The organism is Dyella psychrodurans, assembly GCF_003363265.1.
In the GTDB taxonomy this organism is placed as follows: domain Bacteria; phylum Pseudomonadota; class Gammaproteobacteria; order Xanthomonadales; family Rhodanobacteraceae; genus Dyella_B; species Dyella_B psychrodurans.
In genome coordinates this window covers 365412-478697 of the sequence record NZ_QRBF01000002.1, presented here as the reverse complement: position 1 = coordinate 478697, position 113286 = coordinate 365412, and the positions used below count along the sequence as shown (strand labels likewise).

At 62.1% G+C, this 113286-nt stretch carries 104 protein-coding genes, 4 tRNA genes and 1 pseudogene (2 of these 109 running past the window's edge); 38 read left to right on the top strand and 71 right to left on the bottom strand.

The window, feature by feature from the left end; all coding sequences use genetic code 11:
• Window positions 1–1823 carry the 3' portion of an RNA polymerase-associated protein RapA gene (gene rapA, locus DWU99_RS08330; protein ID WP_115477541.1) on the top strand. It extends 1018 nt beyond the left edge of the window, so the window shows 1823 of its 2841 coding nt (coding positions 1019–2841); its start codon lies off the left edge, out of view; it ends in the stop codon at window positions 1821–1823.
• A gap of 16 nt (window positions 1824–1839) precedes the next feature.
• On the opposite strand, the gene DWU99_RS08325 is transcribed toward rapA, so the two are convergent.
• The 5 genes from DWU99_RS08325 to DWU99_RS08305 all read right to left on the bottom strand — a co-directional run bounded on the left by DWU99_RS08325 (window position 1840) and on the right by DWU99_RS08305 (window position 7128).
• Window positions 1840–3207: an amino acid permease gene (locus tag DWU99_RS08325; protein ID WP_115477540.1), complete on the bottom strand. Its 1368-nt coding sequence runs from the start codon at window positions 3205–3207 to the stop codon at window positions 1840–1842.
• A gap of 70 nt (window positions 3208–3277) precedes the next feature.
• On the bottom strand, window positions 3278–3931 hold the full coding sequence (locus DWU99_RS08320; protein WP_115477539.1) for a rhomboid family intramembrane serine protease: 654 nt from the start codon (window positions 3929–3931) through the stop codon (window positions 3278–3280).
• Between the two features lie 104 nt (window positions 3932–4035).
• Window positions 4036–4740 carry a C40 family peptidase gene (locus DWU99_RS08315; RefSeq protein WP_115477538.1) on the bottom strand — a complete coding sequence of 235 codons (705 nt, stop codon included), beginning with the start codon at window positions 4738–4740 and terminating at the stop codon, window positions 4036–4038.
• A gap of 268 nt (window positions 4741–5008) precedes the next feature.
• Window positions 5009–5698, bottom strand: coding sequence for a YggS family pyridoxal phosphate-dependent enzyme (locus DWU99_RS08310; protein ID WP_425476810.1), 690 nt, complete (start codon window positions 5696–5698; stop codon window positions 5009–5011).
• A complete protein-coding gene (locus DWU99_RS08305; protein ID WP_115477536.1) occupies window positions 5698–7128 on the bottom strand; it encodes a M20 family metallopeptidase in 1431 nt (476 codons plus the stop codon). The genes DWU99_RS08310 and DWU99_RS08305 overlap by 1 nt, the downstream gene beginning before the upstream one ends.
• A gap of 234 nt (window positions 7129–7362) precedes the next feature.
• On the opposite strand from DWU99_RS08305, the gene DWU99_RS08300 reads away from it, so the two are divergent.
• The 4 genes from DWU99_RS08300 (at window position 7363) to DWU99_RS08285 (ending at window position 9386) form a co-directional block, all read left to right on the top strand.
• Window positions 7363–7713 carry a ComEA family DNA-binding protein gene (locus DWU99_RS08300; protein ID WP_115477535.1) on the top strand — a complete coding sequence of 117 codons (351 nt, stop codon included), beginning with the start codon at window positions 7363–7365 and terminating at the stop codon, window positions 7711–7713.
• 87 nt (window positions 7714–7800) lie between these two features.
• Window positions 7801–8271, top strand: a complete 471-nt coding sequence (locus DWU99_RS08295) for an SET domain-containing protein (protein WP_115477534.1) — start codon at window positions 7801–7803, stop codon at window positions 8269–8271.
• A 6-nt stretch (window positions 8272–8277) separates the two neighbouring features.
• On the top strand, window positions 8278–8817 hold the full coding sequence (locus DWU99_RS08290) for a GNAT family N-acetyltransferase (RefSeq protein WP_115477533.1): 540 nt from the start codon (window positions 8278–8280) through the stop codon (window positions 8815–8817).
• Window positions 8814–9386 carry a HutD/Ves family protein gene (locus DWU99_RS08285; RefSeq protein WP_115477532.1) on the top strand — a complete coding sequence of 191 codons (573 nt, stop codon included), beginning with the start codon at window positions 8814–8816 and terminating at the stop codon, window positions 9384–9386. The genes DWU99_RS08290 and DWU99_RS08285 overlap by 4 nt, the downstream gene beginning before the upstream one ends.
• Before the next feature lie 2 nt (window positions 9387–9388).
• On the opposite strand, the gene DWU99_RS08280 is transcribed toward DWU99_RS08285, so the two are convergent.
• Both DWU99_RS08280 and DWU99_RS08275 read right to left on the bottom strand, forming a co-directional pair.
• On the bottom strand, window positions 9389–10285 hold the full coding sequence (locus tag DWU99_RS08280) for a hypothetical protein (protein ID WP_233510972.1): 897 nt from the start codon (window positions 10283–10285) through the stop codon (window positions 9389–9391).
• An 11-nt stretch (window positions 10286–10296) separates the two neighbouring features.
• Window positions 10297–12528, bottom strand: a complete 2232-nt coding sequence (locus DWU99_RS08275; protein ID WP_233510970.1) for a M1 family metallopeptidase — start codon at window positions 12526–12528, stop codon at window positions 10297–10299.
• A 312-nt stretch (window positions 12529–12840) separates the two neighbouring features.
• On the opposite strand from DWU99_RS08275, the gene DWU99_RS08270 reads away from it, so the two are divergent.
• Complete coding sequence (locus DWU99_RS08270; RefSeq protein ID WP_115477530.1) at window positions 12841–13515, top strand: response regulator; 675 nt, start codon at window positions 12841–12843, stop codon at window positions 13513–13515.
• Window positions 13512–14930, top strand: coding sequence for a sensor histidine kinase (locus DWU99_RS08265; RefSeq protein ID WP_199535735.1), 1419 nt, complete (start codon window positions 13512–13514; stop codon window positions 14928–14930). Before DWU99_RS08270 ends, DWU99_RS08265 begins: the two co-directional genes overlap by 4 nt.
• A gap of 221 nt (window positions 14931–15151) precedes the next feature.
• On the opposite strand, the gene DWU99_RS08260 is transcribed toward DWU99_RS08265, so the two are convergent.
• Both DWU99_RS08260 and DWU99_RS08255 read right to left on the bottom strand, forming a co-directional pair.
• Window positions 15152–16561: an aspartate aminotransferase family protein gene (locus DWU99_RS08260; protein WP_115477529.1), complete on the bottom strand. Its 1410-nt coding sequence runs from the start codon at window positions 16559–16561 to the stop codon at window positions 15152–15154.
• A 26-nt stretch (window positions 16562–16587) separates the two neighbouring features.
• Entirely contained in the window at window positions 16588–17319 is a 732-nt protein-coding gene (locus tag DWU99_RS08255; protein ID WP_233510969.1) for an HAD-IB family phosphatase, read from the bottom strand.
• A gap of 170 nt (window positions 17320–17489) precedes the next feature.
• Between DWU99_RS08255 and DWU99_RS08250 the strand changes: the two genes are divergently transcribed.
• The 4 genes from DWU99_RS08250 to DWU99_RS08235 are packed head-to-tail and all read left to right on the top strand — an operon-like array spanning window position 17490 to window position 21728.
• On the top strand, window positions 17490–18917 hold the full coding sequence (locus DWU99_RS08250; RefSeq protein WP_233510966.1) for an efflux transporter outer membrane subunit: 1428 nt from the start codon (window positions 17490–17492) through the stop codon (window positions 18915–18917).
• Entirely contained in the window at window positions 18917–20050 is a 1134-nt protein-coding gene (locus DWU99_RS08245; RefSeq protein WP_115477527.1) for an ABC transporter permease, read from the top strand. Before DWU99_RS08250 ends, DWU99_RS08245 begins: the two co-directional genes overlap by 1 nt.
• A 2-nt stretch (window positions 20051–20052) precedes the next feature.
• Complete coding sequence (locus DWU99_RS08240) at window positions 20053–20811, top strand: ABC transporter ATP-binding protein (RefSeq protein ID WP_115477526.1); 759 nt, start codon at window positions 20053–20055, stop codon at window positions 20809–20811.
• Window positions 20808–21728, top strand: coding sequence for an efflux RND transporter periplasmic adaptor subunit (locus DWU99_RS08235; RefSeq protein WP_115477525.1), 921 nt, complete (start codon window positions 20808–20810; stop codon window positions 21726–21728). Before DWU99_RS08240 ends, DWU99_RS08235 begins: the two co-directional genes overlap by 4 nt.
• Window positions 21729–21733: 5 nt before the next feature.
• Here DWU99_RS08235 and DWU99_RS08230 read toward each other — a convergent pair whose 3' ends face one another.
• Entirely contained in the window at window positions 21734–22051 is a 318-nt protein-coding gene (locus tag DWU99_RS08230; protein WP_115477524.1) for a Rieske (2Fe-2S) protein, read from the bottom strand.
• The gene (locus DWU99_RS08225) at window positions 22048–22596 is read right to left on the bottom strand and encodes a GNAT family N-acetyltransferase (protein ID WP_115477523.1); all 549 of its coding nucleotides are present in this window, start codon (window positions 22594–22596) and stop codon (window positions 22048–22050) included. Before DWU99_RS08225 ends, DWU99_RS08230 begins: the two co-directional genes overlap by 4 nt.
• Window positions 22597–22865: 269 nt before the next feature.
• On the opposite strand from DWU99_RS08225, the gene DWU99_RS08220 reads away from it, so the two are divergent.
• Genes DWU99_RS08220 through DWU99_RS08210 form a run of 3 tightly spaced genes read left to right on the top strand, consistent with a single transcriptional unit; the run spans window position 22866 to window position 24267 of the window.
• On the top strand, window positions 22866–23201 hold the full coding sequence (locus tag DWU99_RS08220) for a hypothetical protein (RefSeq protein WP_233510965.1): 336 nt from the start codon (window positions 22866–22868) through the stop codon (window positions 23199–23201).
• Window positions 23202–23251: 50 nt separating this feature from the next.
• Window positions 23252–23824 carry an RNA polymerase sigma factor gene (locus DWU99_RS08215; RefSeq protein WP_115477522.1) on the top strand — a complete coding sequence of 191 codons (573 nt, stop codon included), beginning with the start codon at window positions 23252–23254 and terminating at the stop codon, window positions 23822–23824.
• On the top strand, window positions 23821–24267 hold the full coding sequence (locus DWU99_RS08210; RefSeq protein ID WP_115477521.1) for a 6TM ABC transporter family protein: 447 nt from the start codon (window positions 23821–23823) through the stop codon (window positions 24265–24267). Before DWU99_RS08215 ends, DWU99_RS08210 begins: the two co-directional genes overlap by 4 nt.
• A 35-nt stretch (window positions 24268–24302) precedes the next feature.
• Here the strand turns inward: DWU99_RS08210 and DWU99_RS08205 are convergent, their stop codons facing one another.
• Genes DWU99_RS08205 through DWU99_RS08175 form a run of 7 tightly spaced genes read right to left on the bottom strand, consistent with a single transcriptional unit; the run spans window position 24303 to window position 31539 of the window.
• A complete protein-coding gene (locus tag DWU99_RS08205; protein WP_115477520.1) occupies window positions 24303–25691 on the bottom strand; it encodes a pyridoxal phosphate-dependent decarboxylase family protein in 1389 nt (462 codons plus the stop codon).
• A 52-nt stretch (window positions 25692–25743) separates the two neighbouring features.
• Window positions 25744–26991, bottom strand: coding sequence for a cysteine desulfurase (locus DWU99_RS08200; RefSeq protein WP_115477519.1), 1248 nt, complete (start codon window positions 26989–26991; stop codon window positions 25744–25746).
• An 11-nt stretch (window positions 26992–27002) separates the two neighbouring features.
• Window positions 27003–28316 (bottom strand): Fe-S cluster assembly protein SufD, encoded by a 1314-nt coding sequence (gene sufD / locus DWU99_RS08195; protein WP_115477518.1) that lies wholly within the window; start codon window positions 28314–28316, stop codon window positions 27003–27005.
• Window positions 28313–29086 carry a Fe-S cluster assembly ATPase SufC gene (sufC, locus tag DWU99_RS08190; protein ID WP_115477517.1) on the bottom strand — a complete coding sequence of 258 codons (774 nt, stop codon included), beginning with the start codon at window positions 29084–29086 and terminating at the stop codon, window positions 28313–28315. The genes sufD and sufC overlap by 4 nt, the downstream gene beginning before the upstream one ends.
• Window positions 29087–29141: 55 nt before the next feature.
• Window positions 29142–29618: a lysozyme inhibitor LprI family protein gene (locus DWU99_RS08185; protein ID WP_115477516.1), complete on the bottom strand. Its 477-nt coding sequence runs from the start codon at window positions 29616–29618 to the stop codon at window positions 29142–29144.
• Window positions 29615–31081, bottom strand: a complete 1467-nt coding sequence (gene sufB, locus DWU99_RS08180; RefSeq protein WP_115477515.1) for a Fe-S cluster assembly protein SufB — start codon at window positions 31079–31081, stop codon at window positions 29615–29617. The genes DWU99_RS08185 and sufB overlap by 4 nt, the downstream gene beginning before the upstream one ends.
• Window positions 31078–31539, bottom strand: coding sequence for an SUF system Fe-S cluster assembly regulator (locus tag DWU99_RS08175; RefSeq protein ID WP_115477514.1), 462 nt, complete (start codon window positions 31537–31539; stop codon window positions 31078–31080). Before DWU99_RS08175 ends, sufB begins: the two co-directional genes overlap by 4 nt.
• A 255-nt stretch (window positions 31540–31794) precedes the next feature.
• On the opposite strand from DWU99_RS08175, the gene DWU99_RS08170 reads away from it, so the two are divergent.
• The 4 genes from DWU99_RS08170 to murU all read left to right on the top strand — a co-directional run bounded on the left by DWU99_RS08170 (window position 31795) and on the right by murU (window position 35386).
• On the top strand, window positions 31795–32133 hold the full coding sequence (locus tag DWU99_RS08170) for a P-II family nitrogen regulator (RefSeq protein WP_115477513.1): 339 nt from the start codon (window positions 31795–31797) through the stop codon (window positions 32131–32133).
• Between the two features lie 7 nt (window positions 32134–32140).
• Complete coding sequence (locus DWU99_RS08165; protein ID WP_115477512.1) at window positions 32141–33490, top strand: ammonium transporter; 1350 nt, start codon at window positions 32141–32143, stop codon at window positions 33488–33490.
• A gap of 190 nt (window positions 33491–33680) precedes the next feature.
• Complete coding sequence (locus DWU99_RS08160; protein ID WP_115477511.1) at window positions 33681–34694, top strand: aminoglycoside phosphotransferase family protein; 1014 nt, start codon at window positions 33681–33683, stop codon at window positions 34692–34694.
• The gene (murU, locus tag DWU99_RS08155) at window positions 34691–35386 is read left to right on the top strand and encodes an N-acetylmuramate alpha-1-phosphate uridylyltransferase MurU (protein WP_115477510.1); all 696 of its coding nucleotides are present in this window, start codon (window positions 34691–34693) and stop codon (window positions 35384–35386) included. The genes DWU99_RS08160 and murU overlap by 4 nt, the downstream gene beginning before the upstream one ends.
• A gap of 29 nt (window positions 35387–35415) precedes the next feature.
• Here the strand turns inward: murU and motB are convergent, their stop codons facing one another.
• From motB to DWU99_RS08085, 15 genes are all read right to left on the bottom strand, one after another.
• On the bottom strand, window positions 35416–36414 hold the full coding sequence (gene motB / locus DWU99_RS08150; protein WP_115477509.1) for a flagellar motor protein MotB: 999 nt from the start codon (window positions 36412–36414) through the stop codon (window positions 35416–35418).
• Window positions 36411–37280, bottom strand: a complete 870-nt coding sequence (gene motA / locus DWU99_RS08145) for a flagellar motor stator protein MotA (protein ID WP_115477508.1) — start codon at window positions 37278–37280, stop codon at window positions 36411–36413. The genes motB and motA overlap by 4 nt, the downstream gene beginning before the upstream one ends.
• A gap of 234 nt (window positions 37281–37514) precedes the next feature.
• Window positions 37515–38480 (bottom strand): protein translocase subunit SecF, encoded by a 966-nt coding sequence (secF, locus tag DWU99_RS08140; RefSeq protein WP_115477507.1) that lies wholly within the window; start codon window positions 38478–38480, stop codon window positions 37515–37517.
• 12 nt (window positions 38481–38492) lie between these two features.
• Window positions 38493–40385: a protein translocase subunit SecD gene (secD, locus tag DWU99_RS08135; RefSeq protein ID WP_115477506.1), complete on the bottom strand. Its 1893-nt coding sequence runs from the start codon at window positions 40383–40385 to the stop codon at window positions 38493–38495.
• Between the two features lie 83 nt (window positions 40386–40468).
• Window positions 40469–40801, bottom strand: coding sequence for a preprotein translocase subunit YajC (gene yajC, locus DWU99_RS08130; protein ID WP_115477505.1), 333 nt, complete (start codon window positions 40799–40801; stop codon window positions 40469–40471).
• A 254-nt stretch (window positions 40802–41055) separates the two neighbouring features.
• Window positions 41056–42210, bottom strand: coding sequence for a tRNA guanosine(34) transglycosylase Tgt (tgt, locus tag DWU99_RS08125; RefSeq protein ID WP_115477504.1), 1155 nt, complete (start codon window positions 42208–42210; stop codon window positions 41056–41058).
• A gap of 104 nt (window positions 42211–42314) precedes the next feature.
• Entirely contained in the window at window positions 42315–43346 is a 1032-nt protein-coding gene (queA, locus tag DWU99_RS08120; protein WP_115477503.1) for a tRNA preQ1(34) S-adenosylmethionine ribosyltransferase-isomerase QueA, read from the bottom strand.
• A 125-nt stretch (window positions 43347–43471) separates the two neighbouring features.
• Window positions 43472–44689, bottom strand: coding sequence for an RtcB family protein (locus DWU99_RS08115; protein WP_115477502.1), 1218 nt, complete (start codon window positions 44687–44689; stop codon window positions 43472–43474).
• A 95-nt stretch (window positions 44690–44784) separates the two neighbouring features.
• Complete coding sequence (locus DWU99_RS08110; protein ID WP_115477501.1) at window positions 44785–45909, bottom strand: slipin family protein; 1125 nt, start codon at window positions 45907–45909, stop codon at window positions 44785–44787.
• 402 nt (window positions 45910–46311) lie between these two features.
• Window positions 46312–46379: transfer RNA gene (locus DWU99_RS08105), tRNA-Asn, on the bottom strand.
• A 1-nt stretch (window position 46380) separates the two neighbouring features.
• A tRNA-OTHER gene (locus DWU99_RS20975) sits at window positions 46381–46449 on the bottom strand.
• A gap of 639 nt (window positions 46450–47088) precedes the next feature.
• Window positions 47089–47691, bottom strand: coding sequence for a response regulator transcription factor (locus tag DWU99_RS08100; RefSeq protein WP_115477500.1), 603 nt, complete (start codon window positions 47689–47691; stop codon window positions 47089–47091).
• Window positions 47688–48872 (bottom strand): sensor histidine kinase, encoded by a 1185-nt coding sequence (locus tag DWU99_RS08095; protein ID WP_115477499.1) that lies wholly within the window; start codon window positions 48870–48872, stop codon window positions 47688–47690. Before DWU99_RS08095 ends, DWU99_RS08100 begins: the two co-directional genes overlap by 4 nt.
• Window positions 48873–48916: 44 nt before the next feature.
• The gene (locus DWU99_RS08090) at window positions 48917–49714 is read right to left on the bottom strand and encodes an ABC transporter permease (RefSeq protein ID WP_425476808.1); all 798 of its coding nucleotides are present in this window, start codon (window positions 49712–49714) and stop codon (window positions 48917–48919) included.
• Window positions 49714–50631: an ABC transporter ATP-binding protein gene (locus tag DWU99_RS08085; protein ID WP_115477498.1), complete on the bottom strand. Its 918-nt coding sequence runs from the start codon at window positions 50629–50631 to the stop codon at window positions 49714–49716. Before DWU99_RS08085 ends, DWU99_RS08090 begins: the two co-directional genes overlap by 1 nt.
• A gap of 276 nt (window positions 50632–50907) precedes the next feature.
• On the opposite strand from DWU99_RS08085, the gene DWU99_RS08080 reads away from it, so the two are divergent.
• From DWU99_RS08080 to upp, 3 genes are all read left to right on the top strand, one after another.
• A complete protein-coding gene (locus DWU99_RS08080; RefSeq protein ID WP_115477497.1) occupies window positions 50908–52404 on the top strand; it encodes an aminotransferase class III-fold pyridoxal phosphate-dependent enzyme in 1497 nt (498 codons plus the stop codon).
• A gap of 173 nt (window positions 52405–52577) precedes the next feature.
• Entirely contained in the window at window positions 52578–52910 is a 333-nt protein-coding gene (locus DWU99_RS08075; RefSeq protein ID WP_115477496.1) for a PsiF family protein, read from the top strand.
• A 110-nt stretch (window positions 52911–53020) separates the two neighbouring features.
• Window positions 53021–53665: a uracil phosphoribosyltransferase gene (gene upp / locus DWU99_RS08070; protein WP_115477495.1), complete on the top strand. Its 645-nt coding sequence runs from the start codon at window positions 53021–53023 to the stop codon at window positions 53663–53665.
• Between the two features lie 202 nt (window positions 53666–53867).
• On the opposite strand, the gene pip is transcribed toward upp, so the two are convergent.
• Together pip and DWU99_RS08060 are read right to left on the bottom strand one after the other, a co-directional pair.
• Entirely contained in the window at window positions 53868–54827 is a 960-nt protein-coding gene (gene pip, locus DWU99_RS08065; protein WP_115477494.1) for a prolyl aminopeptidase, read from the bottom strand.
• A gap of 122 nt (window positions 54828–54949) precedes the next feature.
• Entirely contained in the window at window positions 54950–56335 is a 1386-nt protein-coding gene (locus DWU99_RS08060; RefSeq protein WP_115477493.1) for an FAD-binding oxidoreductase, read from the bottom strand.
• Window positions 56336–56736: 401 nt separating this feature from the next.
• On the opposite strand from DWU99_RS08060, the gene serA reads away from it, so the two are divergent.
• Window positions 56737–57969 (top strand): phosphoglycerate dehydrogenase, encoded by a 1233-nt coding sequence (gene serA / locus DWU99_RS08055; RefSeq protein ID WP_115477492.1) that lies wholly within the window; start codon window positions 56737–56739, stop codon window positions 57967–57969.
• Between the two features lie 149 nt (window positions 57970–58118).
• The gene (locus DWU99_RS08050) at window positions 58119–59729 is read left to right on the top strand and encodes a methyl-accepting chemotaxis protein (RefSeq protein WP_115477491.1); all 1611 of its coding nucleotides are present in this window, start codon (window positions 58119–58121) and stop codon (window positions 59727–59729) included.
• 61 nt (window positions 59730–59790) lie between these two features.
• On the opposite strand, the gene DWU99_RS08045 is transcribed toward DWU99_RS08050, so the two are convergent.
• The 10 genes from DWU99_RS08045 to thrS form a co-directional block, all read right to left on the bottom strand.
• Window positions 59791–60465: a hypothetical protein gene (locus tag DWU99_RS08045; RefSeq protein WP_147292899.1), complete on the bottom strand. Its 675-nt coding sequence runs from the start codon at window positions 60463–60465 to the stop codon at window positions 59791–59793.
• Between the two features lie 232 nt (window positions 60466–60697).
• Window positions 60698–60774: transfer RNA gene (locus DWU99_RS08040), tRNA-Pro, on the bottom strand.
• A gap of 55 nt (window positions 60775–60829) precedes the next feature.
• Window positions 60830–61186 carry a MerR family transcriptional regulator gene (locus DWU99_RS08035; RefSeq protein WP_115477489.1) on the bottom strand — a complete coding sequence of 119 codons (357 nt, stop codon included), beginning with the start codon at window positions 61184–61186 and terminating at the stop codon, window positions 60830–60832.
• Window positions 61167–61469 (bottom strand): integration host factor subunit alpha, encoded by a 303-nt coding sequence (gene ihfA / locus DWU99_RS08030; protein WP_115477488.1) that lies wholly within the window; start codon window positions 61467–61469, stop codon window positions 61167–61169. The genes DWU99_RS08035 and ihfA overlap by 20 nt, the downstream gene beginning before the upstream one ends.
• A 1-nt stretch (window position 61470) precedes the next feature.
• Window positions 61471–63882: a phenylalanine--tRNA ligase subunit beta gene (gene pheT, locus DWU99_RS08025; RefSeq protein WP_115477487.1), complete on the bottom strand. Its 2412-nt coding sequence runs from the start codon at window positions 63880–63882 to the stop codon at window positions 61471–61473.
• Between the two features lie 21 nt (window positions 63883–63903).
• Window positions 63904–64899 carry a phenylalanine--tRNA ligase subunit alpha gene (pheS, locus tag DWU99_RS08020; protein ID WP_115477486.1) on the bottom strand — a complete coding sequence of 332 codons (996 nt, stop codon included), beginning with the start codon at window positions 64897–64899 and terminating at the stop codon, window positions 63904–63906.
• A gap of 104 nt (window positions 64900–65003) precedes the next feature.
• Window positions 65004–65363 (bottom strand): 50S ribosomal protein L20, encoded by a 360-nt coding sequence (rplT, locus tag DWU99_RS08015; protein ID WP_026635108.1) that lies wholly within the window; start codon window positions 65361–65363, stop codon window positions 65004–65006.
• A 16-nt stretch (window positions 65364–65379) separates the two neighbouring features.
• On the bottom strand, window positions 65380–65577 hold the full coding sequence (rpmI, locus tag DWU99_RS08010) for a 50S ribosomal protein L35 (protein ID WP_019467379.1): 198 nt from the start codon (window positions 65575–65577) through the stop codon (window positions 65380–65382).
• A 351-nt stretch (window positions 65578–65928) separates the two neighbouring features.
• On the bottom strand, window positions 65929–66453 hold the full coding sequence (gene infC, locus DWU99_RS08005; protein WP_325048467.1) for a translation initiation factor IF-3: 525 nt from the start codon (window positions 66451–66453) through the stop codon (window positions 65929–65931).
• Window positions 66454–66496: 43 nt separating this feature from the next.
• Window positions 66497–68398, bottom strand: coding sequence for a threonine--tRNA ligase (gene thrS, locus DWU99_RS08000; RefSeq protein ID WP_115477484.1), 1902 nt, complete (start codon window positions 68396–68398; stop codon window positions 66497–66499).
• Window positions 68399–68729: 331 nt separating this feature from the next.
• Here thrS and DWU99_RS07995 point away from each other — a divergent pair, with 331 nt between their 5' ends.
• The gene (locus DWU99_RS07995; RefSeq protein ID WP_115477483.1) at window positions 68730–69743 is read left to right on the top strand and encodes an NAD-dependent epimerase; all 1014 of its coding nucleotides are present in this window, start codon (window positions 68730–68732) and stop codon (window positions 69741–69743) included.
• 78 nt (window positions 69744–69821) lie between these two features.
• On the opposite strand, the gene DWU99_RS07990 is transcribed toward DWU99_RS07995, so the two are convergent.
• The 3 genes from DWU99_RS07990 to uvrB all read right to left on the bottom strand — a co-directional run bounded on the left by DWU99_RS07990 (window position 69822) and on the right by uvrB (window position 72493).
• Window positions 69822–70271, bottom strand: a complete 450-nt coding sequence (locus tag DWU99_RS07990) for a CopD family protein (protein WP_115477482.1) — start codon at window positions 70269–70271, stop codon at window positions 69822–69824.
• Window positions 70272–70335: 64 nt separating this feature from the next.
• A tRNA-Val gene (locus tag DWU99_RS07985) sits at window positions 70336–70410 on the bottom strand.
• A 52-nt stretch (window positions 70411–70462) separates the two neighbouring features.
• Window positions 70463–72493 (bottom strand): excinuclease ABC subunit UvrB, encoded by a 2031-nt coding sequence (uvrB, locus tag DWU99_RS07980; protein ID WP_115477481.1) that lies wholly within the window; start codon window positions 72491–72493, stop codon window positions 70463–70465.
• 129 nt (window positions 72494–72622) lie between these two features.
• On the opposite strand from uvrB, the gene DWU99_RS07975 reads away from it, so the two are divergent.
• Window positions 72623–73189 carry a GspH/FimT family pseudopilin gene (locus DWU99_RS07975; protein WP_115477480.1) on the top strand — a complete coding sequence of 189 codons (567 nt, stop codon included), beginning with the start codon at window positions 72623–72625 and terminating at the stop codon, window positions 73187–73189.
• 11 nt (window positions 73190–73200) lie between these two features.
• Here the strand turns inward: DWU99_RS07975 and DWU99_RS07970 are convergent, their stop codons facing one another.
• The 4 genes from DWU99_RS07970 to DWU99_RS07955 all read right to left on the bottom strand — a co-directional run bounded on the left by DWU99_RS07970 (window position 73201) and on the right by DWU99_RS07955 (window position 75688).
• Complete coding sequence (locus tag DWU99_RS07970) at window positions 73201–73704, bottom strand: TPM domain-containing protein (protein WP_115477479.1); 504 nt, start codon at window positions 73702–73704, stop codon at window positions 73201–73203.
• Window position 73705: 1 nt separating this feature from the next.
• Window positions 73706–74596: a TPM domain-containing protein gene (locus DWU99_RS07965; RefSeq protein ID WP_115477478.1), complete on the bottom strand. Its 891-nt coding sequence runs from the start codon at window positions 74594–74596 to the stop codon at window positions 73706–73708.
• A 1-nt stretch (window position 74597) separates the two neighbouring features.
• Entirely contained in the window at window positions 74598–75230 is a 633-nt protein-coding gene (locus DWU99_RS07960; RefSeq protein ID WP_115477477.1) for a LemA family protein, read from the bottom strand.
• Window positions 75231–75310: 80 nt separating this feature from the next.
• A complete protein-coding gene (locus DWU99_RS07955) occupies window positions 75311–75688 on the bottom strand; it encodes a diacylglycerol kinase (protein ID WP_115477476.1) in 378 nt (125 codons plus the stop codon).
• A 251-nt stretch (window positions 75689–75939) separates the two neighbouring features.
• On the opposite strand from DWU99_RS07955, the gene DWU99_RS07950 reads away from it, so the two are divergent.
• The 4 genes from DWU99_RS07950 to DWU99_RS07935 all read left to right on the top strand — a co-directional run bounded on the left by DWU99_RS07950 (window position 75940) and on the right by DWU99_RS07935 (window position 80840).
• Entirely contained in the window at window positions 75940–77490 is a 1551-nt protein-coding gene (locus DWU99_RS07950; RefSeq protein ID WP_115477475.1) for a peptide MFS transporter, read from the top strand.
• 66 nt (window positions 77491–77556) lie between these two features.
• Window positions 77557–78834, top strand: a complete 1278-nt coding sequence (locus DWU99_RS07945; RefSeq protein ID WP_115477721.1) for an ATP-binding protein — start codon at window positions 77557–77559, stop codon at window positions 78832–78834.
• Between the two features lie 59 nt (window positions 78835–78893).
• Window positions 78894–79481 (top strand): response regulator transcription factor, encoded by a 588-nt coding sequence (locus tag DWU99_RS07940; protein WP_115477474.1) that lies wholly within the window; start codon window positions 78894–78896, stop codon window positions 79479–79481.
• A 282-nt stretch (window positions 79482–79763) separates the two neighbouring features.
• Window positions 79764–80840 (top strand): hypothetical protein, encoded by a 1077-nt coding sequence (locus DWU99_RS07935; protein ID WP_147292898.1) that lies wholly within the window; start codon window positions 79764–79766, stop codon window positions 80838–80840.
• A gap of 20 nt (window positions 80841–80860) precedes the next feature.
• On the opposite strand, the gene DWU99_RS07930 is transcribed toward DWU99_RS07935, so the two are convergent.
• Window positions 80861–81904: an isoaspartyl peptidase/L-asparaginase family protein gene (locus tag DWU99_RS07930; RefSeq protein WP_199535734.1), complete on the bottom strand. Its 1044-nt coding sequence runs from the start codon at window positions 81902–81904 to the stop codon at window positions 80861–80863.
• Window positions 81905–82289: 385 nt separating this feature from the next.
• Window positions 82290–82391: pseudogene (locus tag DWU99_RS07925) on the bottom strand (BlaI/MecI/CopY family transcriptional regulator); the annotation flags it as partial.
• A gap of 413 nt (window positions 82392–82804) precedes the next feature.
• Here DWU99_RS07925 and DWU99_RS07920 point away from each other — a divergent pair.
• Window positions 82805–83698: a right-handed parallel beta-helix repeat-containing protein gene (locus DWU99_RS07920; RefSeq protein WP_115477471.1), complete on the top strand. Its 894-nt coding sequence runs from the start codon at window positions 82805–82807 to the stop codon at window positions 83696–83698.
• A 176-nt stretch (window positions 83699–83874) separates the two neighbouring features.
• Window positions 83875–85230, top strand: a complete 1356-nt coding sequence (locus DWU99_RS21400; RefSeq protein WP_115477470.1) for a 3-oxoacid CoA-transferase — start codon at window positions 83875–83877, stop codon at window positions 85228–85230.
• Window positions 85231–85286: 56 nt separating this feature from the next.
• On the opposite strand, the gene DWU99_RS07910 is transcribed toward DWU99_RS21400, so the two are convergent.
• The 3 genes from DWU99_RS07910 to DWU99_RS07900 all read right to left on the bottom strand — a co-directional run bounded on the left by DWU99_RS07910 (window position 85287) and on the right by DWU99_RS07900 (window position 87737).
• Window positions 85287–86276 carry a sensor histidine kinase gene (locus DWU99_RS07910; protein WP_115477469.1) on the bottom strand — a complete coding sequence of 330 codons (990 nt, stop codon included), beginning with the start codon at window positions 86274–86276 and terminating at the stop codon, window positions 85287–85289.
• Window positions 86277–86291: 15 nt separating this feature from the next.
• Entirely contained in the window at window positions 86292–87023 is a 732-nt protein-coding gene (locus tag DWU99_RS07905) for a response regulator transcription factor (RefSeq protein ID WP_115477468.1), read from the bottom strand.
• A 102-nt stretch (window positions 87024–87125) separates the two neighbouring features.
• Window positions 87126–87737, bottom strand: coding sequence for an arylesterase (locus tag DWU99_RS07900; RefSeq protein WP_115477467.1), 612 nt, complete (start codon window positions 87735–87737; stop codon window positions 87126–87128).
• Between DWU99_RS07900 and DWU99_RS07895 the strand changes: the two genes are divergently transcribed.
• The 4 genes from DWU99_RS07895 to DWU99_RS07880 are packed head-to-tail and all read left to right on the top strand — an operon-like array spanning window position 87736 to window position 92728.
• Window positions 87736–88422 (top strand): ABC transporter ATP-binding protein, encoded by a 687-nt coding sequence (locus DWU99_RS07895; RefSeq protein WP_115477466.1) that lies wholly within the window; start codon window positions 87736–87738, stop codon window positions 88420–88422. The two genes, DWU99_RS07900 and DWU99_RS07895, sit on opposite strands and share 2 nt — an antisense overlap.
• A complete protein-coding gene (locus DWU99_RS07890; RefSeq protein ID WP_115477465.1) occupies window positions 88419–90902 on the top strand; it encodes an ABC transporter permease in 2484 nt (827 codons plus the stop codon). The genes DWU99_RS07895 and DWU99_RS07890 overlap by 4 nt, the downstream gene beginning before the upstream one ends.
• A 43-nt stretch (window positions 90903–90945) precedes the next feature.
• On the top strand, window positions 90946–91575 hold the full coding sequence (locus DWU99_RS07885) for a glutathione S-transferase family protein (protein WP_115477464.1): 630 nt from the start codon (window positions 90946–90948) through the stop codon (window positions 91573–91575).
• 22 nt (window positions 91576–91597) lie between these two features.
• Entirely contained in the window at window positions 91598–92728 is a 1131-nt protein-coding gene (locus DWU99_RS07880) for an SLC13 family permease (protein WP_115477463.1), read from the top strand.
• On the opposite strand, the gene DWU99_RS07875 is transcribed toward DWU99_RS07880, so the two are convergent.
• The 6 genes from DWU99_RS07875 to gspN all read right to left on the bottom strand — a co-directional run bounded on the left by DWU99_RS07875 (window position 92729) and on the right by gspN (window position 97567).
• Complete coding sequence (locus DWU99_RS07875; protein WP_115477462.1) at window positions 92729–93511, bottom strand: DUF4097 family beta strand repeat-containing protein; 783 nt, start codon at window positions 93509–93511, stop codon at window positions 92729–92731.
• Between the two features lie 143 nt (window positions 93512–93654).
• A complete protein-coding gene (gene mazG, locus DWU99_RS07870; protein ID WP_115477461.1) occupies window positions 93655–94467 on the bottom strand; it encodes a nucleoside triphosphate pyrophosphohydrolase in 813 nt (270 codons plus the stop codon).
• Window positions 94464–95213: a 3'(2'),5'-bisphosphate nucleotidase CysQ gene (gene cysQ / locus DWU99_RS07865; protein WP_115477720.1), complete on the bottom strand. Its 750-nt coding sequence runs from the start codon at window positions 95211–95213 to the stop codon at window positions 94464–94466. The genes mazG and cysQ overlap by 4 nt, the downstream gene beginning before the upstream one ends.
• Window positions 95214–95281: 68 nt before the next feature.
• Entirely contained in the window at window positions 95282–95842 is a 561-nt protein-coding gene (gene nudE / locus DWU99_RS07860; protein ID WP_115477460.1) for an ADP compounds hydrolase NudE, read from the bottom strand.
• Between the two features lie 148 nt (window positions 95843–95990).
• Entirely contained in the window at window positions 95991–96791 is an 801-nt protein-coding gene (locus DWU99_RS07855; RefSeq protein ID WP_115477459.1) for an inositol monophosphatase family protein, read from the bottom strand.
• Window positions 96788–97567 (bottom strand): type II secretion system protein N, encoded by a 780-nt coding sequence (gene gspN / locus DWU99_RS07850; protein ID WP_115477458.1) that lies wholly within the window; start codon window positions 97565–97567, stop codon window positions 96788–96790. Before gspN ends, DWU99_RS07855 begins: the two co-directional genes overlap by 4 nt.
• Before the next feature lie 28 nt (window positions 97568–97595).
• On the opposite strand from gspN, the gene DWU99_RS07845 reads away from it, so the two are divergent.
• On the top strand, window positions 97596–98999 hold the full coding sequence (locus DWU99_RS07845) for an adenosylmethionine--8-amino-7-oxononanoate transaminase (RefSeq protein ID WP_425476807.1): 1404 nt from the start codon (window positions 97596–97598) through the stop codon (window positions 98997–98999).
• 42 nt (window positions 99000–99041) lie between these two features.
• Here the strand turns inward: DWU99_RS07845 and DWU99_RS07840 are convergent, their stop codons facing one another.
• Complete coding sequence (locus DWU99_RS07840) at window positions 99042–99374, bottom strand: hypothetical protein (protein ID WP_115477456.1); 333 nt, start codon at window positions 99372–99374, stop codon at window positions 99042–99044.
• 179 nt (window positions 99375–99553) lie between these two features.
• Here DWU99_RS07840 and DWU99_RS07835 point away from each other — a divergent pair, with 179 nt between their 5' ends.
• The gene (locus DWU99_RS07835) at window positions 99554–100288 is read left to right on the top strand and encodes a 16S rRNA (uracil(1498)-N(3))-methyltransferase (protein ID WP_115477455.1); all 735 of its coding nucleotides are present in this window, start codon (window positions 99554–99556) and stop codon (window positions 100286–100288) included.
• Window positions 100289–100345: 57 nt separating this feature from the next.
• Here DWU99_RS07835 and DWU99_RS07830 read toward each other — a convergent pair whose 3' ends face one another.
• The 7 genes from DWU99_RS07830 to pilG form a co-directional block, all read right to left on the bottom strand.
• Window positions 100346–100822: a chemotaxis protein CheW gene (locus tag DWU99_RS07830; protein ID WP_115477454.1), complete on the bottom strand. Its 477-nt coding sequence runs from the start codon at window positions 100820–100822 to the stop codon at window positions 100346–100348.
• Complete coding sequence (locus tag DWU99_RS07825; RefSeq protein ID WP_115477453.1) at window positions 100819–102459, bottom strand: chemotaxis protein CheB; 1641 nt, start codon at window positions 102457–102459, stop codon at window positions 100819–100821. Before DWU99_RS07825 ends, DWU99_RS07830 begins: the two co-directional genes overlap by 4 nt.
• The gene (locus DWU99_RS07820) at window positions 102452–108382 is read right to left on the bottom strand and encodes an Hpt domain-containing protein (RefSeq protein WP_115477452.1); all 5931 of its coding nucleotides are present in this window, start codon (window positions 108380–108382) and stop codon (window positions 102452–102454) included. The genes DWU99_RS07825 and DWU99_RS07820 overlap by 8 nt, the downstream gene beginning before the upstream one ends.
• A gap of 76 nt (window positions 108383–108458) precedes the next feature.
• Window positions 108459–110492 carry a methyl-accepting chemotaxis protein gene (locus tag DWU99_RS07815; protein WP_115477451.1) on the bottom strand — a complete coding sequence of 678 codons (2034 nt, stop codon included), beginning with the start codon at window positions 110490–110492 and terminating at the stop codon, window positions 108459–108461.
• A 92-nt stretch (window positions 110493–110584) separates the two neighbouring features.
• A complete protein-coding gene (locus DWU99_RS07810; RefSeq protein WP_115477450.1) occupies window positions 110585–111130 on the bottom strand; it encodes a chemotaxis protein CheW in 546 nt (181 codons plus the stop codon).
• A gap of 7 nt (window positions 111131–111137) precedes the next feature.
• Window positions 111138–111509 carry a response regulator gene (locus DWU99_RS07805; protein WP_115477449.1) on the bottom strand — a complete coding sequence of 124 codons (372 nt, stop codon included), beginning with the start codon at window positions 111507–111509 and terminating at the stop codon, window positions 111138–111140.
• 32 nt (window positions 111510–111541) lie between these two features.
• Entirely contained in the window at window positions 111542–111898 is a 357-nt protein-coding gene (gene pilG / locus DWU99_RS07800; RefSeq protein ID WP_115477719.1) for a twitching motility response regulator PilG, read from the bottom strand.
• 449 nt (window positions 111899–112347) lie between these two features.
• Between pilG and gshB the strand changes: the two genes are divergently transcribed.
• Window positions 112348–113286, top strand: the 5' portion of a protein-coding gene (gshB, locus tag DWU99_RS07795) for a glutathione synthase (RefSeq protein ID WP_115477448.1). The gene runs 24 nt beyond the window's last position; the window shows 939 of its 963 coding nt (coding positions 1–939); it begins with the start codon at window positions 112348–112350; its stop codon lies beyond the right edge, outside the window.

The following is a 113286-nucleotide window of genomic DNA, read 5'->3' as shown; positions in this document are numbered from 1 at the left end:
AGCGTTTCCAGTCGCTTTCACGTATCGCCGACAAACTGCTGGAACGCACGCCGCTGGACGCCGACGAGCTGCAGGCACTGCACAAGGCGTTCGAGGGCGATGCCTCGCTGCAGTCCTGTCTGGCCGACACGACCAAGCCCGAGCACAGCCGTGAATTGCTGGCCGCCTTGATCGATCGCCATGGCACGGGCCGTTCGATGTTCCGCAATCGTCGCGCCGGCATCGGCGGTTTTCCGAAACGCCTTCCCGAATGGGATCTCGTCGGCACAGAAGGCCTGGATGACAACACGCGCCAGGCGCTGCTTGCCGAATTCCACGCCGACATCCAGCAGCCGGCACCCGCGCTGGAATGGGATTACGCCAACGATCCGCGCATCGACGGGCTCGTTGCATTGCTGGAACGCCATCCACAGGACAAATTCCTGCTGATCTGTCGTAGCCAGGCCAAAGTGCTGGCGCTTGAGGAAGCGCTGCGTACGCGCACCGGCGCAGGTATCGCCCGCTTCCATGAAGGCCTGGGGATCGTGCAGCGCGACCGCAATGCCGCCTACTTCGCGCAAGCCGACGGCGCGCGCCTGCTTATCTGTTCGGAGATCGGTTCGGAAGGACGCAATTTCCAGTTCGCGCATCGTCTGGTGCTGTGGGATCTGCCGCTCGATCCCGACCTGTTGGAACAACGCATCGGCCGTCTGGACCGTATCGGTCAGAAGCACGACATCAACATTCACATCGTCGCGGCGGCAGACAGCGCACAGCACGCGCTGGCCCGCTGGTACGACGAAGGCGTGGATGCATTCCGCACCAGTCCCGCTGACGGACGCGAACTGCTGCGTCGCTTTGGCGATACCTTGGCACGGCTCGCAACCGAGCACGCACGCGGCGACGATCAGCGCGACCAGGAACTGGACGTATTGCTCGCCGAAACACGCGCCAGCCATGAACAGATGGCCGAGCTGATCCGCGCAGGCCGCGATCACCTGCTTGAATTGGCCGCAAGCCGCGATCTGCACGCCGAGGAGCTGGCACAAGCATTTCGTCGCGAAGACGACGATCCGTCGCGCGATGCGTTCCTGCAGCGTCTGCTCGAATCGTACGGCATTCACGCCGAGGAGCTCGGCGGCAAGGTCGTGCTGCTCGATCCACAATACCTGTCCACGGATGCCTTGCCGGGATTCAGCGAAGGCCCGCTATCGGTCACCTTCTCCCGCGATGTCGCACTCGCCCGCGAGGATCTCCCGCTGCTGCGGCTCGATCATCCGATGACCCTCGGCGCACTCGATCTGGCGCTTTCCAGCGAACGCGGCAACGCAGCCTTCATGGTCGACGACGTGTTGCCTGCACGCAACGCGCTGCTACAAGCGGTGTACGTGCTGGAGTGCGTGGCCGAACGCCATCTCGATGCCGAGCGCTTCCTGCCGACGCAGCCGATCGTGGTCACGATCGACACCAAGCTGACGGAGCGTGCCAACTTCCAACCGAGTGACCTGGCATTACGCAGGGCCGGCGAGCGGAATATCGAAGTACCGCGCTATCGCAAATTCCTCGCCAAGCTTGTGCCGCCGATGCTGGAGAAGGCCGAGGCAGCGGCCGCCTTGCAGGCGCAGGCCGGCATTGCAGCGGCGATTAGCGAGGCAACGGAAACTCTGGACGCCGAACTGGCGCGTCTTCACGCGCTGCACGCAGTCAATCCATCGATCAGCGATGCGGAAATCGCCAGCGTCGAGCAGGAACGCTCCACCCTGCTAAGCACCCTGCCCCAGGCACGCCTGCGACTGGATGCCGTACGCTTCGTGGTGAGTCCGGATTTCCTGGCGCTGCGCTGACAGCGCCGCCGAACACTCACACCATGCTGGCATCGGTCGCGGCGACCGACATGCGCCGCCCGATGCCAAATGCCAGATAGGCAACGCTCAACAGCACCACCCACGCGGCGCCGACATACAACGCCACGCGCGTATCCGGGCTGTAGCCGAGCATCACCACCACAAACAGCAGGAACGCCAGGCACACCGCACTGCTCAGCGGCCACACGCGCAGCGGAAACGTCGTCTTGCCGTAACGCCGGCGGAAGCTGAAGTGCGCGATCAACACCATGCTCCACGTCCACACGGTATTGAACGACAAGACCGACATCATCACCGCGAAAATGCGCCCAGGCAGCAGGTAGTTGAGCAGCACGCCGATGATCAGACACGCCAGGCACGCCAGCACGCTGCGCGTCGGCACGCCGTGCTCGTTCACCTTGCCGAGCACCGCAGGTGCCTGCCCCTTGTGCGACAGGCTGTAGAGCATGCGGCTGCCGCTGAACATGGTGCTGTTGAAGCCCGAGAGCGCCGCGGTGATCACCACGAAATTGATCACTCCCGCCGCCTGATGAATGCCGAGCTTGGCGAATGTGGTGACGAACGGACTTCCCTGCGTGCCGAGCTGATCCCACGGATAGATCGCCATGATCACCACTAGCGCACCGACATAGAAAATCATGATGCGCCAAAGCACCGAATTGACCGCGCGCGGAATATTGCGCTCCGGGTGCGCCGCCTCGCCGGCCGCCATGCCGATGGTCTCGATGCCGCCAAAGGCGAATACCACGATCGGCAGCGCCAGCACCATGCCGTGCATACCGTTGGGGAACCAGCCGCCATGACTCCACAGGTTGCTGAAGCCCACCGGATGACCACCGTTACCCCAGCCGAACCAGATCATTGCCGCGCCGCCGAGGATCATCAGCACCACGGTCACCACCTTGATCATGGTGAACCAGAATTCCATCTCGCCGTAAACACGCACCGCCATCAGGTTGAGCGTACCGATCGCCACCGCACTGCCGAACACCCAGATCCACTGGGGCAAGTCCGGAAGCCATTCCTTCATGTAAATGCCCACGGCCGTGCTCTCGGCCATGCCCACGCCCACCATCAGCAGCCAATAATTCCAACCGGTGAGGTATCCGGCAAACGGCCCCAGGTAACGGTGCGCATAGCTGCTGAACGAACCTGCGACCGGATCATGCACGGCCATCTCGCCGAGTGCACGCATGATGATGAAGATCATCAGGCCGCCAAACAGATACGCGAAAATCACCGACGGACCGGCCAGTTGGATGGAGCTGGCCGAACCGAGGAACAGGCCGGCGCCGATGGCCATGCCCAGCGCCATGAAGGTGATGAGGCGCGAGGTCAATCGGCGCTGCAGATGTTGGGTCATGAATGGAGCCTGTTCGTATAAAAACGTTGGACGAGCGTCGAAGAAACGGTTTCGGACCGCTTCGTCGAACTCAACGCATCAACCGGCGCTTGGGTTTGATCGGAAACTTTCCGCGCCAGTATTCGATCATCAGAAAGCCGCCCAGCATACCGCCCAGATGGGCGAAATGCGCCACATCCGCCTGTCGGCCGGTCACCCCGAGCACCAGCTCGACAGCACCGTAGCCGATCACGAACAGCCAGGCCGGAATCGGAATCGGCAGGAAGATCAGCATCAGCTTTTCTTGCGGATACAGCATACCGAACGCGAGCAACAGGCCGAAGACGGCGCCGGATGCACCGAGTGTCGGCGCAAAGCCATGGGTGTAGTACTTCACGATCACCAGTTGCGCCAGTGCCGCGACAATCATGCATACGAAGTAGTACACCGTGAAATTGCGCGACCCAAAGGTGCGCTCGATGGCACCACCAAACATGTACAGCGCGAACATGTTGAAGAAGATATGCGTGAACCCGCCATGCATGAAGCCGTAGCTCACCAGCTGCCACACGCGGAAACCTACCGAAACCACGCTGCCGTCGGCGCCTTGCGCAAGCTGATCCGGCCCCCAGGGCCACAAGGCAAAGTGAGCGATCAGGGTATCGTTCATCACCTGCTGCAATGCGAACACCACGATGTTGATGATCAGCAAGTTGCGGGTTACGGGCGGCAGGTTGGTCGGCATAAGAACCTCGATGGAAAGCGGCGCTAGTATCGGTCACGGCGTGCCAAACGAAAAAGGCCACCCGTCAGGTGGCCTTTTGCTAGCGGTGACTGCAACGAGGGAAATCAGCCGTTGTGCGTGCCGGAGGCGATCTGTGCCATGGCGTCCGGACGACGAGCGCCCGCGAAGCGCTTCGCCCAGTAGCTGTCCGCGAGACTGTCCACGCGCACGGATTCACCACGACGCGGGGAATGGATGAAGTGTCCGTCGCTAATATAAATGCCAACGTGCGACACACGACCCTTACCCTGGCGACCCGCCGTGCGGAAGAACACCAGATCGCCGGGCTGCATGTCGCCGCGAGAGACGATGTGACCGATCAGGTACTGCGACGCCGAGTTGCTCGGCAGCTGCAGGCCAATGGCGCGCTCGAACACGTAACGCACGAATCCGCTGCAATCGAAGCCCTTGGACGGATCGCGGCCACCGCGCACATAGCGCACATTGCGCAACTGCATGGCCAGGCCGATCAGCGTATCGCGCAGATCCTGGCCAAGCATGGCATCGCTGAATTCACCGGCATTGCCGGGCTGGCTGGCTGCGGTATCGGCCTTCTTGGCCGGTGCGAGCGCCGCGATGGGCAACTGAGTGGGAAGGGTGGACTGCGCCATGGTCGGCGCGGGTGTGAAGGCGGCAAGCGGATCAAGCAACGTCGAGGAAACCTTGGCGGATACCTGAGCCTGGAGGCTGCTATCGGTGGCGGCCAAGGCCGGTCCGGAAAAGCACATAGCAGCGACAAGCGCGGCGAGTACGAGTCGCGTTTTCAGCATGCGGTGGATCTCTGGGCGGTTACTTATCCGGTCGTCCCCCCTCGGGCGACCGTGACGAAGCAGTGAAAGTAACAAAGCAAACGCCGGCGCATGTTCGGATGAAGTTAACTAAACTCCATCGTTTTAAAACTCAAAAATCACCCAAAACTCATCACAAGGTATTGAATATAAATAAAATTATTGAATGCTTCAGAAGGTTGGCCGACAAGCGCGATTTAATTTTTCCGCAATCTTTACGCCGTATTGCGACGAAGCGCACACGAAAGTGTCAGAAACGCCTACCGAAAATCGCGGTTCCAATCCGCACTTCGGTCGCTCCTTCGGCTATTGCCAGTGGAAAATCCGCGCTCATCCCCATCGAAAGCCGGGGCAAGCCATGCCCGTCCGTGGCGCATTGATCACGCAGCTCCCGCAATTGCCGGAAACAGGCCCTGACCTCTCCTTCGTCCTCGGAAAGGGTTGCGAGGGTCATGAGGCCCCGCACGCGCAGGGTGGGATAGGCTCGCAATCGCTCGAGAAAGGCCGGCAGGTCTTCAGGCGACAGGCCCGACTTGGTTTCTTCGCGAGCCGTTTTCACTTGCACCAGGACATCCAGGCTGCGACCCAGGGCCTGCAGCCGGCTGTGCAAGGCGTCGGCGAGATCCAGCCGGTCCAGCGACTGCACTTCGCTGGCCAGCCTGGCCACGTCCTTCGCCTTGTTGGTCTGCAGGTGCCCGATAACCACCCATTCGACTGAAACGTCCGACAGTGCGGCGGCCTTGTCCCGAATCTCCTGCACCTTGTTCTCGCCGAAACGGCGCAGACCCAGCGCCATCGCTGCGCGCACGGCATCGGGCCCGAAGGTCTTGCTGACAGGCAGCACAGCCACGTCGGCAGGGTCGCGCCCCGCCGCAAGGCAAGCCTCGTCGACCCGCCGCCGAACAGCCGCCCAGTTCTCGGCCAGATGCGCGGCGTCGATCAAGAGGACCTCGTTGCCGCCTGCTGAAAATGACGCGCGACGACGTCGGCGACCACCATCGACACCCTCTTGCCGGTCGGGATATGGATGAACTCATTGGGACCGTGCGCGTTGGACTGTGGCCCCAGCACACCGGTGATCAAAAACTGCGCCTGCGGGAACTTGCTGCCCAGCATGCCCATGAAGGGAATCGAGCCACCTTCGCCCATGTACGCTGCCGGCGCACCGAAATATTGCCGGGAGGCGTCGGCGACGGCCTTTTCGAGCCACGGCGACAGCTGCGGCGCGTTCCAGCCGCTGCCATCCTTTTCCAGCTTGAATTGCACCTTGGCGCCGTAAGGAGGGTCATTTTCCAGCAATTGCTTGACGAATTCGCCCGCTTTCGCGCCATCGAGCGTGGGCGGAACGCGCAAGCTGAGCTTCACCGCCGTTTTCGGACGCAGCACGTTACCCGCGCTTTCCAGCGGCGGCATGCCGTCCACGCCGGTGACCGCGAGTTGCGGACGCCATGTGCGGTTGAGGACCAGTTCGGTGAGATCTTCCGTCACCGGGTGCATGCCTTCGACGAAGGGGAATTTGGTGTAGACGGCGTTGCCCAGCACACCCGCCGAGATCTTGGCCTGATCGATACGCTGCTGCGGGATTTCCGCATACAGCTCTTTCGGCTTGATGCGGCCGGTTTCGGGGTCTTCGAGGCGCGATAGCAGATCGCGCAGGATGCGGAAACTGGAAGGCACCACGCCGGACGCATCGCCCGAGTGCACGCCCTCTTCCAGCACCTGCACTGTCAGCTCGCCGCCGGTCATGCCGCGCAGCGACGTGGTCAGCCACAGCTGATCGTAATTGCCGCAACCCGAATCCAGGCACACGACCAGCGACGGATTGCCGATGCGCGAGGCAAGATGGTCCACGTAGTAAGGCAAGTCGTAACTGCCGGACTCTTCGCATGCTTCGATCATGATGACGCAGCGTGCGTGCGGAATGCCCTGCTCCTGCAATGCGAGCAAGGCAGCCAGCGAGCCGAAGATCGCGTAGCCGTCGTCGGCGCCGCCGCGACCATAGAGCTTGTCGCCCTTGATCACCGGCGTCCACGGGCCCAGACCTTCCGACCAGCCAGTCATTTCGGGCTGTTTGTCGAGATGGCCGTACAGCACAACCGTATCGTCGTTCTGCCCCGGCACTTCGATGTAGATCAGCGGCGTGCGGCCTTCCAGTCGCACGACTTCCAGCCTGGCGCCCGGAAGCGACGGCAGCTTGGTCCGTGCCCACGTTTCCATCAGCTTCACGGCGGCGTCCATGTGACCGTGTGCCGCCCAGTCCTTGTCGAACATCGGCGATTTGTTGGGAATCCGGATGTAATCCATCAGCTGAGGCACGATTTCGGCATCCCAGAGATCGCTGATGTAACGGGTAATACGCGCGGTATCCATGCGGACTCCATCGAAAAGGTCAAAAGACGATTCTAACAGCCTCGCTTTCTGGCCCCGCGAATGACCGACGGGCTACTTGCCCACAGTTCATGCCTCCGGATGCCGACGACAGCCTTGGCCTTGCACAACCACCGCCGCACGCGCTGCGCCGACTGTGCCTATGCGTGACGAGCAGTGCACAGTGATATCGCGGCGTTGGGAACGCCGCTTTACTTCGACCCTAGGGAGATACCCATGCTCAAGAAAATCGTCGCCATCGTCGGCCTCACGCTGGCCACTGGCTGGTCCGCCTTCGCCGCCACGCCCGTCAACATCAACACGGCCGACGCCGCAACCATTGCCAATGCACTGGATGGCATTGGATTGGCCAAGGCCAAGGCCATCGTCGCGTACCGCGACGAACACGGCCCGTTCAAGAATGTCGATGACCTCAGTCAGGTCAAGGGCATTGGCAAGGCGACGCTGGAGCGCAACCACGACGCCATCCTGCTTTCCGGCGAAGGCGCAAAGCCGGGTGACGCACCCGCCAAGTCCAAGAAACACGCCAAAACCCCCAAGCCCACCACCGAGGCGGCGGGCGAATAAGCCATCAAGCCAAGGGTACGGTCCATTCCGGGCCGTACCGCAGTACACTCGCGCGCTGGTTCTGCCGCTCGCGATACGCCCGCCGCCATGATCGTTCCGCGCTACCGAATTGACGCCTCCCGAATCAGCGGTGCGGGCAAAGGTCTTTTCCTGGATGAACCCGTAAGGGCAGGCAGCATCGTCATCGCGCCGGACACGATCGATAAGACGTATCGGTTTGACGAGCTTCTGGCCCACCCGGATCAGATGTACGCCAGCGCCCGCTGGTTCGAAGACCGTTACACGATCTCGACCGACTGGCCCGATGAGTGTTTCGTCAACCACAGCTTCGAACCCACGGGCCTATGGCACCTGGGCTTTGTCTTTGCATCGCGCGATCTGCCTGCCGGCACCGAAATGACCGTGGACTATCGCCACCTGCTGCCCCCAGGCCAGGCCGAGGACTTTATTGACACGGCAACTGGTGAGAAAATAGTGGGTCTGTCCTGGTACGAGAGTCTGACGACGACGACCCGCGCGCTGGCCCACGTGCTGGACGGCGCAAGCCTCATTGACTGATCCGACATGATCGAGATCCCTACCCTCGAAACTGCGCGCCTGCGCCTTAGCGCACTTACCGAACGTCATTTCGACGACTACGCCTCCATGCTCGCCGATCCGGAGAGCACGCGCTGGATCGGCGACGGCATGCCGCTCGACCGCACCAACGCGTGGCGCTCGCTGGCCATGCTGATCGGTCACTGGCAACTGCGCGGCTACGGCATGTGGGCACTGGAACTGAAGTCCACCGGCGAATTCATCGGCCGCGCAGGATTACTGCACCCGGAAGGCTGGCCCGACGTCGAATTGGGCTGGATGCTCAAGCCCGAACACCGCCACCATGGATACGCCACGGAAGCCGGCGCCGCCGTGCTCGAGTTTGCGTGGGAACATCTGCATATGCAGCGCGTGATCAGCATGGTGCGCGTGGGCAATGATGCATCGGATCGCGTTGCGGAGCGCCTGGGTGGCGAACATATCGAAGACATCGACTTCTTCGGTAGCGATACCCACATCTTCGCCTACTACCCTCCGCACCGCGAGTTTCGTCGCGCCTACGCATGAACGCGTTGCGTCTCGTGGATGCGACGTCGTTGCGCACGCAGGCGTGGGCCAATGGCGCAGGCACCACGACCGTCATCGCCAGCGAACCTGACGACGCCGACTGGCGTTGGCGGCTGAGCATCGCCGACATTGCTCAGGAAACCGCGTTTTCAACCTTCGCCGATACGCGAAGGCAGTTCGTGCCGCTGGATGCCCCGGTCCAATTGCGTTTCAACGATGCACGGACGACGCCCCTGCTCCGTCTCTCGGTCACCCGTTTCGATGGCGGCGATGCGCCTTATGCCTTACTTCCGGAAGGCCCCACGCGTGCGTTCAATCTGATGCTGCGGGGCTCGGCGGAAGGTGAGCTTATTGCCAGGCCCTTGAATGGCAGCATGTGGCTGCCGTTGCGCGCCGGATGGCGATGGTTCGTGCACGTGCTCGGCGGCCACGCCGAGATCCAGGTGAACGACGAACATCTCGCCGTCAATGCCGGCGCAAATCTCTGGATCGACGCACAGCCCGGTGAGCGCGTGCACATCGAAGGCGGTGGCGAGCTGGTGTTAGTCCAGCTCGCCACCGGACACTGAGCTTATCGATACTCGGCCTGCGGCCTGGAACCCGGAACGATCGACCGAGCCACTCCGGCCAAGGCGAACAGGCGCGCCGTGCGCATCCAGCCAATCGCCACCACGATCAGCTGGCTGAGCACCAGCGCAATCAGGAAGCCCATGCCGAACGCGGTGACGTGGATGCGCGCCACCGCAAACACCGACGCCATCAGCAAGCCAACCAGCGTCACGACGATGTAGAACAGCAAGGTGCGCAGCGGGCGCTTGAATAACTGCCGGAAACCACGCCCCAATGCACGTGTGGCCGAACGCAAGCTCGTATCGGCGATGAAAGCCGAGCGCGTGGACTCCACGATCGACTGCACAAGCACGAATACGATCAACAGCACCCAGTGCACGATGCTGTGGTAAGCGTCGACCTGCGACTCGAGCACGGCCGTTTCCGCGTGCTTCTCCGTCATATGCGATGCCGCGCCGAACACCGCTGCGACGATGCCGTAAAGCAGCACCGACCAGAGCATCACCCGAAACATGCGGCCGTATTCGATCAGGCCGTTTTGCAACAATGCGCCGAAGCTCAGGCGGCGCCCGGCGCGACCGCTGCCGACGATCATGCCATCCAGGAACGGCGACAGCAGCAAGGTAAACAACAACCCCAGCAAGGTTGCCGCCGTCAGCCATTGCGGATGCTCGGAGAGGCTCATGATCACGTCACTAAACATGAGATCGTTGAAGTGCTGCGCCCATTCGGCGGAATGCACTGAGGTATCCATCATGCCGCCCAGCATCTTCCACAACGGCAACGCAACCACCGTCGCCGGTATCAGCATGATCAACATCCACAGCAGCAGCAAACGCCACTGAACGGCCGCGACCATGGCGGACAGCAGAGCACCCAAGCCTGCGGAACGAGACATGTTGTTGGCCATCACAGTGTCACCAGCATGGAGTAAAGGGTCTGCAGCACGGCGGCTACGTCGGCAGTCCAGCGCCTCGAAGCTGCGCCATTGGGTTGGGTCGTCAAGCTGTTGTTGAGCTTGTCGCGATCGAGATAGTTGTGCTGATCCGGATCGAGCTCGGCCGATACCGCCTTGCCGGGCTTGATGAAATCGAAACGTGCCCAGCGACGATCGTCGTTCCAGGTGACGTCTTGATGCGTACCGTCCTCGAAGGTCACGCGCAACACTTCGGGTGCCGACACACCGCTACGCGTGACGGTCACGGTGCTGTGCCACGGAAAAGGACCCGGGGCGCCGGGTTTCGCATGGGGATGCGCCTTGTCCCAGTCGCTGCGCTCCTTGTCGACCTGCTTGTCCAGCTCCTTGGCGACCACCTCGGTCTGCTTGCCGTCTTTCCACGTCACACCCGCCTCTGGCAGCACTTCGTACGAGTCGATGTCCGCCACCTTGTCGTCGATAAACGCGGTGCCGTAGACATACTCGTTGAAGATCGCATCGACATCCTTGGCATTGCCGGAACTGTCGATCAGCGCCGCGCGCAAATCGGCCACGGACGGATGACGGAAACGCCAGCGCTGGTAATAGAGGCGGTAGGCGCGCTCCAAGGCAGGTTTGCCAAGGCGTTCCTCCAGATCGTGCATGGCCGTTGTGGTCCGCGAATAGACCGTACCGTAGCTTGTGCCCGACAGGCGATCCCAGCTGTTCTGGGCGAGCGGATCGGCCGGGTGATACAAGGTGGCGGTGAGGCGTTCGAACACAAAGCCATTAAAGTGCGGCGTGATACCCAACGATTTGGTGAACGGCGTGGCAAGCACCAGATCCTGGTGGCGCTCGCGCAACATGCGGTTGTCCCAATATTCGTTGCAACCCTCGTCGAGCATGGGCTCTTCGAATTCGTTGGAAGCAATGATGCCGTAGAAATAACCGTGGCCGAATTCATGGATGTTCACGAAATCGCTGAACATCTGCGCGTACGTATCCGGCTCGACCTTTTTGAAACCTTCGGAAGTGAAGAAGGTCGGATACTCCATGCCACCCGCCTCGTTCGCGTTGTAAGGCGGAATGACGGCGGTCACCGTTTCATAGGGATACGGGCCAAGTGTTCTGGAGAAGTAACCGATGGCATCAATGCTCGATTTCAGCGTCGGCGCAGCGGCGCCTTCGTATTCCGGCGGATAGATCACGCGCACTGCCACCTTCGGGCTGCCAGGTCCTTCGTAGGTGCCGTCCAGCGTCTTGAAGCCCTTCGCGGCCACCCATGCGAAATCGTGCACGTCGCCTTGCACGTAGTGATACGTGGTTTTGCCGCCCTTCTGTACCGGCGTTCCCTGCAGCTTGCCGACCGCACCCACCGTGTAATCGCTCGGCACCGTCAGGTGCACATCGTACAAACCGAAGTCGGCATAGAACTCGCTGTTGAAGTGGAATTCGTGCGCGTTCCAGCGTACCTGCGTGGCGCCGCGTTCACCCGGCAGTTCCAGTACGGCGATCTTCGGGAACCACTGTCCGATCAGGTTGAAGTCGCCCCACCAGCCCGTGCGTTCCACCACGCGCGGTAATTGGCTCAGGAAGTTGATATCCAAGGCGAGTGTGCCGCCGGCAGGCACGGGTTGCGCAAGGTCGATGCGTACGACGGTCTGATCCGTCTCCGGGCCGCCATCGGGATGGACGTAGCTCCACTTCAGATCCGCGCCGTTCTGCTGCACTTGCTGCAAGCGGACCCAACCCCATTGCCCTTTTTCAAGCACGGCATTGCCGCGCGACGAACCATGCGCGGTCAAAACTTTGCGCTCGGTAAAGAATGTGCTGCCTTCGTTCTGGAAGGCATTGAGATACATGTGGAAGTAGACGCTCCGCACCTCGCGGTCGCTGCGATTGCGCCACGTCATGTGCTCCTTGCCGGTGACCGCATGCTTGGCGGCATCCAGCTCCGCATCGATGTTGTAGCTCACGACGCGATCGGAAAGCGTGGGCTCGTTGCCCGTGCGCTCGCCGCCCCACGCATTGGCAGCGCTCTGTTGCGTGATGATGGTGTCGTGCGCCGGCGCGAAGGGAATTTCTTCCTCTGCGTTCGCCATCGTCGACGTCAAAGCAGGCTGCGGATTCGCAGCAGGCGCCTTCGTCTGCGCTCCAGCCTGGCACGACCACAACACGACCCATGCGGCGAGCCACGGCCCGCCCCTTCCCCATGCAAACCTCATCGTGCGTCTCCCCTCGAGATGATGGCGATGATTGTCGAGCGTGAGGCAAGCCCATCCAGGGAACATCGGCCATAGGTCACGGCCATTCCTTGGGACATGCATGAAGGTTCGACGCCCTTGCGGCGACCTGTCATGAACTCGGTAGCAGCTCGCTTGTCCCTTATACCTTACCTGTCTGGATCTGTGCGCGCTGCACCGCAAGCGTTAAGCTGCACGCATCGGGGCACGCGACGTGTGCATAAAGCACCGGAAGTTTCTGAAATCCATGAAAATAATACTGAAGCGACATGCGCTTGAAGGAGCCCGCGGATCATGCGCATCCTGATAGCCGAAGACGATCCCTCCATCGCCGCCGGCGTGAGTGCGGCGCTGCGTCAGGGCGGTCATGCCGTTGACCATGTATCTGATGGCGTGCGTGCGGACGCTGCGCTCAAGGACACGCCATACGATCTGCTGGTGCTCGACCTCGGCCTTCCCGGGCTGGATGGGAGTGAAGTGCTGCAGCGCGTGCGTCGCCGTGGAAGCGGTTTGCCCGTGTTGGTGATCACCGCGCGCGAAGGCCTGCGCGAACGCGTGCGCGTGCTGGATCTGGGCGCGGACGATTATCTGGTCAAGCCGTTTGCGCTGGCCGAATTCGAAGCGCGTGTGCGCGCGCTGCTGCGTCGCTACACCACGCAAGGTGCGCCGGAGCTTACGTTGGGACGTTTGCGCCTCGATCTCCCCGGTCATCGCGCATGGGTCGAAGACACGCCGCTCGAACTCACCGCACGCGAATTCGGCCTGCTCGAAGCACTCGCCGCCCGACCCGACCGCGTGACCAGTCGTGCCCAGCTTATCGAGGCACTGTGCAGCTGGGACGAAGAACTTACCGACAACGGCCTGGATATCGCGATCTACCGCTTGCGTCGCAAACTGGTCGATTCCGGCACGCAGGTGCGCACCATTCGCGGCCTCGGTTATCTGCTGGAAGAGGTGAAGGAAGCATGAGCCAGCGTATGCTGTGGCGCGATGGACGCCAGAGCCTGCGCAGGCGCCTGATGACCACGCTGCTGGTGCCGTTGATGGTGTTGCTGCTGGTAAACAGCCTTATCACCTACGTCGGTGCGCTGATCTACGCCAATCACGTTCACGACAAAGACCTCATCAACGACACGTTGACACTGGTTCAGATGATGGCCACCGAAAGCCCGGATGGCCGCGTTTCGTCGCAGGCACAGTTCCTGCTCGAATACGAACCGGAAGGTCGCAACTATTTCAGCGTCTTCAGCACCAGGCACGGGCTGATCGCCGGCAATCCGGCCGTACGGCCGCCCAGCGGCATGTCGCACAAGGGCGATGCGCCGTTGCTCTACGACGTGCAGATCGACAAGCACGCATTGCGCGCGGCCAGCGTGTTGATAAGCGACACCCGCGATCCGAGCGATGAGCTGGAAGTGACTGTCGCCGAAACGCTGCGCGATCGTCATCAGGAAGCGCGGCAGATTCTTCTGCTCAGCATTCCTGCGCAAGCGCTGTTGATCATTGCGGCATTCCTGCTCGTGTGGTTCGGCGTCCGCACCGGTTTGCGTCAGCTCGATCCGCTGACCGAGCAACTTGCCAATCGCGAACACGATCTCGCGCCCATCGGCGATGCGGAGGTGCCGGCGGAAATCCTGCCGCTGACGCGCACCATCGATGGATTGTTCGGGCGCCTGCGCAGCATGCTTGCCTTGCACGAACGCTTCATCGCGGATGCCGCGCATCAATTGCGCACCCCGCTCGCCGGTCTGAGCGTGCACGCGGAACGCGCGCAGTCCAGCTCCGATCCGGAGACGATCTCGGATGCGCTCAACCACATCCAGCGTCTGATCCAGCGCGCCAACCGCACTTCCAGTCAACTGCTCGCGCTGACGCGCGCCCAGACCATCGCGCATGAAGCAGGCGATACCGAACCGCTGAATCTCACGACGGTCATTCCCGAATTGGTGGGGCTGCGCGTTCACGAAGCGCTGGCGGCTGGCATCGATCTTGGTTACGACGGCTCTTCCATGCCGCTGTGGATCGACGGCGACCGCCATCGCATCCAGGAAATGCTGGACAACCTGATCGACAACGGCTTGCGCTATGCCGGACGCGGCAGCCTGATGACCGTCTCGCTCGCTCGCGAAGGCAATCACATCTGCCTGTCCGTGGAAGACAACGGCCCTGGCGTACCGCCCAACTGGATCGAGCGATTGGGCGAACGTTTCTTCCGCGTGCCGGGTTGCCAGGAAGAAGGCAGCGGATTGGGACTCGCCATCGTTCAGCGCATCGCCGAATGGCACAACGGATCGGCGCGTTACATGGCGGGCAGCGAAGGCGGCCTGCGCGTCGAGATCATGCTGCCTGTCTGCCCAGCGTCGAAAAAAAACGGCGACGCCTGAGCGTCGCCGTGTTTGCCAGCTTCCCCTGCATGGGAACATCGACAAAAACCGAGTTTGGCTCCCTCTCCCTCCGGGGAGAGGGATGGGGTGAGCGGACACGCTTGCGGGAACGTTGCTTCGCGCACGAGAGAGTCAAAGCAACGTCGTCGCAACCATGAAGAACACGGCAAGGTTGAAACCTCGCCCAACCCCCTCCCCGGAAGGAAGAGGGCGTAAACACATCACATCGCTTTCTTCGCCTTGGTAAGCAACTGGTCGAGCAGCGCAACGGCGAGATCGATTTCTTCGTGGGTGATATCCAGCGACGGCGCGAACGTGATGACGTTCTTGTACCAACCGCCCACGTCCAGCACGAGGCCGATCTTCTTGCCTTTGTGCTCCAGATCCCCTGCCAGGCCAATGTCGACCATCTTGTCCAACAATGCCTTGTTCGGCGTGAAGCCGTCGTCAGTGCAGATCTCGGCGCGTAGCGCCAAACCCAAACCGTCGACGTCACCGATTTCCTTGTGGCGCTTCTGCAAATCCTTCAGAGCGTCGAGGAAGTGCGCGCCCTTCTCGGCCACGGTCTTCTCGTAGTTCAGCTCGTAACCCATCTTGATCACTTCAAGACCGAGCGACGTGCCAAGCGGATTGGAGTTGAAGGTGGAGTGCGTGGAGCCCGGCGGGAAGATCGTCGGGTTGATCATTTCTTCGCGCGCCCACAGGCCCGACAACGGATTGAGGCCATTGGTCAGCGCCTTGCCGAACACGATGATGTCCGGCGTCACGCCGAAGTGTTCGATCGACCACAGCTTGCCGGTGCGCCAGAAGCCCATCTGGATTTCGTCGACCACCATCAGGATGCCGTACTTGTCGAGCACCTTCTTGAGGTCTTTGAAGAAATTGCGCGGCGGCACGACGTAACCGCCGGTGCCTTGGATCGGCTCCACATAGAACGCCGCGTATTCAGCCTGGCCGACCTTGGGATCCCACACGCCGTTGTACTCGGTTTCGAACAGACGCTCGAACTGGCGCACGCACGCATCGGAATATTCTTCCGGCGTCATGCCCTTCGGGCGACGGAACGGGTACGGGAACGGAATGAACATCGCGCGTTCGCCGAAATGACCGAAGCGACGACGATAGCGGTAGCTGGAAGTAATCGACGACGCGCCGAGCGTGCGGCCGTGATAACCGCCTTCGAAGGCGAACATCAGGCTCTTGCCGTTCTTGTAATTGCGCACGAGCTTGAGCGAATCCTCCACCGCCTGCGCGCCGCCGACGTTGAAGTGCACGCGGCCCTTCAGGCCGAACTTCTGCTGCGCGTCGACTGCAATGGTCTTGGCGAGTTCGATGCGCGTCTGGTGGAGATACTGGCTGGCCACCTGCGGCAGCACGTCGATCTGGCGCTTCAGCGTGTCGTTCAAGCGCTTGTTGCCGTAACCGAAGTTGACGGCCGAGTACCACATCTGCAGATCGAGGAACGGCACGCCGGCGGTGTCGTACATCCAGCTGCCTTCGCCATGACGGAAGATCTTCGGCGGATCGACGTAGTGAACGGTATCGCCAAAAGAGCTGTACTGCGCCTCGTCGGCCAGCAGCTGGGCGTCAGGAATCACGCCTGTTGCGGCGTTCGGATCGTAAGCATTCATGGGAAAAACCTGAAGGGGAAAACGGATTAGAAGTTGGAAACCGCTGGCAATACGTGAGGCGTGTGCTCGGCCAGCAAGCTGCCATCAAGCAGACGCGGCAACAATTCGAGCGCATCCTCGAAGCCGGTGATCGGCACGTAAGGAATACCTGCCGCACGGCAGTGCTCGATCAGGCGGTGCTTGGCGAATACGAAATCGACGCGATCGGCGGCGCAGAAGTCGGATGCGCCGTCGCCGATCAGCAAGGTTTTGGCGCCACCCGCGCGCGCCTGCGCCGCGCAGGCGCACTTGCACGTGCCGCTGCGGCAGCCATCGGCCTGGAACGGCGAGGTAAGCTGCCACTGGCGGGGCGGCGTCGCCGGAGCCAGATGGTTGGCCGCCAGCGGGAGATGGTCCAGGCCATAGCGGCCGAGGATGCGGTGAATGGCGTAATCCAGACCGTCGCTGACAACGCGGATGGGCGTTTTCAGCTCCGTGGCACGCGCCACGAAAGCCGGGAAAGCGTGATCGATCCACAAGCCGTCCAGATGGCCGTCCAGCTCGTCCTTGCGCATGTCCAGCAACCCGACCTGCCCGCTCATGCACTCACGCGAACCGATGCGACCGGCGCGCCAATCCTGTTCCAGCGCCTCCCAACCGGGGCGGCCGAAACGGTCGAGCAGCGAGTCGATCACGTCTTCGACGGAGATCGTGCCGTCAAAGTCGCAGAGGATGTTCCAGGCAGTCACGCACCACTCCAGCATCAAGATGAGACTCATCTTGGCGAGTCACCCCTTTCTGTCTCCTTTCTAGGTATGCAAGGCTCATGTAAGTAAGCCAAAACAGAGGTCCAACCCGCTATGCTTACGATTTGCACGCATCATCAATGGTTCTCCAGCCCGTGCACGAGTCCGCTTTGCGCCACCCGCTTCGATTTGGTCGTCTATCGATGACCTGCCTGCGTCTGCTCCCGGCACTGTCGTTGACCCTGCTGGCGGGCTGCAGTGCTACGCCGCTGCCGGCGTTGAAGCCGCCTGTACCGCAAACCTGGCGCAATGCTCCGGCCGCGCCGGCCGGGAGTCCGGCGCGGCCAGACCTGCATAGCTGGTGGCAGGCATTCAACGATCCCGACTTGAACGCCCTGGTCGAGCGCGCGCTGGACGGCAATCTGGACAAGGCCGCAGCGTCCGAACGATTGCTCGCGGTCCGCGTGCTTTATAGCCACGCCACCGACAAATACCTGCCCAGCCTGCGGGCCGATACCAACCAGGTCATTCAGCCGGACGCCAGCGCTTCGTATTTCATCGTGGGTTTCGACGCCGTCTGGGAGCTGCCGTTCTTTGGCGCCCTGAAGAGCACACGCCGTCTGGCAAGCGGCAACCTCGAAGCGGCGCAGGCCCAATGGCAGAGCGCCTACGTCACGCTGGTCGCCGAAGTCGCCCGCTGCTGGATCGAACTGCGTACGGCCCAACAGCAGGCTCGCCTGCTCATCGCCGTACGCGATGCCGACCGCGAAAAGCTGCGGTTGGTCCAGGTTCGCGCAAACCTGAAGTTGGCCTCCGCCACCGATGTGGCTGCCGCCGAAGCAGAACTTGCCCGTACAGAAATTGCGCTCACTGACCCGCAACGCGCGATCAATGCCAATGCACAGCAGCTTGCGGTACTGCTTGGCCAGAGCGAACCCGATCCGGCATGGCTGGAGAACGCGGGCACGCAGCCCGAACTGGGCAACTGGCAAATCACCAGCGCACCCGCCGACCTGCTGCGAACGCGCCCGGAAATCGCCAGCGCCGAAGCGGATGTGTTTCGCGCCGCAGGAGAGGCCGGCCTCAGCCGCGCCGACATCTACCCGCATATCGGCCTGGGCAGCTCTCTGGATTGGTCGGTGAATCTTCTGCATCACCACCAGTTCTTCCGCTCCGGGGACGGGATCTTCTCCTTCGGCCCGGTCGTGGACATGCCCTTGTTCGACTGGGGCCTGCGGGTGGCGCAGGCGCACTCCAAGGCTCACGAGCTGAAGGCGGCGGTCTATGCCTACCGACAGGCGGTGTTGCAAGGTGTTGCCGAAACCGAAACGGCGATGGGCGACCTGCAGCAATTGCAGCTTCGCGAGGACGCCGCCGAACGTGCCGTGCAAGCGATCGATAGCAGCACTGCCGCCGTGGACAAGCGTCGTGGCCTCGGCCTCAGCAGCACGCTGGAATGGCAAGGCGCACTGATCGCGCAGCAGAACGCGCAACTCGAACTGATTTCGGCACGCGCCGAACGCGACCTCGCCTACGTATCGCTTTACAAGGCGTTTGGCGGCGCGCCGCTACCGCCCGCCAACATCGCCGTCAATGACGATGCGTCCTCGCACAAAAAGGATGCCCGGTAATGGTGGCGCTGGCGCGCAAAACGCTGATTCACGAGTGGCGACGCTTTCTCCCGGCCGTGGTAGCAGTGGGATTCGCCGGCTTGCTGCAGCTGTTGCAGGCAGCGCTGGTACTTGGCATCTTCGGCAGCGCGAGCGTTTACATCACCGGATCGTCCGCCGATTTGTGGGCCGGTTATCCCGGCACGCAGAGCGTCAACCTTGGTCGCCCGATCAGTGAAGATGTCGCGATGCGACTTCGCATGGACCCAGACGTCACGCGCGTCGAACCTTTCCGCTGGGTCGATGCCGACTGGCGCGGTCCGCGCGATACCGGCGGCGTGTCGGTGTTCGTCTCCGGCATTGATACGCGTCCCGACGGCATGATGTTCTCGCGCGCATTGCCACCGGCACTGCGCGCCAAGTTGAACGAACCCGGCGCCGTGATCGTCGACAAAGCGGATATCGACAGCCTGGGCGTCAACATCGGCGACACCGCCGCCATCAACGGCCAGCGCGTGCGCGTCGTGGGCGTAAGCAGCGGGTTGCGTGCGCTCGGCGGCGTCAACATCGTTTCTTCGCTGGACACCGCGCGCGTACTCGATCTCGATCCCGAAGGCGCAGGCATGATGACGTACTTCGTCGCCAAGCTGCGCGATCCGTCCAAGGCAACCATGATCGCCAAGCGGCTGAGCGGCTCGGATGCATTCGGTCCGTACACGGTCTGGACGGCCAAGGAATTCGCGCGTCAGTCGCAGCTTTATTGGATGCTCGATACCGGTGCAGGCGCAGGCGTGCTGTTCCTTGCGGGCATCGTGTTCCTGGTCGGCGCCGTCATCACGAGTCAGACCTTGATCGCCGCCGTCATCGGTTCCATTCGCGAATACGCCACGTTGAATGCGCTGGGCGTCGGCCGCGGCGCGCTGCGCAAGGTGATCATGGAACAAGCCTTCTGGGTCGGCGCGCTGGGGCTGGTGTGCAGCATCGTGATCGGCATCGTGTTGCTGATCATCGCGCGCAATCGAAGCGTGCCGATGGAGCTTCATCCGCTCACCGCCGCAATCTGCCTTTTGCTCAGCATGGCGCTGGCGATCGTGTCGGGGCTTGCCGCCATGCGCAGCTTGCGCCGTGCGGATCCCGCGAGCCTGTTGAGGTAAACATGGCCGCGGCACTTCACACATCGTCCTTACGGACGCCCGCCTTGCAGGCCCGCGGCGTAAGAAAATCGTTCGTATCCGGACGCGTTCACAGCACTGTGCTGCACGATCTGTGGCTCGACGTCCACGCGGGCGAGCTGACGCTTATCTCCGGCCCTTCGGGTTGCGGCAAAAGCACGTTGCTGGCCATCCTCAGTGGCTTGCAGCCGGCCGATGCGGGCGGTGTGTTGGCGCTCGGGCAAGAGCTGAGTGGCCTGGGCATGCGCGAGCTGGAGTATTTCCGCCTGCAGCACACCGGCTTCGTCTTTCAGGGCTTCAATCTGTTCCCTGCCCTCACCGCATTGGAACAAGTGGAACTTCCATTGACCTACATGGGCCTCGCCAAGGGCATGGCGAGAAGGCGCGCGATCGAATCGCTGGAAGAAGTGGGCCTGGGGCCGCGCATGCGCCTGCGTCCCGCCGAACTTTCCGGCGGCGAAAAGCAGCGCGTCGCGATCGCACGCGCATTGGCCAAGCAGCCGGAGCTGCTGTTCGCCGACGAACCGACCAGCGCGCTCGATGCGGCCAATGGACAGACCGTCATCGACATCCTGCATCGCATTGCCCGCACGCATGGCACCACGGTGCTTTGCGTCAGCCACGATCCGCGTCTGGTCGGTCATGCCGACCGCGTGCTGGCCATGGAAGACGGCCGTATTCTGAGCGACCATGTCCCGTCCTCGCCGCCTACCGCATCCGAGGCCAAGGAGCCTTCTGCATGAATCCGCGTCACCTTCGCCTCGCGCTGACCTTGCTTGCAGCGGCGCTGCTCTCCAGCTGCTCGCAAGACAAGGCGCCGGCGACCGACCAGGCGACGATGCCGGCTTATGCTGCCGTCGCACGTGGACGCATCGACATCGAAGGCGGCCTTCTTAAACTGACGATACCCACCGAAGGCATCGTCGACAGCGTCGACGTGCACGAAGGCGAGCATGTGCGCAAAGGGCAGCTGCTCGCGCAGCTCAAACTTGAGCCGGCCAAGCTTGCACTCGACTCCGCCCTGGCCGAACAACAGCAGGCCACGGCCCAGGCCAGCGCGCTGGAAGATCGGGTGAAATCCGCCGATTTGCGCGCCTCCCGTTTGGAGCAGGCCGCGAAGGCCGGTGCCGGCGATATCCAGAGCGCCGACGACGCGCGGGAAAACGCGCAACAAATCCAGGCCGAACTGGACAATGCGAAAGCCAACGCCGCACTGGCTGCACAGAAAGTTGCCGGCGCGCGCTACCAACTGGAATTGCGCAGCCTGCACGCGCCGGTGGATGGTCAGATCGTGCAGCGCATGGTGCAGCCCGGCGCCACCGTGTCACCGGCCGCCGGCCCCATCTTCGTACTGCTGCCCGATGCGCCGCGCATCGTGCGCGCCGAGCTCAACGAATCGTTTGTGAGTGTCGTGCATGACGGCATGCAGGCCGAAGTGGACGATGACAGCGGCGCCGGCATGCCGCCGCTGCAGGCGCATGTGCTGCGCATCGGCGACGTGTTCGGTGCCAGCACGCTGGAAGACGATCCGCAGGTACGTGCCAACACGCGCACGGTGGAATGCGTGCTCGCCTTCGATCAGCAGCCGTCCGCATCGTTGCGTATCGGTCAGCGCGTCGTGGTGAAGTTCGCGCCCCAATCATCCGGCGCGTCGCACTGACCGCATCAACGATCGTCGCGCGTCCAGATCAAGCCATCGCTTTCGCGCACCGGAAACCGGTGTATCGGCTCATACGCCGGCGGGCAGGTCGGCGCGCCCGTGCGCAGATCGAAGCGTGCACCATGGCGCGGGCACTCCACCTCGAAACCGTGGATCTCGCCGCCGGCCAGCTCGCCGCCGTCGTGCGTGCAGATGTCTTCCACGGCGTACAGATCGCCATCGACATTGAACACGGCAATGGCCGTGTCGCCATCCCACACTACCTTGAATTCGCCGGGCAACAGCTCCGAACGCGTACCCACCTCAACCCATGTCTCGCTCACGCCACGGCTCCTGACAATTCCTTGATAAGCAATTCGAAACGCAGATCGTCGCGAAGCGGAATACCGACGCGCTCGTCGCCGTAGGGAAACGGCTTGTATTGACCCGTGCGGCGATAGCCGCGTCGCTCATACCACGCAATCAACTCTGTGCGCACATCGATCACCGTCATGTGCATCATTCCGCAACGCCACCCGTCGCGAGCCATCCGCTCCGCCTCGCCCAGCAATTGCCTGCCAAGGCCGCTGCCTTGCCAGGACGGATCGACGGCAAACATGCCGAAGTAGGCGGAATCGTCATGCCGCTCGACATGGCAGCAAGCACGCATGACGTTATCGATCGATGCAAGCAGCACTACGCTGTCCGGCGACACCAGCAGTTCGGAAACCAGTTGCACATCCGTGCGCCGGCCATCGAGCAGATCGGATTCGGTCGTCCACCCCCGCCTGCCGGAGTCCCCACGATAAGCGGATTCGACCAAGGCCACGACGGCCGGAACGTCGGCCTGGGTAGCCGTGCGAAAAACAGGTGCGATATCGGAAATCATCTGCAGATGATAATCCGCGCGCGTATCCAGCCATAGATGGCCTTTTACACAGCCGGGTAGCGCATGATGTTTTCCTTGGAAAAGGCGCAGCAACGTCCGCGATGGCAGGGGTATGCCACTGTTCGGCAACTCGATTGAGAGACGCAACCTGGTAGATGCCGGAAAACGGAGCCTGGTCGCGTCGGTCGCTGCTGCAACCGTCGCACGGCTGGGCGTATCTATGTCCCCATACCCGCTCATGGCGGCGCTCGATAACCCGGGAGGACATCATGGAACACGTTTTGGTCCCATTGACGCTTTTTGTCTGCATAACCTTCGGCATTACCTATGCCATCAAGCTTCTGGTCAGCGCGCGAGTGCGTATCAAGATGTTGCAGGCCTGCGAATCGAAGGAGCTTATCGATTCCATCGTGCGCGGCGAGGATCATCTGGGCCGGATGGCATCCCTGCGCTGGGGTCTGGTGCTTGCACTCGAAGGACTGGGTTTCGGGGTCATACAAATCGCGGGGTGGACCACCATCACCCCCGGCGCGGTCGCCGTGTTGCTTGGGGCCTTCGGGCTGGGGTCGCTGATCTATTTCGTGGTCGCACAACGCCTCCAGTGACGGTCCGGCCGGCACCATTGCCGGCCGACTCTTGCGAAACCACGCGCCGCATGAATAACGTCACGGATCGCACGATCGTCGAAGCCGCACTGGCGAATGCCCCAGGCGCGTTCGAACGGCTCGTGCGCGAGCACCAGGAATTGTGCTGGCACATCATCTATCGCATGGTGCGCCACCCTGAAGATGCGCGCGAACTCTGCCAGGACACCTTTCTGCGCGTGCACCAGAACCTGCGCCAGTACCGCTACGAAAGCACGCTGAAGTCCTGGATCGGTCGCATTGCCTACAACGTTGCATTGCGCTACCTGGAACGCAAGCGCATCGCCCTGCTCGCCCCTTCTGGCGATGACGATTCCGCCGTCGCGATCGAAAACATCGGTGACGGCTTCGATCTCGAAACCGCCTATGCCGACAGCGACATGGCATGGCGCTTGCGCGCTGCCATCGAAGCACTGCCGCCGCTGCAGCGCACCGTGCTGACGCTCTATCATCTCGACGAATTGCCTATCGGCGAGATAGCCGACATCACCGGCCTGGCCAGCGGCACCATCAAAAGCCACCTGTTTCGCTCGCGCCTGCGTCTGCGTGAGCTACTCGAGGCGGTGAACGGAGTACTGTCATGAATCACGAACCCAAGTTGCCGCGTGATGAGGTCGACGAGCGCGAATGGGCTTTGCAGGAACAAGCTTTTCACGCGGAACGCCTCGGTTTCGCTCCCACCGATAACACGACCGTCCTGCGCTATCGCGCCGTCGCCCGTGTGCTGCGGCAACCCATGGATGAAAACCTGCCCGCCGGCTTTGCCCAACGGGTCGCGATACAGGCTCGTCGCCGTGCCGTGGTCGACATGCGATTCGAGCTGTATATGAGCTGGACACTGCTCGGCGTACTGATAGCGATGCTGGCCACGCTCGCGGCGCTCCATGGCCTGGCGTGGCTGCAACTCGTCGAATCCATCCTGCCGGTGCATGCGCTAATGAATCCATGGCTGCTGGCACTCGCTGTTTTCGTCGCGCTTCCAGTCGCACTTCCCCATGCACTGAACAGGCTTATATCCTCACGATGATCGGCATCCATTGACCAAAGCAGCGCGAGAGTTTCTTAGGACACGAGTTTTTGCAGAGTGGTAAAAGTCTTATCGATATCCGCTTTCGTCGTGCGCCAATTGCAGATGGCGGCACGCAGTATAGGCTGGCCATTCAAGACGGACGGCGATAAATAGGCCGTTCCATCCTGATGCAATTGTTTCTGCAAAGCCGCCGTTGTCGTCTTGTCGGTATTGACGGCGAAGCAGACCACGTTATGGCGAACCGGCGCGGCAAGCTTGAAGCGCGAATCGCTTTCGATTAATTGCCCCAGGTATTGCGCCGCCTCGCAATTGCGATCGACGATGTCGGCGTATCCGTTCCGACCGTAAGCAAGCAAGCTCATCCATATCGGCAGTGCGCGAAAACGGCGCGAATTCTCGGGCGTGAGATGAAGATAGTTGTCTTCGACCACGATCGGCGCAGGAAGATAGGCCGAGTGGTTCTTAAACACTTCAATTTGCAGCGGAAGGTGTGCCGTATAAATCACGGCGCAGTCGTAAGGCACATTCAGCCATTTGTGTGCATCGACGGTTACCGAATCGGCCGCCTCGATGCCCGCCAGCACGCCACGCCTGGATGGGGATGCTGCCACGATGCCGCCGAATGCCGCGTCCACATGCAACCAGAAGGGATAGCGTTGCTTGAGCGCACCTATGGCCACTAGATCGTCGAAATCCACCGTGTTCACGGTACCCGCGCTGGCGATCACGATGCTCGGCTGGTCGCCGCGCTCGATTAAAGCGCGTTCGAGTGCATTGATGTCCAGTGCTTCGCGACCCGGCAACAGGGGTAGCGACTGGATCGTGTTGCGCCCCAAGCCCGCCATGCTCAGTGCTTTGGCGGTGCTGGAATGCGCACTGCCCGCGAAGATGGCAAAAGGCGGTAAACCCAACAAGCCATCAGCTGCTACATCACGACCGTGACGATGACCGATCCACTGCCTGGCCATGGCAACGCCAACGTAGTTGGCCATGGTCGCACCGGTCACGCATGCGCCCGTCCATGCCGCAGGCCAGCCCAACAGCTGACGCAATAGATCGATCGCCTGCCGCTCGATAAGCGTCGTGCCATTTTCGCCATTACGCTGGGCATTTTGGTCATAGGTGCTAACCAGCCAGTCCGCCGCCAGTGCAGCGGGCGTACCGCCACCGGTGACGAAACCGAAATAACGCGGACCGGGACTCCCCGAAAGCAACGGCACATGGTCGCGCTCGAATCGCTGCAAGGTAGCCAGTGCGCCCTCGCCATCAGCCGGCAACGCAATGCTCGCAGACAATTCCGCCGGCAAATGAGCCGCTGCGGGTCGTTGCGGGAGACTCCGCAGATAATCGCCTGCCATGGTGCGCGCTTGATCGAGGATGGCGTCGAATGCCAAAAGATCGTTATGCAGATGATCGTACATGTGAGGCAATCCTAGCCTTCGTATAGATACCCCGGTAACACCGGGGAGCGCTTTACATAAGCAATTTGCGTACCTTGAGCAACGCGGCGATGAACGCATCGACTTCTTCGCGCGTGTTGTAGAACGCAAGGGAAGCGCGCAGCGTGGCGGGAACGCCGTAGAACTGCATCAATGGATGCGCGCAATGGTGGCCGGAGCGAACGGCCACCCCTTCAAGATCAAGCAAGGTGGCCATATCGGTCGCTTGCGCACCTTCGATGAGGAAGGAAATAACCGGCTCTTTTTCCGCGGCTTCGCCAAAAATGCGCAGACCCGGAATCTCACGCAGGCGTTCGGTAGCGTAAGCCAGCAACTCGTGCTCCCACGCACGAATGGCTTCGAAGCCGATCGATTGCGTGTAGTCGATGGCAGCGCCTACACCCGCGAATCCGGCAATGTTCGGCGTGCCCGCTTCGAATTTGTGCGGCGGTTCGGCAAAGGTGGTGCCGTCGAAGCGTACTTCGCGGATCATCTCCCCGCCGCCGAAGAAGGGTGGCATGGCCTGCAGATGTTCCCGCTTCGCCCATAGCGCACCGGTACCAGTGGGCGCCAGCATCTTGTGACCGGTCAGCGCATAGAAGTCGCAGCCAATGGCTTGCACGTCCACGGGACGATGCGGCAAGGCCTGCGAACCATCCACCAGCAACGGGATGCCGCGACGACGGCACTCGCGCGCGATCTCGCGCACCGGATTGACCGTGCCTAGCACATTAGAGACATGCGTGACGCACGCAAGCTTTACTTCCGGCGTCAACAGCTCGAAGTATTTCTCGAGAATCAGCTCGCCGCGCTCGTCGATCGGCGCCGCCTTCACGGTCGCACCGCTGCGCGCGGCCACGAGCTGCCATGGCACGATGTTGGCGTGGTGCTCCATAACGGTAGTGACAATCGCATCGCCGGGCTTCAAGCGCGGCAAGGCGTAGCTGTAAGCCACCAGGTTCATCGACTGAGTGGTGCCGGACGTAAGCACCACGTCATTGCGCGAACCGGCGTTGATGAAACTTGCCAGTTTGTCGCGCGCACTCTCGTACGCAGCCGTAGCCTCTTCACCGAGCTGGTGCACGGCGCGCGCCACGTTCGCGTTGTGCTCGCGGTAATGCCGATCCACCGCCTCGATCACCTGCCGCGGCTTCTGGCTGGTGTTGGCATTGTCGAAATACACCAGCGGCTTGCCGTGGACCGTGCGACTGAGCAACGGAAAATCCGCGCGCACGCGCTGCACGTCGAAATCGAGGGAGGGCTGGCTGGGCTTTGCGTTCATGACGAGTCGATTCAGGGCAGACGCGCGATCACTGCATCGGAGAAGTAATCGCGCAGGGTTTCATTGGGCAGTGATGCAAATACGGCGCGACAGAACGCGGCCGTAAGCAGCGCACGCGCTTCCGTATACGGCAGGCCGCGCGAACGCAGGTAGAACATGGCCCGCTCGTCGAGCTGGCCGACGGTGGCACCGTGCGCCGCCTTCACTTCGTCGGCGTAGATTTCCAGCTCCGGCTTGGTGTCGATTTCGGCCAGCGTGGAAAGCAGGAGGTTCTTGTTGCTAAGGCTGGCATCGCTGCCATCGGCACCTTGGGCGACGACGATCGCACCGCGGAACACGCCGCGCGCGCGCTCGTCGGCGACACCGCGCCAAATCGATTCGGAAGCGGTATTGAGCGCCTGATGGCGAATCGAAAGCTGGGTATCGACATGCTGGCGTCCGCGCAGCACGAATACGCCGCGGGTATCGAATCGCGCCTCATTGCCGCGCAATTCGGCATGGAGGTCGTGGCGAGCCAGTGCACCGCCCAGTTCCAGCGCATACAGCGTGGCATGCGATTTCGCGCCCAGGTGCAGGCTGCTGCGCCGGATCAGCGTGCTGTCGTCGGCGGTGTTCTGAAGCAGCACATGCTGAAGCTGCGCGCCATCGTGCACGGCGATATCGCTGACCAGCGTTCCCAGGTGCTTGTTCTGCGTGGTGGATAGATGGTGTTCCACCAGGTTGAGCTCGGAACCCTCGCCCAGCTCAATCACGTTGCGCGCATGCCAGGCGAGTTCGCTCTGCGCAGGCGCACCCACGAAACAAAGCTGCACGGGCTTGCCGATCCGTGCGCCTGCTGCCACGCGCAACACCACGCCATCGCCGGACAGTGCCGCATTGAGCCGGGCGAACACATCGCTCGTCTCGCGGTAATGGCGGCTGAGCGCAAAGCGCAACGCCTCCGGGTCCTGCTCCAGCACCTGCGAAAGCGGCTGCAACGTAAGACCAACCGGCAGCGCATCGAGCCGGGATAAGTCGGCCCGGAAGACACCATTGACGAACACCAGGCGTGGGCCATCCACACCTGGAAGTACAAGTGCATGCGGATCGACGGCGTGCTTGGCAGCCCCCGCATCGCCGAGCGCAAACCGGCGCTGACCCAGTGCGCGCAGAGCGGTGTACTTCCATGCTTCCGCGCGGGTATCCGGCAAACCTGCCGCGACAAAGGCTTCCAGATTTTCACGCCGCGCCGTATCCAGCCATGCGTGCCCGCTACCGGGCAGACGCAGGCTCGATGCGTCGCGCAATCCCTCGATGAAGGGCAGCGGAGCCGGTGACTGACTCATGCACGCGCCTCGGCAGCCAGTGCCGGATCGCGATCGGCAACCCAGGCGTATCCGTGTTCTTCCAGCTTCAGCGCCAGCGTCTTGTCGCCGCTTTCGACGATGCGGCCGTCGGCCAGCACGTGCACGAAGTCGGGCTCGATGTAGTCGAGCAGGCGCTGATAGTGCGTAATCACGAGGAACGCGCGATCGGGCGAACGCAACGCGTTCACGCCTTGCGCCACTTGCTTGAGTGCATCGATGTCCAGGCCCGAATCGGTTTCGTCGAGAATGGCCAGCTTCGGTTCCAGCACCGCCATCTGGAAAATTTCGTTGCGCTTCTTCTCGCCGCCCGAGAACCCTTCGTTCACGGCACGATGGAGCAGCTCATCGGAAATCTGCATGATCTTCAGCTTCTCGCGAACGAGCTTGAGGAACTGCATGGAATCCAGCTCCGCCTCGCCGCGCTGCTTGCGCTGCGCGTTGAGCGCGGCGCGCAGGAAATAGGTGTTGTTCACACCGGGGATTTCCACCGGATACTGGAAGGCGAGAAATACGCCTGCGGCGGCGCGTTCTTCCGGTTCCAGCGCGAGCAAGTCGCGTCCTTCGAAGATCACGGAACCTTCGGTGACTTCATAACCGTCGCGGCCGGACAGCACGTTGCCCAGGGTCGATTTGCCGGCGCCGTTGGGGCCCATGATGGCGTGCACTTCGCCCGCATTCACGGTGAGCGAGAGGCCCTTGAGGATGTCTTTGCCCTCGACGCGGGCATGCAGGTTTTCGATCTTCAACATGTCAGTTCCTGTTACAGCATCGGCGCCTGCCGAGCTTTCGGCAGCGTTAGGTGGATCAGCTGTTCGCGTTATACGAACCCGCGCATACATCGCCTTCTTCCGTACCCTTGAGCCAGGCACGCAGTTCTTCGGTGCGCTTGCGCGTCATGGCTTCGAGCTCGTTGTCGGCGCACATCGGGTAGACGCTGCCGTAGTGGCTCTTGTCGCTATCGGGAAAGCGCGCGGCAAGCTCCGCATCCCGGAAGGCCAACCACGCTTTTTGCGCGGCCTTGAGCTTGGCGACGAACACGGCGTCCTTGGCGTACTTCTTCAGCACCTGTTGGTAGACCTGGTTGAGCTCCTTGTCCGCCGCATTCAGGCCTTTCATGGCGCAAGCGGTCATATCCGATTGCGACTGCGCACTGTTCATGCAGGCGTCGCTGCTTGGTGCAGGCGCCGCGGTAGCGGCAGATACCGGCGCGGTACCGGCCGTGGCCGTACCGCTTAATGCCAACGCAGAAACGGCCATCCATAACAGCGTGGTGAGTCTCATCCGACCGCCCCTTCCAGTGAGATTTCGAGGAGCTTCTTCGCTTCGACCGCGAACTCCATCGGCAGCTCGCGGAACACCTGCTTGCAGAAACCATCCACGATCATCGACACGGCATCTTCTTCGCCAATGCCGCGCGAACGGCAGTAGAAGAGCTGGTCGTCGGAAATCTTGGATGTAGTGGCTTCGTGCTCGACAATCGCGGTGGGGTTTTTCACTTCCATGTACGGGAAGGTGTGCGCACCGCACTTCTTGCCGATCAGCAGCGAATCGCACTGCGTGTAGTTGCGCGCGCCTTCGGCACCCTTCTCCACCTTCACCAGGCCGCGATAGCTGTTGGAGCTGCGACCCGCACTGATGCCCTTGGACACGATCTTGGATTTGGTGCCCTTGCCGATGTGGATCATCTTGGTGCCGGTGTCGGCCTGCTGGCGATGGTGGGTCAGCGCCACCGAGTAGAACTCGCCCACCGAGCGATCGCCGCGCAGCACGCAGCTCGGATACTTCCACGTGATCGCGGAACCCGTTTCCACCTGCGTCCAGGAAATCTTGGAATCGTCGCCGCGGCAATCGCCGCGCTTGGTGACGAAGTTGTAGATGCCGCCGCGGCCTTCCTCGTCGCCCGGATACCAGTTCTGCACCGTCGAATACTTGATCTGCGCTTTTTCAAGCGCGACGAGTTCCACCACGGCCGCGTGCAACTGGTTCTCGTCGCGCATCGGCGCGGTGCAGCCTTCGAGGTAAGAGACGTACGCACCATCTTCCGCGATGATCAGCGTGCGCTCGAACTGGCCGGTGTGGCCGGCGTTGATGCGGAAGTAGGTGGACAGCTCCATCGGGCAACGCACGCCCTTGGGGATGAACACGAACGAACCATCGGAGAACACGGCCGAGTTGAGCGCGGCGAAATAGTTGTCGCCTGTCGGCACCACGCTGCCGAGGTATTTCTGCACCAGTTCGGGATATTCGCGAATCGCTTCGCTCATCGAGCAGAAGATCACGCCCACTTCAGCCAGTTCCTTGCGGAACGTGGTGCCCACCGATACGGAGTCGAACACGGCATCGACGGCCACGCCGGCCAGCTTGGCGCGTTCGTGCAACGGCACGCCGAGCTTGTCGTAGGCTTCCAGCAGTTTCGGGTCGACTTCATCGAGCGACTTCGGACGATTCTTCGGCGAGGCGTAGTAGCTGATCGCCTGGAAATCGATGGGTGCGATATTGAGCTTGGCCCAGTGCGGCGTCGGCATGGTCAGCCAATGGCGATAAGCCTTCAGGCGCCACTCGGTCATCCATTCCGGCTCGCCCTTCAGCGCCGACAGCTTGCGCACGATGTCTTCCGAGAGACCCGGCGGCAGACTGTCGGTTTCGATATCGGTGACGAAACCGGCTTCGTAGCGACGGCCGAGCGCCGCGGCGACTTCGACGTTGTCGCGCAGCACGGCGGGGCTATCGTTTTCGATGGTCATGATGCAGTCCTGCCTTTCAATTCGGGAAGCGCGACGGTGGCGACGGGCGCGTGCGCGGCGGGGCGCAACATGTCGGCCAGGCTCATCGAGCGCAATGCGTTATCCAAGACGTTGTTGATGCTTTGCCAGCTTCCGCGCACGCCGCACTGCTTTTCGCGTTCGCAGTGGCCGTCGCTCAAGCTGCATTCGGTCATGCCGAGCGGACCTTCCATCGCCTCGACGATCTCGGCCACGCTGATCTCGTTCGCCGGACGCGCCAGGCGATAGCCGCCATTCACGCCGCGAAACGAATCCACCAGACCGGCATGCCCCAGCAACTTGAGCAACTTGCTGACCGTGGGCAGTTCCAGATGCGTTTCTTCGGCGATGTCGGCCGTACTGAGGACGGCATCGGGGTGCGCGGCGATGCAGGTCATCACCACGGTGGCGTAATCGGTCAATCGGCTGACACGGAACATGGGGAGGCACCGCGTTAATCCAGACTAAAATGGTACAGATTGGACGCCGGACGGTCAATCTAACCGGCTATCCCGCAGCATGTTTCTTGCACCATCCTGGAACATTGCATGCACCAAGTTGATCGCTTTGCGCCGACCCGCGAAGCCTCGTCCCCATCACAAATGGCTTAGTGGCGCGCCCTGCCCGTTCCAGATCATCGCTGGCACGCATTCTGCTGTACCGCAGCAAAGCCGTCCCATGGGGAGCAACTGTGCATGAAGTGGATTACCGCGATCATCAAGCCCTTTACGCTGGACGACGTCCGCGAGGCACTCGGCGAGGCCGGGGTGCAGGGCATGACCGTCACCGAGGTCAAAGGCTTCGGCCGCCAGCGCGGGCATACCGAGCTCTACCGGGGTTCCGAGTACGTCGTCGACTTCCTGCCCAAGCTGAAGATCGAAATTGCGGTGGCCGATGAACACGCCGACATCGCCATCGAAGCCATCACGAAAGCCGCCCGCACCGGCAAGGTCGGTGACGGCAAGATCTTCGTGAATGACCTGGAGCAGGTCATCCGCATCCGCACGCAGGAGGTGGACGCCGATGCGCTTTGATGGGGGGATGGGGATTCGCACGATCATTGCGCGGCGAACTGTGGCGCAGCTCGCCGCCGCAGTGCTTTGTCTTGGCTTTGCATGGCCCGCCTTTGCGCAGGCCACGCCCGCGCCAATGCTCAACAGCGGCGACACCGCCTGGATGATCGTGGCCAGCGCATTTGTGCTGATGATGACGATACCTGGCGTCGCGCTGTTTTACGGCGGCATGGTGCGTTCCAAGAACCTGCTGTCGGTGATGATGCAGTGTCTGGCGATCACCTCGCTGGTGACGGTGCTGTGGATGGTGTACGGCTACTCCATGGCCTTCAGCACGGAAGGCATGCATGCCGGCGCCACCAACTGGCACTCGATCATCGGCGGTTTCGATCGCGTGATGCTCGCCGGACTTACACCGGGCTCGCTATACCAGACGGTGCCGGAAAGCGTGTACGTGATGTTCCAGCTGACCTTCGCGATCATCACGCCGGCGCTGATCATCGGTGCGTTCGCCGAGCGTATGAAGTTCAGCGCGATGCTCGTCTTCAGCGGACTGTGGCTGACCTTCGTCTACCTGCCGATCGCGCACATGGTGTGGAGCGGCCCGGGCTCGCTGCTGGGCGATCTTGGCGTGCTCGACTTTGCCGGCGGCACGGTGGTGCATATCAACGCGGGCATCGCCGGGCTGGTCGCGTGCCTGGTGATCGGCAAGCGCCGCGGCTATCCGCACACGCACATGCCGCCCCACAACCTGGGCTACACCGTGATCGGCGCGAGCATGCTGTGGCTGGGCTGGTTCGGCTTCAACGCCGGATCGGCCGTGGCCGCGAACGGCAGCGCCGGCATGGCGATGCTGGTGACCCAGATCGCCACCGCCGCCGCGACGATCGGCTGGGTCACCGTCGAATGGATCGTGCACAAGCGCGCGAGCGTGCTAGGCGCCGCCTCGGGCGCCGTGGCAGGACTGGTCGCCATCACTCCGGCGGCAGGAACGGCGGGGCCTGGTGGCGCGTTGATCATCGGCTTCGCCGCCGGCGCCGTCTGCTTCTTCACGGCTACGCGCCTCAAGCACAAGCTGGGCTACGACGATACGCTCGACGTCTTCGGCGTGCATGCCATCGCCGGCATCATCGGCGCGCTGCTCACCGGCCCTTTCGCGGCGCCGAAGCTGGGCGGTTTCGGCACCGTGGTCGCGCCCCTCGCGCAGCTGTGGATTCAGGCCAAGGGTGTGGGCTTCACCATCGTGTGGAGCGCCCTGCTGAGCTGGGGCATCCTGAAACTGGTGGACCTGGTCATCGGCTTGCGCGTGGGCCCCGAACAAGAACAGGTCGGCCTCGATATCGCCGAGCACGAAGAACGCGCGTACAACCTCTCTTGACGACATTGGCTCCCTCCCCTGCTTGCAGGGGAGGGTTGGGGAGGGGTTGCACGCGCTTGCCGCAACCTTGAAAGGCTTCACCCCACCCCAGCCCTCCCCTTCTGCACGTAGGGGAGGGAGTAACGGACATAGCCATGCGTTTCGCCCGCCTAGGCTCTAAGCTTTCCGTGTTTAAGCAACGAATCCTCACATGGAAAGCAATCCTGATCGCGCCACCGCCCGCCTCGCCTGGACACGCTCAGCCCTTCGCAATCCCGCGTTGACGCTGGAACCGGCCTCCGCCGATGCAAGCTTCCGCAGCTACTGGCGAACGCACCACGACGGTCGCAGCTGGATCGTGATGGACTCGCCGCCCGCGCAGGAAGATCCACGCCCGTGGCTGGCCATCGGCGAGCGCTTGTCCGCAGCGGACCTGCACGTCCCCGCCGTGTACGACACGGATCTGGAGCAAGGTTTCCTGCTTATCGAGGACCTTGGTTCACGCCTGTACTTGCCGGCCTTGAATGACGCCAATGCCGACGCGCTTTATGGCGATGCGATGGATGCTTTGCTGCGCATCCAGACCCGGATGGATTACGCAGACCTGCCGCCTTTCGACCAGGGCGTCGTAATGCGCGGACTGGACGTGATGCCAGAGTGGTTTCTCGACCGGCATCTTGGCCACACACCCGATCACAACGAACAGAAAGTACTGAGCGCGGCCTTCGACATCGTGCTCGCGAACATGATGGAACAACCGCGCTGCTTCGTGCATCGCGATTTCCACAGCCGCAATCTGCTGATCGTCGACGACAACAATCCGGGCATCATCGATTTTCAGGGCGCGCTCGCCGGACCCATCGCCTACGATCTGGCGTCACTGCTGCGCGATGCCTACATCGCATGGCCGCGCGATCGCGTCGAAGCATGGGTGGAGTCGTATCGGCTGCGACTCAAGGATGCGCGGATCATCGACGAAGACATCGGCCCGCAGCGTTTCCTGCGCTGGTTCGATCTCACCGGCATGCATCGCCACATCCGCGTACTCGGCCAGTTCTATCGGCTCTGGTATCGCGATGGCAAACCCGGCTATCTCGCCGATGTGCCGCGTGTCTACCATTACATCGTTTCCGTCGCACGGAGTTATCCGGAACTGTGCGATCTCGTGGCATTGCTCGAACGTCATGCACGGGATCGCGATCTGACGCGGGTCGCCAACGCATGAGACATGCCTTGATTTTCGCAGCGGGCCTGGGCGAGCGCATGCGCCCACTCACCCATCACACACCCAAGCCGCTGTTATCTGTACGCGGCAAGCCGCTGATTGTGTGGCATCTGGAAAAGCTGGCGGCCATGGGCGTGCACTACGTCGTGATCAACACGTCGCACTTGGCCGATCAATTTCCCGATGCGTTGGGCGACGGATCGCACTGGGGCTTGCGCATCCGCTATGCGTACGAGGGTCCGGTTCCGCTGGAAACCGGTGGCGGCATGCTCAACGCGCTCCCGCTGCTGGGACCGGAACCTTTCATTGTCGTCAGCGGAGATATCTGGACCGATGCGGACTTCAACACGCTGCCGTCCGAACCCAAGGGCCTTGCGCACTTGTTGCTGGTGGACAATCCACCGCATCACCCGGCTGGCGACTTCGCCCTCGACGATCGCGGATGGCTGGAAAGCCATGGCAACCCGCAACTGACTTATAGCGGCATCGGCGTCTTCCGCCGCGAATTGCTGGACGACTGGAAGTCAGTGACTGTCAACAGCGAAGCGGACGAGGCCAAACCGCCGCGCTTCAAAATCAGGCCGCTACTGGATAAGGCCATCGAACGCGGAAAAATCAGCGGCCAGCGACACGCCGGCATCTGGACAGACGTGGGCACACCCGAGCGCTTTGCGTCCCTGCAAAACGACTAAATCCAGCGCGTTGTGCTCGACGCTCCTGCTTATGGCGCACCCGACGAAACAGACGTAATCGTTGCGACCGGTGGCAGCGTACCCGGCGTTGCCGCGGGCGAGGGCGACGCCGCTGCGGAAGTGTTCGGCGATGTCGGCGGCACGCTGACCCCCTCCTCCTGCGACATCGCCGCATCCTGCGCCTGCTTGGTCATCATGATGATGCTGATGCGACGGTTGATCGGATCGCTGGGAACGACTTTGTCGAACGGCACCGAATCGGCAAGACCGACCACGCGCGCAATCTTCTCGGAAACCAGGCCGCCGCCCAACAAGGCGCGACGCGCGGCATTGGCGCGATCGGCCGACAACTCCCAGTTGCTGTATCCGGCCTCGCCCAGGTACTGCGCGTCGTCGGTGTGACCAGAAATGCTGATCTTGTTGGGCGCCTGGTTAATGAAACTGGCCAGCTCGTGCAGAATCGCCACCGTGTAAGGCTTCAACATGGCGCTTCCCGTATCGAACATCGGACGGTTCTGCTTGTCCACGATCTGGATGCGCAGGCCTTCGGGCGTGATGTCGAGCAACAGTTGATCCTTGAAGGGCTCCAGCGCCTGGCTTTTTTCGATGGCGGCGTGCAACTGCTGCATCAGGTTTTCAAGTCGCTGCTTTTCCTGCTCGCGCGCCTGCTTTTCCACCTCATCGGGCGCGGCCGATCGCGATGCGCGACGGTCTTTGCCGGGGCCATGAGGCATATCCATCGCGCCGCCCAGCTTGATCGCACTGTCGCTGGCACCGCCGGGACCGACCTTGCCGGGTGGCGCCATGGGCGCGTTGCCGGGCGTCATGCTCGGATTCTTGAAGTACTCCGCGATGGCCGCGCGTTGCTGTTTCGTGCCGACACCAATCAGCCACATCACCAGAAAGAACGCCATCATCGCCGTCACGAAGTCGGCATAGGCCACCTTCCACGCACCGCCATGATGGCCGTGACGCTTGCGGCGTGCACGGCGAACGACGATCAGTTGCTCGCCGTCCTGCTCGCTCACGCCGACGCTCCGGCACGCGCGCCCTTGAGATGCTCTTCGAAATCCTGGAAGTTCGGTCGTGTTTGCGGCGACAGTGTCTTGCGCGCGAATTCCACCGACACCTTCGGGTTATAACCTCGCAGGCTCGCCAACAAGGCGACCTTCACGCACTCGAACGCCCGGCCGTCTTCCTGCACGCGATTTTCCATCGCCGCGCCGAGCGGACCGACGAAGCCATAGCAAAGCAGGATGCCGAGAAAGGTGCCCACCAGCGCACCCGCAATGTGTTCGCCGATCTGCGACGTATCGCCGCCGAGCTGCGACATGGTGGTTACGATACCGAGCACGGCCGCCACGATGCCAAAGCCAGGCAATGCATCGGCCAGCTTCATCACTGCCAGTGCCGGTGCCTCGGCTTCCTGCTGATGCGTTTCCAGTTCCACTTCCAGCAACTGCTCGAGCTCGTGCGGATTCATGTTGCCGCCTACGATCAGGCGCAGGCAATCGGTGATGAATTCAATCAGGTCGTGTTCCTTGACCAGGCGCGGATAGGCACTGAAAAGAGAACTCGCCTGCGGATCTTCGATGTGCGACTCCAGCCCCAGCAACCCCTGTTTGCGAATCACGCCGAAGATGTCGTAGAGCAATGCAAGCAGGTCGACGTAATCCTGCCTCCGGTATTTGGGCCCCTTCAACAGGGCCGCGATATTGCGCAGCGCTTCCTTCACGATCTTGGCTGGATTGGCCGAGAGAAAAGCGCCTATCGCACCGCCGCCGATGATCATCAGCTCACTGGGTTGCCATAACGCAAGGATGTGCCCGTGCGAGAGCAGATAACCGCCCAGCACACAGGACAACACGAGCACCGATCCGACCAGGACAAGCATGTGGACTCCATTCAGGACACCATGTCTCTCACCGCTTATCGACCGCCGTTCGATAAAGTTAAGGCTGAGCGGCAATGATGTGCGGAAATACGGGAGCCGCTCGCTTTCCGTGCAGGCAAGTGACACGCAGCGTCACATTCGGCATGCAAAAACGTGCAACCGCTTTGTCACACGCGCAAAACAAAACGGCCCGGATAACCGGGCCGTTGAGGTGAAGCTGCCTATCGCCAGCCATCAGGGGCGACGTGCCAGCTCCGGGTTTTCGCGAGTGACCGGCATCAGGTCCTTCTTCGACACGCCCAGCCACAGCAGGATCGGGCTGGCGACGAAGATCGAAGACAAGGTACCGACCAGAATGCCGATCAGCATCGTCACCGCAAAGCCGTGCACCGTCGGACCACCGAACAAATACAGCGCGGCCATCGCGATGCTGGTGAACAACGAGGTGATGATGGTTCGCGACAGCGTGCTGTTGATGGAACGGTTGAGGACTTCTTCCGGATCGGCCTTGCGCGAGGAACGGAACAATTCGCGGATACGGTCGAACACCACCACCTTGTCGTTGATCGAATAACCGATCACCGCCAACACCGATGCCAGCACGGTGAGGTCGAACTCGCGCTGCACCAGCGAAATGACACCAAGCGTCACGAGCACGTCGTGCACCTCGGTCGCCAGCGCGGCGATGGCGAAGCGACGCTCGAAGCGGATCCACAGGTAGATACCGATACCGATGATCACGAAGATCGCCGCGGTAACACCGTCGCTGCGCAACTGCTCGCCCACCTGCGGGCCGACGTAGTTGCGGCCGGCGATCTTGGCATCCTGGCGCGAGGCCTGCAGCGCCTTGGAGACGTCGCCGGCGATCAGATCCAGATTGGGCGACTTGCCTTCCTGCAAGGTGTAATGCTTGTCGTCCTTGGGCTGGAAGCGGATCGAAACCTGGCGGGTACCGCCCACGCTCTGCACGATGGCGTTATCGATACCGCCCTTGTCGAGCGCGGCGCGCACGTCTTCCACCATGATCGGCTGATCGTAGGTCACGTCGATGCTGACGCCGCCGGTGAAGTCCAGACCGTAGTTCAGACTGCGCGTGGCGAGCAGCCCGATCGACACGAGCATCAGCAGCACCGCGATGCCGACCGTGAACTTGCGGATACGGAGGAAGTGGATATTGCTGTTGTGATTGAAAATTTCCATGTTATCCCCCGATTACACCGACAGCGTCTTGAGCTTGCGGCCGCCGTGAATCAGCGCGGTGATGGCGTGCGTAACCGTGACCGAGGTGAACATCGAGGTCAGGATACCGATCAGCAGCGTGACGCCGAAGCCCTTGATCGGGCCGGAACCCATCGTGGTCAACGCCAGCGCGGCGATAAGGTGGGTGACGTTGGCGTCGAGAATCGTCGCCCATGCTTTCTCGTAACCGGCGCGAATCGATGCCAGCGGCGTGGAGCCGTTGCGCAGTTCTTCACGCACGCGTTCGCAGATCAGCACGTTGGCGTCGATCGCCATGCCCAGCGTCAGCACGATACCGGCGATGCCCGGCATGGTGAGGGTCACGCCGATCATCGACATCACCGCCACCAGGATCACCAGGTTGAAGAACAGTGCGACGTCCGCCACCAGGCCGAAGAGCTTGTAGTAGATCGCCGCAGCCACCAGCACCAGGCCGAGACCGAGCAACACGGCCTTCAGGCCTTTGTCGATGTTGTCCTGGCCCAGGCTGGGACCGATCACGCCTTCGGACACGATATCCATCGAGGCCGCCAGCGAACCGCCTTTCAGCATCAGCGCCAGCTCGGAAGCCGACTTCGAACTCTCAAGGCCGGTGGTCTGGAATTTGTTGCTGAAAACGCCCTGGATGGTGGCGTAGTTGATCACGGTGTACGTGGTCTTGGGCGTGCGCACTTCCTGGCCGTTCACCATCTTGGTGTCGGTCGTGCGCTCGATGTAGACCACCGCCATCGGCTTGCCGACGTTGTCGCGCGTGAAGTCGAGCATCTTCGCGGCGCCGGAGGAATTCAGCGTCACGCTGACCATCGGCGAACCGGTCTGCTGATCGTTGCCCGATGCGGCGTCGACCAGCTCATCGCCGGTGGCGATGGGCGTCTTGCTGACCAGGTAAGGCTCGCCGCGCGTGCCGTAATAGAGATGGGCGTCAGGCGGGATGTTGCCGGTTTTCGCGGCTTCCTGCACTGCCGGATCGCGGCCGTCGCCAAGACCGGCCACATATTCCAGCGTCGCCGTGGCACCGATCACTTTCTTCGCTTCGGCAGGGTCCTGCACGCCGGCAAGCTCGACGGTGATGTGATCTTCACCCTGCCGCTGGATCACCGGCTCGGACACGCCGAGCGCATTGATGCGGTTGCTCAAGGTGGCAAGGTTCTGACTGATCGCAGCGATGGCCAGATCTTGCAGCTTGTTCGGCTTGATCACCGCGTTGAGGATGTAACGATCGCCCGTGTTGGTACCGTCGGTAACATTCAGATCGGTGTACTCGGTGGCGATGGCATCGCTGGCAGCCGAACGATCGGCCGCGGAATTGAGCACGATGATCACGCCCTGGCCGCGGGTCGCATTGCGGGCGACCGAGACGAACGAAATCTTCTTGTCTTTCAGCAGCGCGGCGATGTCCTGCGTGTAGCGCGTTTCCTGCTTATCAATGACGTCGTTCTGATCGACCGCCATCAGGAAGCGCACACCGCCCTGCAAATCCAGGCCCAGCGGCATGGAGCGGCCGCCGATGGCACTGAGCCACGTCGGCACGGTCGACTGCAGGTTGTAGGCGACGGTGTAATCGTCACCCAGCAGCGGCCTCAGCGTATCGGCCGCGCTTTTCTGCTGGTCGCCGTTGGTGAAGCCGACCAGCACGTAATCGCCGCGGCTCTTGTCGTGCTTGATGCTCTCTTCCTGGTACGGGATCTTGGCGGCCTGGAGTGCCGACGCGATCTTCTGCTGCAAGGCCTGATCGACCGGCGCAGTGTGGCTCGCCGACACCTGCACCGCCGGCTTCGCCAGGTACAGGTTGGGCAACGCATACAGAGTGCCGATCACCAGCACTATGGCGACCAGGTAGTATCTCCAGCGTGGAAAATCACTCATGCCTTGCATCCGTAATAACCGCAGCGTCTGGCCGCGGAGTAGCGTGAATTAATCGAGGGAAACCGTACCGCGCGGCGGAACGGTCAGGACGACTTCAGCGTGCCTTTCGGCAGCACCTGCTGGACCGCACTCTTCTGCAATTTGATCTTCACGTTCGGTGCAATCTCGACCGTGATGAAGGTCTCGCCCACGTCATCGACGCGACCGGCGATGCCGCCATTGGTGACCACCTCGTCGCCCTTGGACAGACCCGACAGCAACTGCCGGTGTTCCTTCTGCCGCTTCATCTGCGGGCGGATCATCATGAAATACATCACGCCGAACAGCACGATCATCATGATGATCATGGAGAGGCCGCCGTTGGCCGCGGCACCCGGCGCCGCCTGCGCCAGCACGAAAGTGGTCGGAAAAGTCATTGGTTTGTCCCGCAAGTTATGGCCGCAGCAGGAATTTTCGCCGCGTGCCCAATAAAAGACCTTGGATTATGCCATGAGTACGGCTTTTTGCGTTCGCCCCTGCCTCTGGGAGGAAGTCATTGCTTTTGCCCCTTCTCCCCCTTTGGGGAGAAGGTTGGGATGAGGGGCCAATCTCGCCGAATACTCCCGGCTTTGTCCGAAGACGAAGCCGAAAAGTTCACTGCGGTCAGCCGATTCCTCGCAAGATTGCCCCCTCACCCCAGCCCTCTCCCCGAAGGGGAGAGGGAGTACTCGCCCCCTTGCCGACGCGCGTAGAACTCGGTCACGAAATCACCCAGCGAGCCGGCGGCAATGGCATCGCGCAGACCCGCCATCAAGCGCTGGTAATGGCGCAGATTGTGGATCGTGGCCAACTGGCTGCCGAGGATCTCGTTGCAGCGGTCGAGATGGCGCAGATAGGCGCGGCTGAAGCCCTGGCTGCAGGCGTAGCAGTCGCAGCCTTCCTCGATCACGCGTGTGTCGTTGGCGAACTTGGCGTTGCGGATACGCAACGTACCTTCCGAGGTGAACAGGAAGCCATTGCGGGCATTACGCGTGGGCATCACGCAATCGAACATGTCGATGCCGCGCCGCACGGCTTCCACGATGTCTTCAGGCCGTCCGACACCCATCAGGTAGCGGGGGCGATCCTGCGGCAGCAGCGGCACGGTGAAATCCAGCGCGTGATTGCGCTCGGCCTCGGGCTCGCCCACCGCCAGGCCGCCGACCGCATAGCCGTCGAAACCGATCTGTACCAGGCCCTCCGCAGACCGCCGACGCAGGTTTTCGTACACGCTGCCCTGCACGATGCCGAACAGTGCGTTGGGGTTTTTCAAATCGTCGAAGGCGCGACGCGAACGCTCGGCCCAGCGAAGGCTCAACTCCATCGACTCGGAGGCGACCTTTTCCGTAGCCGGATAGGGCGTGCATTCGTCGAAGATCATCGCGATATCCGAATCCAGCACGGTCTGGATGCGCATCGACTCCTCCGGCGAGAGGAACACCTTCGAACCATCCACCGGCGAGGCGAAGGTCACGCCCTGTTCGGTGATCTTGCGCTTGTGGGCCAGCGAGAACACCTGGAAACCGCCCGAATCGGTGAGGATGGGTGCCTTCCAACCGATGAACTTATGCAGGCCGCCGAACTCGCCGACGATGTCCAGGCCGGGCCGCAGGAACAGGTGAAACGTGTTGCCCAGGATGATCTCGGCATCCACCTCGACCAAGTCGCGCGGCGTCATGGCCTTCACCGAGCCATAGGTGCCCACCGGCATGAACGCCGGTGTTTCCACGGTGCCGCGCTCGAAGGTGAGGCGTCCACGGCGCGCGGGGCCGTCGGTGGCTAAAAGATCGAAATGCATGGCAGTCATTCGCCCATTATCGCGTGTCCGCGACATTTGCGCTTTGACCACCCCCGAATCGGGCACCAAGGCAGCGCCCATTTGCCTTGGCTCGTCAACGACAGACAGGGCGGTTACCCGCCCTGCGGAAGAATCAGCATCGCGTCCCCGTAGGAGAAAAAGCGGTAACGCTGTTTCACCGCATGCTCATAGGCACCCAGGATGAACTCCCGCCCCGCCAGCGCCGAGACCAGCATCAGCAGCGTCGACTGCGGCAGATGGAAGTTGGTCACCAAGCCATCGATGCTGGTGATGCGATAACCGGGGAAAATGAAAATCTGCGTCTCGCCCGCAAACGGGCGCAGCACACCGTCCACGGTCGCACTTTCCAACGCACGCAATACCGTGGTCCCGACGGCGATCACTCGTCCGCCGGTGCGGCGCGTGCGGTGAATCTGATCGACCAATCCCGCGCCGACGTTCAACCATTCGCGATGCATCTGATGGTGCGAAAGATCCTCCACGCGCACCGGCTGGAACGTACCGGCGCCGACATGCAGCGTGACATAGCCAAAATCCACGCCTTTTTCGCGCAACTGCGTCAGCAGACGATCGTCGAAGTGCAGCCCGGCCGTGGGCGCAGCCACCGCTCCGGGCTCGCGCGCATACACCGTCTGATAGCGCTCAAGATCGCTGGCATCCGCGTGTCGCGAGATATACGGCGGCAAGGGCATCTCGCCCAGGCGCTGCAAAAGACGTTCGAGCGGCTCGGGGGATTCGAATCGAAGATGAAAGAAAGCGTCGTCGCGTCCCAGCACCGTGGCCCAGCTGCCGTCGGCCAGGATGATATGCGTACCCACGCGCGGCTTCTTGCTCACGCCGAGTTGCACGGTCGCTTCATGCGCCCCGGTCACACGCTCGATCAGGATCTCCACCGCGCCGCCGCTCGGCTTATGTCCATACAACCGCGCCGGAAGCACGCGCGTGTCGTTGAACACCAAAAGATCGCCCTTGCGCAGCAACGAAGGCAATTCGCGGAACATGCGATCCCGCCAGGTGCGCGCCGGCACGTCGAGCAGCAACAGGCGACTCGCGCTGCGTTCGGCCAACGGCGCCTGTGCGATCAGCTCAGGCGGCAGTTCGAAGTGGAAATCAGACTTTTTCACGGCTCGGGATCGACATCGAATGGCGCATTATCACGCAAACCGGCGTGATGAGCCGCGAAAACCCCGCGCCCCCATCCTTTCCTCAAAAAAAACGCCGCCTCGACGAGGCGGCGCAGGCATGCCCATCAACCCTTCACGCACAGCACCTGGCGCAGGGTGTGCAGCACTTCCACCAAGTCGGTCTGCGCCGCCATCACGGCGTCGATCGACTTGTAGGCCGCCGGCGATTCATCGATCACCGCGGAGTCCTTGCGGCACTCCACATGCTTCGTCGCTTCGCGGTGCTGAGCGAGCGTGATGTTCTGACGCGCGGCGGTACGGCTCATCACACGACCGGCGCCATGACTGCAGCTGTGGAAACTTTCCGGGTTGCCCTTGCCACGCACGATGTAGCTGCGCGTGCCCATGCTGCCCGGAATGATGCCCAATTCGCCCTCCCGTGCGCTGACCGCGCCCTTACGGGTTACGAGCAGCGATTCGCCGCCGTGCGTCTCGCGCTGCACATAGTTGTGGTGGCAGTTCACGGCCATCTTCTCCAACTGGAACTTGGGCAGACGGTGACGCATTTCGTTGAGCACTCGCGCCATCATCGCCTCGCGGTTGCGACGCGCATAATCCTGTGCCCACGACACGGCCTCCACGTAATCGTCGAACAGCGGCTCGCCTTCCATGAAGAACGCGAGATCCTTGTCCGGCAAATGGAACCCGAGCACACGCTGCGCCAGCTCTTCACGTGCACGCTCGATGAAGTACGTGCCGATCAGGTTGCCGGTGCCACGCGAGCCCGAATGCAGCATCACCCACACGGCACCCGTCTCGTCGAGGCAGATTTCGATGAAGTGATTGCCGCCGCCGAGCGTACCGAGCTGACGGTCGATCTTGTCCGTGCGGATCTTGCGATGCTTCGCCTTGATCGTGTCCAGACGCTCGATCAGCCCCGATTCCACCAAGCACGTTTCAATGCTGTCGGGCACGCGGTGATGATCGCCGCCACGACCGTTACCGACCGGGACGCCACGCTCGATGCTCGAACGCAGTTGCGCAAGGTTGTCGGGCAGATCGCTCGCGCGCAGCGTGGTCCGCACGGCAGCCATGCCGCAGCCGATGTCGACGCCCACGGCAGCGGGAATGATCGCTCCGCGAGTTGGCACGACCGACCCGACGGTTGCGCCCTTGCCCAGATGCACATCCGGCATCACCGCCACCCAGGGGCCGACGAACGGCAGCGCGGCGATGTTCTGCAGCTGACGATGCGCCTGATCTTCCAGCGGCACGCCGCGCACCCAGCCCTTGATGGGTGTAGCGCTGCCTTCGGCGTGCAGTAATTCGTATTGAGTCTCCATAACGTTCATCCTAAGACTCACCCGCCTAAGGGCGGAGTGAGTTGCTGTGTTCCATGTGTTAGTCCGGCGCGACAATTCCCTTTGTCGCGCCGGGTTTACTGCTTCAGGGTCACCAGCTGGTTCAGCACGCCATCCAGGCCGCCGAACACGGTCAGCTTGTCGATCTTCTCGGTGACCTTCTCCAGAGCCTCCAGCTCCTTCAAACGCATCAGCGTCGGGCTTTCCTCGATCAGCTTGGCGGTGTTGAGCAACGAACGGGTTGCGTTCGCCTCCTCGCGACGACGGATGACGTTGGCCTGCGCCGCCTTCTCCGCCTGCACCACGCTGTTGAGGATCTCCTTCATGTCGCCCGGCAGGATGACGTCCTTGACACCCACGCCGAGCACTTCCAGGCCCAACTCACCGACGCGCCCGTGTACGTACGCGAAGATGTCGGCATCCAGCGAGGCCTTGTCGCCGAGCAGTTCGTCGAGCGTCTTGGCCGATACCGCCTTGCGCAGTCCGTACTGCAACTCGCGGTACAGATAGTCACCGTACTTGGCAACCTTCGTACGCGCCGCGACCGGATCGACCACGCGCAGACTCGCCGCAAGGTTCACACGCAGGCTCACCTTGTCGCGGGTCAACAGTTCCTGACCTGACACTTCCAGCGACTGCACGCGCTGGTCGATCACCTCGGCCGCCACGTTCTTCCGGAAATTCCAGAAGGCATAAGCACCCGGCTTCAGCGTACGCACCAGCTTGCCATCGACGAACAGCAGGCCCGCCGACTCGACCGGCACGTCGACCGTCACGGCGACCTTGGCAAGCACACCGAGCTGACGCAGACGACCGAGCACATCGGCATCGACATCCAACGTTTCGGCCATCGACACCAGGCGCACCTCAACCGGTACCAGATCCTTCCAGTACAGCTTGCGCGTACCCGGCACCAGCACGTCCTCGAGCTTGCCGTTCTTCAACACGAGACCAACCTGATCCGTAGCGACGTCGGCCAGCACGAAATGCGCGGCCAACTTGGCGTCCATCGAACCCATCAGCACCTCGGCATCATTGCCGGCGTATTCCGGACGGGCCACGTTGTGCACGACGACCGCGGTCCGATCGAACGGATCGAAGTAGCGGTACACGCCCGCTTGCAGTACAGCTTGCAGTCGACGGTTGCGATACAGCAAACCGCGCTCGCCGTCGCCGATCACGATTTGCTTGATCCAGAACATGGGAATACTCCTTTTCATTCCTGGCTTGGTCCATGTGATTTGGCCATTCGCGCGGATGGACCGTTCCCGCGGGATAACCTGTTCAACACATCGACGGCGCAGTGCCGCCTCCCTCGCGGGACCATCGCGCCCGATATTGAACGAGCGTCGACAACATCGAATAAGGTGGAAACACCTCTGCACGAATGTGGCGCGGGACGATCACGCCTTGTGCGTGGAGGTTGTCGCTTCGATCTGTCGATACGGCACGCCGCATAAACATCTCTCGACGATCACCCGCGCGCATTCGGGGCAAACATCCGGTTCCATACTCGCTGCGCTGTCTGGCTGAAAGCCTTCCCTGGCCATCGCGCCAGGCAACGCATGAGGTGTTTCCGTTGTGAGGGAACTCGCATTCCCTGTTTGGAGCAGGATTCGAACCCGCGACACTCGGATTAACAGTCCGATGCTCTACCCAACTGAGCTATCCAGTGGTTGACGTGCCGGAATCGAACCGGCGTGCACGGCATACACCGCTGCTTGACCTCTAAGCTAACGTCACAGTCGCAACACTCTCGTACATGCCTCGGCATACGCTGGCGGCACAGCCGCGCGCACCGGACGGGCCTTGGAACCCGAACCGCTGAAAACCTGCCGATTAATGCTGCGTATTACCGACTTTCAAATCGGCAATGCATTAAGGCGAAAACGCCTAAAGTGATGAAATTCGATTCCCGCACCGCCCGCGCCGAAGCATCCAGGCGCAGCGCACATGCGCTTGTCGCAGCCGCGCCTATGCCTCGGCCGCTTGCACGACCGGATGCTTCAGGGCGGAAGAAAACTTCCGGAAATCGCATTCCAAAACATTTTTCGATGCATGCGCATCCTTCTCGAACGCCCAAAACAAAACGCCCCCGGGTGTGGCGACCCGAGGGCGTTCGCGCTGCCTCGGGAGATCGGGGTGACCGATCTCCACGAGCGAGATCAGTCTTTCAGGAAGAAACCTTTGCGCGGCGCATGGCGTTCAATTACCGCGCACGGCATCGCATCGCGATTCAGTCGCGATGGCAAAGCAGCGTTGGCGAAGTGATACGTCATGAAAAATTCCGCAGGTTAAATCGCCGATATTGGCGAAGGAGGCGAACATTACGCGAGCAAAATTCGCAATGCAAGTGAATTTTTAATGATTAAGAATAATTCCTATAACCAGCCTTTTTGTCGCGCCAATCGATATGCCTCGATACGGTTGGCCGCACCCAACTTACCGATGGCTTCGGAAAGATAATTGCGCACGGTGCCGTGCGAGAGATTGAGTTTCGTGGCGATATCGCTCGCCGATAATCCTTCGCCAGCGAAGCGCAATACTTGCCGTTCGCGATCGTTCAACGGGTCGGCTTCGGACCAGGCTTCCAAGGCCAGTTGCGGATCGATCGAGCGACCGCCGCGGTGCACCGTGCGCAACGCTTCGGCGAGATTTTCCGCGGGCGCGTCTTTCAACAAGTAACCAGACACTCCCGCATCCAGCGCGCGACGCAAAAAGCCGGGCCGCGCGAACGTGGTGACGATGATCGACTTCACCGGCAATTCGTAGCGCTGTATGCGCTGCACGAGTTCGAGCCCGGTGATGCCTGGCATTTCGATATCCGTCACCAGCACATCCGGTTTCAGCCGCTGCACTTCGCGCCATGCGGATTCGCCGTCAGATGCGGAACCAAGCACTTCGATATCCGATTCGAGATTCAACAACGCCGACAACGCGCCACGCACCATCGCTTGATCTTCGGCCAACAGGACGCGGATCATGCGGCACCCCGCAACGATTCCGAATCGCCGGCCACGTGTTCGATATGCCGGTGCGCTCGCAAGGGAACGCTGATCAGCAATCGTGTACCGCGACGTGGCGGCGAATCGATCTGCATGTTGCCGCCGAGCGCACGAACGCGTTCGTGCATGCCGTTGACGCCATTGCCATGCGTGGCGAGTCCGCCGCGTCCGTTGTCGCAGATCTGCATATCCAATTTTTCCGCCGTCCTGGTAAAGCGCACGCTGGCTTCCGAAGCCTCCGCGTGTCGATGAATATTGGTGGTAGCTTCGCGAATGACCAGTGCGAGCCCGCGCTCGACATCCGGCGGCAGCGAATCCGGCAGATTGCCGCAATCCAGATGCACTGCCGAGGACTCCAGCAACAAACGTGCGGAAGCCAGCTCAGCAGCCAGATCGGTAGAACGAATGCCCGTTACGGCTGCACGCACTTCGGCAAGTGCATGGCGAGCAACGCGCTCGGCTTCTTCCAGCTCACGTTTTGCGGCGGCGCTATCGCGGTCGAAAAGTTTGCGCGACAACTCAAGCTTCAAGGTGATCAACGAGAGGGTATGACCAAGCAGATCGTGCAGATCTCGTCCGATGCGCTCACGCTCGGCCGTTGCCGCCAATCTGCGCACTTCATCGTGCGAAAGGCGAAGCTCCGCATCCTTTTCCTCAGTCGTCGTCTCGGCTTTGATGATGATGCCGATGATGAAGGACGTGACAGGAATCGACACCACCGACTGCCACGGATAATGCAGCAACAAGGCCTCACCCACGAATATGAGGTTGAGCGTGGCCAGCGTCGCCATGTAGGTGCGCAACTCGAAGCGGCAACTGCGCAGCATCACGCAGCCATAGATGAAGTAACAAAAGCTGCTGGCGTACCAGGGCATCAACGCGAAGCAGAGCGCGATCATCGAAAGCGCATACATCGGCGTCTGCTTTTGCGATGCCACGCAAGTCTTCGCGTACAACGCCAGGAAGAGCGGATAGGTGACGAGCGTGATCACTCCCCACTGCCACGTGTAATGGTCGAACGCGGGGATGATGAATACCCATATCGACCACAGCAGGTGTATCGCATCCACCCAAGGCGATTTGCCGCGGCGCACGCTGCGCGCGGCATAGGAATCCGGCGCCGGCGTAAACCAGTTTCGAACGGCGGCATGGATGGTCATGTTTGCTTACCCCGCACCAGCACTTTCCCCGGTGACATCCTACTTCAACCGTAACGCCGCAGCCTGCGGGCCGCCACCACAAAGAACAGCGCGGCAAAACCCAGCAGCACGCCCATATGCGCCAACAAGCCGGTGTGATCCATGCCCACGGCCGCAAGCGCCACCTGGTGCAAGTGATAACTCGGCCAGATCGGTGCGATCTGCTGGAGGACTTTGGGCAACATGCCCATCGGAATCCACAGACCGGACAGGAAAGACATCGGCAGATACACCAGGTTGAGCATGCCGGGTGCGCCCTGCCCCTTGATCAGCGTTCCCACCAGCATGCCGAGTGCGCAGAAAGGCAATACGCCCAGCACGCCCGTCAGCAGCAACAAGCCGGCTTGCGCTGCCGAAAGCGTCACGTGCGCCATGCCGATGCCCATGGCCAGCAGCAACAGAATCACGACGGCCGCAGCCAGCATCGCCATCACCATCTTGCCGAGCAGGTAGGCGCCAGGCGGCATCGGCAATGCACGCTTGTAAGTGAGCAAACCGCCGTCGCGTTCCAATGCCAGCGACACACCGAAGCCAAACAGGCCCGGACTCATGACACCGAATACTCCGTAACTGGCTAGCAGATAACGCGCTGCGTCCGCGCCTTCGGACTTGGCCATCACGATGCCAAACAGCAGGTAGAACATGGAGGGAAACAACATGATCGGCAACATGAAGCCCGGGCTGCGCATATAGCGCAGACACTCGCTGCGCACCTCGGCGAGATAAGCGCCCATTACGCGTGCGGTGCTCATGTGGTTGGAAACCGTCGCGCTCGACGGCGTAGAGATGGTTACGGCGTCCATTACGCGGCCTCCTGTTCAACGGCATTTTCTTCACGGGTCAGTTCGGTGAAGGCCTCGGCCAGGCCTGCCCGCTGCACTTCGAGTTCGCGCAGCGATGCATCGGCTTCGAGCATGCGTCGCAGCACGTTTTCCGCAGCGCTGGTGCTGATGCGCATGTGCGAGCCGTCATGCTCGACGGATGCGACCTGCGGCCACGTCGCAATCACGGCCGGATCGAGATCGGTCACGCAGCGAATACGCGTAAGCGGTACCTGCGCACGCAAGGCATCCACGCTTCCTTCGCTGAGCACGCGTCCCTTGCCTAGCACCACCACGCGCTGCGCCAGGGATTCGGCTTCTTCCAGATAATGCGTGGTCAGCACCACCGAGCAACCGTCGGCAACCAGCGCGAGCATCGCCGCCCAGAGTTTCTGCCGGGCATCGATATCCATGCCGACCGTGGGTTCGTCCAGAAACACGATCTCGGGACGACCGCACAAGGCCAGGGCGAATTGCACGCGTCGCTGCTGACCGCCCGACAGCTTGCCGTAAGGCCGCTGCAGCAAGTCGCCAATGCCGGCGAGCTTGGCACTTTCAATCAGCGGGCGCGGATTCGGGTAATAGCTGGCCACCAGGCGCAGCAGTTCGCCCACGCGCAAGGTGAGCGGGAGCATCGCCGACTGCAGCATCACGCCGATGCGGCGGCGCGCATCGATTTGCTGCGGATCGAGCCCGAACAATTCGGCTCGGCCGCCATCCGGGCGGATCAAACCCAGCAAAAGGCTGATGCTGGTGCTCTTGCCGGCCCCATTTGGGCCTAGTACGGCGAGCAGTTCGCCGCGGTGCAACACGAGATCCACGCCATCAAGGGCGGTGAGATTGCCGTAACGCTTCACGGCACCGGAAAGACGGGCTACTACGTCGTTGGTAGGTTTCATGGTGGGCCTCCTTGCACTGCAGCGTAGGCGTGGCAAGGGTTTTCCCCCAGTCGCTCGCGTCAGCCATCGGGCATGACAGCCGTCATCCGGGGGTACCGGCCACCCCGGTGGACAAGTTATCCTTATGGGCGTACGCCAGCGGTTTCCCCTACACGCGGCGTTGTGCGATCGGGCGCATCGCCCGCGGGCCTTCAGCGCCCTCCCAGCACGCAACACATCCTGTCGGCCTGCTTCGCGCTGGGTGCGAGGCGCTGACAAGATTCGAGGAGAGTAGTCATGGGTGTAATCGATCAGCTGCGCGAACTGCGCGAATTTGGCGGCAAGCCGCGGACCACTGGCCTTGACGACGCCACCATCGAGCGTATGGCCGCCACCGATCCTTTGCTCGGACAGGCCATTTCCGAAGCCGTTGCGCGCCACCGTGAACTGCGCGCGGAACTGGGCGACTTCCTGAAGCTCGACGAATCCGAGCAACTGGCGCATGCGCTGGCCGGTTTCGTCAACTTCTATCCCGACGACGCTATCAATCCCTACGTGCCCGCTGCTGCGCGCGGCCCGTGGGTCGTGACCCTCAAGGGTGCCGTGGTGCATGACAACGGCGGCTACGGCATGCTCGGCTTCGGCCACAACAACGCGGCGATCGATGCTGCGCTGGCGCGTCCGCAAGTGATGGCCAACGTGATGACGCCGAGCGTGTCCCAGTTGCGTTTCACGCAGGCGCTGCAACGCGAGCTTGGACGTCATCGCGGAGGCAATCCGTATACGCGTTTCCTGTGCCTCAATTCCGGCTCCGAAGGCGTGGGACTGGCCTGCCGCATCGCCGACGTCAACGCCAAGCTGATGACCGATGCCGGCGGACGTTATGCCGGTCGCGTGATCAAGCGCGTTGCGGTGAAAGGCGCGTTCCACGGCCGCACCGACAAGCCGGCGCTGTATTCCGATTCTTCGCGCCGTACGTATGTCCAGCACCTCGCCAGCTACCGTCACGAAGATACGCTGCTGACGGTTGCGCCTTACGACATTGCACAGTTGGAAGCGGTGTTCGCCGACGCCGACAAGCATGGTTGGTTCATCGAAGCGATGTTCCTGGAACCGGTGATGGGCGAAGGCGATCCGGGTCGTGCCGTGACGCCGGCGTTCTATCAGGCTGCGCGTGCGCTGACCGAATCGCACGGTTCGCTGCTGATGATCGACTCGATCCAGGCCGGCCTGCGCGCCCACGGCGTGTTGTCGCTGACCGACTATCCGGGTTTCGAGAAGCTCGCGCCGCCGGACATGGAAACCTTCTCCAAGGCGCTCAATGCCGGTCAGTATCCGCTGTCGGTGCTGGCGGTGAGCGAACGCGCCGCCAACCTTTATCGCAAAGGCATCTACGGCAACACGATGACGGCCAACCCGCGCGCGCTCGATGTCGCGGTGGCGACGCTCGAACTGCTGACGGACGACGTGCGCGCGAACATCCGCACCCGCGGCAAGGAATTCGTCGACAAGCTCAACGCGCTGAAGGACGAACTCGGCGGCCTCATCACCAAGGTGCAGGGCACGGGCCTGCTGTTCTCGTGCGAGCTGGCTCCGCAGTTCAAGTGCTACGGTGCAGGCTCCACCGAGGAATACCTGCGCGAACGCGGTATCGGCGTGATCCACGGCGGCGTCAACTCGCTGCGCTTCACCCCGCACTTCAACATCACCAGCAAGGAAGTGGACATGGTCATCGCGCACGTGCGCCATGCCCTGCTGGAAGGCCCGCGCAAGAGCGAAGCCCAGGCCGCCTGACCCCATGGACATGCCTCGCAACCGGGTTCCGGCTGCGAGGCATGCGCCACGCCGAGACAAATCCTGAAGCACGGTACAAAACCGGCTGCCGGACACCTTCCGCCGTGTCATGCGGTCGGCATAGACTGGCCCAGCCGGTACAGCCGCCGGTCATAACTTCAGGAGGAAGCATCATGTCCACGCGTATCAGCCTGCTCGTCGCCAGTGCTGTTCTGGCCTTGGCCACCACAGCCGCTTTCGCAGCGCCGCAGAGCACGCCCAGCAGCACGACGGGGCATTCCACCAAGTTGGGCCAGTGCAGCCACGCCAACGCCGGCAAGACCGGCGCCGACTACAAGAGCGCTGTCGCCGCCTGCATGAAGGGCGACACCGGCGCGGCCGCGCCAGCCGCCTCTGACGCCAAGAAGACTCAACAGCAGAAGATGGCCGACTGCAGCCACGCCAATGCCGGCAAGAAGGGCGCCGACTACAAAGCCGCCATGAGCAGTTGCCTGAAGGGCTCCTGAGATTCCCGGAAAAACCGGCGAATCTGTTTCGACCGAGGGCGTCGCCAACTGGCGGCGCCCTTTTCGTTTGCGGCTATGCTGGTGGCATCTCCCTTTGAGAATCCTCGCGCATGAAGATTGTCGAAGTCCGCCACCCTTTGATCCAGCACAAGCTCGGCCTGATGCGACGCGCCGGCATCAGCACCAAGGAATTTCGCGAGCTCGCATCCGAAGTCGGCTCGCTGCTGACCTACGAAGCAACGAAGGATCTGGAAACGGTCGAAACGGACATCGAAGGCTGGGCAGGCCCGGTACGCGTGCAGCAGATCAAGGGCAAAAAGATCACCATCGTGCCGATCCTGCGTGCGGGATTGGGCATGTTGCCCGGCGTACTCGAACTGATTCCCGCGGCGAAAGTCAGCGTGGTCGGTCTGCAGCGCGACGAACACACGCTGCAACCGACGACCTATTACGAAAAGCTCACCGGCCGCATGGACGAGCGCATCGCGCTGATCGTCGATCCCATGCTGGCCACTGCGGGCACGCTGGTTGCCACGGTGGACATGCTCAAGGCTGCCGGTTGCAAACGCATCAAGGGATTGTTCCTCGTTGCTGCGCCGGAGGGACTCAAGCGCATCGAAGCCGCGCATCCGGACATCGAGATCTACACCGCGTCCATTGACGAAAGGCTCAACGAACACGGCTACATTCTGCCGGGGCTTGGCGATGCCGGAGACAAGATCTTCGGCACGAAGCAGTTGCCGGCTGTGGATTGAGGCGCGTTACTTCACACCACACCCTTTATCCCTACCACACCGTCATTCCGGCGAAGGCCGGAATCCAGTGTCAATACGCAGCGCGAAGCGCACAAAATCTATATCGAGTGCTTCGCACATCACCATTTGCACTGGATTCTGGCCTTCACCGGAATGACGTATCGATAAAGGTTGAACTTATGAACAATTCTGGCGCGCGCGACTAACGCCTCCCAAATCTGTCCGTCGCCTCGATCAACTCGTGCGTGATACCCGGCTCGAACGCCGAATGCCCCGCATCCTGCACGATACGCAAATCGGCCTCGGGCCATGCGCGATGCAAATCCCAGGCGCTGCGTATCGGACACACGACATCGTAGCGACCTTGCACGATGACCGAAGGAATGCGACGGATGCGATCGACATTGCGCAGCAACTGATCGTCGTGTTCGAAGAATCCGCCGTGCACGAAGTAATGGCATTCGATGCGCGCAAACGCCAGGGCGAATTCATCCTCGCCACTGCTGCTGATGTAAGCATCGTCCTGATACAGGAAGCTGGTGGCGCCCTCCCACACCGACCATGCACGGGCGGCATCCAATCGAGTTTTGGCATCGGCACTGATGAGACGGCGATGGTAGGCGCTCATCAGGTCGCCGCGTTCGGCCTCGGGGATGGCGGCGAGAAAAGTTTCCCAGGCATCCGGATACAGCGCGTCGCAGCCTTTCTGATAGAACCACTCCAGCTCCCAGCGACGCAGCATGAAAATGCCGCGCAACACCAGTTCGGCGACCTTGTCCGGATGCGTCTGCGCGTAGGCCAGCGCCAGCGTCGAGCCCCACGAGCCGCCGAAAACCTGCCATCGATCAATCCTCAGGTGCTCACGAAGGCGTTCGATGTCGGCAACAAGGTGCCAGGTGGTGTTGTCGGCCAGCTCCGCATGTGGCGTCGATTTGCCGCAGCCACGCTGATCGAACAGCACGATGCGATAAATCGCCGGATCGAAGAACCGCCGGCATTTGGGGTTGGTACCGCCGCCCGGCCCGCCGTGCAGGAACACGACCGGCTTGCCGTCGGGATTGCCGCTCTGCTCGTAGTGGAGCGTGTGCAGCTCGGAAACCTTGAGCTGCCCGACCTCGTATGGCTCGATCTCGGGGTACAAGGTGCGGCGTTCCTGGGACATGGCTCGATGACCGGTGGTGGTGGAACGCACATGGTACGGGGAGCTTTGATGCAACCCAAGCCGGGTAAGCCCCCAACGACATACTCTCCCGCCCCTGCTCGGAGAGGGAGCCTGGTTGTGGCTCAAATAAACAGCTTGCCCGGATTGAGAATCCCATTCGGGTCGAACACCGTCTTCACGCCACGCATCAATGCAATCTCCGCCGCGCTGCGAGTGCTTTCCAGATAAGCACGCTTGACCAGGCCAATGCCGTGCTCGGCGGAGATGCTTCCGCCATGTCGATGCAAGGTATCCGCCAGCAACTTGGTCACATGCTCGCATTGCGCGATGAAATCCGCATCGGACAGTGTCTCGGGTTTCAGCACGTTGATGTGCAGATTGCCGTCGCCGATATGGCCGAACCAAACCACGTCGATGTGCGGGTATTCGCGTGACAGCAGCGCCTGGATATCGTGGAGAAAGGCAGATACCGCGCCGATGCGCACGGAGATGTCGTTCTTGTAGGGCTTGTGCGAAGCCAGGCTCTCGGTGATGCCCTCGCGTAACCGCCACAGCGCCGCAGCCTGCGCGTCGCTCTGCGCGATCACGCCATCGCTGATCAGGCCTTGCTCCACACCCTGCTCGAAGGCCGTCATGGCCGCTTCTTGCGCACGCTCGTCTGGCGCATCGAATTCAGTCACCACGTAATACGGATGTTCGCCGTCGATGGCGCGTTGCGCGCCGTGCGCCAGCACATGCTTGAGCGCGATGTCCGTGAAGAACTCGAACGCCTGCAGCGACAGGCCCGCGCGGAACAGCGCGAACACCTGCATCAACGCGTCCATGTTCGGCAACGCCAGCAGCATCACCTGCGATGCCGGCGGCGGATCGGTAAGCCGCAACGTCGCTTCCACCACGATGCCGAGCGTGCCCTCCGAGCCGATCATCAGCTGGCGCAGGTCGTAACCGCTGGAGTTCTTGATCAGGCCGCGGTTGAGATCCAGCAGTTCGCCGTTGCCGGCCACCACCTTGAGCCCGGCGATCCACTCGCGCGTGTTGCCGTAGCGGATCACCCGGATGCCACCCGCATTGGTGGCGATATTGCCGCCGATGGAGCAGGACCCGCGCGCGGCGAAATCCACGGGATAGATCAGCCCGTGCTCGCGCGCGGCCCCGTGCACGGTTTCCAGCGCAATGCCCGGCTGCACCGCCAGCGTGCGATCCACGACATCGAAGCCCAGCACGCGGTTCATGCGCGACAGGCTCAGCACCAGCTCCCCCTGAGCCGCCACGGCACCTCCGGACAGCCCGGTGCGCCCGCCGGACGGCACGATGGCCACTTTCCGCTCGTTCGCCCAGCGCACGATGCCCTGCACTTCCTCGATGGAAGCCGGCAGGGCGATGGCCATGGGTGCGGGGGTCCAGCGCCGGGTCCAGTCGCGGCCGTAATGCTCCAGGTCGCCGGCCTCGGTCAGCAGGCGCAGGTCGGGCAAACGACGGGAAAGATCGGCGAGGGCTTCAACGGTCATAGCGGCTCCGGGGCGAAGTCCCCAGCGTGCCAGTGCATCGCCCGTGCGTCTAGGGATGCTCTGATCAATTCTTCGCAGGCGGCATGATGTCCAGAAGGCCTGCAGGCTGTGTTGCGCGGCGCCGGGAAGACTGGCCGTCTTTCCAAGCCGTGCGGCGCAGCCTGCGGGCCTTCTGGACATCACCCCATCACTTAAATTCAGCACGTTGGGGCCAGTCCTGTCTGTCCGCATGCCTTCGGCCCGCCGTCTCGACAGACGGCCAGTCTGCCTTCGCCGACGGTCCTGCGGCCTGCGAACAGACAGGACTGGTGACGCCTACGAAGAATTGATCAGAGCATCCCTAGCGCTGCATCGCGGCAAAAATCTGGCATAGTGTTTGGACTTCCAAACACGGGACCGCCATGAAGACTTCGTTCCCCAAGCAAGACATCAAGGTGCTGCTGCTCGAAGGCGTCAGCCGCACGGCCGTGGAAACCTTCCAGCGCGCCGGCTACAGCCAGATCGAGTACCACGCCAAATCGCTGCCTGAGGACGAGTTGAAAGCGCGCATCGCCGATGCGCATATCGTCGGTATCCGATCACGCACGCACCTTACCGCCGAGGTGCTGGATCAGGCCAAGCGCCTTATCGCCATCGGCTGCTATTGCATCGGCACCAACCAGGTGGATCTTGCGGCCGCGGAACGACTGGGCGTTCCTGTGTTCAATGCGCCCTACTCCAACACTCGCAGTGTGGCGGAGCTGGTGATCGCCGAAGCGATCATGCTGATGCGCGGCATTCCACAGCGTAACGCACTGTGCCATCGCGGCGGCTGGACCAAATCGGCGGCCGGCAGCTACGAAGTACGCGACAAGGTGATAGGTATCGTCGGTTACGGGCATATCGGCACGCAGGTGGGTGTGCTGGCTGAAAGCCTGGGCATGCGTGTGATCTTCCACGATATCGAATCCAAGCTTTCGCTGGGCAACGCACGCGCCGCGGCGCATCTGGACGATCTGCTCGAGCGTTCCGATGTAGTCACGTTGCATGTGCCCGAAACGCCTTCGACCAAGTTGATGATCGGCAAGAACGAGCTGGACAAGATGCAGAAAGGTGCGTTGCTTATCAACGCATCGCGCGGCACGGTGGTCGATATCGATGCCTTGGCCGACGCCTTGCGCAAGGAACACATCGGTGGTGCTGCGATCGACGTCTTTCCCGTGGAGCCGAAAGGCAATGACGATCCGTTCGTTTCACCACTGATCGGCATGGACAACGTCATCCTCACGCCGCACATCGGTGGAAGCACGCTGGAAGCGCAAGACAACATCGGCATCGAAGTCGCCAGCAAGCTGGTGCGTTACAGCGACAACGGCTCGACGCTGTCGGCCGTCAACTTCCCCGAGGTGACATTGCCGGAACATCCGCGCAGCCGCCGCTTGCTGCACATCCATCGCAATGTGCCCGGCGTGCTTTCGCGCATCAACGAATTGTTCTCCGCCGGCAACATCAACATCGACGCACAGTTCCTGCAGACGAATGCGGAAGTGGGCTATGTGGTGATCGATGTTTCGGCCGATGAGCACCAAGCCGCCTCGCTGAAAGACAAACTCGCGGCCATTCCGGGAACGTTGCGAACGCGCGTGCTTTATTGAACTACCCGGTTCATTGACATCATCTGCTGCCTAACAATCACTGCAAAAAACCGCGCAAAATGCGCGGTTTTTTATGCTCCGATTCAAGGAAAGCCGCCGTACGGCCGATAGCTTATCGACTCGGCTCCATTTTTAGCGCGGTTTTCCCTATGAAATTACGATTTCGCGATCTGCGTATCGCCGTCAAACTGACCTTTCTCGGTTTCATCATGCTGGCCGCGACGATCATCGTGGGATATGGCGGTTGGCACGGACTGGATCGCACGCACGACCTGCAGGTCCGCTCCGCGGCAACCGCGGCGAAATTTGCCGCGGCCGTGGATACGGCGCGCGTTGCGCAAGTCGATTTCAAAAAGCAGGTTCAGGAATGGAAAGATCTGCTCTTGCGTGGAGCCGATGCTGCCTCGTTCAAGAAATACCACGATGCGTTCATCGACGAGAGCCAGCATGTCGACACCGATCTGGGCACGCTGAAACGGCAGATGAAGGATCTCGACATCGACGGCAGCGGCGTGGATAAAGCCATCGCCACGCACGCGGATCTTGGAACCAAGTACCTGGCTGCGATTCAGCACTACGACGCCAACGATGCCAAGAGCGTGCATGTCGTCGATCAACTTGTCGCCGGCATCGATCGTCCTCCTACGACGGCTATCGATGGACTCGTCGCGAGCATGAAACGCGATGCCGAAGCCGCCACCAAGCGTATCGACGAAGAAAGCAGCACCGCTTACCACGATGCCAGCGTGCTGCTCGTATCGGTAGCGGCATGCGCCATGATTACTGGTGCGTTCCTGATCTGGGCACTTGCCTACAGCATCACGGTACCGATCGGTCACGCGGTAAAAGTGGCGCAGGCTGTCGCAGAAGGCAATTTGTCGACTCACGTGGTATCGGACAGCCACGACGAAACGGGCAAGCTGCTGAGCGCCCTGGGTGCGATGAACGAACAATTGCGCAGCGTCGTCAATTCCATTCGCGTGGGTTCCACCGAGATCTCGACATCCACGAAGCAGATCGCCAGCGGCAATCAGGATCTTTCCGCGCGCACCAGCGAACAGGCGGCGGCACTGGAGCAGACGGCAGCGTCGATGCAGGAATTCACCGATAGCGTCAACGCCAATGCAACACGTGCGCACGAAGCAAGCCGCTTGGTCGAATCAGCATCGGACATCGCGCGCCAGAGCAGCACGGCCATGACCGAGGCAGTGGGTGCAATGACTCAGGTACAAAACGTTGCCGGTCGCATCACTGAAATCACGGACATGATCGATCGCATCGCCACGCAGACGCACATCCTTGCCCTCAATGCATCGGTGGAGGCCGCGCGCGCAGGCGAAGCGGGTAAAGGGTTCAATGTGGTCGCGGCGGAGGTGCAATCGCTGGCGCGCAGTTCGCGTACGGCGTCGCGGGAAATCAGGACGCTGATCGAGGAATCCGTCACCATCATCGACAGCGGCACGCAGATGATCGGTCGCGCGGAGTGGATGGTCGGCAAGCTGCTGGAGAGCGTGGACAACGTTGCGCAATCGGTCAGTTCCATCGCCGAGCAGAGCATCGAGCAGGCCAACGGCATTCGGCAGGTCAATCGCGCTGTGCGCCAGATGGATGAGGTGACGCAGAGCAACGCGGCATTGGTCGAGGAAGCCGCTGCCGCTGCCGACACGGTTCAAGTTCGCGCACGTTCTCTGGTGGAGAGCGTGGAGTTCTTCAAGGTTGTCGAGTCCGCCGGCGAAGCGGATATGGCTGAAGCAGCGTAAGCAGTACCCAAGACCAACTGCTCGTCATCCCGGCTCAAGCCGGAATGACGACATCAGGGTGCTATTTTGTTGCCTTCGCTGTCGAGCGGCGCTTGCTTGTCGCTTTGATTGGTTTACTGGGTTTTACCTTCGCTGCACCTGGCTTTTTAGCGGCGGGCTTGCGACGTTTATCCGAGGGCGGATCGTCATGCAGTTCATGACGATGTTGGATGCGCAACTCTTCGCGGAATGCGTCTGCATAACGCTTCAATTCCGTCTTCTCCTTCGCCCCGGCGCCTTTGACACGCTCCATGTGCTGCTCCATCTGCCGCAGCAGGTCGTAATCGTGATAGTCACGATAAGGCTTGAGATCGAGATCGTCCGGCACCTTGGTAAGCCGTTCGTCACCGATGGCTTTGACGTATTTCTGCATGAACCGGTCGTAGGCTTTCCAGGTGATTCGCTGCGCGTGCACGGCCGCTTCCTCGGCGCGCGTCGCGATCTGGTGGGCATGCAGGTAGTGCAGACCGAGTTGATCGATCAGCGTCTTCTCGACTTCCTCGTGCAGGATCAGGAAACGATCCACCTCGACGGTACGGCCGCGGAAAGTGAACGTCTTGGGCAGGTGGCGATCGATGTAGATCGTCTTGCCGTCCTGGCTGTAGCCGGCGAGATAGGGAATGTCGTGGTTGCGGTCGAGGTTCTTGACCCGCCTGAGGATGGCATCGAGCGCGCGATCGAGCATCAGCGACGACATGTACCAGTCGGGCGCCTTCAACTTCACATGCGGCGCGTTGGGGTGGCAGGTATTCGACGGCATCGGCGGATCTCCTAGCGGCACAGTGAAAAGCACTGGCACGGAGACTAGCGCGTCGCCGCTGCATTCACATGTCCATGCAGGAGAACGCCGGAAACAAAAAGCAGTGCCGAGGCGCCGAACACTCAAAATGAAAAACGGCGCCAAGGCGCCGTTTTCTGCTTCACCGAATTGGTCGGGGCGGCGGGATTCGAACCCACGACCCTTTGCCCCCCAGGCAAATGCGCTACCAGGCTGCGCTACGCCCCGACTGTTCGGCTAAAGAAGAAAATTGTAGCAGTTCCGGCGTGCCTGCCGGTAGAGCTCAGCGGCGCAGCAGCGCGAGAACTTCTTCCAGCTCCATGCGCACCTGGCGCACGATCTGGTGCGACATGCTCGCTTCCATCCGCGCCTGCGGGCCTTCCAGCCGGGCACGCGCACCGGTGATGGTGAAGCCTTCGTCGTACAGCAGCGAACGGATCTGACGGATCATCAGCACGTCGTGGCGCTGGTAGTAACGGCGGTTGCCACGGCGCTTGACCGGATTGAGCGCAGGAAACTCCTGCTCCCAGTAACGGAGGACGTGTGGCTTCACCCCGCACAGGTCGCTGACTTCACCGATGGTGAAGTAGCGCTTGGCCGGGATGGCAGGCAGTTCGGTGTTATTCCCCTGATCCAGCATAGCCCTCGACTCGCACCTTGAGTTTCTGCCCTGGCCGGAACGTCACCACCCGGCGGGCCGAGATCGGAATCTCTTCGCCCGTCTTGGGGTTACGGCCCGGTCGCTGGTTCTTCTGCCGCAGGTCGAAGTTGCCGAATCCCGACAGCTTGACCTGTTCGCCCCTTTCCAAAGCCTCGCGGACCACCTCGAAATAGGCGTCCACGAACTCTTTTGCTTCACGTTTGTTAAGGCCTACCTCGAGGAAGAGGCGCTCGGCCATCTCCGCCTTTGTCAGCGCCGCCATCTTACCCTCGCAATTTTGCCTCGCATGACGCCTCCAACGCAGCCACCGCATTTCGAACGCAGCGATCCGCGTCGTCGTCGGTAAGGGTGCGTGAAGCGTCCTGCAAAATCAAGCCCATAGCGAGACTCTTTCGGCCCGCTTCGACCCCTTTGCCGCTGTAGCGGTCGAACAGGCGCAGCTCCGCGAGGACCGATCCCAGGGTGCCGCGAACGGTTTGGTCAATTTGTGACCAGTTCACCTGTTCAGGAACGTCAACGGCGATATCCCGACGGACCGCCGGGAAACGCGGGACCGGCTGGGCTCTGGGCAGGCGGCGCCCCAACAGGGGCTCGAGGGCGAGTTCGAGCACATGGACGTCCGGCCCCAGATCGAGCGCCTTGGCCAATTGCGGATGCAATGCCCCGAGGTAGCCGACCGTCTGTCCGTCGCGCGCCACGCGGGCCCCACGGCCCGGATGCAGCCAGCCAGGCAAGCCATCGGCATGGATGGTCCAGCGCTGCGGTTCCCCGCCCCATGCAATCAGGGCATCCAGGTCGCCCTTGAGGTCATAGAAGTCGAGCGGCCGGGCGGCCTCACCCCATTGTTCGGCCCCTGCTGTACCGCAGGCCACGATAGCCAGCGCAGGCGTCTCGGTCGGCGCGTCCTTGCGGGCAGCGGCCTCTTCGCCGATGCGGAAGGTGCGGCCCAACTCGAACAGGCGCACCCGCTCCTGCTGGCGGGCACGGTTGTGCGACAACGCCACGATCAGACCCGGCAACAGCGAGGGACGCATCACGGCCAGGTCCGCCGAAAGCGGATTGGCCAGCGGCACCAGTTGCTCGGTCATACCCCAGCGCTGGAGCACATCATGGCCGATGAAGGCGAGGTTGACCGCTTCGTAGTAGCCGCGCGCCGCCAGTTGCTCGCGCACGGCCAGCTCATTGAGGCGGGCCTCGGGTTCCGCGGCGAGCGTCAGCGCGCCGGCCGGCGTGTGCGTGGGGATGTTTTCATAGCCATGGATGCGCGCAACCTCTTCGATCAGGTCTTCCTCGCGCTCGATGTCGAAGCGGCGGCTTGGCGCGGTGACCTGCCAACCCTCGGCCAACGGCTCGACCTTCATGCCGAGCGCCGTGAAGATACGTACGACTTCGCCATCGGCGACGGTCAGGCCAAGCACGCGCGCCAGCCGCTCGCGGCGCAGCAGGATCGGCTTCGGCGAATGCAGGTGTTGCGGCAACGTAACGTCCACCAGCGGGCCGGCGACACCGCCGGCAATGTCGAGGATCAGCCGCGTCGCGTACTCGACGGCGATGCCAGGGAGTTCCGGATCGACGCCGCGTTCGAAGCGGTGTCCGGCATCGGTGTGCATGCCCAGCTTGCGGCTGCGGCCGATGATGGCGGACGGAATCCAGTGCGCGGCTTCCAGAAACACGTTGCGCGTGTCGTCGGTGACGCGCGTATCCGATCCACCCATGATTCCGCCGAGCGCGACGGCACGCGCTCCTCTGCCTCCACGACTATCGGAGACCACAAGGAAGTCGTCATCCAGCTCGACAGTGCGGCCATCAAGCAACGCGAGTGGTTCGCGCGCGCGCGCCGGGCGTATGACGATCTCGCCTTCCAGCTTGTCTTTGTCGAACGCATGCATGGGCTGGCCAAGTTCCAGCATGACGTACTGCGTGACGTCGACGAGGAAGCTGATCGGACGCAAACCACTGCGACGCAGCCGCTCGGCCATCCACACGGGCGTTTCGACTTTGGCGTTCACGCTGTCGATGACGCGACCCGCGAAGCGCGGCACGCGCGGACCCGCATCGAGCACGACCTTCATCGTGGCATCGCTCTGGGCCGGCACCGGCGCCGAATCGAGCGGGATCACCTCGCTGCCCAGCGCCGCGGCGACATCGAATGCGATGCCACGCACGCTGAAGCAATCGGCACGGTTAGGCGTCAGTTTGATTTCGATGCTGGCATCCGGCAGACCGAGGTAGGTCGCAAGCGGCGTACCGATCGGCGCATCGGCCGGGAGTTCGAGCAGGCCCGACGCATCGGGGTCGACGCCCAGTTCCTTGGCCGAGCAAAGCATGCCGAACGACTCAACCCCACGCAGCTTCGCCGCCTTGATCGCGATGCCGCCAGGCAGGTTGGCGCCAACGGTCGCCAGCGGAGCGACCAAACCAGCGCGCGCATTGGGTGCACCGCAGACGATCTGCACGACGCCGCTGCCCGTGTCCACCTCACAGACCTGCAGGCGATCGGCCTCCGGGTGCTTCTGGGCGCTGACGATGCGCGCCACGATCACGCCATCAAGCGAGTTGTCCAATGGAGCGACGTCCTCGACCTCCAGGCCGATTGCCGTCAGCGTCGCAGCAAGTTCGTCGCGCGAAGCGCGGGTCGGAACATGGTGACGCAACCAATTTTCGGAGAATTTCATGCGTGTCGGTTCCTGCTGCGATTACGCGAACTGCTTGAGGAAGCGCAGGTCGTTCTCGAAGAACGCGCGCAAGTCGGAAACGCCATAGCGCAACATGGCAAAGCGCTCGACGCCGAGGCCGAACGCGAAACCGGTGTAACGCTCCGGATCGATGCCGCAGTTCCTCAGCACATTCGGATGCACCATTCCGCAGCCGAGCACTTCCAGCCAGCGCGTGGAACCGTCGTCAGCATCCCAGCGGATATCCACTTCGGCCGAGGGTTCGGTGAAGGGGAAGTAGCTGGGCCGGAAGCGCATTTCGAAATCACGCTCGAAGAAGGCCCGGACGAATTCGGCCAGCGTGCCTTTCAGATCGGCGAAGCTGGAGGTTTCGTCCACCAGCAGGCCTTCGATCTGGTGGAACATCGGCGAGTGCGTCTGATCCGAGTCGCTGCGATAGACCTTGCCCGGCGCGATGATGCGGATCGGCGGTTGCCGATCTTTCATCGAGCGGATCTGCACGGGCGAGGTATGCGTGCGCAGCAGACGCCCGTCACCGAAATAAAAGGTGTCGTGCATCGCGCGCGCCGGGTGATGCGGCGGAAAATTCAGCGCTTCGAAGTTGTGCCAGTCGTCTTCGATCTCGGGACCGTCTGCGCGTTGGTAACCCAGACGCGCGAAGATCGCGGTGATGCGTTCCAGTGCGCGTGTGATCGGATGGATGCCACCGCGCTCACCATCGCGTCCCGGCATCGTGATATCGAGCTTCTCGGAAGCGAGACGACGATCCAACTCAGCCTGCTCGAGCATCTGCTTGCGCGCGGCAAGCGCCTCGGCGAGACGTTCCTTTACGCGATTCACTTCGGCGCCGCGCGCCTTGCGTTCATCAGGCGAGAGCGCACCGAGCGCTTTCAGTGCGGCAGTGACCACACCGCTCTTGCCCAGCAGGCCCACGCGCAGCGCATCGAGCGCGTCGAGCGTATCGGCCTTGTCGATGTCCGCCAGCGCCTGGGTGGCGCGACTATCCAAGTCATCCATCGGTGCGATTCCAAGGTGGATTCACAGAAACACAAACAAAAACGGGGAGAAGGCGTTTGGCCTTCTCCCCGCTTGATTCACATCATATCGTCAGTGGTTGACGATCAAGCGGCCAGACTGGCCTTCGCCTTTTCTGCGATGGCCCCAAACGCCTTGATGTCGTGCACGGCGATGTCAGCCAGCACTTTGCGGTCAACCGTGATGCCGGCCTTGGACAGGCCGTTGATCAGACGGCTGTAGGACAGGCCGAACTGACGGGCCGCCGCATTGATACGCACGATCCACAGGGCGCGGAACTGGCGCTTCTTCTGCTTGCGGCCGATATAGGCGTACTGACCGGCCTTGATGACGGCCTGGTTAGCGACGCGGAAGACCTTGCGACGGGCGTTGTAGTAACCCTTCGCGCGGCCAATGATCTTTTTGTGACGACGACGGGCGGTAACGCCACGCTTTACACGAGCCATGGTTCAGTCCTCCGCCTTAGAGATACGGCAACATGCGTGCTACACCCTTGGTGTCGCATGCCTTGACGTGGTTGGTGGCGCGCAGGTTGCGCTTACGCTTGGTCGACTTCTTGGTCAGAATGTGCGACTTGAACGCATGGCCGGCCTTGAACTTGCCGGACGCGGTTTTGCGAAAACGCTTCGCAGCCGCGCGATTGGTCTTGATCTTGGGCATGGGAATGCTCCTTGATGGGGTGGCTCTTTTCATGAGAGCAGCCCCGGTTTCTGACTGATCTGGCGGTGGCTCGAGCCACGCTTTCCGTCCTGCCATGATCGGTTCACGACCCTTCCTTGCGGGTCGAACTGGAAAGTATACGGAAATCGAGGCGGCAAAGCCAGCCTCCGCACGCGACTCCCTCTCCCCGCCGGAGATGGCCGGGGCAAGGGGCCACGCCACCGAAAAGCCCACTACGAAGCGGGGTCGGCGCGTAAAAAAGCCACGGGGCTTCCAAGCTGGAAAAGGCGAGGCGAGGTTGCCTCCTCACCCTGCCCTCTCCCGGGAGGGGAGAGGGGAAACCCGGAGGGTTTATTTCTTCTTCGGCCCGATCATCATGACCATCTGGCGCCCTTCCAGGCGCGGGAAGGACTCAATGACGCCGTTCTCGCCCACATCTTCCTGGATACGCTTGGCCAGGTCCTGACCGAGGTCCTGGTGGGACATCTCGCGGCCGCGGAAGCGGATGGTGACCTTGACCTTGTCGCCCTCCTCCAGGAAGCGAAGCATGTTGCGCAGCTTGATCTGGTAGTCGCCCACGTCCGTGACCGGACGGAACTTCACTTCCTTGATCTCGACCTGCTTCTGCTTCTTCTTGGCGGCCTGGGCCTTCTTCTGGGCTTCGAACTTGAACTTGCCGTAATCCATGATGCGGCAGACCGGCGGGTCGCCGTTGGGCTGGATCTCGACCAGGTCGAGCCCCGCTTCTTCGGCTGCGCGCAGCGCCTCGTCGCGGGTCAGGATGCCGAGCTGCTCGGAATCCGGTCCGATCACACGTACACGGGGTACACGGATCTCATGGTTACGACGGTTGCCCTTAGTTTCTGTGGTGGCGATACCACTATCCTCCAGAAGAGTTTACGAGTTCGGCCGGGCGGCACTAACGCCGCGTCTCGGCCTCCAGACGTTCGATGAAGCTGGCAAGCGGCATGCTGCCTAGATCTTCGCCCGAACGGGTACGCACGGAAACATTGCCCGATTCCTTTTCGCGATCGCCGACCACAAGCAGGTAGGGCACTTTCTGCATCGTATGTTCGCGGATTTTATAGCCGACCTTCTCGTTGCGCAAATCGGCCTGCACGCGGAAGCCTTTGTCGACAAGGGTTTGCGTCACCTGGCGGACATAGTCCGATTGCGCATCCGTAATACTGAAGACCATCCCCTGCACCGGTGCCAGCCAGGCTGGCAGGTTGCCGGCATGGTGCTCGATCAGGATGCCGATGAAACGCTCCATCGACCCGACGATGGCCCGGTGCAGCATCACCGGATGCTTGCGCTGGCTGTGTTCGTCCACGTACTCGGCGCCGAGGCGCTCGGGCATCATGAAGTCTACCTGCATCGTACCGACCTGCCACGCGCGGCCGATCGAGTCTTTCATGTGGTACTCGATCTTCGGACCGTAGAACGCGCCCTCGCCCGGCAGCTCGTCCCATTGCACGCCGGCGGCACGCAGAGCGGCGCGCAAGGCGTCCTCGGCGCGATCCCACACGTCGTCGCCGCCGATGCGCTTGTCGGGGCGCAGGGCGATCTTCAAGGCAATGTCCTCGAACCCAAAGTCGCCGTACACCTTCATCGCCTGCTGATGGAAAGCCGTGACTTCGGATTCGATCTGCCCTTCTGTGCAGAAGATGTGGCCATCGTCCTGCGTGAAGGCGCGCACGCGCATGATGCCGTGCAGAGCACCCGACGGCTCGTTGCGATGACAACCACCGAATTCGCCGTAGCGAATGGGTAGATCGCGATAGCTGTGCAGGTTCGTGTTGTAGATCTGCACGTGGCCCGGGCAATTCATCGGCTTGAGCGCATACGTGCGCTTTTCCGACTCCGTGAAGAACATGTTTTCCTGGTAGTTGTCCCAGTGGCCGGACTTCTTCCACAGGCTCACGTCCATGATCTGCGGGCCGCGCACTTCCTGGTAGCCGCTGCCGCGATACACGCCACGCACGTATTGCTCCACGACCTGCCAGATGGCCCAACCGTTCGGATGCCAGAACACCATGCCCGGTGCTTCTTCCTGCTGATGGAAGAGATCGAGCGTCTTGCCGATCTTGCGGTGATCGCGCTTTTCAGCCTCTTCCAGCTGATGCAGGTGGGCCTTCAGATCCTTGTCGTTGAGCCAGGCCGTGCCATAGATGCGCGTGAGCATCGCGTTATTGGAATCGCCGCGCCAATACGCGCCGGCCACTTTCATGAGCTTGAACGCACGCAGCTTGCCCGTGTTGGGCACGTGCGGGCCGCGGCAGAGATCCGTGAATTCGCCCTGCGAGTAGAGCGAAAGCTCTTCGTTCGCGGGGATGCTTTCGATGATCTCGGCCTTGTAAGCCTCGCCGATGCCACGGAAGAACTTCACCGCGTCGTCGCGCGACTTCACGCTGCGTGTGACGGGCAGTTGTTCCTTCACGATCTTTTCCATCTCCGCCTCGATCTTCACCAGATCGTCGGGCGTGAAGGGGCGCTCGTACGCGAAGTCGTAATAAAAGCCGTTGTCGATCACCGGGCCGATCGTGACCTGCGCGCCCGGGAACAGACGCTGCACCGCCTGCGCCAGCAGATGCGCTGTGGAGTGACGCAGGATCTCCAGCGCCTCCGGGCTTTTCTCGGTGACGATTTCGAGACTGGCGTTGTGGTCGATGGGAAAATCGGCATCCACCAACTTGCCGTCCACCTTGCCGGCCAACGTGGCCTTGGCCAGGCCGGCGCCAATGGAGGCGGCCACGTCCTGCACCGTGACGGGGTGGTCGAAGGGGCGCTTGCTGCCGTCGGGTAGCGTGATTTCGATCATGGCTGTTTACCTGTCACGTCCCTATGGGCGACGTGATTTTTTTTGAAGAGTCCGGCCATGGATGGCCGGTTTTTCCTTACCTGTCTGGATGACAGGCAAAAATAAAGGCGCCACGCGCCCTTTTGTGGAAGCACAAGGCGTGGCGGGCTCAGCGTCGGAAGTTCGTAGTTGCCATGTCGCACACTCGACCGGCGCGTGGGCGCGGGCCACCTTGTCTCCGTCATTCGGGAATGAAAAGCTAGTTTAGCGCGGCGGCGGTGTCAATTCAGCAGCATCAGCCAAACCATGGGCCGGACGATAGAATAAGGCGGTCACCCTTTGGGAACCCCCGATGCGCATTCTCGTCACCGGTACTGCCGGCTTTATTGGCGCCGCTCTCGCGGAACGACTGCTGGCCCGTGGCGATGAGGTTTTCGGCATCGACAGTCACAACGATTACTACGATCCGGCGCTAAAGGAAGCGCGTCTGGCTCGTTTCGCGACGCACCCGCGCTATACCCACCTGCGCGCCGATCTGGCCGATGCCTCGGCCATATCCCAGGCGTTTCAAGCCTTTCAGCCGCAGCGTGTCGCCAACCTCGCCGCCCAGGCCGGCGTGCGTTACTCGCTGAAGAATCCTCACGCTTACGTGCAAAGCAACGTCGTCGGCTTCGTCAACGTGCTCGAGGCCTGCCGACACGGCAAGGTGGAGCATCTGGTCTATGCATCGTCCAGTTCCGTCTACGGCGCGAATCGCAAGCTGCCCTTCGCGGTGGAAGATGCGGTCGATCACCCCGTGAGCCTTTACGCGGCGAGCAAGAAGGCCAACGAATTGATGGCGCACACGTACAGCCATCTTTATGGCCTGCCGACGACGGGATTGCGGTTTTTCACGGTGTACGGACCGTGGGGACGTCCGGACATGTCGCCGATCCTGTTTGCCGATCGCATCGTGCGCGGCGAGCCGATCGATGTTTTCAATTACGGCAATCACAGCCGCGATTTCACTTACGTCGACGACATCGTCGAAGGCGTGGTCCGCACCATCGATCACGTGGCGCAGCCGGACCCGGCCTACGATCCATTGCACCCGAATACTGGCACGTCGAATGCGCCGTATCGCGTGTACAACATCGGCAACGACCAGCCGGTGCAGCTGATGCGCTTTATCGAGCTGCTCGAGCAGAATCTCGGACGTGAGGTCGAGAAGCGTTTGCTGCCCATGCAGCCCGGCGATGTGCCCGACACATGGGCCGACGTATCGGCACTGCGCCGTGACGTGGGTTACGCACCGAATACGCCGATTGAGGTTGGTGTGAAACGCTTCGCCGAGTGGTATCGCGATTACTACCGCGTCGAATCATAGGAACGACACCACTCAATCCCTATCGCCGTCATCCGGCCTGCGCCGGAATGACGGCGAGGGATAGCCGGAACCTATTTGTCAGAACGGTTTGGCAAGGACGAAGAACAACACGCCCAAGAGCAGCAACACCGGCAACTCATTGAGAAACCGCAGCGCACGCGCCGAAGGCAACGCACCACCCTTCTCGCTCTTCTTGAGCATCCGCCCGGCCCAGACAAAATAGATCAGCAAAACGGCAACCAGGGTGAGCTTGGCGTCAATCCAGTGCATCGAACCCACCACATTGGGCAGCGCCTGAGGAAACACCCGCCATCCCTGCCACAGGGTGAGCCCGAGCAAAAACGCTATACCGAACAGATTGTGGCCAAACCGATACAAGCGACGTCCCATCAAATAAAGCCGCGCTTTCACCGCCGCGTCATCGCCCGCCTCGGCGATATTCACCAGAATCCTCGGCAGATAGAACACCGCCGACATCCATGCAATGGCGAACAACAGATGGAACGTCTTGACCCACAGATAAACCATGTCGTGACTCCCGATGACGCAAACAAAAACGGCGTGCCGTGAAGCACGCCGTTTTATCGGGAATTGGTGGGCGGTACAAGGATCGAACTTGTGACCCCTTCCATGTCAAGGAAGTGCTCTACCGCTGAGCTAACCGCCCGTAGCTCGCCCGGCAAGCCGCGCGAGCCGTGCAGTATACGGGAAGAGGACAGCTACCGCAAAGCCCGCTCGCGCAGTTGGTGAATCCGGTCGCGCAGGCGCGCCGCTTCCTCGAACTCCAGGTTTTCGGCGTGCTTGCGCATGTCCGCTTCCAGGCGCTTGATCATGGCCGAGGCCTGATCCGCGTTCAGGTTTGCGTACTCCGCACCTTCTTCCGCCACCGCCGCTGCTCGGCCCCGTGCCGACTTGCCGCGACCGCGCCCCGCGCCCTCGCTGCGGGCGCCTTCCATGATGTCCGCGATGCGGCGCACCACCGACTTCGGCGTGATGCCGTGCGCCTCGTTCCAGGCCACCTGCTTTTCGCGACGGCGGCTGGTTTCGTCCATCGCCGCTTGCATCGAGCGGGTGATCTCATCAGCGTAGAGAATCGCCTTGCCGCGCAGGTTGCGCGCGGCGCGGCCAATGGTCTGGATCAACGAGCCGGTGGAACGCAGAAAACCTTCCTTGTCCGCATCGAGGATCGCCACCAGCGACACCTCGGGCATGTCCAGGCCCTCACGCAGCAGGTTGATGCCGACCAGCACGTCGAACTCGCCCAGGCGGAGATCGCGGATGATTTCCACGCGCTCCACGGTTTCGATATCCGAGTGCAGGTAGCGCACCTTCACATCGTGCTCGCTCAGGTATTCGGTGAGATTCTCCGCCATGCGCTTGGTGAGCGTGGTCACCAGCACGCGGTCGCCCATCGCGATGCGCTTCTTCGCCTCGCCAAGCAAATCGTCCACCTGTGTGCGCACCGGACGCACTTCCACTTCCGGATCGACCAGACCGGTCGGACGCACCACCAGCTCCACGACCGCATCGCCGGATTTCTCCATCTCGTACGCGCGCGGCGTGGCGGAAACGAAAATCGTGCGCGGCGCGCGGCGCTCCCATTCCTCGAAACGCAACGGCCGGTTGTCCATCGCGGATGGGAGGCGGAAGCCGAATTCGACCAGGGTTTCCTTGCGCGAACGGTCGCCCTTGTACATGGCGCCGAGCTGCGGCACGGTGACATGCGATTCATCCACCACCAGCACGGCATCAGGCGGAAGGTAGTCGAACAGGGTCGGCGGCGGTTCGCCCGGGGCGCGCCGCGTGAGATGGCGCGAGTAGTTTTCGATGCCCTGGCAGTAACCGACCTCGGCCATCATCTCGACGTCGAAACGCGTGCGTTGATCGAGACGCTGCGCCTCGACGAGGCGATTTTCCTTGTAGAGATATTCGAGGCGGTCTTTCAACTCGTCCTTGATCGTATCGATGGCGTTCAGCACGCTCTCGCGCGTGCTGGCGTAATGCGTACGCGGGTAGACTGTGTAGCGCGGCACCTTGCGGATCGTTTCGCCCGTAAGCGGATCGAACAGCGACAGGTTTTCCACCTCGCCGTCGAACAACTCGATGCGCAACGCCTCGGTTTCCGACTCGGCCGGAAACACGTCGATGATCTCGCCACGCACGCGATAAGTACCGCGGCGCAACTCCATTTCGTTGCGGGTGTATTGCAGTTCCGTAAGCTGACGGATCAGAGCGCGCTGATCGATGCGTTCGCCGCGCGCCAAGATCAGGCGCAGCGAGAGGTAGTCTTCCGGATCGCCCAGGCCGTAAATCGCCGATACCGTCGCAACGATCAAGGCATCCTTGCGCGACAGTAGCGCCTTGGTCGCCGCCAACCGCATCTGCTCGATGTGATCGTTGATCGATGCGTCTTTCTCGATGTAGGTATCCGAGGCGACCACGTACGCTTCCGGCTGGTAGTAGTCGTAGTAGCTGACGAAGTATTCCACCGCGTTGTGTGGAAAGAACTCCTTGAACTCGCCGTAGAGCTGCGCAGCCAGCGTCTTGTTCGGCGCCAGCACAATGGTCGGCCGTTGCACCTGTTCGATCACGTTGGCGATGGTGAAGGTCTTGCCCGAACCGGTGACGCCCAGCAACGTCTGCGCCGCCAGGCCGGCCTCGAAACCCTCCACCAGGCGCTTGATCGCCTCAGGCTGATCGCCGGACGGCTTATAGGCGGAGACGAGTTCGAAACGATCGCGGTCGGTCATGGGCTTACTCTGCGGGCAGCTTGGTGCATTTTAAACACCGCATGCTGACACAACCTGTCAGCAGAACCGGACGCACTGCCCATCCGGGCGCCAATTTGCGGGCGAAACCTGCGCTCTAACATCCTGCCGATGAGGCCGGAACGCGTCAAAGCACCCTTTCGCGATACACAGCGGGGTTTTGGGTTGATCGAGCAAATCATGACGCTCGTTGTCCTGGCTGTACTTTCGACGGTGGCCATTCCATCGTTCCACCACCTGTTCGAAAGGCACGAGCTGCGGGCGGCGCAAACCGATTACATCGCCGCGCTACAGCATGCGCGCAATCTCGCCATCAACGAGCAGCGGCAGATCATCTTTTGCCCAAGCCGCGACGGCCTGCGGTGCAACGGCGACGGCTCATGGAGCGGGGGCTGGCTGATCGGGCGGCACGATCTGGACAACAAGGGACAACCTCTTGGCTCGCCGCTTTATACCGGCGGCCACTATTCGGAAAAGATCGCCATTGCGGGAAGCGAGGCGAAGAAATACATAGCCTTCAAAACGGATGGCAGCCTCGCTGGCAGCAATCAGACCCTGACGTTCTGCATCCGGGATGAGCCGCAACAGGCATTGAAGGTGCTCATAGCACTTCGGGGACGCGTCAGGGGCGAAGTGGCAACCGCCGCCGATGCTTCACCGTGCGTCACACCGGCATGATGCTGCGCTGATCAAAGCAGCACCGGCCGATCCGGCAATTCATCCGGCCGGGGCTTGCCATGACTCGGAAAATGCTTCGCCAGCAAGGCATGCGTGTCCGCGATACCACGCATGGCACCTGCACCCCATTTTCCTGCTGCGAAATTTTCGCGCATGGCATCGCAGACCGACGTCCATTCGTTGATGTTGACCCGTCGTGCGATGCCACGATCGGCGACGATTTCAATGCGGTGTTCGGCCATCAGCACGTAGATCAACACGCCACAATTGTGTTCGGTATCCCAGACGCGCAGCATGCTGAACACATCGCGCGCCCGGCTTCGCGAATCGACTCCCTCCAGCACGGCTTGCGGCGAGAGGCGTGCCTCAATGGCGAAACGTACTTCGCCCAGATGCAAGTGTTCACCCGCGCTGACGGCGTTGGTCATCTCGTCGAGCAGCTCCGACGGAAAGCGTCGATGCATCTGGAACCAGCCGTCGAAGAGATTGGCAATCAGGCGCTTTAGACGTGTCATGTCACCAGTTCCCCGAGGCCCCGCCGCCACCGAAACTGCCACCGCCGCCGCTGAATCCACCACCTCCGCCACCGAAGCCGCCACCACCAAAACCGCCGCCGCCCCAGCCGCCGAATCCTCCCCAGCCGCCGCCACCGATGGAACGGCCTGCACCCGCAGGTATCAACATGAAAATGCCGCCGATCAGCGCGCCGAGAATGCCTATCCCCAGCGACGCCACCAGCCAGCACAAGCCACCGATCACGATCGCGCCCAGCGGCGCGCGCACGAAGGCGCTGGTACGACCGAAGATGCCGCGCATGAAGACCAGCGCAAAAATCCCGAAGAAGAACAGGCCATGCAGATCCTGGCCATGTTGCTCGACGTCATTGCCGTGCACAGGCGGCGGTAGCGGCTCGCCGTTTATCAACTGTGTCAACGCACCCACCGCATCGTTGATACCGCCGGCGTAATCGTTGTTGCGAAATTTTGGCGCCATGTATTCGCGAATGATGCGTGCGCAGGCCGCATCGGGAATGGCACCTTCCAGCCCGTAGCCGACCTCGATGCGGACCTGGCGATCATTCTTGGCGATAAACAGCAGCACGCCGTCATCGACGCCCTTGCGTCCGAGCTTGTTCGCTTCGGCGACGCGCAAGGAGTAATCCTCGATGTCGTCGGGCTGCGTGGTGCCGACCATCAACACCACCAGTTGCGCGCCCTTCTGCTTTTCCAGATTGGTCAGCTGCGCATCGAGCTGATCGACCTGCTGCGGCGTCAGCGTACCGGTCAGGTCGGTGACATGGCGCGTGAGCGTGGGGACGGCCGGCTGGTCGTCGGCATGCGACAAGGTCCAGGGCGACAGCAGCGCTATCGCCAGAACCATCCAGAGGCGCAGACAGCGCCGCATCATGTCAGTGTGCCGACGCAGCAGGTGCCGGATTGGCCGATGGCGCGGCCGGCGTACCGGTTCCGAAATCCACCGTCGGTGCCGTGGAAATGGCCTTCTCGTTCTCGACCGTGAAGTTGGGCTTTACCTGATAGCCGAACATCTTGGCGGTGAGATTGTTCGGAAACGTGCGGATGAGCGAGTTGTACTGCTGCACGCCCTGGATATAGCGGTTGCGCGCCACGGTAATCCGGTTTTCGGTGCCTTCCAGCTGCGCCTGCAGATTCTGGAACAATCCATCGGCCTTGAGGTTCGGATAGTTTTCGCTTACGGCCATCAGGCGCGACAGCGCGCCGGAGAGTTGCCCCTGCGCGGCCTGGAATTTGGCCAGCGAATCGGCATCGTCGGCATTCACCTGGATGGTGCCTATGCGCGAACGGGCGTCGGCTACTTCGCTGAAGACCTTCTCTTCATGCGCCGCATAACCCTTCACGGTGTTGACCAGATTGGGGACCAGGTCGGCTCGGCGCTGATACTGGTTGAGCACTTCGGACCACTGTGCCTTCACCGCTTCATCCTGTTTCTGGATCGAGTTGTAACCGCATCCGGAAAGCATCAGAGCGAGCAACAACAGCACGACGACACGCAAAGCGTTCATGGGACGGCTCCGATCCAGTGGAGCCGTCATTGCATCATTCCCCGAAGGGGCGCGCAATCCTGCGATCAACCCTTCCGCGATCAACCCAGGAACCGGGGCCAGAGGATCAGGCCCCAGGACAGCACCACCAGCACGAGCAGCAGAAATACCGCCGCCGAGCCCATGTCCTTGGCCCGGCCGGCCAGTTCGTGGAATTCCGGGCTGACCTTGTCGACCACCGCCTCGATCGCCGAATTGAGCAGTTCCACCGAGAGCACCAGGATGACCGGGAGCACCAGGGCGATTTTTTCGAGCGCGCCGTGCCCGACCCACAAGCCGACGGGGACCAGGATGACGGTGAGCATGGCCTCCAGCCGAAACGAGGCTTCATGACGCCACCCCGCGCGCAGGCCGCTCATCGACCAGCGGAAGGCGCGCCAGAGCTGGCGCGGATCGCCGCGAAATCCGCTACCGGGCATGGATCGAGCGTCTTGCCGAGCGGTGAGATACGACGTTTTTCGGCATGGCAGGCGGCGCTCCCCCTGAGAAGGCAACAGCGCGCAATGATGCCACAAGCCGGCGCTTTACCTGGCTATCGCAGGATTTTTCTTGCCGCATTGCAACTTCAAGCTAATGACGGATGGGTTACGCTTCGCCGAATGTGCCCTGTCCAAAGGGACATATAAACAGGTCGCAAGCGGCCTCGCAGTACACGTATTCGGATGATTTCATGGCAACTCAGAACCCGCCCGTTTCACAAACCCGTTCGTTCTACACGGTCTTCCTGATCGAGATGTGGGAACGCTTCGGCTTCTACGGCATGCAGGTGTTGATGGTCACCTTCATGATGAAGAAGCTGGGCTTCATCGACACCAAGGCCAACCTGGTCTGGGGCGCAGCCGCAGCCTTGATTTATGCCACGCCGGCCATTGGCGGGTGGGTCGGCGACAAGCTGCTCGGCACGCGTCGCACCATGCTGATGGGCGCGGTGATCCTCGCCGCCGGTTACGGCCTGCTGTGGATGCCATCCGACAATGCCTACGCCACTTATTTCGCGCTTGGTGTGATCGTCGTCGGCAACGGCTTCTTCAAACCCAACGCGGGCAACCTTGTTCGCAAGATCTACGAAGGCGACGAAACGCGCATCGACAGTGCATTCACCATCTACTACATGGCGGTGAACGTCGGCTCGATGATTTCCATGACGGCGACGCCGTGGATTCGCGATTATATCGCCGGCAAGTTCGGCGACTCGATGGGTTGGCATACCGCGTTCGGCGCATGTTCGATAGGCCTGGTCGCGGGCCTGATCAATTACTCGTTCATGAGCCGCACGCTGTCGCACATCGGTTCGCCGGCCGACGAACGGCCGGTGGATATCAGGCGCCTTTCCCTGGTGTTGCTGGCCGGACTCGGCACGGTCTTTATCTCCGCTTTCATTCTGCAAAGCGAAACCGTTGCCAAGTGGTGCGTGTACGGAGCGGGTGTCGTCATCCTCGGCATCTTCATCCACCTGATTCGCAGCAGCCGCCCCAGCGAACGCGCCGGCCTCATCGCCGCACTCGTGCTGACGGTGCAGACCATTTTCTTCTTCATCTTCTACGCGCAGATGGCAACGTCGCTGAATCTGTTCGCGCAGCGCAACGTCAATCTGTCGTTCGACCTGTTTGGCTGGCACATGCTCACGTGGATTCCCGAGCAGTACCAGAACCTCAATGCGATCTGGATCGTGGTCCTGAGCCCCGTGCTGGTTTTCATCTACAACTCGCTCGGGCGCATTGGCAAAGATCCGTCGGTGGCGACCAAGTTCGCATGGGGCTTCGCCGCCGTGGCGCTCGGCTTCTTCATGTACGGTTTCGGCGCAAATTGGTCGACGAACGGCCAGGTTTCGTCCTGGATCATGGTCTGGGGCTACGGCCTGTACTCGCTGGGTGAGCTGCTGGTGAGCGGCCTGGGCCTGGCGATGATTGCCCGTTACGTGCCCGAGCGCATGGGCGGTTTCATGATGGGCGCGTACTTCGTCGCCGTCGGTATTTCGCAATACCTGGGCAGCGTGGTGGCCAACATCGCGCACATCCCGGACAACATCACTAACCCGCTGCAGTCGCTGGCGATCTATACGCATCTGTTCAACATCCTCGGCTTCGTGGGCATCGGCTGCACCGCCATCGCCCTGTTGATGCTGCCGTTGATGAACCGGCTGTCGGCCAGCCATTCCGACGCGGCCACGAATCACGACCCGCTGCCCGCCGTGCGCAGCGAGGAATTCAACACGCCCTGATCGGAACATCCCGGTCGGCTGGCAATCCGCCGCATAATGCGGCGGATTGCCACTTCCTTGCCGACCATGCCCCATCGCCAGCTCAAGCAACACATCGGTCCCTTTGCGCTGACGCGCACTTTGGCGTGGCTGCGTCTTTGCGCCATTGCAGGCCAGAGCGTCGCGGTGATGGTGTGTTCGTGGTGGATGCGCATCGACATCCCCACGCTGACGCTATTGCTCGGCATCGACATGCTCGCCGTGTTTGCGGTCTTCGCGGCGTGGCGCATCCGGCAACCATGGCCGGTGCGCGAGTGGGAAACGGTATGTCACATTGCCGCCGACACGCTGGTACTCGGCTACCTTCTGTATTTCACCGGCGGTGCGAGCAACCCCTTCATCACGTTGCTGCTGGTACCCATTGCGCTGAGCGCGGCGGCCTTGTCGGTGCGCGCTGTTCTGGCAGTGGCCATGCTTGCAGGAACGGCTTATTTCGTTTTGCTGAACTGGAAGGTGCCGCTGCCGGCACACGAGTGGACTCACAATGACCATGGCGTGACGCTGCTTGTCGCGGGCATGGGCGTCAATTTCGTCATCACCGCCTTGCTGCTGGGCTTTTTCATCAATCGGCTAGCGCGCGCCGTGCAATTGCAACAGTTGGAAGTCCAGCGCGTACGCGAACGCGCACTGCGCGACGAGGGCATCCTGGCGATCGCCACCCAGGCCGCGGGCGCCGCGCATGAACTCAACACGCCGCTATCCACCATGCGCACGCTGCTGCCGGAGCTTCGTCGCGAACATGGCTCCGATGCGGCACTCGACGAAGACCTGCTGCTGCTGGAAGGTCAAGTGGAACGTTGCCGCACCATCCTGCGCGAAATGGTCGCCTTCGGTCAGGCGCAGTTATCGCAGGAACCCGAACGCCTTGCGTTGCCCGACTTCATTCACGGCTGCGTGGAACGTTTCAAACTTCTGCGCCCCGAGGCGGATTTCGAATTGCATGTACAGCCGAACCTGGAACATGTCGTGCTGCGCACACCGCCGGGATTACGCCATGCCCTTCTCAACCTTCTCAACAACGCCGTCGATGCTTCCGCATTGAAGGATTCGAACAGCGTTGTGCTGGAAGTGCGCCGCGACGGCCGCTCGCTGGAGTGGATCGTGCGCGACAAGGGCCCCGGATTTAATCCCTCGGGCGCCCCCGTGGCGATCGGCCGTAGCGATAAACTAAGCGGGCTGGGCATAGGATTGGCCTTGGCGGAAGCCACCGCCGAACGGCTGGCAGGCGAGCTGGTGATCGCAAGCAGCGAAAACGGCACGGAAATGTGCCTGCGCCTGCCAATGGCGGTGATTGCCGAACATTGAGCGAGCGGACGCCGCGCATATCCGGCAAAATAGCGCGGCAGATTGTCAGGAAGTGGCACATGATTGACCCGAACCAGGCTGGTGGCACGCGTCCGCTCTTGATCGTGGACGATGACGACACTTTTGTACGCGTATTGACCAGGGCCTTGACTTCGCGCGGTTTCGAAGTGATCAGCGCCCGCCACGCCGACGAGGCCCGCGCGCTGGCCCGACGCCATCAACCGCGCCATTGCGTGCTCGATCTCAAGCTGGGTGAAGAAAACGGATTGCGACTGATTCCCGAGTTGCACGAACTCGTACCGGACATGCGCATCCTGTTGCTGACCGGTTATGCATCCATCGCTACTGCCGTCGAAGCCATCAAACGCGGCGCGCACGATTACTTGTCCAAACCTGTGGATGCCGATGCCGTCGTCAGAGCCCTGCTCGATGGCGACTCGGCGCAACAAGGCGAAGACGAAGTGCTTGATGCGCCGGAAGCCCCACTCGCTTTGCGTCGACTCGAGTGGGAACACATCCAGCGCGTGCTCACCGAGAGCGACGGCAACATCTCCGAAACCGCGCGCCGCCTGGGCATGCATCGCCGCACGCTGCAGCGCAAGTTGAGCAAGCATCCCGTGCGGGAACGGCCGGAAAGCGACGACTGATATTCTCCACGCGTCCTCAAGGCTGTTGAGGCCAAAAATACCGGCCTTACCCGCATCGAGTCACTCATTCGATTTGATGCCAGGGCTTTTCTGCCTATGCAGCGCGGCACTTAGCGCAGCGGCCATCACAACCTCGATATGGAAGTCCCACTTACTGCCATGGATCAATCTGATTTGCGGGTGTCGTCCCCGCGCTGGCCCAGCCTGCGACTTCACATTCCGATGGGGCTGCGTCGCACTGTTGTGCCATTCCTTTTGTCCCGGCTGGTGATCGTATTGATATTGGCCATCGTGCCGCTCATCCAGCACATACCGGCCAGTCAGTGGTTACGTGACGACAGTATCGTCATCAAGCTCAATGGCAAGGCAGTCGCCGAGGGACTGCGCGACGTGGCACTCGGCAACGATGGCGCCTGGTACCTGGGTATCGCCAAGAACGGTTACGAACATCGTCCGTTTAGCGCCACACAGCAAGCCAATTGGGCGTTCTTCCCTCTTCATCCGCTTCTATGGCGCATCATGGCCAAGGTTACGGGCGAGTGGCTCTGGTCGGGGATACTGATGGTCAATCTCCTGACACTCGCCGGCTGGAGCATGTTGTGGACACTGGCCGAGAAATTGACTCAATCGATGGAACAGGCCGATGACGCCGTGCTGTTCGCCGCGTTCTGGCCCACCAGCTATTTCATGATGCTTCCCCAGACCGAAGCTCTTTTTTTCTCGCTGGTGATGATCACGTTCCTGTCTGCCTACTATCAACGTTGGTGGCTTGCAGGTCTCGCCGGCATGTTTGCAGGAACAGCCCGGCTCAACGGCGCGTTCCTGTTGCCGTCGGTGGTTCTGAGGTGGTTCCACGGCGAACGGAAACCGCACGACCTCCTCAAGCTGTTACCCATGGCGGGTGGTATCGGCGCGTTCATGTTTTACTTGTGGACCATCACCGGCGATCCGTTTGCCTTCAAGGACATTCAGATCGCGTGGGGAAGAGAATTTACAGCGCCGTGGACAGCGCTTCTTGATTACGTGCACAGGCCTTTCAGGATTGCGACTCCCTGGAATCCGAAGCTGCTGAACTTCCTCGTAACCGTGACCGGGATTGCCAGTATCGTGACTTGCTGGCGACGGGGTTGGCGTGGACTCGCCACCTTTACGGCGTTGACGATTCTTGCCCCGCTATCCACGGGTACGTTGATGTCGATGACCCGTTATGTGGGAATCGCGCCCGGCGTTTATCTTGCGCTTTCCGTTTGGACGAGCAGGCACAAACGTTTCGGCCAGCTTTGTCTCGCCGTCTTTGTCGTGTCGATGACCCTGCTGTGCATATCCTTCGCTGCGGGCATCAACCTGGGTGGCGCTTAGCATCAAGCGTCATCGCCCGACTATTCCGAGGAAGAACTCGCCGAGGCTGGTGCAGGCGGATGATTCGAGGGATCCGGTTCGTCGTCGTAGATCGCCACATGCGGCACGCCATCGGCACCGATCCAGCCGCGGTACATGCCTTCCGTGTTGTACGGCATGGCGATGGTTCCGTTGCCGTCCAACGCAATGGCGCCGCCGTTGCCACCCATGGACGGAATTTCCTGATTGATGACCTCGGCAGCCGCGCGCTGCAGCGGCTCGCCCAACATCGACACGCGCATGCAGATCTCGTGCGCGGCAACCGTTCGCATGTAGAACTCGCCCCAGCCGGTGCCGGACACAGCGCATTGTGCGTTGGCGTAGGTACCCGCGCCGATGATCGGTGAATCGCCGACGCGACCCCAGCGCTTGTCCGTCATCCCGCCAGTCGACGTTCCGGCGGCAAGGTGTCCCTGGCTGTCGAGCGCCACGGCACCGACCGTGCCGAAGTGCTTGGCGGTTTCAAGATCCGCGTGCGGCTTTTTTTGCTCATCTTCTTTCAAGGCACGCTGCAACTGCTGCCAGCGCTCCTCGGTGCGGAAATAGGAGGGATCGACCAGCGCAATACCTTGCTCTTTCGCAAACTCCTCGGCACCGTCACCCACCAGCATTACATGCGACGAGTGCTCCATGACAGCACGCGCCAGCAGAATCGGATTTTTCACCCGATGCACGCCGGCGACGGAACCCGCGCTCAAGGTATCGCCTTCCATCACCGCGGCATCCATTTCGTTCTTGCCGTCGTGGGTGAACACCGAGCCTCTGCCGGCATTGAAGTTGGGATCGTCCTCAAGCACCGTGAGCGCCGCCGTCACCGCGTCGATGGCCGGCTTGCCCGCCTTGAGTTGCGCGTACCCATCTTGCAGCGCCTTGGTCATCGCGGCGCGCACCGCCTTTTCCCTGGCCGGGTTCATCTCGCGCTTGATGACGCCCGCGCCGCCATGGATGACCAAGACCGGCGAAGTGGCGTGGCTCATGAAGGCAATTCCGAAACTGGCTAGTGCAACAAACAATCGGCGTTTCATCCGATCACTCTCCCTGAGGGTGTCGTGATGGGATCAGTATAGCCAGCTGTCACCCCCCTCAAAGGGGATATTTCATTCGTCCAAAGCAGTCTCGCATCGAATCTGCTTGCCCTGGAATATGGCCCCCTTGCCGTCAATCTTCGCGATCAACTGCAATGCTCTTTCCACAGAGATTTGCTCGAAGTTCATGTAACGGGCTGCTCATCCAGCGCATGTAGTCAGCATCGCGGCAGACGGTAACAATCAAAGTAGAAAGGTACGCTCGGCACCGAACGTACGGCGACAATATTTGGGCAATGCGCCTACGACGAGTACTGCAGTCGTAAAGACCAGCAACAGTGTGCACCCGTGACGGATGCCAGCGGTTGCACGCTGGTAAAGTTTGATCGTCGTCGAGCTCTTGCTGCAATTTGCAGAGCTCGGCGGTGCCTTTCTTGCTCAGCTTGCGCTGTTCGGAAAAGTGCGCGGCGTGCGGCGCGACGCGGCCCTGCGAACCGTCCGGCTCCATCACGATCCCGACGCGTCTTTTGTCGATGGTCAAGCTCCGTCGACTTTCGCGCGCGGCATGAATTGTCACGCCTCTGCAACGAACGACGGCGACCTCACTGTATGTACCACCCCATCACCTGCCATGACAGGTAGTTAGGCTGCGCGGTCCTGGAGGAAAATTTTGTGCAGCAAAACGACTACAGATCGCTTGGCCCCGTTAGTCGCAGCCACATAGCAAGTACCACCCTAAAAAAATGGGATGCAAATCACAAATTTTCATCTATTCTTGGAGCCTCAGCGTGCGGTTACCGCACGTTGAAAAGGGGATGCCCGCCTGAAGCCCAACGGACCCGCTGTAAGGTCGGGCATTACGTCTGTTGCTGCGTTTCGTGCCATCAAGGGGTAAGTGCGATGAAACGATTTTTGAAATTACTGCTGTCTACGCTGGCAGTCGCGTTCGTGTTCGCCACAACAGCGCACGCGCAAGCTACAAGAACCTGGGTATCGGGTGTCGGCGATGATGCTAATCCGTGCAGCCGAACCGCGCCTTGCAAGACATTTGCCGGAGCCATCGCCAAAACCGTCGCAGGCGGTGAAATCGATGTACTTGATCCAGGTGGCTTCGGCGCCCTGACCATCACCAAGGCCATCACGATCGACGGTGGCGGAAACCTGAGTGGCGTATTGGTTTCGGGAACCAACGGTATGGTGATTTCGGCGGGCGCCAGCGACAAGGTGATCCTGCGCAATCTGACATTTGACGGCATCGGGGGACAAGGACTGGATGGCGTATCCATTCTCGGCGCCGGCAATGTCCTCATTCAGCACTGCATTTTTGAAGGCTTCGCTCAGACCAACGTTGAAATCAACTCCAGCTACAGCATCTACGTGCTGATCGAAGATTCCACCATGACGGGCGGCCATCAGGGTGTCGCGATCGATGGCTCCACTGGCCCTGGCCCGGTAGCCGCGGCACTGAAGAATGTAACGATTCAAAATACGCAGACTGCATTGCGAACGCTGCGTGGACATATCGACGTCACACATTCGATCTTCCAGAACAATGCTGCCTATGGCGTCTATGCCGAGGTAGGGTCGGTCAATGTGGAAAGCAGTCTATTTTCGTTCAATGGCACTGCGGTAGATGCCGGCTCGGCAGCGACCATCGCTGTTTCCAATGTTGACTTTTTCAACAACGTCGTGGCATTCGGCGGAGATCCTGGCGTTATTTCATCGGCCGGAAACAACCGGTCGACAGGCAACTCTGTCCAAGGTGCACCCACGGGCACGATGACGGTTCAGTAACTCTCATCCACAGCGCTGGCGGGCCCGCCGAGATTCGTCTCTGCGGGCCTTTTGCTGCGTGCGGTCATGGCAGGCCCCCGGATCACCGGATCCGCCTGCGACATAGGTACAACATGACCTAAAAGCAATCCGTCGTATCCTATGCAGCTAACCCTCCCCTGTAAGAAGGCACCCTCATGGACAAGGTTTATGCAAGCGCGGCGCAAGCTCTGGACGGTCTGCTGTTCGATGACATGACCATCGCGGCAGGCGGTTTTGGTCTGTGCGGCATCCCCGAGAACCTGATTGGCGCACTGCTCGCCGCAGGCACGAAGGGGCTGACCATCGTCGGCAACAACGCCGGTGTGGACGATTTCGGCATGGGTCCGCTGTTGAAGACGCGCCAGGTCAAGCGGGTGTACGCCTCCTACGTGGGCGAGAACAAGGAATTCGAGCGCCAGGTGCTGGCCGGTGAGCTGGAACTGCATCTGGTGCCGCAAGGCACACTGGCCGAAAAATTGCGTGCCGGCGGTGCGGGCATTCCCGGTTTCTACACGCGCACGGCGTATGGCACCAAGCTCGCCGAAGGCAAGGAAACCAAGCGATTCGGCGAAAAGGAATACGTGCTGGAAGAGGCCATCCACGCCGACGTTTCCATCGTCAAGGCATGGAAGGGCGACAGGCTCGGCAACCTGGTGTTCCGCAAGACTGCGCGCAACTTCAATCCGATGATCGCCACCTGCGGCAAGATCTGCGTGGCCGAAGTGGAGGAACTGGTCGATGTGGGAACGCTCGATCCGGATCAGGTCCACGTGCCCGGCATCTACGTCGACCGCATCGTCAAGGGCGCGAAATACGAAAAGCGCATCGAATTCCGTACCGTCGCCGGCGCCAACACCGGGAAGGAAAGCCCCATCCGCATGGCCATGGCGCAACGCGCCGCGAAGGAGCTGCGCGACGGCTTCTACGTGAATCTCGGCATCGGCATTCCCACGCTGGTCGCCAACTTCATTCCCGTGGGCATGGACGTCACGCTGCAATCGGAGAATGGCCTGCTCGGCATCGGCCCATTCCCCGACGACGCGCATGTCGATCCCGATCTGATCAACGCAGGCAAGCAAACGATTACCGCACTGCCCGGCTCGAGCTACTTCTCCAGTGCCGAATCGTTCGCGATGATTCGCGGCGGGCATGTCGACCTGTCGATCCTCGGTGGCCTTGAAGTGTCCAGCTCCGGCGATCTCGCCAACTGGATGGTGCCGGGCAAGATGGTGAAGGGTCCGGGCGGTGCGATGGACCTGGTCAGCGGCGTGAAGCGCGTGGTGGTGTTGATGGAACACACCGCCAAGGACGGTTCGCCGAAGATCAAGAATCAGTGCGACTTGCCGCTCACCGGCAAGCAGGTCGTGGACCTCATCATCACGGACCTGTGCGTGTTCGAAGTGGCGAAGGGCAAAGGCCTGACGCTGATCGAAATGCACGAAGGCGTCACTTTGGATGAGGTCAAGGCAAAGACGGGATGCCCGTTCGACGTGCACGCGTCGCTTCGCTGATCCAAGCTCTCCCTCCCTTGCCTGCAGGCTGCGGGCAAGGGAGGGAATCGCAGCCGTTACGCCGAAACGGGTAACGGCTGCGGAAACCGAATCTCCGCCACGTAGCGGTTTCCACCGTGCACCTGCAGTTGCAAGGACCACGCGAAGCGCTCGCTGATGCGTCGCGCGATGGCGTATTCGAATCCCTGCTGCCCCGGCTCCGCGGGATCGTGGTCAGCACCGGCACTGGCCGTCACGCTTACCGCGCCCGGCAACACGGTAACCAGGACGGTGCCCTGCCCCGTGTACTGACTGGCATGGCGGATCAGCTGCCAGCAAAGCACGGCGAAGACGCGCGGCGATCCATGCAGCGCGAACGTGGCCGGCTCTTCGAACTGCAGTTCGATGGGATGACCATGCAGCATTTCGCGCGCATCGACCAGTTCGTCGCGCAATACGTCGTTCACCACGAAAACCTGCTCGCCCTGGCCGTTATCGGCTTCGCGCGCGAGGATCAGCAACGCCTCGACCAACGCCTCCATTTCGCGCGTGGCGCGTCGAATGCGCTGCACGGAACGCTGGCCGAATTCGCTCAGGCTGGCTTCGTCCGCCAGCATGTCGGTCGACATCTTGATCACGGTAAGCGGGCTGCGCAGTTCGTGACTGGCATCGCGCGTGAAATTGCGTTCTCGCTCGTTGTAGCCCGCGATGCGGCTGGCGAAAGTGTGGAATCCACGCGTCAGCGCCGCGACATCAGCATCGGCCCGTCGCGAGAATCGGTCCGACTGAAGCAACGCATCCAGACTGCCCTGCCCGCCATCCCAATTGTCGACCAAGCGCGCCAGCGCACTGATCGGCCGCCACACGCGCTGCACCGCAAGCCATGCCAGCGCACTGACGATCACGATCAGCAGCAGCACGGCTCCCGCGGGCGCAACGTTGTAATAGCCCATCAAATACGCCAGCAACACCAACACCAGTTGCACACCGAAAATCAGCAACAATCGGCGTTGGAAGCTGCCGCGCGCCGAGCCGGCACGCTGATTGGGAGTACCTCGTGACGTCATGAACGCATCAAGTGATCAGGCGATGTGACTTGCTGCGGTCGTCTCCGCATCAAGATCGGCAAGTCGATAGCCCGCCGAGTGAATCGTATGCAACAACGCCCGCTCGAAGGGTTTGTCGATCACCCGGCGCAAATTGTAGAGATGAGAGCGCAATGTATCGGAATCGGGCAGCGTATCGCCCCAGATCTCGCGCTCGATATCGCGCCGGCTCACCACGCGCGGCGATTCGCGCATCAGGATCGCCAGCAATTTGAGGCCGATCGGCGAGACGGTGAGTTCCTGCCCGCTGCGCGTCAACCGCAACGTGGCGGTATCCAGCGTCATGTCGCCCACGTTGAGGATTTCGCTCGACACCTGGCGGCGATCGCGGCGGATCAGCGCACGAAGGCGCGCTTCCAGTTCGCGCACCTCGAACGGTTTGACCAGGTAGTCGTCGGCGCCGGCTTCCAGGCCGATCAGCTTGTCTTCCAGGGTGTCCCGGGCCGTCAGCATCAGCACGGGGGTGGACTTCTTGGCGTCGCTGCGCAGCTTGCGACAGACATCGAGGCCATCGATGCCCGGAAGCATCAGGTCCAGTACCACCACGTCGTAGCTGTTGGAGACCGCCAGATGCAGTCCGCTGACGCCATCTTGAGCAAAATCAACGGAGTAGCCACGACGCTCCAGGAATTCGCCGACCATTTCGGCGATCTGGCGATTGTCTTCGACCAACAGGATCAGTCCGGCATGCTCGTCACGTGAACTCATGGTCACCTCGCCCCACCACTGTTGTCTTCACATTTGTGAAGGCTACCGGCAGGGATCGTAATCGGGACGTGAATTTAGGTGAACAAAACCGTATACGCAGTCTCAGTGCAGCAAAGGCTGAAGCTTCGGCCACACCGTATCCAGCACGATGGGCTCGCCTGCGGCCACGGGGTGTAGGCCGTCTTCCTGCATCAGCGCCGGGTTCAGGGCAACGCCTTCCAACAGGAATGGCACCAGCGCCGCATGCTTCTCGCGGGCCAGGTCGGCGTAGATGGCGCGCAAGCCATCGCGGTACTGCGGTCCGTAGTTCACGGGCAGCTCGATGCCGAGCAGCAGCACCTTGGCGCCGGCGTGCTGGGCGGCGTCCACCATGGTGGTCAGGTTGGTGCGCAAATCGGCCAGAGGCAGCCCTCGCAGGCCGTCGTTGGCCCCCAGCTCGATGACCACGATGCGCGGATGGTGTTGCGCCAGCAGCGCCGGCAGGCGATTGCGGCCGCTCACCGATGTATCGCCGCTGATGCTGGCATTGACGACCGTCCAGCCCGGCTCCATGTTTTCAAGGCGTACTTCCAGCAGATGCACCCATCCCGCTTCCACGGGAATGTTATGCGCGGCGGAAAGCGAATCCCCCAAGACAAGCACGGTCTTCGCCGGCGCCGCATGGAGCGCCCCGATACCGCAAAGCAGAACGAGTAGACAAAGGAAACGACGCATGACTGATGATTCTCGTCCGGTTCTGGAAGTTCGCGATGTTAGCAAGTCGGTGAACGGGCCTGAGGGGCGGCTGGATATCCTCAGCGATGTCGCGATGCAGGTGAACACCGGCGAGAGTTTCGCGATTGTCGGCGCATCCGGATCGGGCAAGACCACGTTGCTTGGCCTGCTGGCCGGCCTGGATACGCCCACGCGAGGCAGCATCCAGCTCGACGGCCATGCGCTGGAACAACTCGATGAAGAGGCCCGCGCCGATCTGCGCCGTCGCCTGGTCGGTTTCGTGTTCCAGTCGTTCCATCTGCTGCCGGCGCTTACCGCCGAACAGAACGTGATGCTGCCGCTGGAGCTGGAAGGCAATCCGGCCGCGCGCGAAAGAGCGCGTGCCGCGCTTGAAGCAGTCGAACTCAGCGCGCGTCGCAGGCACTACCCCGCGCAGCTTTCCGGTGGCGAACAACAACGCGTGGCCATTGCGCGCGCCTTCGTGCACGGACCGCGCCTGCTGTTTGCCGACGAACCCACCGGCAATCTGGATCGGCGCACCGGGCGGCACGTGTGCGATCTGCTGTTCGCGTTGAATCGCGATCACGGCACTACGTTGGTGCTGGTGACGCATGATCTGCAATTGGCGGAACGTTGCGCACGTCGCGCGGAATTGCATGAAGGCCGATTGGAGCCGATGGCATGAAAATATGGCTGTTGGCCTTGCGCAGCCTGCGGCGCGAATGGCACCTTCCCGAACTGCGCACACTGGCTGCGTCGTTGGTGCTGGCGGTCGTCGCGCTGGGCGTGGTGACCACGCTTACCGCGCGCATGGAACGCGGCGTGCTGGCCAGCGCGGCCGAATTGATCGGCGGCGACCTGGGTGTGTCCGCGCCACAACGCATCCCCGACACCTTTGCGCAGGCTGGCCTGGAACGTGGATTGGCGGCGACGCACACGGCAAGCTTTCCCAGCGTGGCCTTCGCCCAGCAGCAAAGCCAGTTGCTCGACGTGTTGGCAACCGATGCGGCCTACCCGCTCCGTGGCACCTTGCAGATCGCCGATGCCAACGGGCGACAGGTGGTCACACACGGTCCAGCGGCCGGCACGGTCCTTCTCGATCATCGCGCACTGGTCGCGCTGCAACGACACGTCGGCGATACCGTGCAGGTGGGCGGCCGCGATCTGCGCATTGCGGGCGAGTTGCTGCAGCAGCCGGACGGCGGCGAACTGGTGGCGATGGCGCCGCGCGCACTCATGAATCTCGGCGACGCCGAACAATCCGGCCTGCTCGGCGTAGGTAGTCGCGCGCATCACAGCCTGCTGCTGGCGGGTGCGCCGGCCGCGGTACAGAGCTGGCGCACATGGGCGCAATCCGCAGCGTTGCCGCAAGGCGGCGAACTCATCACTCCCGAGCAGACGCAGGAACGGATGCGAAGCGCGTTCGACCGTGCCGGTGCATTCCTGCGACTCACCGCGCTGCTTTCGGCGCTGCTTTCCGGCGTCGCCATCGCACTGGCATCGCAGCGCTACGCACGACGCAAGACCAGCGAAGTCTCCCTGTTGCGCGCGCTGGGTACGTCGCGCGGACGCGTGCTTGCATTGCTGTTGGGCACATTGGGTGGATTGGCGATTCCGGCCGCCGTCATCGGCGTCTTGCTTGCGCTTGCGCTCGCGCAGGGGGCATGGATGTTCGCCAGTCAGTTGTTCGCCGGCGTGCCCACCGTTTTGCCCGTGCTGCCTTCGCTGGCGGCAGCAGGCATGGGCATCGCGGTGCTGGTGGGCTTTGCCCTGCCGCCACTGGTGCGACTTGCCGACGTGCCCCCGGTGGCCGTGTTTCGCGCCAGTCTTGCGCGGCGGATACGCCGCTTTGACGCGCTGTACCTGATTCCCGCCGTCGTCGCGCTGGCACTCATCTGGAATCTCAGCGGATCGGCCAGGCTGGCGGGCATTCTCGCCGTCAGCCTCCTGGGCGTGGCGGTGGTCGCCGCCTTGCTCGCCGCGTTGATGTTGTGGATTGCACGCCGTGTGACGCCCGGCGGCCATCCTGCACTGCGATTGGGCATGGCCGCGTTGGCGCGCCGCCGCGGATTGAGCATCGTGCAAGCCACGGCGTTGAGCCTGGGCCTCACAGCGTTGCTGTTGCTTGCCGTCGTCGCGCCCGCATTGCTAGACGGCTGGCGCAGCGAACTGCCAGCCGACACACCCAACTGGTTCGTGCTCAATCTGCAGGACGATCAGCGCGCCGATTTCGCGAAGGCCCTCGCGCGCGTCGGTGCCAACCAGCTCAACATGATGCCGTTGGCGGTGGGCAAGCTCACGGCCATCAACGGCCATCCGATCGACAAGATGAGCTTCAAGGACGAACGCGCAAAAGACTGGTCCGATCGCCAACTGCGCCTGTCATGGTCCGATGAGCTACCGCCTTCGAATACGGTCATTGCCGGCGACTGGTTCGCACCTCACCCGCAAGAGGCCGAAGTGTCCGTGGATACGATGTGGCGCGACATGTACGCGCTGAAACTTGGCGACACGATGCGCTTCGATGTCGGCGAAGGTCAACTCGACGCACGCATTACCAGTTTCCGCCATGTCGACTGGACGACCTTCCGGGTCAACTTCTTTTTGTTGATGGACCCCACGCATGCGAACGCACTGCCGCATACCTGGATCGCCAGTTTCTATCTGCCGCGCGGCAACGCCGAGGCCCTTGCGGGACTGTCGCGCGATTACCCGAACCTGAGCCTGGTCGATGTCGATGCGCTACTCGATCGTGTCCGCGAGATCGTACAGCGCGTAACGGACGCGGTGCGGTGGGTGCTGGGCTTCAGCCTGCTGGCCGGCGCCCTGGTACTGGCTGCTGCGCTCGCCACGAGCGGACAGGAGCGCCGCCACGAGGCTGCCCTGTTGCGAACGCTGGGTGCACGACGTGGATTGCTGCGCATCGCTGCCGCCTGCGAGTTTGCCTTGCTCGGACTTATCGCGGGTGTGACCGCGGCACTTGGCGCGATGGTCGGTGGCTGGTGGCTGGGGCGCAGCGTGTTCCACATCAAGGATTTCATGCCGCAAGCCATGCCGCTGGCGCTTGCCGCACTCGCCGCTGCCATCGTGGTGATGCTGCTGGGATTGGCCGGTACGCGAAAAGTGACGCATACGCCGCCGATGCGATTGCTGCGGGCAGAGTGATGGCCGGGTACGATGCTACTTTCCATCCGCACGAGGACGGCGCATGTACACGCTTTACTACTCCCCCGGCACCGCCAGCATGGTCGTGCATCTGGCGCTGCTTGAAATCGGTGCCGATTACAAACTCGAGCTGGTCGACATCGAGAAGGATGCTCAGCACAGCGCCGAGTATCTGAAGCTCAATCCGCGCGGTCACGTGCCGACGCTGATCATCGATGGCCAGCCCGTGTGGGAGTCGGTGGCCCTGCTTACGATCCTGGCCGAACGTCATCCGGAAGCGAAGCTGATTCCGCCGGCCGGCACGCCTGCGCACAACGCATGGCTGCAATGGTCGGTGCACCTGAGCAACACGTTGATGTCGAGCTACCGGTTCTGGTTCTACCCGCACGAACTCGGCAACGAGGAACATCCGCAAGCCATTCGCGCAGCGCTGCAACGCAGGATCGAAAAGATCTGGGATCACCTTGAGGAGCATCTGTCGGCGCATGGCCCTTATATGCTCGGCGCCGAGTTTTCCGGTGTGGACTTGCTGCTGATCATGCTGATGCGCTGGTCGCGCAACATGCCCCGTCCGGTGACCGAATGGCCTTCGCTGAAGCGCCTCGCAGACCTGATGCGCGCGCGTCCGAGCTGGAAGCGGCTTTACGAACTGGAAGGCTTGAGCGAGTGGTGATTCACGCCGCAGCGCGCCACCCATGAACAGCGATACCCTGCCCGCACACGACTGGCGCAGCCGCTTGAAGCATGAGTGGCTGCTACTGCTCTTCGCAGCGCTTACGCTCGTCCTGGCGGTCGTCGATCCGCAACCGTTGACGCGATATCGACACTGGTTGCAGTTGCCCACGCTGTCGGGCCTGCTCGGCTTGCTGATCGCGATTCAGGGCATCCGGGACAGCGGCCTGATCCAGCGCCTTGCCGGCATGATGGTGGCGCGCATGCATTCGCTGCGTGGCGTTGGATTGCTGCTTGTCAGCATGACAGCCGTGCTATCGACGGTGCTGACGAACGACGTCAGCCTGTTCCTGGTCGTGCCGTTGACGGTGGCGATCGGCAGCATGTCGAACCTGCCGATCCTGCGCATGGCGGTACTGGAAGCGCTGGCGGTGAACGCAGGCTCCACGCTCAGCCCGATCGGCAATCCGCAGAATCTTCTGATCTGGCAATACGACCGGATTCCCTTCCTGTCGTTCGTCGGCCACATGTTGCCCGTGGCCGGCGTGATGTTCGTGCTGGTCGCGCTGCTTACCTGGGTTTGGCTGCCCAGGGAACGCGTGACCTTGCAGGCCAATCGACTGGATGGCCACGCCATCTCGGTGTCGTTGGCGGCACTCTCCATCACCAGCCTGATCATGATGGTGCTGATGATGGAGCGCGGCCACGCACTGCTCGGCGCTCTTTTCCTGATCGTGCCGTTCGCGCTGTTTTCGTGGCGCAGCCTCAAGCAGATCGACTGGCTGCTGATGGCTACCTTCACCGCCATCTTTCTTGGGCTGGGCCACTTTGCAGCGCTGCCGATGGTCAGCCATGCGATGGACGGCGTGGACTTCAGCCATCCATTTACGCTCTATCTCAGCGGTATTGTGAGTTCTCAGTTGATCAGCAATGTGCCTGCCACAGTGCTGCTGCTTGAGCGCACACCTGATGCGATGGCATTGGCGGTAGCCGTGAATGTCGGCGGTTTCGGCATCGTGATCGGGTCGCTGGCGAATCTCATCGCGCTGCGATTAGCAAAACAGCCGCATGGGATGCGGCTGTTTCACGAGGTTTCCATTCCGTTTCTGCTGGTTTGCGCAACACTGGTTTATGCCGTGATGCGCATGGCTTGATCAATCGTCGTCATCGTGGTCGTGCGGCACGCTCACTTTGCCGGCGATGTTGTTGTGCGACACGTCGCCGCTGCCCTTCGCACCGACGGTCAAGTCACCGCGCACGTTATCGACGTTGAGGTCGCCGGAGCCGAGCGTTCCCACGTTGACGCTGCCATCCACCCGATCCAGCACCACGTCGCCGGAACCCACGCTGCCGATGTGCACATCGCCGTGCACGACGCGAACCTTGAGGTCGCCCGAACCCACCGAGCCCGCACGCAGGCTGCCGACGTCGCTGATTTCGATGTCGCCGGAACCCGCAGTCACGCTCACTTGACCCGTGACGTGGTCGATATGCAGATCGCCCGAGCCGGTTTGGGCGTCCAGCTGCGACAGGTCGCTGATGTAAGCATCGCCCGAACCACCGGTCACGGTCACCGGCATGCTCGAAGGAAGGCGGACCTGCAGATCGAGATACTGGTAGGACACGCCGAACACGCTGACGTTGAATGTGTGCGTGCTACCCACGTCGATGATCAGCTGATCGCCCTCGCGATGCGAAGTGACCTGCAAGTTGTTGAGCGCCGACTCGGACGAGGCGCAGGCACGGCCGGTCAGTTCGAGCGCCGTGGCATTGCCGTTGCCCATCAAGTGCAGATCGTGGCTGTGCAGCTCGACCTGCACACCGCGTACGCCAGCCAGATCTTCATGCAGATTCCGCGGGGCCGTATACCGGCATTCGTCGGCCGCGGCGGTCAGCGGGATCAACAGCAGAGGAAGTAGTACGAGGATGCGGCGCATGCAGGATCTCCAGTGAATGTACGATTCTGAGATGCTGGGCGGGCGGAAAAGGTTGAATCCCTGTGCCCGCCTGACGCGGGATGATCGCTCAAATGGCCCTACCCCGGTTGACCCTGATTTCCCCAAGGAAGAGGCATAGCCGGTCAGGAACGGCGTTCTTCGGTTTTGGCCTGCTGCCAGAGGGCTTCCTGGGCGCGCAGATCCGATTCTGAAAGTGCCTGCCCCCGCTCCCCGGCCAGCTGCTCCATGCGCCGAAAACGCCGCTCGAATTTCGCGTTGGCGTGCTTCAGGGCGCGGGCAAAGTCGACTTTTGCGTGCCGGGCGAGATTCACCGCCACGAACAGTACGTCGCCGATCTCGTCTTCCAGGCGGGCCGGGGCCGCGCCGGCCTCGAACTCGGCCTGCACTTCGGCCAGTTCCTCGTGCAGTTTTTCTATCACCGGCCGGTGGTCGGGCCAGTCGAAACCGACCGTTGCTGCCCGCTGTTGCAGCTTGAGAGCACGCTGCCATTCGGGCTGGCCGCGCGAAACGCCGGCCAGCACGCTGCCGTCGTGGGCATCGCCTTTGGCGACTCGCTCGCCGGCCTTGATGACATCCCATGCCCGCTTCTGCTCGTCCAAATCGGCGTAGGTGACGTCGCCGAACACATGCGGATGCCGCCGGCGCATCTTGTCGCTGATCGTGTGCGCGACATCGTCAAAGTCGAACAGCCCCTGCTCCTGGGCCATCTGCGCGTGGAATACGACCTGGAGCAGCAGGTCGCCCAGTTCGTCGCGCAGATCGTGCCAGTCACGGCGATCGATGGCGTCGGCCACTTCGTAGGCTTCTTCGACGGTATAAGGCGCGATGGTGCTGAAATCCTGCTTCACGTCCCACGGGCAGCCGCGCTCCGGGTCGCGCAGGCGCGCCATGATCGCCAGCAAGTCTTCCAGGCTGTAGCGGGTGGCGTTGCTCATGGCAGGCCGGCGTCGCGCATCCGCGCGGCCCAGTCGATGCCGACATCGCCGACCGCGAGGAATTCGGGATTGATCAGCGATTCGCCGCGGTTGTAGCGCAGCGGCCGTCCTTCGAGATCGAGCACCGCGCCACCGGCCTCTTCCAGCACGCATTGCGCCGCGGCGGTATCCCACTCGCTGGTCGGTCCGCGGCGCAGATACACATCCGCCGCACCGCGTGCGATGAGGCAGAACTTCAGCGAGGAGCCCAGTGGCTGCAGGCGATATTCCTCACCCAGCAGACGGCGCATGACGGCTTCGGCCATGCCTCCGTGCGAACGGCTGCCGGCGGCCACGGGCGGCTTGGCCAGTTCGCGTGCGTAAATGCGTTCCCACGCATCGCCCGGCTGTACCTGCCACCACGCACCGTATCCGCGCGCGGCGACGAACAGGTCTTCGGTCACCGGCGCGAGCACGACGCCCATCACCGGTTCGCCGTTTTCGATCATGGCGATATTGACGGTGAATTCACCGTTGCGCTTGACGAATTCGCGCGTGCCGTCGAGCGGATCGACCAGCCAGTAGCGCGACCAGCCGCGGCGTTCTTCCCACGGCAACTGGCTCGCTTCCTCCGACACCAGCGGCAGCACGGTATCGAGTTGCGCCAGCCCCGCGGCAATCACTTTCTGCGCGGCGAGATCCGCCGCGGTGAGCGGCGAATGATCTTCTTTGACTTCGACGTCGAAGTCTTCGCGGTAGACGGCCATGATTGCTTCGCCGGCGCGACGCGCCAGCGAAGCGATCTCCAACAACAAGGGATGATCGAAGGTATCGCTCACGATAATTGCAGACGTCCAGCCAGATATTCACGCGCAAGGAACAGCGCGGCGATGGAACGACCTTCGGTGACGTCGTCGCGCGCGACCAGCGTGTGCAGGTCGGCGAGTTTCCACGGCACCACTTCCAGCGGCTCGGGTTCGTCGCCTTCAAGACGCTCGGGATAGAGATCCTGCGCCAGCACCACGTGCGCCATGTGCGTCATGTACGACGGCGACAACGACAGGTTGTGCAGGATTTTCAGCTTGCGCGCACCGTAGCCGACCTCTTCCTTCAATTCGCGGTCGGCGCCCTGCTCCACGGTTTCGTCGCGATCCAGGCGCCCTTTCGGCAGGCCAAGTTCGTAGCGATCCACGCCGGCGCCATATTCGCGAATCAGCAGCACGGTTTCGTCGTCCAGCATCGGCACGATGATGACCGCGCCCAATCCGCTGCCTTTCAACCGCTCGTACGTGCGACGTTCGCCGTTGGCGAATTCCAGGTCGATTTGCTCCACATGCAGGAAACTGCTGCCTGTTTTGGAGTCGCGTGTCGCATGAACGATGGGATAGCGTGGCATGTAGGGATTGTAGCGGCTTTTTGCTCCCTCTCCCCGGTGGGGAGAGGGCTGGGGTGAGGGGCTCAGTCTTGCGATAAAGATGTCGTTTCAGGCGATATGCTTGGTGTTCCTGCTTTTGCGAAATGAAGCTCTGTCGCAAGATTGCCCCTCACCCCAGCCCTCTCCCCGAAGGGGAGAGGGAGAAACGCTTTAGGGCCTGTGCGTGGATGGCGGGCGTACCTGCCAACACGCTGCTGGTGTCAAGCGTGAGTGCGCCGCCTTCCAGATCGGTGAATACGCCGCCCGCCTCGCGCACGATCACCGCCAGGGCCGCAATGTCGAGAATATTCACATCGGACTCGATGACCAGATCAAGACCGCCGCGCGCAAGCAGATGGTAGTGACAGAAATCGCCATAGCCGCGTATGCGGTTGCTGTCGCGAATCATGGCGCCGAGCGCCTGCCAGCGCGCATCGCCGGTGAGTGTCTTGACGTTGCCGGTGGAGATCGAAGCCTGCGCCATGTCGGCGGTCTGCGCCACCTGCACGCGCTCGCCGTTGAACCAGGTACCGCCGCCTGCGCTCGCCCACATCGTTTCGCCGTAGATGGGCGCGCTGGATACCCCAAGCACCAGTTCGCCTCGATGCATCAACGCGATCTGCGTGGAAAAAAACGGCGTGCGCCGCACGAAACTCTTCGTGCCATCCAGCGGATCGACCAGCCACAGCAAACCGTCGCGGTCGCCATCCAGTCCGAATTCCTCGCCGTAGATCGCCGCACCCGGCAGTGCCGGGCCGAGTACGGCGCGAATCGCCTGCTCGGCTTCGCGATCGGCAACGGTGACGGGCGTGGCATCGGATTTGATCTCCACATCCACACCACGTTGCCAGTAATGGCGAATGATCCCGGCCGCAGCCTCCGCTGCCTCGCGCGCCGCTTTCAGCGCTGCATCCCATCGCTGGTCGCTCATGGATTTCCCGTCGTCGAATTGAATGCGTTCAGACCGCCACGATAGCGGAGTTGCACGGTCCCGTCCGGTGCAAGGGGACCTAGCGTGTGCAACCAATGCAAGAGTACCGGATCATTGCGACGCGGCTTTAGATTCACGCGCAGATCCCAGCCCAGCGGACTGAAGGATAGCCGTCCAGCCGTCTGCAAGGGGCCATGCCCGTCGTCGTCGAGCATCGCCTGCATCACACCCGCCTGCCCGGTGACGCGAATCAACATCTTGCCCAGCGGCGCCTGCTCCTGCCCGGTTCGCACGGCAGCCTTGGACCACACCCCGGAAGCTTCCATTTGCAGAGGCCAATAACCCTGCAACTGCGCTTGCGCGACATGCATCTCGAGCATGCCCTTCGGTTGCCCATGCAGCCACGGCTGCGCGCCGAGCAAGGCGGTATCGGCGCGCACGGTCACGTCACGCCATTCGTTCAACGTGGCCGATACGCGATGCATCTGCCCCTGCAGCTGAAACTGCGGCTGACGCAAATCAAGGCCCAGCCGGATATCGCCGATCAAGGCACGCCGCGACAGCGTCCAGGCAACGCTTCCCAGATCGATACCAGGCATGGATACCTGGCTGGCACGCCCCTGCCAGATCGTTCCGCTGACCTCCTTCCATCGCAGGCCGCCCAGGTGCGACTGCAGCAGGAACAACGCAAGGCCTGCCGGCATGAACCACACCAGCACAGCCAAGGCCAGAACGAGCACGGCCAGGCCGGCCAGTACGATACGCAGTTGTTTCATTCATCCTTTTCCGCACCCGATCGCGGTGATGCTTGAGCGGCACCGCTACTGCCCCGATCATAGCCGGATGACCTACACCTCCGAAGCCAACGCCGTCCTCGCCCGGCGCGATCTGCAGCACATCTGGCATCCCTGCACCCAGATGCACGACCACGAGCGCGTGCCCATGGTGCCCATCGTGCGCGGCGAAGGCCCATGGCTGATCGATGCCGACGGTCGCCGCTATCTCGACGGCATCAGCTCGTGGTGGACCAATCTGTTCGGCCACGCCAACCCGCGCATCGCCGCCGCACTCGCCGATCAGGCGAAAACGCTCGAGCACGTGATCTTCGCCGGCTTCACGCATCCACCGGCCATTGAACTGGCGGAGCGGCTGGTTCAGATCACGCCGGCGGGACTGGAGAAAGTGTTCTTCGCCGACAACGGTTCGGCCGCCATCGAAGTGGCGTTGAAGATGAGTTTCCATTATTGGCTGAACCAGGGGCATGGCGAAAAGACGCGCTTTATCGCGCTGACCGGCAGTTATCACGGCGAAACGCTCGGCGCGCTGTCGGTGAGCGACGTCGCGCTATATCGCAAGACATACGCGCCGCTGTTGCTCACGCCGATTCTTGCGCCCTCTCCCGACACCTACGAAGGCGAACCCAGCGAATCGGCGGAGCAGACGGCTGCGCGTCGTCTCGAAGAGATGCGCGCGCTGCTCGAACGACACGCGCACGAAACGTGTGCGGTGATCGTCGAGCCGCTGGTGCAATGCGCGGGCGGCATGCGCATGTATCACCCGAGTTACCTCAGCGGCCTGCGTCAACTCTGCGACCGTTACAACGTGCATTTCATCGCCGATGAAATCGCCGTGGGATTCGGCCGCACCGGCACGATGTTCGCGTGCGAACAGGCCCACGTCGCCCCTGATTTCATGTGCCTCTCAAAGGGATTGACGGGCGGCACGCTGCCGCTTTCCGCCGTGCTGACGACGCAGCGCGTTTACGACGCGTTTTATGCGGAATACAGCGCCGGCAAGGCCTTTCTGCATTCGCACAGCTACACCGGCAATCCGCTGGCCTGCCGTGCCGCGCTGGAAACGTTGGCGATCTTCCGCGACGAACCTGTGCTGGAGCGCAACCGTGCGCTATCGGCTCATCTGGCCTCGCGTCTTGCGCCATTGCGCGATCACCCGCACGTCGCCGACGTGCGTCAGCAAGGCATGATCGCCGCCGTGGAACTGGTTGCAGACAAAGCAACGCGCCGCCCCTTCCTTGCGGACGAGCGGCGCGGCCTGCGCGTTTTTCTGCACGGCCTGAAGCGTGGCGCGCTGCTGCGTCCACTGGGCAACATCGTCTATTTCATGCCGCCTTACGTAGTGAGCGAGAGCGACATCGATCACCTGGTCGATGTCGCCATCGAGGGCATCGCGCACGCTACGAAACCCTGAGACCGTCTCTACCCTACCCTGCACCGGGCCAGGCGAACCCGCTCAATTACCGTTGGAACCGTTGCCGGAAACGGTGATGCTGGGGTCGAGTCTTTCCAACGCGGGTCCGAGCGTATGAGCGCCGGTATTGTCGATATCGTCCTTGGTATAGGTGCGACCGGTCACCGGCAGGCACCCACCTTTCTTGGGCGGGATCATGCTGCCCGTAGAGCGCAGGCAATTGCGGTCGCCCGGTTTGATGGGCGACTGGTGACCTTGCGTGTTGGAGGGCGCGGCAGCCGAGGGGCTGGGCGCTGTCGTGCTTTGCGGCGTGGCCCATGCGGTCACGGCAAAGCCCGCAGCCAGCACGGCGACGAGGGGAACAAACCTGAACATGGCAACCTCCTGCTCGCAACGCGGGGACGGCGAGCACGCTGTGGGTCCTCGATCATGCTGATCCTGGGCGGCCGTGACTGCAAGAGCCCATGGCCAGGGCGGTTTTTGCGTTCATATGAATGAACAGCCTGACCAGGCAAGTTGTATGCTGCGCGGTCTGTTTGTTAAGCCAAGCCCGTATGCGCACGACCCGCATCCACCTCGACCAGCCCTTGTCCTTATCCACCGAAGTCGCACTGCCGTCGCAGGCGGCCGAGCATGTCGCGCGCGTCTTGCGCATGAATCCCGGCGACGCGCTTACCGTATTCAACGGCGACGGCTACGACTATGCCGCGACGGTCGTTGCTGTCGGCAAGCGCGATGTCATGGTGCGCGTTGAAAGCCGTGAATTAGTTGCCAACGAATCGCCGCTCCACCTCACGCTGGCGCAAGGCGTGGCGCGCGGCGAGAAGATGGACCTGATCGTGCAGAAGGCCACCGAACTGGGTGTTGCGCGGATCGTGCCTCTGTTCACCGAGCGCTCCGAGGTGAAACTGGACCCATCGCGCGCGGAGAAACGCCTTTTGCACTGGCGTGCCGTGGCGGCCAGCGCTTGCGAACAGAGCGGCCGTGTTCGCGTTCCGGAAGTGACCCCGGCGCAACCGCTGCAGACGTGGCTGGAAAATCTTGCCGACGACGACACGCAACGCCTCGCCTTGTTGCCGGAAGGCACGATGCGCACACGAGAGGTACGCTTTGGTGCATCGCGCGGGTTGTTGGTGGTGGGTCCGGAAGGCGGTCTCGGCGATCGCGATGTCGCCGCGTTGCGCGAGACAGGTTTTCAGGGTCTGCGTCTGGGCCCGCGCATTTTGCGCACGGAAACGGCAGGGCTTGCAGCGTTGGCTGCGCTGCAGGCGCTGCACGGAGATTTCTGAAGGCGATACCGCGTAGCGCTCGACGCTATCCGCAGATAGCGCACTACATTCGAAGACTCAGCTCGCCTGCTGCAGCAGTTCGGTGACTTCGCTTTCGATGCCTTCCAGATCGGGAATCAGCGCTACGTCGTCGCGTACCAGCACCTGTGCCTTGACGCCACGCGGCAGCGGCTTGCCGTCGTGCGTGGGAATGATCAATTCCGAGTTAAGCGTCGTCAGGCGCGGGAAGCCCTGGGTCAGCACCGCCACAAACGGCATTTCGCTATTGCCGCCGAGTGCCTTGAGCACCGCCACGCGCATGCTCAGTTCGGTGTCGCCTTCCTGCGCACCGGCCAGCTTGGTGAAGGACACCAGCGGCACGCGCCAGCCGCGCCATGCAATACGGCCAAGCAACCAGTCGGGAGCGCCGGCCACCGGTTCGGGTGCGGTCAACGTGATCACTTCGGCCACGGTGGCGTTGGGCAGCAGCAGGCGCAGATCGCCCACGGGCACCAGCACGCATCTGATTTCGCGGGGTAGTGGTTGTTCGCTCATCGGAAATCCTCGACCAGCCTTACCGCAAGCTCCTGCGGCGAGCCGGAAAAACTGGCCAGCCTTTCGGCCAGCACGCCATGCACCATGTCTGCGTAGTGATCGTTGGCCGACGATTCGACCCACACCTGGCCGCCACGGTCATGAATCGCCTGGGCACCCGCCACGGCATCGGTCGCGCGGCCGGAGAAGATGATCGCCAAGGCATCGCGCCCGAAGACGTTGGCCGCCATGGTGAAACTGCTATCGATGGACGGGGCTTGTTCGCTGGCTTCGTCATTCGCCGCGGAAAGTTCCACGCGGCCGTCGCGAAGGATGCGCACCTGCTGGCCGCGCGGCACAAGCACCACTTCCCCCACCCGCGCACGCATGCCCGCCACGGCGACTTTCACGGGCAGCGAACTGCCTTGTGCGAGCGTTTCGGCCAGTTGATCCACCGATCCACCGTGCTGGTGCTGCGTCAGCAGGATGGGAAGCTTCAAATTGCTCGGCAATCCCGCCAGGAAGGCAGCAAGCGAGGCCTGGCTGTCGCGTGCCGCACCCAACACAAGCAGGCGCGCAAACGCGACATCGAGTTCGTCCAGACGCGTTTCCTGCGGCTCGTACTCTTGTCGAGGCGCAATGGCCTCCTCGATCGATACCAGCTCGAGCGTCATGCGCGGCATAACCGACACGTCCGCTTTTTCGGCGTCCGGTGCCAGGTATTCCGCTGCGCTGACTTTCTCGACGCCGAAGCCCTTGCCCGCCCTGGTGTCCGATGCTGGCGGTGCGCCGATGTCATCGTCTTCGACAAAACCCCATTCCGGTGCCGTCGGCGCGGGCGTCTGCTGGGCGAGGGTCGCTTTTTCGATCGCGGGCGCCTTGACGTCTTCGTCGTCCAGCGCAGCCAGCGTGAGGTGGTCGATATCGGCATTGAAAGCCGGCGCGTCGACCTTGACCGGCAATGGCGCGGGCGACTCCAGTTCGACCGACACCTCGGCATGAATGGCTGCATCGTGCAAACCGAACTCGCCGTCATGCAGCTCGGGCAGGACGTCGTGCTCGCTGTATTTCAGGCCGGAGCCGAAGTCGTCCTCCGGGGGATCCACCGATTCGTCGGACGCCAGCAACGCCTCGAGTTCGGCGGCCAGGGTTTCCGTATCGGGGACGGATTCGTCGTGCACCAGCGGAACATCGTCGACCGGATCGGCTGCAAAAGCCTCAGCCGGTTCCTCGATCGGTGCCATGATGGTCGGCTGCTCTGCTTCCGCTTCCACTACGACAGGCGCATCAATCTCTCGTGCATCGTCGGGTCGCGGCGGGTCGATGACGTCGCTGTCGAGCACCTTCGCCACCAGATGGCGCGCCCAGCGCGCGCGATCCCAGCCATCCAGGCCTCGGCTGGCTTGCGCGTCGTTGAACACCACCGGCGTTTTGCCTGAATCGATCAGCCCGTAGATGCGATCGAGCGTGGCGTCGTCCACCGCGTCGTCGAGGTTGACCACCAGCACGTCGACACCCGCTTTGCGAAGTTGCTGCTCGTCGAAACTGCTGAGCGGTCCTTCGTGCGCGATCTCCGCACCATGCTCGGAGAGCGCAGTGCGAAGGTGACCTCCCAGCTCAACATCATCGAAGAACAACGCAACGCGCTTCTCACTCATTCACCGGCTCCCGCGCGTGCTGCTCGAGGACTTCGCTGATCTGCGCCAACAATTCCGCTTCCTGGTAGGGCTTGCCGAGGTAGCGCTCGACGCCGATGTCGAACGCACGCTGACGATGCTTTTCGCCAGTACGGGAAGTAATCATGATGATCGGCACGTTGCGGAAGCGTGGGTCGGCCTTCATCTGCGTCGCCAGCTCGAAGCCATCCATGCGCGGCATTTCGATATCGAGCAGCATCAGGTCCGGTACGCGCTCGTGCAGCTTTTCGAGTGCGTCGAGACCGTCCTTCGCGGTTTCCACTTCGTATTCGTGACGTTCCAGCACACGACTGGTGACCTTGCGCATGGTGATCGAATCGTCCACCACCATGACCATGGGCTTGGTGCGCACGTCCTCGACGACAGGCGCCGTGGTCGCATACTGCAAGCCCTCGGCCAGACGCTGTTCGCGACGGCCAAGGCCATGGCGAACCAGCGGTGCGAGGTCGAGAATCACGAGCACCGAGCCATCGCCCATGATGGTTGCGCCGAGAATGCCCGGCACCGAACTGACCTGCGGACCGACGGACTTCACCACGATTTCGCGCGAGCCGATCACCGCATCGATGCGAATGGCGGCGCGCAGATCGCCCGAACGCGTCAGCAGCAACGGCAGCTGTTCTTCATCGCCCACATGACCGGCATTCAAACCCAACAGCTCGGCCAGATCGTGAATGCCGAACTCCTCGCCGTTGTATTCGAACTGCGGGTTATCTTCGGCCATTCGGTGCTGCAGTTCGTCCGGCGTGATGCGGGCGACGCCCTGCACCGACGTCATCGGAATGGCGAACGTCGATTCACCAATGCGCACCAGGATGGCCTGCGTCACCGCCAGGGTGAATGGCAGGCGCAGCACGAAGGTGGTGCCTTCGCCCTGGCGCGACTCGATCGCCAGCGAACCGCCCAGCTGCTTGATCTCGTTGGCCACCACGTCCATGCCCACGCCGCGGCCGGCGAGCTGGGTGACGGTGCTGGCGGTGGAGAAGCCGGTCTGGGTGATCAGCGCGAGCAGTTGGTCGTCGCTGAGGCGGGTTTCGGAGCGCACCAGACCACGCTCGATCGCGCGCTTGCGAATCGCCTCGCGGTCCAGGCCGCGGCCGTCATCGCTCACGCGTACGACGACCTCGGTCGATTCGCGCGCCACGCGGATGCGCACGGCACCCTCTTCCGGCTTCTTGGTCTTGCGGCGGTCTTCCGGCGATTCGATACCGTGCGCCACGGCGTTACGCAGCATGTGCTCGAACGGTGCCTTGATGCGATCGAGCAGGTTACGATCCATTTCGCCGTGCGCGCCTTCCACGTAAAGCTGGGCGCTCTTGCCTTCTTCCTGCGCAGCCTGGCGCAACGTGCGGCGCAGGTTCGGCACCATGGTGTCGAACGGCAGCATGCGCGTGCGCAACAAGCCTTCCTGCAGTTCGGAGCTGACGCGCGACTGCTGGATCAGCAGGGTTTCGGCCTGACGGGTCAGTTCGTCGAGCATGCTCTGAATCGACACCAAGTCCGATACCGATTCGGCCAGCGCGCGCGAGTACTGCTGCAGCTGCGAGAAACGGTCGAGCTCGAGCGGGTCGAACACGCCGATGCCTGCTTCGCGGTGCTCGCGCTGGAAGCGCGCGATGATCTGCGCTTCCGTTTCGATTTCGAGCATGCGCAGCTGGCCGCGCAGGCGCGACACCGTCTGTTCCAGTTCGACCAGATTGAAGCGGTAGGCCGAAACCTGCTGCTCCAGGCGCGAACGATAGATCGCGACTTCGCCTGCGTTGTTGACGAGGTTGTCGAGCAGATCGGCGCGTACGCGGATCTGTTCCTGCGACGTGCGTGCGACTTCTTCCGGCAGGGCTTCTTCTGCCGGCAACAGCGACGGCAGTTCCATGTCAGGCAGCGGATGTGCAGGCGCGAGTACCGTGACCTCTGCCTCGACGATCTCTTCGGCAGCCGGCGCGTGCTCCACGCCGGAACCACCCAGCAGGCGGTCGATCAGCGCACGCGGATACGCAATGGCCTTGCCTTGCGACACACGCTGCACGAGACCGTGCATCTGGTCGAAGGCCACCTCGAGCGTGCCGATCAGCGTACCGGTACGCTGCGAGTCGATGCCCTGCGAGCGTTCCAGCAGCGTTTCGATCGCGTGGCTGAGGTCGCCCACCGGTGTGAGGCCGGCAATGCGCGCGCCACCCTTGAGCGTGTGCAGGGCACGCAGCAGGCCCGTCATGTGTTCGACTTCGGCCGGCTCGGCATGCCACTTGGCCAGCAGGCCGTCGGCATCGTCGAGAATCTCGCGCGCTTCCTCGCTGAAGATTTCCAGCAAGTCGGGATCGATGTGACCGAAGCTCATCAGCTCGCCGACCGGTGCGGTCTCGGCGAACTCGTGCACGGATTCGGTGACTGCAGCAGGCGCTTCTTCGTGCGAAGCATGCACCACCGGCTCGATGGCTTCTTCGATCGCCGCTCCCTCGCCCTTTGTTTCGTCGATGCCGGCTTCGCCAATCAGTTCGTCGATCGGCTCATTGGCCGCGACGTACTCGACATGATGCTCGATGGATGCCGGCTCTTCGTCGTGCGTGACGGCGGAAAGTCGCTCCGGCTCCAACGCTTCCAGGCTGGCAAGCAGTTCGGCGAATTCTTCGTCTTCGGGACTCGGCTCGTGGGCGCGGTGTGTAACCGGCGCATCGACCACCTCGCCCGATTCGTGCGCAGCAAGGCCGGCGAGCAGTTCGGCCGTGTAATCGTCCGTGACGGACTCGGCATGCAACGGTGCTTCGCCGACGTGGGCCGCGTCGGAATGTTCCTCTACAGCCTCGTGCTCGAGCTGCCCGAAGTCGATATGTTCGGACTGCGGCTCATGCTCGACATGCTCCGGCTCCACATCGCGCCGTTCGAATACGACGTGCGCCATCTGCGGTTCGGGCTGATGGTCGCGCAGTTCGGCCAGGCGCGCGATGAGCGCGGACGCATCCGGCAACTGCGGATTCGGTGCGTCGAACTGCGCCATCACTTCGTCCACGACGTCCGCGCTTTGGCTAAGCAGGCGAACGCCTTCGGTGGACAGCGGCTGGCCGGCCGCGCGCAGGCGCTTGAGCAGGCTCTCCAGCGGCGACAGCAGATGGATCAGCAGCGGGATGTCGACCATCGCGATGGCGCCGTGCAGCGTATGCACGGCACGCAGCAAGCCATCTTCCACCGGCAGCTCGCCGTCGGCGAAGTTCGCGACATTGCGAATGGTCTGCAGGTATTGCGCCACTTCGCTGCGCAGGATTTCCAGCAAAACCGCGTCCACCGGCGGCAATACCGGTTCGTGGAAGGTGTCGGCAAACGACACTGCAACGGATTCTTCGACGGGCGCAGATGCAACGACGGAATGATCCGTAAGGGTTGCGGCCGGGATGGCGTCGATGGCCGCGTCGATACGCGGTACGCGACGACGCACGGTACGGCGCACCGTTTCGGTAGCAATGCCGGAGGCGTATTGCTCCACCGTGGCCTGTTCGCCCGCGGAGAGCTGATCGGCAGCCTGCATGATCGCGCCAAGCGGCGCCGTGGGCAGCACACCGTCCTTCAGCATCGCCAGCAACTGCGGCAGCGCACCGATGGCATGGCCCACCAGAGCTTGAACGCCTTCGTGCGGCGGGATGGTGCCATCCAGCACGCGGTTGAGCATGTTTTCCACGCGCCAGGAGAATTCGCCCAGCACGCTCGCGCCAACCAGGCGACCGGAGCCCTTCAAGGTGTGGAAGGAACGGCGGATCGACGAGAGTTCGGCAAGCTGCGTCGGATCGACCATCCACGCCTGCTGCCCCTGGCGCAGGTTGTTGATCTCTTCCTGCATTTCTTCCAGGAAGATTTCGCGGATGTCGTCGTCGATGCCTTCCGTGCTGGCCTGGAAACCGGCGCTGGCTGCCAGCGGATCGGCCGCCAATACCTGCTCTTCGATTTCTTCTTCGATTTCGATCCAGTCGCCGTGCTCGTCGGATGGCGCACCCGCCGCGGCCGATTCGGTTTCGACCAGATTCAGGCCGGTGAGATCGTGCGTCAACGGCGCAGGTGTTTCGCTGCTGCCGATGAACAACTCGCTCGCGTCGTCGCCATACGCCAGGCTGACCGGCTCGTTGAGCACCGGCGCCGGAGCACGCGCTTCGACGTGTGTTTCGACGGCATGCTCGGGCAAGGCCTTGGCAAGCGGTGGCGGCCAATAACCCAGCCCACCCAGGCTGTGTTCGGCCACATCGAGAATGTGTTCGAGCCCGCCGCGATGTTCGCGTGCGGCCTCCAGGTAGTACTCCAGCGCGGCCAGTGCGTCGGCAAGCTGGTCCATCTGTGCGCTGCTAGGCACGCGCTGGTCCACGCACAGTTCGTTGCCGATGAAACGGCCCACGCCCTCGGCAATCTGCGCAGGACGCGGCGAAGAAAGCATGCGCATCGCGCCGGCCACTTCGTCCATCAACGCAGGCATGCCGTCGAGCTGCTCATGCTGCCAGCCCGATTCGACGAAGGCGACGATGCCGTTCTTCACCTTGCCCGTATTGGCAACGGCTTCGCTCATCAGCGTGGCGAGAATGTGTCGCGCCTCACTGCGCGGCAACATCGCCTGGGAGTGCTGGTCAGTCGGTTCGTTTTCAGCGCCGAGGCTTTCGATGTGGTCGTCGAGCGATGCTTCCACGTAGAGCAAGGCGCCAGCGACATCGAGCAGCGATTCTTCGTCCGGGGTGCGCAGACGGCTGGATATTTCCTCGAGCACGCGACGCTGTTCGTTGATCACGCGACGCGGCACGTTGAGCGCCAGCATGCCGAGCGTGTCGCCGACACGTTCGAGGACTTCCGCTTGCGCACCCAGTTGCGAGGGATCCGCATCGGCCTGACGCAGGAACAGGTCGAGCGCTTCTTTGACGCGCAGGAGGTCGTCTTTCAGGGCACGTGCCACCGAATCGAGCAACGCGCGGTTGTGGCCCGTCATCGAGCCACGGGCGTGTTCCAACTCGCCGGCATCGGGAATCAGGCCGTCCAGGTTGTAGGTCTGCGCCAGCTGTGCCATCTGCGGGCTGCGCTGTTTGGACTGCGCGACGATGTACAGCAGCTTGCGCGCCAGATCGTCGCCGTCCCCGCCCTGCAGGCTTTCTTCGCCTTGCTCGATCAGCTGGCGGATGCTGCGATCGACGCGGCCGATCAACTGACGGACTTCAGCGGCATGATTTTTCAGCATGCCGTGATCGAGACCTTCCAGCACGCCGGACGCGATCCACCACAGGCGACGGCCTGGCGTGGTCACGCAGCGCGCGGCGATCGCGCTCAACGTTTTGCGCATGGCCGCGAGCTGGCTGTCGGTCCCCTGTCCACGGAACCACGCCAGCATTTGTTGCTGGAAGCGCAGGCGCAATTCGGCGATTTCGCCTTTGTGGCGCTGCGCGTCCGCCGCGTTGGCGGCTGCCGGCGCATGGGCCGGCAGCGGTGCGTCAAGATTGGGGGTGAAGAGTGACGATTCGCTCAGCGGCTCCTGGTCGCGGCTTGCGCGCAATTCGTTGAGCAGCGGCAGCAGCACCACCGGTACGTCGCGGTGACCGCTGGAAAGTCGCTCGAGGTAGTCGGGCAACTGCATCAGGCCGCGCATCAGTGCGGCGTAAGCATCCTCGCGGTTGCGGACGTGGTCTTCGAGCAGCGAGATGGAGAGTGTTTCCATCTCTTCGGCAACCATCGCGGCGCCGTACAGTTCGACCATGCGCAGCGTGCCCTGCACCTGATGCAGGTTGTCCGCGCAGGAGCGCATGACGTCGCGCTCGCCGGGATTGTCGACGTAGGACTCCAGCGCCTGTCGTGCAAGCGCAAGGGTCTCGTCAAGCTCCGGCTTGACCCACTGCAGGGTTGTGAAATCGATGTGGTCTTGAAGTCTCATGCGCCCCCCTCAGCGGCTGCGCTTGTTTTTGCGCATCACGCAACCGTCGAGGTTGCCCTCTTGTTATGGCCCGATGTCAACCCGGCAGCTTGAAGTGCGCCACGGAACGACGCAGATCGCTTGCCAACTGTGCCAGGTAACCAATCGATTCCGCCGTCTGGCTTGCGCCCTGCGACGTCTGCGAAGTGATTTCCTGGATCGCATTCATGGATTGCGAAATATCTGTAGCAGCGATGGATTGCTGTCGTGCGGCGGTGGAGATGTTTTGAATCAGTGCCGACAGGTCGTGCGAAACGCGTTCGATGTCGCCCAGTGCGCTACCCGCATCTTCCGCCTTGCGGGCACCGGCCACCACTTCGGCGGTGGTCTGTTCCATCGAGTTCACGGCTTCGTTGGTGTCGGACTGAATCGTCTGGACCAGCGTTTCAATTCGTTTCGTCGCGCTGGCGGAGCGTTCCGCCAGGCGCTGCACTTCGTCCGCCACCACCGCGAAACCGCGGCCTGCTTCACCGGCGGATGCCGCCTGGATGGCTGCGTTCAAGGCGAGGATGTTCGTCTGTTCGGCAATGTCGTTAATCAGTTCCACGATGGAGCCGATTTCCTGCGACGACTCACCCAGGCGCTTAATACGCTTGGACGTTTCCTGGATCTGGTCGCGAATCGAGTCCATGCCGGAGATCGTTTCGCGCACCACTTCCGCGCCGTGCGATGCGATTTGCACCGAGCGCTCGGCCACGTCGGCCGACTCGGCGGAGTTCTTGGACACGGTGTCCATCGAACTCGCAATCTGGTTGATGGCGGTTGTTGCCGTACTGATGCGATGCGCCTGGTTCTGCGCGGCATCGGCCAGATGGCGTGCGGTGGTCTGCGTTTCCTGCGCGGAGGACGACACCTGCTCGGAGGTTTCGTTAATCGTCGTCACCAGGGTGCGCAACTCGTCGATAGCGTAGTTCACCGAGTCCGCGATCGCGCCCGTGATGTCCTCGGACACGGTGGTTTTCACCGTCAGGTCACCTTCGGCGAGCGAACCCATTTCGTCCAGCAGACGCATGATCGCCTCCTGGTTACGCTGGTTGAGTTCGGTACTCTCACGCACGCGACGACGCTGTTCATAGAAAATGCTGACGATCAGCACCACGGCGAACAGCACCGCGCCGATAGCGCCGAGAATGCCCCACCACAGGTTGGGAAAGAGACGCCGCTGCGGCAGCAGGCGAACCTGGTCGGCAAGGTCGTTCGCGCGAAGCAGCACGTTGGACGAATCGAGCGAGGCCTGGTTGCCTGCGCTCTTCACTTCCGCGATGTTGCTACCCGCGGCGACGAGCTTGGAAATAGGATCGCTCAGCTTGTCCCAGTCGCCTTGCATCTCCGAAAGAATCTTGCGCGCATTGGCGTCGCCCAGCTGCTGCACGCCCATGCCCTGGTTGCCTTGCAGCAGGCCCTTGAGCACTTCGCCGTAGTTCTGCGAGTCGCGCGAAAGACCGTCCGCGGACGCCTGCTCGGATTCTCCGCCCTGCAGCACCTCCTGCACGCGACGGGTAATACGGTCGGCGAGCAGCATCTGACGGGAGGCGCCGAGCATTTCTTCCGCACCCGTGCCCTTGCGCTGCTGCAGGATGTTGACCACCTGCTCCATGTTGGAGTTGAGCAGCGGCAACTGTTTGGACAGGTCGTCGGCGCGCTGTGTCGAATCGAGCACGACCTGCTTGTTCGAAAGAATCTTGCCGATATCGCCGTCGAGCGATTTCCACGCCTCGGCCAGTTTGGTGACGGAGCGACCGGTGTTGGTGGCGTTCTTGTCCGAATAGGGCTTCATGCCCGTTTTCGAATCGCCGTTGACCAGGCGCTGCACTGCGGAATCGATCGTGTCGCGCGCGTTTTCGAGCTCGGCGAACGAATCGGGGTTACCGCCGGATGCCTCCAGCGCGTATTTGGCGGTCTGCTGCGATAGCACCTGGATCTGCGTCGTCAACGCGATCGCCTGCTGGTCTTCACCGCTCTTCGAGATGAGGAGGAAGAAATCCACACCCGCGAAGACGATAAACGCTATCAGCAAGACCAGTGGCGCGGTAAACGCTCGTTCCGCGCGGTTGCCCCCTGTCGTGCTCATTCTATTCACCTCACCCGTGTACTACCCGGTAATCAACCGTCGCGTTGTCGCCGAACCCGACCATTCCCATCGCCAGTTCAACGCGTACTTTTTTAGGTGGCCGCCTGACGGAAATCAGGCGCGCGCACCAACTTGCCCATGCTGAACAGCGCCAGGCGCTGTCCGTCCACATCCACACGATCATCCACGAAGCGGGCAAGACGCGGATCGTCCTCTGCCTCGGCGCCGCGACGCTGCTCCACGTCCACCGTGCGCTGACCGAACACTTCGTCCACCAACAACGCCACGTTGCCACCGCCCTGGCGCACGACCAGCAGGCGCGTGCGCTCGGTGTGCTGCGTGCGTTCGCTGAACAGAAAGCGCGCCATGTCGATCACCGGCATGAGATTGCCGCGTACGTTCGCCACACCCAGCAGCCACGGCTTGGTTCCGGGCACGGGCGTGAGCGTGGGCACCGCCAGCAATTCGTTGATCTCCTCGATGCCGCTGACGAACAAGCGGTTGCCTGCCCGGTAACCGATGCCACGCCACAGGCCCGGCGCTTCGAACCGCTCCTGCGTACCTGATGCGTGCGCAAGGGAAAGCCGCTCGTAGCGGGCGAGAATTTCAAACGGTGTCTGGGCGGCTGTCGCTGTCATGCTCACCTCAGGCCGCGTTCGGCAAAAGCTCGTCGATGCATGCCAGCAATTCCTTCTCGTTCACCGGTTTGGTGATGAAGGCCTTGGCCCCTTGGCGCATACCCCACACACGGTCGGTTTCCATCGACTTGGTGGTGATGATCACGATCGGCACGTTCGCGGTGGCCGGGTCGCGCGTAAGCGTGCGCGTAGCCTGGAACCCGTTCATGCCCGGCATGATGACGTCCATGATGACAAGGTCGGGCTGCGTGGCGCGCACCCGCTCGATGCCATCCTCTGCGTTGTTTACGGCATCGACGCGATGACCGGCACGCTCGAGCAACGTGGTGAACACGCGCACGTCGGTCGGCGAATCGTCGATGATCAAAATATTGGCCACAGCGCCCCCTTTAGATGCTGCAGTCACTGGCATTAAACCGTGCTGACATGGCGATGAATGGCACCAAGCAGCTCATCGCGTGTGAACGGCTTGGTGAGATATTGCTCGGCGCCGACGATGCGGCCGCGTGCTTTGTCGAACAGACCGTCTTTCGAGCTCAGCATGATGACAGGCGTCGCCCGGAATTGCGGATTGTTCTTGATCAGCGCGCAGGTCTGATACCCGTCGAGTCGCGGCATCATGATGTCCACGAAGATGATCGACGGTTTCTGGTCGGAGATCTTGGCCAGCGCCTCGAAGCCATCGACGGCGGTGAGCACGTCGCAGCCTTCCTTCTTCAGCAAGGTTTCCGCCGTGCGACGGATGGTCTTGGAGTCATCGATAACCATGACCTTGAGACCGGCCAAGCCGTTCGTACCTACATTCAAGTTCACTTAACCCCCCTGCGGCCTGCCCCAGGCTCAGGTACGACACCCGGCGGCGGCCCAGGCCCCCACCGGACGCGGATGAAAAAATCCTGCACAACTGCTTCTTAGGTGCCTGATCTTCGTCAGGGCACTCCGTCTTTGCTGTTTACTGCCTGCACGGCTTTCCGTCAAGAAAAAAACGTTGTGGCAGCCGCCTTTACCTCTGAAAACGAGAATACATATGTGAAGAACGGTTACAGGCGCAATCTCGGGCTGCAACTTCGTCCCTGCCACTGCTGCCGCATGGGATAGGCGGCCAATGGGGGTCATGACGGGTGAACCTTGTGGCAAGGGGACCACCTCAGCGAACATGCATGCCCCGCCCCGCCCCGCCCCGCCGGCCCGTGCCCGGTTACTGGAGAATGACCCCGATGCCCCGTTCGGTCACCGTGCTGATGGACCCCATCAGCAGCATCAAGATCGTCAAGGACACCAGCTTCGCCATGCTGCTGGAGGCCTCTCGCCGCGGCCATCGCCTCTTTTACATGGAACAGAGCGATCTGGCCCTCCGGGATGGCGCCCCCTGGGCGCGCCTTCACGCCCTGACCGTCAAGGACGACCCGGCAAGCTGGTTCACGCTGGGCGCCGGCCGCTGGACCGACCTGCGGGAACTGGACATCGTGCTGATGCGCAAGGACCCGCCGGTCGACGCCCAGTTCATCTACGACACCATGGTGCTCGAAGCGGCCCAACGCGGCGGCGTGCAGGTCATCAACGACCCGCGCGCCTTGCGCGACTGCAACGAAAAGCTGTTCGCCCTGCAGTTCCCGCAATGCATGGCCCCTACCTTGGTCGCCCGCGAGCCGGCCGAGCTTCGCCGATTCGTGGCCGAACACGGCGACGCCGTCCTCAAGCCGCTCGACGGCATGGGTGGACGGGGCATTTTCCGGGTCCAGTCCGGCGACAAGAATCTCAACTCCATGCTGGAGACCCTGCTCGGCGGCGATTCCCACGGGCAGGACCGCCAGTTCGCCATCGCCCAGAAATACATCCCGCAGATCAGCGCCGGGGACAAGCGCATCCTGCTGATCGATGGCGAGCCGGTCCCCTACGCACTGGCTCGTATCCCTCAGGGAGATGAATTCCGAGGCAACCTTGCCGCCGGCGGGCGTGGCGAGGGCGTGCCGCTCAGCGAGCGCGACCGCTGGATTGCCGCCGAAGTCGGCCCCGAGTTGCGCCGCCGCGGTCTGCGCTTCGTGGGCCTGGACGTGATCGGCGACTACCTGACCGAGATCAACGTCACATCGCCGACCTGTGTGCGCGAACTCGACCATCAGTTCGGGCTTAATATTGCCGGATTGCTGTTCGAC

What these genes read in the sequence shown, in the direction of transcription:
- DWU99_RS08205 (WP_115477520.1), bottom strand. Translation starts at nt 25,691, where the DNA reads ATGTACGATCATCTGCATAACGATCTTTTGGCATTCGACGCCATCCTC.
- DWU99_RS07995 (WP_115477483.1), top strand. Translation starts at nt 68,730, where the DNA reads ATGCGCATTCTCGTCACCGGTACTGCCGGCTTTATTGGCGCCGCTCTC.
- DWU99_RS08325 (WP_115477540.1), bottom strand. Translation starts at nt 3,207, where the DNA reads ATGACCCAACATCTGCAGCGCCGATTGACCTCGCGCCTCATCACCTTC.
- DWU99_RS07960 (WP_115477477.1), bottom strand. Translation starts at nt 75,230, where the DNA reads ATGAACGCTTTGCGTGTCGTCGTGCTGTTGTTGCTCGCTCTGATGCTT.
- nudE (WP_115477460.1), bottom strand. Translation starts at nt 95,842, where the DNA reads ATGCCACGCTATCCCATCGTTCATGCGACACGCGACTCCAAAACAGGC.
- DWU99_RS08090 (WP_425476808.1), bottom strand. Translation starts at nt 49,714, where the DNA reads ATGGACGCCGTAACCATCTCTACGCCGTCGAGCGCGACGGTTTCCAAC.
- DWU99_RS08235 (WP_115477525.1), top strand. Translation starts at nt 20,808, where the DNA reads ATGAATCCGCGTCACCTTCGCCTCGCGCTGACCTTGCTTGCAGCGGCG.
- DWU99_RS08045 (WP_147292899.1), bottom strand. Translation starts at nt 60,465, where the DNA reads ATGTCGTCGCTGATGCTCGATCGCGCGCTCGATGCCATCCTCAGGCGG.
- DWU99_RS07900 (WP_115477467.1), bottom strand. Translation starts at nt 87,737, where the DNA reads ATGCGTCGTTTCCTTTGTCTACTCGTTCTGCTTTGCGGTATCGGGGCG.
- DWU99_RS08225 (WP_115477523.1), bottom strand. Translation starts at nt 22,596, where the DNA reads ATGATTTCCGATATCGCACCTGTTTTTCGCACGGCTACCCAGGCCGAC.
- DWU99_RS08165 (WP_115477512.1), top strand. Translation starts at nt 32,141, where the DNA reads ATGGGGATTCGCACGATCATTGCGCGGCGAACTGTGGCGCAGCTCGCC.
- DWU99_RS08265 (WP_199535735.1), top strand. Translation starts at nt 13,512, where the DNA reads ATGAGCCAGCGTATGCTGTGGCGCGATGGACGCCAGAGCCTGCGCAGG.
- DWU99_RS07975 (WP_115477480.1), top strand. Translation starts at nt 72,623, where the DNA reads ATGAGGCCGGAACGCGTCAAAGCACCCTTTCGCGATACACAGCGGGGT.
- DWU99_RS08270 (WP_115477530.1), top strand. Translation starts at nt 12,841, where the DNA reads ATGCGCATCCTGATAGCCGAAGACGATCCCTCCATCGCCGCCGGCGTG.
- DWU99_RS08285 (WP_115477532.1), top strand. Translation starts at nt 8,814, where the DNA reads ATGAACGCGTTGCGTCTCGTGGATGCGACGTCGTTGCGCACGCAGGCG.
- DWU99_RS07825 (WP_115477453.1), bottom strand. Translation starts at nt 102,459, where the DNA reads ATGAGTGAGAAGCGCGTTGCGTTGTTCTTCGATGATGTTGAGCTGGGA.
- serA (WP_115477492.1), top strand. Translation starts at nt 56,737, where the DNA reads ATGAAGACTTCGTTCCCCAAGCAAGACATCAAGGTGCTGCTGCTCGAA.
- DWU99_RS07990 (WP_115477482.1), bottom strand. Translation starts at nt 70,271, where the DNA reads ATGGTTTATCTGTGGGTCAAGACGTTCCATCTGTTGTTCGCCATTGCA.
- DWU99_RS08245 (WP_115477527.1), top strand. Translation starts at nt 18,917, where the DNA reads ATGGTGGCGCTGGCGCGCAAAACGCTGATTCACGAGTGGCGACGCTTT.
- DWU99_RS07905 (WP_115477468.1), bottom strand. Translation starts at nt 87,023, where the DNA reads ATGAGTTCACGTGACGAGCATGCCGGACTGATCCTGTTGGTCGAAGAC.
- DWU99_RS08115 (WP_115477502.1), bottom strand. Translation starts at nt 44,689, where the DNA reads ATGGAGACTCAATACGAATTACTGCACGCCGAAGGCAGCGCTACACCC.
- DWU99_RS07845 (WP_425476807.1), top strand. Translation starts at nt 97,596, where the DNA reads ATGCTTGAGCGGCACCGCTACTGCCCCGATCATAGCCGGATGACCTAC.
- DWU99_RS07890 (WP_115477465.1), top strand. Translation starts at nt 88,419, where the DNA reads ATGAAAATATGGCTGTTGGCCTTGCGCAGCCTGCGGCGCGAATGGCAC.
- gspN (WP_115477458.1), bottom strand. Translation starts at nt 97,567, where the DNA reads ATGAAACAACTGCGTATCGTACTGGCCGGCCTGGCCGTGCTCGTTCTG.
- DWU99_RS08220 (WP_233510965.1), top strand. Translation starts at nt 22,866, where the DNA reads ATGGAACACGTTTTGGTCCCATTGACGCTTTTTGTCTGCATAACCTTC.
- sufD (WP_115477518.1), bottom strand. Translation starts at nt 28,316, where the DNA reads ATGAGTCAGTCACCGGCTCCGCTGCCCTTCATCGAGGGATTGCGCGAC.
- murU (WP_115477510.1), top strand. Translation starts at nt 34,691, where the DNA reads ATGAGACATGCCTTGATTTTCGCAGCGGGCCTGGGCGAGCGCATGCGC.
- DWU99_RS08075 (WP_115477496.1), top strand. Translation starts at nt 52,578, where the DNA reads ATGTCCACGCGTATCAGCCTGCTCGTCGCCAGTGCTGTTCTGGCCTTG.
- thrS (WP_115477484.1), bottom strand. Translation starts at nt 68,398, where the DNA reads ATGATCGAAATCACGCTACCCGACGGCAGCAAGCGCCCCTTCGACCAC.
- rplT (WP_026635108.1), bottom strand. Translation starts at nt 65,363, where the DNA reads ATGGCTCGTGTAAAGCGTGGCGTTACCGCCCGTCGTCGTCACAAAAAG.
- DWU99_RS08315 (WP_115477538.1), bottom strand. Translation starts at nt 4,740, where the DNA reads ATGCTGAAAACGCGACTCGTACTCGCCGCGCTTGTCGCTGCTATGTGC.
- DWU99_RS07875 (WP_115477462.1), bottom strand. Translation starts at nt 93,511, where the DNA reads ATGCGCCGCATCCTCGTACTACTTCCTCTGCTGTTGATCCCGCTGACC.
- DWU99_RS08255 (WP_233510969.1), bottom strand. Translation starts at nt 17,319, where the DNA reads ATGAGTCTCATCTTGATGCTGGAGTGGTGCGTGACTGCCTGGAACATC.
- mazG (WP_115477461.1), bottom strand. Translation starts at nt 94,467, where the DNA reads ATGAGCAACGCCACCCGCTACAGCCTGGAAGACTTGCTGGCGATCATG.
- DWU99_RS08170 (WP_115477513.1), top strand. Translation starts at nt 31,795, where the DNA reads ATGAAGTGGATTACCGCGATCATCAAGCCCTTTACGCTGGACGACGTC.
- secF (WP_115477507.1), bottom strand. Translation starts at nt 38,480, where the DNA reads ATGGAAATTTTCAATCACAACAGCAATATCCACTTCCTCCGTATCCGC.
- DWU99_RS08210 (WP_115477521.1), top strand. Translation starts at nt 23,821, where the DNA reads ATGAATCACGAACCCAAGTTGCCGCGTGATGAGGTCGACGAGCGCGAA.
- rpmI (WP_019467379.1), bottom strand. Translation starts at nt 65,577, where the DNA reads ATGCCCAAGATCAAGACCAATCGCGCGGCTGCGAAGCGTTTTCGCAAA.
- DWU99_RS08110 (WP_115477501.1), bottom strand. Translation starts at nt 45,909, where the DNA reads ATGTTCTGGATCAAGCAAATCGTGATCGGCGACGGCGAGCGCGGTTTG.
- DWU99_RS07835 (WP_115477455.1), top strand. Translation starts at nt 99,554, where the DNA reads ATGCGCACGACCCGCATCCACCTCGACCAGCCCTTGTCCTTATCCACC.
- DWU99_RS07910 (WP_115477469.1), bottom strand. Translation starts at nt 86,276, where the DNA reads ATGACGTCACGAGGTACTCCCAATCAGCGTGCCGGCTCGGCGCGCGGC.
- DWU99_RS07840 (WP_115477456.1), bottom strand. Translation starts at nt 99,374, where the DNA reads ATGTTCAGGTTTGTTCCCCTCGTCGCCGTGCTGGCTGCGGGCTTTGCC.
- DWU99_RS08050 (WP_115477491.1), top strand. Translation starts at nt 58,119, where the DNA reads ATGAAATTACGATTTCGCGATCTGCGTATCGCCGTCAAACTGACCTTT.
- DWU99_RS07940 (WP_115477474.1), top strand. Translation starts at nt 78,894, where the DNA reads ATGATTGACCCGAACCAGGCTGGTGGCACGCGTCCGCTCTTGATCGTG.
- DWU99_RS08060 (WP_115477493.1), bottom strand. Translation starts at nt 56,335, where the DNA reads ATGACCGTTGAAGCCCTCGCCGATCTTTCCCGTCGTTTGCCCGACCTG.
- DWU99_RS08260 (WP_115477529.1), bottom strand. Translation starts at nt 16,561, where the DNA reads ATGAATGCTTACGATCCGAACGCCGCAACAGGCGTGATTCCTGACGCC.
- DWU99_RS08100 (WP_115477500.1), bottom strand. Translation starts at nt 47,691, where the DNA reads ATGATCCGCGTCCTGTTGGCCGAAGATCAAGCGATGGTGCGTGGCGCG.
- ihfA (WP_115477488.1), bottom strand. Translation starts at nt 61,469, where the DNA reads ATGGCGGCGCTGACAAAGGCGGAGATGGCCGAGCGCCTCTTCCTCGAG.
- DWU99_RS07830 (WP_115477454.1), bottom strand. Translation starts at nt 100,822, where the DNA reads ATGAGCGAACAACCACTACCCCGCGAAATCAGATGCGTGCTGGTGCCC.
- DWU99_RS07920 (WP_115477471.1), top strand. Translation starts at nt 82,805, where the DNA reads ATGAAACGATTTTTGAAATTACTGCTGTCTACGCTGGCAGTCGCGTTC.
- DWU99_RS07970 (WP_115477479.1), bottom strand. Translation starts at nt 73,704, where the DNA reads ATGACACGTCTAAAGCGCCTGATTGCCAATCTCTTCGACGGCTGGTTC.
- DWU99_RS07945 (WP_115477721.1), top strand. Translation starts at nt 77,557, where the DNA reads ATGCCCCATCGCCAGCTCAAGCAACACATCGGTCCCTTTGCGCTGACG.
- DWU99_RS08175 (WP_115477514.1), bottom strand. Translation starts at nt 31,539, where the DNA reads ATGTTCCGTGTCAGCCGATTGACCGATTACGCCACCGTGGTGATGACC.
- tgt (WP_115477504.1), bottom strand. Translation starts at nt 42,210, where the DNA reads ATGACTGCCATGCATTTCGATCTTTTAGCCACCGACGGCCCCGCGCGC.
- DWU99_RS08250 (WP_233510966.1), top strand. Translation starts at nt 17,490, where the DNA reads ATGACCTGCCTGCGTCTGCTCCCGGCACTGTCGTTGACCCTGCTGGCG.
- DWU99_RS07930 (WP_199535734.1), bottom strand. Translation starts at nt 81,904, where the DNA reads ATGAAACGCCGATTGTTTGTTGCACTAGCCAGTTTCGGAATTGCCTTC.
- pheS (WP_115477486.1), bottom strand. Translation starts at nt 64,899, where the DNA reads ATGGATGACTTGGATAGTCGCGCCACCCAGGCGCTGGCGGACATCGAC.
- cysQ (WP_115477720.1), bottom strand. Translation starts at nt 95,213, where the DNA reads ATGGCCGTCTACCGCGAAGACTTCGACGTCGAAGTCAAAGAAGATCAT.
- pilG (WP_115477719.1), bottom strand. Translation starts at nt 111,898, where the DNA reads ATGGTTATCGATGACTCCAAGACCATCCGTCGCACGGCGGAAACCTTG.
- DWU99_RS07885 (WP_115477464.1), top strand. Translation starts at nt 90,946, where the DNA reads ATGTACACGCTTTACTACTCCCCCGGCACCGCCAGCATGGTCGTGCAT.
- DWU99_RS08295 (WP_115477534.1), top strand. Translation starts at nt 7,801, where the DNA reads ATGATCGTTCCGCGCTACCGAATTGACGCCTCCCGAATCAGCGGTGCG.
- DWU99_RS07855 (WP_115477459.1), bottom strand. Translation starts at nt 96,791, where the DNA reads ATGAGCGACCAGCGATGGGATGCAGCGCTGAAAGCGGCGCGCGAGGCA.
- DWU99_RS07955 (WP_115477476.1), bottom strand. Translation starts at nt 75,688, where the DNA reads ATGCCCGGTAGCGGATTTCGCGGCGATCCGCGCCAGCTCTGGCGCGCC.
- DWU99_RS07815 (WP_115477451.1), bottom strand. Translation starts at nt 110,492, where the DNA reads ATGAGCACGACAGGGGGCAACCGCGCGGAACGAGCGTTTACCGCGCCA.
- DWU99_RS08215 (WP_115477522.1), top strand. Translation starts at nt 23,252, where the DNA reads ATGAATAACGTCACGGATCGCACGATCGTCGAAGCCGCACTGGCGAAT.
- DWU99_RS07895 (WP_115477466.1), top strand. Translation starts at nt 87,736, where the DNA reads ATGACTGATGATTCTCGTCCGGTTCTGGAAGTTCGCGATGTTAGCAAG.
- DWU99_RS08035 (WP_115477489.1), bottom strand. Translation starts at nt 61,186, where the DNA reads ATGCTGGATCAGGGGAATAACACCGAACTGCCTGCCATCCCGGCCAAG.
- upp (WP_115477495.1), top strand. Translation starts at nt 53,021, where the DNA reads ATGAAGATTGTCGAAGTCCGCCACCCTTTGATCCAGCACAAGCTCGGC.
- DWU99_RS08080 (WP_115477497.1), top strand. Translation starts at nt 50,908, where the DNA reads ATGGGTGTAATCGATCAGCTGCGCGAACTGCGCGAATTTGGCGGCAAG.
- DWU99_RS07880 (WP_115477463.1), top strand. Translation starts at nt 91,598, where the DNA reads ATGAACAGCGATACCCTGCCCGCACACGACTGGCGCAGCCGCTTGAAG.
- DWU99_RS07950 (WP_115477475.1), top strand. Translation starts at nt 75,940, where the DNA reads ATGGCAACTCAGAACCCGCCCGTTTCACAAACCCGTTCGTTCTACACG.
- uvrB (WP_115477481.1), bottom strand. Translation starts at nt 72,493, where the DNA reads ATGACCGACCGCGATCGTTTCGAACTCGTCTCCGCCTATAAGCCGTCC.
- DWU99_RS08290 (WP_115477533.1), top strand. Translation starts at nt 8,278, where the DNA reads ATGATCGAGATCCCTACCCTCGAAACTGCGCGCCTGCGCCTTAGCGCA.
- DWU99_RS08200 (WP_115477519.1), bottom strand. Translation starts at nt 26,991, where the DNA reads ATGAACGCAAAGCCCAGCCAGCCCTCCCTCGATTTCGACGTGCAGCGC.
- DWU99_RS08300 (WP_115477535.1), top strand. Translation starts at nt 7,363, where the DNA reads ATGCTCAAGAAAATCGTCGCCATCGTCGGCCTCACGCTGGCCACTGGC.
- DWU99_RS08185 (WP_115477516.1), bottom strand. Translation starts at nt 29,618, where the DNA reads ATGAGACTCACCACGCTGTTATGGATGGCCGTTTCTGCGTTGGCATTA.
- DWU99_RS21400 (WP_115477470.1), top strand. Translation starts at nt 83,875, where the DNA reads ATGGACAAGGTTTATGCAAGCGCGGCGCAAGCTCTGGACGGTCTGCTG.
- sufB (WP_115477515.1), bottom strand. Translation starts at nt 31,081, where the DNA reads ATGACCATCGAAAACGATAGCCCCGCCGTGCTGCGCGACAACGTCGAA.
- DWU99_RS07810 (WP_115477450.1), bottom strand. Translation starts at nt 111,130, where the DNA reads ATGACAGCGACAGCCGCCCAGACACCGTTTGAAATTCTCGCCCGCTAC.
- yajC (WP_115477505.1), bottom strand. Translation starts at nt 40,801, where the DNA reads ATGACTTTTCCGACCACTTTCGTGCTGGCGCAGGCGGCGCCGGGTGCC.
- DWU99_RS08095 (WP_115477499.1), bottom strand. Translation starts at nt 48,872, where the DNA reads ATGACCATCCATGCCGCCGTTCGAAACTGGTTTACGCCGGCGCCGGAT.
- DWU99_RS08305 (WP_115477536.1), bottom strand. Translation starts at nt 7,128, where the DNA reads ATGGATACCGCGCGTATTACCCGTTACATCAGCGATCTCTGGGATGCC.
- DWU99_RS08275 (WP_233510970.1), bottom strand. Translation starts at nt 12,528, where the DNA reads ATGAGGTTTGCATGGGGAAGGGGCGGGCCGTGGCTCGCCGCATGGGTC.
- sufC (WP_115477517.1), bottom strand. Translation starts at nt 29,086, where the DNA reads ATGTTGAAGATCGAAAACCTGCATGCCCGCGTCGAGGGCAAAGACATC.
- DWU99_RS08085 (WP_115477498.1), bottom strand. Translation starts at nt 50,631, where the DNA reads ATGAAACCTACCAACGACGTAGTAGCCCGTCTTTCCGGTGCCGTGAAG.
- pheT (WP_115477487.1), bottom strand. Translation starts at nt 63,882, where the DNA reads ATGAAATTCTCCGAAAATTGGTTGCGTCACCATGTTCCGACCCGCGCT.
- pip (WP_115477494.1), bottom strand. Translation starts at nt 54,827, where the DNA reads ATGTCCCAGGAACGCCGCACCTTGTACCCCGAGATCGAGCCATACGAG.
- DWU99_RS08280 (WP_233510972.1), bottom strand. Translation starts at nt 10,285, where the DNA reads ATGTCTCGTTCCGCAGGCTTGGGTGCTCTGCTGTCCGCCATGGTCGCG.
- DWU99_RS07820 (WP_115477452.1), bottom strand. Translation starts at nt 108,382, where the DNA reads ATGAGACTTCAAGACCACATCGATTTCACAACCCTGCAGTGGGTCAAG.
- DWU99_RS07965 (WP_115477478.1), bottom strand. Translation starts at nt 74,596, where the DNA reads ATGATGCGGCGCTGTCTGCGCCTCTGGATGGTTCTGGCGATAGCGCTG.
- secD (WP_115477506.1), bottom strand. Translation starts at nt 40,385, where the DNA reads ATGAGTGATTTTCCACGCTGGAGATACTACCTGGTCGCCATAGTGCTG.
- DWU99_RS08160 (WP_115477511.1), top strand. Translation starts at nt 33,681, where the DNA reads ATGGAAAGCAATCCTGATCGCGCCACCGCCCGCCTCGCCTGGACACGC.
- DWU99_RS08240 (WP_115477526.1), top strand. Translation starts at nt 20,053, where the DNA reads ATGGCCGCGGCACTTCACACATCGTCCTTACGGACGCCCGCCTTGCAG.
- DWU99_RS08320 (WP_115477539.1), bottom strand. Translation starts at nt 3,931, where the DNA reads ATGCCGACCAACCTGCCGCCCGTAACCCGCAACTTGCTGATCATCAAC.
- motA (WP_115477508.1), bottom strand. Translation starts at nt 37,280, where the DNA reads ATGCTTGTCCTGGTCGGATCGGTGCTCGTGTTGTCCTGTGTGCTGGGC.